Source organism: Streptomyces aureus (assembly GCF_000725495.1).
Classification (GTDB): domain Bacteria; phylum Actinomycetota; class Actinomycetes; order Streptomycetales; family Streptomycetaceae; genus Streptomyces; species Streptomyces aureus_B.
The window spans coordinates 230,686-346,028 of record NZ_JNZD01000007.1; the positions used below are offsets into that span (position 1 = coordinate 230,686).

The window sequence follows — 115,343 nt, forward strand, 5'->3', positions numbered from 1 at the left end:
GAATCGGTCGACGAGGCGCGAACCCGTCTCTGATGTGTTCGAGATTTCGTTGCCGGTCATGCAACCGCTACCTCCCGTCGGGTGGGCCGCGCTCCCGGCCGGAAGGCAGCCCACCAAATCCCCCACATTGACGACTAGTTGAACGACGTCCTGCATCTCACCCTTGTTCCGGGGGAGGGATAATCTAAGGGAAATTTTAAGGTTTCTATTACCTGGCGGTATCCAGGCAGAGCTTCCCGGTGTGGGCGCGGGCGGCCAGCGCGGCGTGGGCGGCGGACGCCTCGCTCAGCGGATAGACCTGCCCGAGGACAGGCCGCAGCGAGCCGGCGCGCACGGCCTCGAACAGTGCGTTCATGCTGGTGGGCAGGGCGTTTCGGTCGCTGTACAGCGACGGCAGCCAGAACCCGGACACGGTGATCGACCGCTCCATCAGCACCTTGGTCGATACTTCGGTCAGCTCACCTGATGCGTATCCGTACACGGCAAGTCGGCCGCGGTCGGCGAGAGCGGCCACGGTGGAGTGGAAGGTGGACCCCCCGGTCATCTCCAGGGCCACCTGGACCGGGCCGCCCGCTGCTTCCTTGATCTCCTCGGCGAGGTTCTCGCTCGTGGAGTCGACAACGGCGAACGCGCCGAGGTCTTCCGCGAGTTGGCGCTTGTCCTTCGTGCTCGCCAGGGCGATCACCTTCGCACCGATAGCCTTGGCCAGCTGGACGGCTATGGAGCCCAAGCCGCCGGCGGCAGCCGGAATCACCACGCTCTGGCCTTCTTGGACACCGGCGACGGTGTGCAGCAGGTGGTAGGCCGAGTTGCCCTGGAGGCACAGCGCCACGGCCTGTTCATCGCTCACCCCCTCGGGCACTTCCCACGAGGTGCGGCGGTGGACGTGGGCCTGCTCGGCGTATCCGCCGCCCCGGGTGAGCCCGACGAAGCGCTTGCCCTCCGCGGTGTGGCCGACGACCTCGTTGCCGGGGATGTAGGGCAGCGTTACCGGGGCGAGATAGTCGTCGCCCCGCACGTGCATGTCCGCGAAGTTCACCCCGGAGCGATGAACCTGCAAGAGATGATGGGCACCTCGCGGCTCAAGGTCGGGGACCTCGACCAGCTGCAGTACCTCCGGGCCGCCGAACTGCTCCATCCTGATGGCGCGCACACTTCTCCCTGTGTTTGTGGATCTGCGTAAGTCCTTGCCGCCAGGTTATGGCACGAAGGTGACGCTTTCGCGGAGTGCCTGCAAACACCTTCCGTTTCTCATGTGGTGAGAAATGAAACCACATTCTCACCGCATGAGATGTGTTCAGCGGGTCAGTTTCTCATCACGTGAGAAACGCAATCGCGTATACGACTCTCTGTGTTTCCTCGTTGACGTAGGCATATTTCCGAGGGTAGGAATCAGGACGCAGGGAGGGCGATCGTCCGCATCGACCAGGACGTCGCGCGCCGGGTAGCTGGACGCTGTCGTGCCTGGGGTCATGCGCCGAGACGGGCAGTTGGGCCTCGGAGCCTAGCGCGTACCGCCCTCGTTGGCAGGGAGAAGAGACGCGTGTACTTATCGGGGAACGAGCCGCAGTCACGCAATGCACGGAAAGCGAAGGACAGACCGCGGGGGCGATAGTGATGACAGTGCCGGGCGGGAGCCGGCGGGAAAACTGGAACGGAGTCCTGGACGAGGATCCGCAAAACACGGAACCCTCGGACTCCCACGAATTCGCGGACCCATCCGTAAACGGTGAGGTCAGTCGCGAGGGGCAAAAAGGAGACGGCCTCGTTCACCGCGGCGAGGAGAGCGAACCCGATGCCCCTAGCGGGGTGTGGCTCTTTGCCGGGGACGGAACCATGCTCTTCCATCCCGTCTCCACGGGTACGGAGGGGGCACACCGATGGCAGGCGCCGGAGGCCGCCTCCGTGGGAGAAGCGGACGAGATGACGCTCGATGCGGCCAGCCGGCTGATGCCCCTCCTTCCGCGTGAACTGATCGCGGAATACCTCCAGTTGGGCCCGTACCGCAGTGGCGGCGACGCCGCCTAGTTCGTCGAGGGAGTACAGGGCCGTCCGCTTCAGTGGACGGCCCGACTCTTACGCCTTGCCGCTTTCCAGGCGTTCGAGCTGTCCGATCATTGACAGGACTGCCTGCCTGCTGGAGGGCAGCAATTGACTGCACTGGCGGGCCACCTCGACGGCCCCCTCGTCCTGGAGCAACTGGAGGATGTCGACCTGGCCGAGGGCGCGGGTGGTTGAAGCGATCTGCTCATCCGTGACCCCGGCGGCGGCTTCAAGGAGGCCAAGCGCACGCGGGAGGACGTCGAGCAGTGACGGCTCGCCGGCCAGGCTGCTGAGCGCTTCCCGCTGGGCGGGCGTCAGGCTGGTGATCTGCAGGGCGATGGCGCGGACATCTGGGTCGCGCAGAATGTCGATCGTCTGCAGCCGCCCGAGGAGGTCGGTGACCGCGTCGGGGCCGACGTCCCCTTCCATGTTCTGGAGCCTGATCTGGCGAACGTCTAGACGGCGCAGCTGCTCTAGGAGGGCCATCTGCGCTTGTGCGTCGTCCTCGAACGCCGCTTCGTCCTCGGCGAAATAGGAGACGCGCCGTTTGAAGAACGCGGCGAGGGCCTTGAGGTGACGCCGTGTCACAGTGTCGTCTCGCCTGCCGGTTCCCAGCTCCCAGAGGTATGCCCCTGAGATCGGGGTACCGGTCGTCTCGCTGATCTCCCTCGCCAGCGCCTCCCAGGACGGCGGCTTCCCGCCTTCAGGCGCACGTGCTTCGCGGAGCATCGACAGTTTCTGCGCGAGCGTGCGCGGCGGGTCAATGGCGCCGTCACCGCCGGTTCCCGGCATCGTCGGCCCTTCCCCCTCTCCTGTGTGGCTTGATCATTCTGCGGAGATGTGCGACCCCTGTCGCCATCTACGCACGTGAATATCACTTCGCGGCCAGGTCGCGTCAAGTGGTCTCGCCATGCAGCTCCGACGCTGCATACAGGACTAGTCCACTGGAGTCGATCCGCTTCCTGTGAGCCTCCCACACGGTGAGAAGCCGCAGGCGAACCTTGGCGTTATCTCTACAGGTGTTTAGGTGAATCTAGCACATACCGGGCTAATGGACGGGCCGCCACCCACTCAGGGTCGGGCGCCGTGCAGGCCTGGCGCTGCGGCGCCTCGGCTCCGGATTCGCGATGGGCGAGACTTCGCCCTCCCCAAGGTCATCTACGCGTGTTTACGGAAAGGGCTCGACCTACCGTCGTTCGAGGGTTATGGTCAACGCCTGTCATCTACAGGTGTTTATGAATGTGGGTGCTGGGGCGTGCCCGCGTGCCCGCTGAGCAGTGCCAGTGGGGCGGGGCGTGCACCCGGGGGTTCCGCATTCACGGATGCCGTCCGAGCAGCAGTGAGGGGTCCGCCATGATCGTCCTGAAGCGCCGCAGGATCGCGGCAGGAGCACTCGGCCTCATGCTGGCCGGCGGGGCGCTGGCCGCCGCTCCGGCAGCGCAGGCCTATGACACCGCGACCATGAAGGTGTCGTGCAGCGCCGTGAAGTTCCACAAGAGCCCGAGCCAGAGCAGCAAGGTCGTCGGCATCGGCTACAAGGGCGACAAGGTCCGGGTGAACCAGTTCGCCTACAAGGTCAAGGAGAAGCGCTGGTATTCGCGCGGAACCGTGACGCGCCGCTCGGACGGCAAGCGCGTGACCGGTTACGCGATCTACTACTGCGTCAACCCGTACGAGGTGTCTCCGCCACCGGCCTACCCCAAGCGCCCGTAGGCGCACCCGCCGCGCCCGAGTAGCGCCGAGCCGCCGGCCCGCACAGACCAGCCGAGGACCTACCCCCCGTCCGGTCCTCGGCTCCCCGAGGGGCGCCACCGCAGGCCTGCGGTGGCGCCCCTCCGCCGTCCGGCTCGAACCGGCACGGCAGGCCTCGGCCCTGCGGTGCACAGCGCACACCGTCCGCCCCTCACCGCTGGCCGGCGCTCCACGCCGGGTGACCTGCTGCCGAGACGCTTCGCTTCCTCTTCGTACGGAGACCTTCGTGGACACCCTTCGACACCGGCGCACCGCTCGCTTGAAGGCCATCGCGCGGCTTCGGCGGCAGCAGCCCCAGCTCTTCCGTGCACCCCTGGATGCCTACCTACAGAGACCCGACAGCCGAGAACAAGGGGGGACAGCGACCGGGACGGCGGGATATGCGGCGCTCGGCTCTGCGGCGTCCACCCGCTGCGCTCGCCCGGAGACGGCTGGCGGGACGCGTGCCCGTCAGAGGACCGCGCGCGACAAGACCGAAGCCGAGCACCGCGTTGAGCCATCACTCTCCAGCTCAACCCCAACGGCCGTCGCAGGGCGAGGAGTTCAGCCAGGCGCGAGCTCCGCTGGCGACCACGAGCGATGACTGCCCCGGTGCCGAGCAGCGCCCCAGCCCTCCGGTCACCTGGAGTTCCTGTGCCCGCAACAGCCTCACCGTCTGAGACACAGACCGCATCACCCCCATCTTCGCCTTCGGTGTCGAAGCGGTGGCCGCCGCTCATCTGGGTCCTGCTCATCGGGACGTTCGCCGTGCGCGCAGCGGGGTTTGTCTACCCGTACCTGCCCTACCGCCTGGACGAACTCCACCTGGACACCGCAACGTCCAGTGGCGTCCTGGCGCTGTGGGGTGCCGGGTGGTTCACGGGCCAGTTGCTGTGCGGCTGGCTGGCCGACCGGATCGGCCGCAGGGCCACCCTGGTGAGCGCGATGGTGGTGGCAGCAGCCAGCTTCCCGCTCCTCGCCGCGGCGCGAACCCCGATCACCCTTGGCGTCGCTGCTGCGGTCGCCGGTCTCGTCTACGACGCACCACGGCCGATCGTGACCGCCGCTGTCGCCGACACGATCCCGGACGAACCAGGTCGTGCCCGCGTCACCGGCTGGCGGCACTTCGCCGTCAATCTCGGCGCGGCCACCACCGGACTCGTCGGCGGAGCCCTCGCCGGGCCGATCGGCATCCCCGTGCTGTTCTGGTGCAACGCTCTGGTGTGCGCTGGTTTCGCCGTCGTCGCACTGCGGGTCATCCCGCCCTCCGCCCCAGCACAGACGCCCGAGCACAGCGGAAGCCGGGAGGCCTTCACCGACCCCCTGCTGTGGCTTCTGTGGCTGGCGAGCCTGCTGACCCTGATCCCGGTCGCCGCTCTGTTCTCCGTGCTCCCGATGATGATGGCCCAGGACGGTCTGCCGCCCGCGGCCTACGGGTGGACACAGGTCGCCAGCGCCGCCGCCGTGATCGGGCTGTCGCCCCTACTCAATCCCTGGCTCGCACGCCGAGCACAGCGTCCCACCCCGATGGTGGGACTGCTCGGCCTGAGCGGAATCATCCTCGGCGCCGGGATGGGCTCAGCAGGCCTCGCCTCTTCGACGGCCGGATACAGCGCCGCCGCAGCCCTCGCCGTACCGGGCGAGATCGTTGCGTTCGTCGCTGCCACGAACATCCTCAACCGGATCGCCCCGGCATCGAGCCGCGGCATGTACGCGGGCATCTGGGGCACGACCCTCGCGGCCGCGGTTCTGTGCGCCCCTGCCCTGGGCGGATGGGCGCTCGCGCATGGCGGCCACCACGTCGTCGCCCTGACGACCCTCCTGTCCGGACTCCTCGGCGCTTCGCTCTGCCTGCCATTGGCCGCGCTCCTGCACCGCCCCTCACGCACACCCGGGACGTCCGCATGACGAGCCCCGCCGCAGCAAGCCGCAGCGCCCGTGGACCGAATCTCGTCAACTCCCGAGGTCCTCCAGTGGATTCGCCGCCCGCTCATCAGGCGGCCGGGAAGCCGGGCCAGAGACCCGCGGACCGTCACATTCCACCACTGGAGAAGGAGTACACGGCACGATGCCCCACACGCCCCGATCCCGGAGCCTGCACCACCTGACCCTGTTCGCCGCCGGTGCGACCATGGCCGTCGCCCTCACCGCATGCGGTACGAACCCCGACAAGCCAGGTCCCCCCACAGCGACCGCGAGCCCGACACCCACCGGGGTGGTGACGAGTACCCAGGCCTCCAAGATCGTCGACCGCTACGAGGCGATCAACTCAAGGGCCAACAAGATCCAGGACCGCGACCTGCTCGGCACTGTGGAAGGTGGACAGCTCTACGAGCAGTCCACGGCCGACTACCGCCTCTTCACGACGTGGTCGAAGAAGGACCAGGCGTACTACGAGAAGCCCTTCACCTACCGCGACCGCTCCTACTACATCCCCGAAGGCCAGAGCTGGTTCGCGGTCCAGGCCACGGCCAGCGGGTCGAAGTCCGAAGCACTCCTCGTCTTCGACAAGACCGACGGCCAGCACTTCAAGATGGTCGCCGCGGTCTACGCCGACCAGAAGAACTCGATCCCCGCCGTCGACACCAGCAATCACGGTCTGGCCACCGCCGTCGCGCCCTCCACCCGCGTGGGCACCCTCGCCCCCGATCAGACATCGACCGCTTTCGAGGACCTGTACGAGACCGGCGGGAAGCACGCCGGCACCAAACTCGCCAGCACCGCAGCCACCCGCACCGCCGTCTCCACCTACCGCGAACGCACCACCTACAAGAACGCCAAGTACGCCACGCTGCACTGGGAAGCCACCCAGGCCACCAACTCGAAGATCTACGCCCTCCGCCTCCGAAACGGCGGCGCGATCGCGGTGTTCCCCACCGCGCACAACCGGATGGAGCAGCTCAAGGACGGCTTCATCTACAGCGGCAACGTCAAGCTCTCCCCAGGTTCGCAGCAGGGCGTCTTCAACAAGACCCCGCGCGTGGCGATCCTCGACGAGTTCCAGGGACAGGCCCTCGCCCAGTTCACACCCGCCGGTGAACCGAAGGTGCTCGGCGTCGAGTACCAGCTGGTGGACTCGCGATGAGCGCGCCGCACCAGACGAGCCCGGCCAGCGAGAGCCCCCAGACGAGCCTGCGGCTCACCGCCACACTCCACGACGAGGGGTGGGCGCGCGAGCGCGACGAGCGTTTCGCACACTTCCTTGCCCAGCGACTCGCCGTCGTGGAGGCGACCGGCTGCCTGGCCGAGAGAAAGCTCGCGGCGGGAGTGCTCGATCTCTCCACGCAGTGGCATCACAAGTGCCAACTCGCTGCGGCCAGTCCTCAGGGGCCCTCCACGGGGGAGGCTGATGCCATGGGCTGGGCTCTGCGGTGCCTGGCCCACAGTGCTTGGCGGAACGCTCCCGGATGGGAGCCGGACTTCCACCCCGCGGCCACCGCACGCGTCGCGCCCACCGTCGGGACCGCGGGATACCTCCCGGCACGTCGGCCATGACCCTGCTCGACGACAAGCGGGCGTCCGCCAGCAGGCCGCTCCCCGGAGTTCGGTACCGCGATGTGCTGCGTGTGCCTCACGCGGCACAGCTGCTGTCCGGGGCGCTCATCGGGCGACTGCCCACCGGGATGGCCCCGCTGGCGATCCTCCTCGGCACCGATCACGGTGCCGAGGAGGGATCGTCGGCCGGCCTGCTCGCCGCGGTGTACCTGGTGGCCAACGCCATCGGCGGCCCACTCAGCGCCCGCCTGGTTGACCGCCACGGGCCAAGGCATGTGTTCCCCGTCGGTGCCGCCATGAGCAGTACGGCCTTCCTCGCCCTGGCCGCCGGGCCAGGCGAGGTGGGGTGGGCGGTTGCCGCTGTGACGGTCGCGGGAGCAACACGGCCCCCGCTGGATTCAGCGCTCAGAACGCTGTGGGGCGCGAAGGGGGTGATGCCGTCGCCCGCCCATCAGCGGGTGGCGCTGGCCCTGGACTCCGGGACTCAGGAGCTGATCTACATCGTCGGCCCGCTGCTGGTGGCCACGATCGTCACGGCCATGTCCGCGTCCTGGGCGCTCGTGGCGACCGCGGCCGTCGGTGCGCTCGGCACCGCCCTGTTCGTGAGCACCCCGGTCTCCTGTGCTCACCACGCCAACTCCCAGCCCGCGCGGCCCGATTGGCTCGGCCCGATCCGCTCGGTGCGCCTTCGGGTGCTGTACGCGGGGATGGCGTGTGCCGGAGTCACCATCGGGGCTCTCACCCCCGTGGCCGTGGAGGCGGCCGAGCGGTTTGATGCCCCCGGACTGTCCGGAGGTCTGCCTGCGGCTCTGTCGTGCGGCGCCGTCCTGGGCGGCCTCGCCTACGGGGCCCGATCCTGGCCGGGCAGCACCGCCGACCACTTGATCGTCCTGTCCGCCGTGTTCGCCGCCGGCTGGATCCCCCTGACCATCGCAGGAAACCCCGCGACCGTGCTGTCCTCGGCAGCGCTCCCCGGGCTGGCCATGGCCCCCCTCCTCGGCGCGGCCTTCGTCATGACCAGCGCCCTCGCACCATCCGGGCACACCACGGAGGCCCACGCCCTGCTGGTCGCCTTCCTGGACATCGGGTGCGCGATCGGCACCGCAGCCGCGGGCCTCACCCACAGCCAGCTCCTCCTCCCGGCCGGAGCAGCTGCCGCAGCCCTCACCCTCGCCACGGCCCGACGGCGCCTCACCACGACGTACTCACACGCCCTACCTCCCACTCCTGAACTCGAAGCGGAAAAGGAGCCCCATCAGTGAGCCCGTTCCTGATCACCCGCACCCTGCCCGAGGAGACCACCGATGCCGCCCTGCGCGCCGATGTCCTTCGCGGCCTCACGCGCACCCCGAAAATGCTCCCGCCCAAGTGGTTCTACGACGCCCACGGCAGCGACCTGTTCGAGAAGATCACCGAACTGCCCGAGTACTACCCCGCGCGCGCCGAGCGCGAACTGCTGATCGCCAGCTCCGCCGACATCGCCGCCATGACCGGCGCGCGCACCCTGATCGAACTGGGCTCCGGCTCCTCCGAGAAGACCCGGCACCTGCTGGACGCCATGCCGGACCTGGACACATACGTGCCGGTAGACGTCAGCGAAAGCGCCCTCACCCAGGCGGGAAACGCCCTGGTCGAGCACCGGCCAGGCCTGAACGTCCATGCCCTGATCGCCGACTTCACCACCGGCCTAGCCCTGCCGGGCACGCCCGGACCCCGGCTCCTCGCGTTCCTGGGAAGCACGATCGGCAACCTTCTGCCCCGCGAGCGCGCCACGTTGCTGTCCTCCATACGCTCCTTGCTCTCGCCCGGCGACGCCCTCCTGCTCGGCACCGACCTGGTCAAGGACGAGCGTTCCCTCATCGCCGCCTACAACGACGCGGCCGGCGTGACAGCGGCGTTCAACAAGAACGTGCTCAGCGTGGTCAACCGGGAACTGGGCGCCGACTTCGATCTCGGCTCCTTCGAACACGTGGTCCGGTGGGACGCCGAAAACGAGTGGATCGAGATGCGGCTGAGGTCGCGTACGAACCAGACCGTCAAGATCCCCGCGCTCGCCCTGGCGGTCGACTTCGCGGCGGGTGAGGAGCTGCGCACCGAGGTGTCGGCCAAGTTCCGCGAACCGGTACTACGTCGTGAACTCGCTTTGTGTGGGCTGGAGTTGACGCGCTGGTGGACTGCCGGACCGCTCTACGGCCTCGCGCTCGCCCAACCGATTGTCGCACCACGGCCGGCCTCAGAGCGCTGACGGTCCGCCATGAACCACTCGACACCTACCCACCAGGCTTCTCGCGGAGCGGCAGCGTGACCGGCTACAGCGGCCGACATCTCGCCGCCGCCGTCCTTGCGACGTCGGGATATCTGGCGACCATCCCGACCGCGGACTGGCTGACCACCCGCTACCCGGCTGCACCCGTAGCACCCGGAGTCCTGGCCACGGCCGGGGTGTATGTCGTGGGCCTGACGCTGGTCATGCGCGACGTCAGGAGGGAACTGGCCGGGCGCACCCCCCGCAGCGATGGCCATGGCAGGCGGAGCGGTCCTGTCGTCCTGGACAGCCAACGAGACCGTCGCGACCTCGTCCGCAGCGGCCTACGCCCTCTCAGAATCCCTCGACTTCGCCGTGTACGAACGGCTCCGCAAACACGGTTTCACGATCGCCTTGGCCATCTCGAACACAGCCGGCCTGAACCTTCTCAGGACACTGGAGACGCAGTATGAGCAGCCACACTTCCCCTGGATCCAGCCCGATTTTGCTGTTGGGTGCCGGGGCGCCCGAATATCGCGAATACGTCCTGCGCCAGATCGCCCGCGTCCGGCCTGTCGTGCTCGTCGATAAAGCCCCACCGAAGTGGGCCCGCCCCTACCTGGCCGCCGAGATGGCTGTTGACCTGCGTGACCCCGAGACCGCAGCGGACTTCGTACGGAGTACTGCCAACCGGCTCGACGTGGGCGGCGTGACCACGTACATGGAGCACTACGTCGAACTCGCGGCCAGGCTGACCTACCAGCTCGGCTTGCCGGGCAACTCCCCGACAGCGGCTGCTGCTTGCCGGGACAAGGCCACCACGAGGCGCCTCCTGGCCGAGCACCGCGTTCCCTCGGCGCGCTCCCACCTCGCGCAGGATGCCGATCGGGCGGTGGAGATCGCCCGTGGATTGGGCTATCCGGTCGTCGTCAAGCCCCGAGGCCGGGCAGGAAGCGCGGGCGTCCTGCGGGCCGACGGCGACGAGGACGTCCGCGAGGCCTTCCACCGAGCTCTGGTGGACAGCGTCCTGGGGCTGGAGGACTGGTCCGTGCCCGGCGTCCTGGTCGAGGAGTACCTCCAAGGCCCAGAGATCAGTGCAGAGACCGTGATCCTCGGCCCGCAGCACGTCCAGATCGTGGCCGTCACCCGCAAGACGCTCGGCCCCGAACCGCAATTCCAGGAGATCGAACACAGCGTCGACGCGCAGGACCCGCTGCTGACCGACCCTCTCCTCGCCGATGTCGTGACCGCGGCAGTAAAAGCTCTCGGAGTCACCCGGGGCGTCGTGCACGTCGAGCTGCGGCTGACCAGCAACGGCCCCCGGGTGATCGAGATCAACGGCCGACCCGCGGGAGACCTCATCCCCCTCCTCGTCGATCGCGCAACCGGCGTGAACCTGTCCCAGGCGCTGGCCTCTCTCGCAGCCGGCGAGAAGGCCGACCTGGCCCCGACCCGCTCGGAAGCCGCCGCGATCCGCTTCCTCTATCCCGAACACACCGGCCACATCCAACGGCTCGATTCCCACGGGCCCGTACACGACCAACTGTGGCTGGAACGACTCGTCTGGACACGCGACCTCGGCACCCAAGTGGCCGCGCCACCGCGAACCAGCATCGACGACCGCATCGCCCACTGGGTCGTCACCGGCCCCACCGCCGCCGACTGCGCGAAACGCCTCGACCTGGTCGCCGATCACCTCACGGTGCGAATCTCCCGCCCCGCCCACACCACGAGCTGCACACGGTGAGCCCCACCTTCACCCACGCACGGAACGTCCCTGGAAGCTGCCCGATGACCACCGCCCATGCCACTGCTCTGGCCACAGCCCCGCATACGGCGGGGACAACGGCTGTCGCTGTCATCGCCCCGCAACCCGGTTCCGGCCACGCCGACGCGCTGGCCCGCCGAGGACGAGACGCCGTTGCGGTCACTCTCGGTCTCGGAACAAGGCCTCCGGCTTACAAGGACACAACACCGGATGAGACATACACCGCCGTCATTGAGTACGCCGGAGATCTGCGTCGCACCATCAAGAAGCTGCGCACGCTCGGAGTCGAAGCCGTGGTGGCCGCAAGCCCGGCAGGCGTGGAGCTGGCCGAACGGATCGCCTGGCAACTGCGCCTGCCCGGCAGCGGCATGCCGGGGTCGGTGCACCTCCGAACGGATCGAGGTGTTCAGACGGAAGCGCTGTCACGGGCAGGGATCGCCGTGCCCCGCACTCTGCGTACGACCAGCTTCGTCGAGGCACTTGCATGGGCCGACTGCCATCCGGCGTCCGCCTACCGGCTGGCCTCCGCCGCGATCGGCGTGACCGCGGGACCCACCGAGTGCCCTACGAAGCAGTCGATAGCAGCTGTCTGGCCGCAGATCCAGGGGGCTGCCTTCCACCAAAGCGGGAACGCGGCCCTCGTCCTGCGGGAACGGGTGGCGGGGCGACAGTACGTGGTCGACAGCGTCACGCGGCTCGGACCCGACGGCCCTCAGCACGCTGTTACCGGCATCTGGGCACACGCGCACGCTCCGACGGGGCTGCTCGACCGAATCGACCTACTGCACCGCCACGATCTCCTCGCCCGCCGACTGTCCCTGTATGTGTGCCGTGCTCTGGACACCCTGGGCGTGACATCGGGGGCGCTGTCATGCCATGTGGCGTTCGAGCCCGAGCACGGTCCGATCATGCTGTCCGCCGGAGTGGTCACCAACCGATCGCGTGCCGACGAGGCGATATGGGAGATCGCCGGTCACGACCCGATCGACGCAGCGTTGGACGGGGCTTGCTGTGCCTCCCGACACAGCAGCGACATCCCCCGCTGCCGTGTGGCCCGGATATATGTGAACGCACCGCGCGGAGGCGCACCTGAATCAGCCGTGCTGCAGGCCCTTGCCGTGCTGCCCACCGCAGTGTGCATTGACACGAACCCGAGCTCGTTCATCGCCAGGACTGCGCCGCTCCTGCCCGGCGGGAAAGCCTGCGAGATCGTCCTTGCCGATGAGATGCCCGGGGCGATCGAGAGGGACTACCAGCGTATCCGGGTCCTGATGGCGGATCTTCACAAGATCCGGCACATGTGATTATCCGTTCTCCAGAAACGGAGTCGTACTCTTCACCTGATCAAGAGAGGAAGCCACGTCCGTGCCACGGATCTTGAACCGGCCACACATGGTGTGGGGATGGAGAGGCACGCTCGCTGACGACGTCGAGCGCCAGGTCGGAGCGGTGAATGCAGCCCTGGCTTCCTTGGGTGCGCAGCCAGTCGATTCCGACGCTGTCCGACATCACTTCGCCACATCGGCCCCTGCCATGTGCGCCGGAATACTCGGTCGAGCGCTCACCGATCGAGAGCGGACACGAGCGAGCGTGGCGTTCGAGACGTACCACTCCCGGCGACCGCCGGCCGACCTCCTCCCCGGAACCGAGGACCTCCTCACCCGGCTGGTCCGAAGCGGGTGCAGCCACTCCGTGCTGTCGCTGACCGCCCACAACGGGCTGACTCGTCACATCTCGGATCTTGGCATCGGTTCCCTGTTTCTACGGGTCGACGGACGCACGGGCCCTTCCGTCAGGAGCAAGAAGCAGCCCCTGGCTAGGCACCTTTCAACGCTGCGCCAGACCACTGGAGCCCGGCCGATCGTGCTCATTGGCGATACCGTTGATGACGTCCGCGCTGCGCTCGCGAATCAGATTCACCCCGTGCCGTACGCCGGTGGCCTGACGCACCCCGACATTCTCCGCAGCAGTGGTGTACCCGTCGCTGAAACCCTTGCAGAGGCGGCGGCGCTGGCCGTGGAGTATGCCCACACAGCTTGACCCTCTGGTGAAGGAGATCAGGGTGTCCTCCACGGCGTAACCGTGGAGGACACCCTGATCTCCTTCACCAGAGGGTGAGCGGGAGGCCTTCTTCCTCAGCCGCCAGGATCAGTTGCTCGACCCTTTCGGGCGGCTCTCCCGCTTCGAGTCCGGCACGAATCGCCTGAGCGATGGCTCGTGTGCGTCCAGCAGCTCCACGCGTATCCGCGAGAGGGCCGTGGGGATTTCCCCGTCGCAGTGACCACTCCGCGCGGTTCTCTGCTGCTGTCCCGAGCCGAAGATGAGCCGGATTGGTACAGCCATGGAAATCGCAGGTGTGACACACGACAGGGTCCTGGGCAGCGGTCCACCCAGGTCTGTCTATGGCTCCATTGGCCAGCTGGTAGGCGAAAAGATGAGCTGGCACGGTCCCGCGCCGAGACGGTCCAGGAAGGCTCGCCGCACGGAAAGAACCGTGCCCAGTCGAGCTGACCGCATTCAGCCATGGCCAACACTGCTCCGCTGACCTGACGTAACGCTTGGCTTCGAACCGCGCGACGACAACCTCGTCGTTGAGCCAGACACGCCAGAGCTCCGCGGGGAGCCGAATCAGTGTCGGCTCCCCAAGGAGCGAGAGTTGCTCGGCGCCCAATCCCGCGGAGTGGCCTTGAGAAACGATGCCATCCAGCAGGAGTTGGTCGTCAACTCGGCTCACGAGCCATCCGCCTTGGGCGGCTTGAGGTGGGGCGGGTAGCCCCTGGCACGCAGGTAGGCGTCGAGGGCTAGCGCGACGATGTCGCCGTGCTGGGTGCCGTGATCCGCGTGGAAGCGGCGGATACGCCGTTGAAGTTGGAGGTCGTCTGGGACGGCGTAGTTGATTTGCCCGCGACTGGTATGACGGCCGTTGATGATCTCCAGGGTGTCGGGATGCGGGACCAAGAGGTCGTCGGTCTGGTCGGATTGCGTTTCGAGCGCGTCAGCTACGGCGCGCAGTTGGCGGGCGTGGTGCGAGAGATCGGGCATGGGGCGCTCCGGGCAGGTCCACTAGGCGACTAGCTAGCCGCCTAGTGGACTAGTGGAATAGTCGGGAGGACGGGTGGCCGCGAACGAGTTGAGTGCTCGCGGCCACCCAGGGGACGTGCGCGTTAGAAGCCGCGGGTGGTGAGCCATTCGTCCAGCGCGACCGCGACGATGTCGCCGATCGGCAGGTGATCGAGTTCGTTGTCCAGCGCGAAGCGCTTGAGCCGCTTCTTCAGCTTCAGCGCGGCGGGGACCGATGAGTCGAGGCTCTCGCGCGTGATGATGCGCTGGTTGAGAATGACGGCCGTCTCGGGAATGTCCTTGGGCCGGCCGGGTCCCTGAGCCCACGGGGTTCCCTCGCTGGGTGCTGTCTCCGATCGTGTGTTCTGCTCCTGGTGAGATCCCGGAGCATCGCTCCTCACCGGGAAGGCCGTACTGCCTGGGACCGGAGAAACGGCTGGGCGCACGGCAACCTCGGCGGTCGGGGACACCCCAGAGGCCGTGAAGGTGTCCTGGTACAGAGCGGCCTGTGGAACTTGCTCAGTCAGTTGCGTGGACTCAACCGTGGGTGCCGCGGGCTCGGCAGCGCGGGCCACGAACTGCTCCGGCCCCTGCGCCGAATGCCCAGAAGGAACCGGCTGTACCTCGGGCGCTACTGCGGCCGGACGATCCGGCTGGGCAGCCGGGGCCTGGACAGGGCCACTCGATGCGACGTCGCCGGTCGGCAGGACATCAGGCTGCGGCACCTCGCGGACCGTCCCAGTCGGGTCGTCCTGCGCCGACGTCTCCACAGGAGCCGTGGAACGGTGCTGGGCTGCGGACTCATCGGCAGCAGGACGGCCTTCGCCCCGGGCAGCGGCCCGTTCGGCGACGAACTGCTCAGGCGTGAGCTCGGCTGCCGGCGGAGGGGGCGCCTGGGTCGTCTTCTTGGCCCCGCCCAGGGCACGACCGCTGGTGCGGCGGGCCGGAGGCCTCGGCCTCTCGTTCTTCTCGCTCATGCCTCGGTCAGCTCCTTCATCAGGTTGGCGTACTCGCTCAGTTCGGTCGGGATCTCGCCGAAGGCCTCCATGTAGTGCACCCAGGAGTGGATGGTGGTCTCGGCGAGCGGGAACGGTTCGTCGCGATCCGGGCCGATGCCCTCGCCCCTGGCGGGCTCCAGCAGCTTGTCCTTCGCGGTGCGGGGCAGGCTGGTGCGGTCGTCCGCCTTGACCATCACGACGTGGGCGGTGACACCCTGCTCGTTGCGGGCGGCGGCACGCTCGGCCTCGTCAAAGGTGGCCACGAGCTTCCGGCGCTCGATCTTGGTAGGGGCGACCGGCACGAGCAGCAGGTTCGCCTCGGTAACAGCCTCGTGGAAGATGCGGGCGCTGCCGCCGCCGGCGTCGACCACGATCGCACCGAACTCGGCACGCTTGGCCCGGATGTACTCGGCGATGTCGTCGAACGGGTACCGCTCGACGACCAGGTTGGCGGGGATCTCGAAGCCTTCGGCCTGGGCGACCTTGAACCAGTCGTAGGCGGACTGGCTGGTCGCGTCTGCGTCCAGCAGCAGTGTCGGCAGGTTGAGGACGACGGCGTAGTAGAGGGCGATGAACCAGGCGGAGGTGGTCTTGCCGGTGCCGCCCTTGAGCATGCCGACGACGATGACGAAGGCGTCCCAGGCGCTCTCTGTGGCCGCGGCCAGGGTCTTGGTACGGGTGTTCTCACTCACGTGTGCTTGATCTCCTGAATCGGGAAAGGTGCGTTGGAATGCGTGCGTCGGCGAGAAGGCCGACGTCGGAGGCGGCTGAGCGCGGACGAAGGAGGGGCCCGTGCTGCAGTGCTGGATCCCGGATGGCACGCCATCGGCCCCTTGATCTGCCGGGCGCAGACGGGGACACCTGCACGGGCACTCATGACCGCTTCCTCGGGGTACGGGCCGGGCCATGGTTGTGCTTGGGCCGCATCCGGGTGCCTGCTTGGTGCAGAAGCCGATAGACGGTGCCAACGGAGTAGCTGCACTCCTCGGCGAGGTCCGGCACGGTGGCACCGGCCTCGTACCGTGCGCGCAGGGACAACGCGAGCTTCTGACGCTCGGTGGCCCGCGCTTCCGAGCGGATCCGTTGCGTTTGCTGTGACGTGCGTGGTGCACCGCCGGCCTCGACCAGCAGGCGCCGGGCACCGCGCCTAGTCGCTCCGGCGACCGCCGCGAGTTCGCCGAGCGTCGCGCCGCGCTCCTCGTACAGAACACGGAGATGAGCTGCGAGCCTCCTGCGCGCTTGCGGGTCGCTGCGCATGCGGCGGGTCTGCCACGACGTGCGCATCTCGGTTCCGGCCTCGTGCAGTCGGTTGAGAACCGTGCCGTACGACAGGCCGCTGGCAGCCACGAGTTCATCGACTGTTGCACCGGACTCGTACTGCGTGCGCAGGACTTCCGGGGTTGGCGAATCGCTCTCGGTAAGCGTGCTCGCGGGACGTGGGTTCATGCTGCGGACTCCCATTCGCTGAGGGCTTCGGCATGGGCGGCGGCCAGCTCGTCGTAACTGCGCTGGTCGGCAGGGGTGATGAGGATCAGCCGCCCGTCGGTGGCGATCCGCCAGTCGGGAGCGACACGGCCAGTGGCCGGATCGAGGACGCAACCTTCTGGGGCGCGCCACGCTGGCGGGACCTCGGCGGCATGAAGCGCCGGGACTACGACCTGGCGACCGTCACGTGCGATGACGACAGCACTGGTGCGGTGCTCCGCCCGTCGGTCCAGCGCTTGCCGATACACGGCTCGTTCGGCGGCGTGAAGCGCCCTTCGACGTGCAGCAATGCCTGCGGCTCCGTATTGATGGGCGACCGCGTCCCAACCTTGGGAGGGCACGTCCTCTCGGTCGGTAACAGCCTGCAGAAGCCTGTTGCCGAAGCCTTCCAAGGCGTCAGGAGCCAGGGTCCAGGTCTCGCCGATGTGTCGAACCAGGGCGTGCTTCGCGAGGCGGCGCAAAGTGCGGTAGACGGTGGCGCGAGACACGGACGAGGTAATGACGAGATCACCGACCGTCTGTGCTGGGCGTGAATACAGGGCCCCGATGATCATGAGGGCGGAGCTCCCCAGCGCGCGGGGAGCGAAGGCATCGTGGGCCATCAGATGGCTGATGACAGTCGAATCAATATCGGCCGAGGGGGCGGTCTCGGAGGTGGACCACTCCTCAAGTGCCGGGTCGGGGGGGAACTGAGTGGTCTGTGAACGAGAAAACCGGCTCCCCGCCATGCCCCCAGGGCCGTTTCCGAGGTACCAGGAGGAACCCTCCTTGCCGCGCCCGATCCTCAGCCGGCGCAGCCACCCACCGGGCTTCAGGACGGTGTCGTACGCGTGGCGCAGGGTCTGTCGAGAGATCCCTGCTTCCTCTGCGGCTTGACGCTCGCTGGCGGCGTGCAGACGGCCGCCAGCTACCTCTGCGAAGTTGAGATGAGCGCGCAGCACCCGCAGAGCTGTGCGTCCGCGCTCTCCACGCCATGGGGTGAGCTCGATACGGTCGCGAAGGGCAGCGAGGTCTTCGTAGACGTCCTGTCGAGACTCAACTTCCTTCGTGCTGCTGACTGTTGCGTTGGCGCTCTCCCACACACGATGGATGTAGGCGAGGGCGCGCGCTTGTCCGGAACGCAACGCGATGCTTTGTGTGTGCCTGCCGCCCTCGTGATCGGGGTGCATGAGCAGGTCTGTCAACTGGTTCACTGTGCCCCGCGCACGGGCAACGTGGCATGCGATAGCCGCGGTAACGCGATGTCCGTGCTCGGCCAAGCCCTGCCGGTCTTCGCGTCGGACGACCCGTCCTTGACGATCGAGCTTGCTGTAGCTGCCCGCCGCATACCGGCCAGTGAGGTCTCCGAGAAGGACCAGATCGGCCGCGATCCGTGGGAGCTGAGCGAGCCCCTGCCGCGAGGTTTGGGCGCCTGTGACTGCCTCTGGTTGGGGTGAAGCCTGCTGCGAGTAGTGCGGAGAGGGTATGGCGTATGGCATTCTGGAGTCGTCTCGCAAAGACATGGACGCCACCAAGGCCCGCTAAAACCACGGGTGGTGTCCGGAACCGACCTCCAATCGGTGCCAGCGAAGCCTCCAGGATTGCAGTCCTGGGGGCTTTCGTATGCCTGGCTCCCACAGAGGCAGGCGTCCCCATCGCAACTCGACCAAGGCTCGACAAGAGATCCGTCGAGAGGTCACCACTCCTGACCCAGTCGGACAACTCAGGCCGCTTTAAGGCCAGTTCAGAGGGATCGCCTCTGACTGCCTCTGGGCGACCCGGGTCGAACCGGGGTCGAATCAGAGCGTTTTCCTCTGACTGCCTCCGATCGCCTCTGCAACCCGTCCTAGCAGGTCACAGCCGCTTCCACCCTCATAAGCCCAGGTCAGAAAGGGTGCGGCAGATTTACTGGCGGTAGTGGTAGAAGCCCTCCAGCCCCCTGACGTCCCCCAGTTCGGTCTCGGTGACGACGACGCCCGCGAGCCCCCTCGGCACGTCGGCGGACGCACCGGCAGGACGGTCGACGGAGATGGACGCGGCTTGGTTGATCGGCATGTTTCCTCCCTGGACTTGATTCGACTGTCCATGCTTGACTGAGTTGCTGTCAATATTGATTGAATCAATACGTCGATCCATGGATACGGTGGCGCTCATGAGGGATCGAGAAACGGAGACGCCGGCACACGGGGGTCGACGGCTCAGCACCAAGGAGACCGCCGAACTGCTCGGCGTGAAGCCGGAGACCGTGTACGCGTACGTGAGCCGCGGCCAGCTCGGCAGCAGACGGGAGCCGGGCGGGCGTGGGAGCACCTTCGACCCGAAGGAGGTGGAGGCACTCGCCCGACGCAACAGGCGCGAAGGCGGCGGCGGTTCGACCGGGAGCGGCGAACTCTCCGTGCGCACCCGCATCACGCTGATCGACAAGGACCGGTACTACTTCCGCGGCGTCGACGCGACGGAACTGGCCGCGCGGTACTCCTTCGAGGAGATCGCCGAATGGCTGTGGACCGGGGAACTGCGCCCCGGTGTCACGTTCACCGCCCCGGAGGCGTCCGTGGCCGCCGCCCGGCGCAGTGTCGACGCGCTGCCCGAGCACAGCGGCCCGACCGACCGGCTGCGGGTCGCGACGATCGCCGCTGCGGCCGCCGACCCTCTGCGCTTCGACCTCTCCGAGAGCGCCGTGCTCGGCACGGGGCGCACCCTCATCCCCACCCTCGTCGCCGCGCTCCCGACCGTGCGCCTCGACCACCGCGACGAGGGTCCGCTGGCGCACCGGCTGTGGGCCCGGCTCAGCGGACGCACACCCGACGACGCGTCACTGCGCGTCCTGGACACGGCGCTCGGGCTGCTCGTCGACCACGACCTGGCGGCCTCGACTCTGGCGGTCCGGGTCGCGGCGTCGGCCCGCGCACACGCCTACGCGGCCGTCTCTGCGGGCCTCGGTGTCCTCGAAGGGCCCCTGCACGGGGCCGCCAGCGGACTCGCGCACCGCCTGCTGCTGGACGTACTCGACCAGGGCACCGCCGCCCCGGTCGTCGCAGACGAACTGCGCGCCGGCCGCCGTGTTCCCGGGCTCGGCCACCGGCTCTACCCGGGCGAGGATCCCCGCGCGCGTGCCCTGTTCGCCCTCCTGGAGGACGTGCCCGGCGCGGCACCCGCGCTGGCGGCCGCCCGTGACGTGGTCACCACCACGGCCCGGCACGCGCCGCTGCACGCCAACGTCGATCTGGCCCTGGCCGTCCTCACGGCCTCCTCCGGCATGCCGGCCTCGGCGGGAGAGACGATCTTCGCCGTCGCCCGGACGGCCGGCTGGATCGCCCACACCCTGGAGGAGTACGCGGAGCGCCCCCTGCGGATGCGGCCGAGCGGCCACTACGTGGGGGAGCGACCGCCCCGGCCACTCCCCCACTAGACGGCGCACGCCGGGCGCGGGAAATAGACCTGTGCGCTCCCAAGCAGTGCTTCCTCCCCACCCGCGCCCCGGCGCGCCCGCCTACGCTCCTGGACCACCCCTGACGCGCCCCCACGGGACGGCGGGAAGTCGCCCGGAGCCGAGTCAGGTTAGGCTCACCTCTGTGAGTACGTGCACGACCGCGTCACGGCAGCTCGACGAGCCCCTTTCCGGGACCGCGGCCACTGCGAGGACATGGCTGCTCATCGAGCAGCCCGGACCCTGGGGTGCCAAGGCGCTCACTTCGAGCCACCTGGACCCCGCGCTCGGCCGTGCCCTCGAAGCGGCCGCGGAGGGGACAGGAGTGCGCGTCGCGCTCATCCGGCGTCCCGGCCGCCACGCCGACTGCGGTCCTCTCGCCGAACGCCATGTGTACGTGGGCCACACCACCCCGGGAGGCGTGTGGCTGCACAGTGCCATGACCCGTGATCCCGAGCGGCTCCTCGACCTCGACTTCGCCGCGCTCGGCGCGGGTGATCCGCGGTCCTTCGACGACGTCCTCCAAGGACGGCCCCATACCGGCGACCCCTTGGCCCTCGTCTGCACCAACGGCAAACGCGACCGCTGCTGCGCCCTGCTCGGCCGCCCCCTGGCCGCCGAACTGGCCGCCTCCGGCGTCAGGGGTACCTGGGAGGTCACCCATCTGGGTGGTCATCGCTTCTCGCCCACCGTCCTGGTCCTGCCCTACGGCTACGCGTACGGCCGCACCGAGACCCACGCCGTCATGGAGATCCTCCAGGGCGTCCGGGAAGGCCGGGTCGTCACCGAGGGGTGCCGCGGGAACTCCGCCTGGGAACGCCCCGGGCAGGCCGCCGAGCTGGCCGTGCGCACGGCTTCGGGAGAACATGCCGCCGGTGTCCTGACGGTGGTCCGCACGGACGGCACCGCGCCTCGCTGGGAGGTGACCGTCGCGCACGTCGACGGACGCGTGTGGCGGGTCGTCGTCGCCCGGGGAGCCTCTCTGCCGCCCCGCCCGGAGAGCTGCGGTTCGGCCCTCGGTTCACCCGCGCGGATGGACGTGGTGGCGGTCCGGCAGCTGGAACATACAGGCATCCCGGTGGCCTGCTGACGGCACTGGGACCGAGCCCGCTCCGGTTCGAGCCGGCGCCCGGGTCCGACCTCACCCGACCAGGACCAGGTCCGGGTCCACTTCCAGGTCCGGGTCCAGGTCCAGGTCCAGGTCCAGGTCCAGGTCCAGGTCCAGGTCTACCGGATCATTGATCAAGAGATCCACACCACACCCCTTCGGAACGACGCGCGCACCCCCGTACCGTCGGGGCATGAGCCCCACTCCCCCCGCACGACGACTGCGCCTCGGTCTGCCGCGGCGCGTGTTCGCCCAGGTGCTGCTGATGCAGATCGCGATCGCGGCGGGAGTCGCCGTCCTCGCCACGGGACTGTTCCTGGCGCCGCTCAGCGCGCAGCTGGACGACGAGGCCATGCGGCGCGCCCTGGCGATCGCGCAGACCACCGCCGCCCAGCCGCAGATCGCCGTGGACCTCCGGCGGACGGTTCCCTCGCGGACCGGCCCCGTGCAGGCCGAGGCCGAGCGGATACGCAAGGCCAGTCATGCCGAGTACGTCGTCGTGATGAACATGCAGAAAATCCGCTGGTCGCACCGGTCCCCCGCCGAGATCGGCAAGCCGGTCTCGACGAGCCCGGATCGCGCGCTGGCGGGCCAGGAGGTCATGGAGATCGACACCGGGACCCTGGGGCGCTCCGCACGGGGCAAGGTTCCGCTGCGGGACGCCGACGGCCGGATCATCGGCGCTGTGTCGGTGGGGATCAAGTACGACAGTGTGCGGGCCCGGCTGATCGACGCGATCCCGGGGCTCCTCGCGTACGCGGGCGGGGCCATGGCCGTGGGCGCGCTGGCCGCCTATCTGATCTCCCGGAGGGTTCAGCGGCAGACCCGTGACCTGGCCTTCTCCGACATCGCGGCACTGCTCGCGGAACGGGAGGCGATGCTGCACGGCATCCGGGAGGGCGTGGTCGCCCTCGACCGCGGCGGTCGCGTACGTCTCCTGAACGACGAGGCACAGCGGCTGCTCGGGGTCGGCGCCGAGGCCGTCGGGCGGCCGCTGGACGAGGCACTGGGTCCGGGCCGTACGACGGACGTGCTGGCGGGACGCGTCACCGGCAAGGACCTGCTGACCGTCCGCGGCCAGCGCGTCCTGGTCGCCAACCGGATGCCCACCGAGGACGGCGGCGCGGTGGCCACCCTGCGCGACCGCACCGAACTGGAGCAGCTCGGCCGCGAGCTCGACTCCACGCATGGTCTGATCGACGCGCTGCGCGCACAGGACCATGAGCACGCCAACCGGATGCACACGCTGCTCGGGCTGCTCGAACTGGAGATGTACGACGACGCCGTGGAGTTCGTCGGGGAGGTGGTCGGCGACCACCGGGTCACCGCGGAACAGGTCACGGAGAAGGTCCACGATCCGCTGCTCGCCGCGCTCCTGGTCGGCAAGGCGACCGTGGCGACCGAGCGCGGAGTGGCGCTGTGGATCTCGGACCGGACGCTGTTGCCGGACCGGCTGGTGGACCCGCGGGGGCTCGTCACGGTCGTCGGCAACCTCGTCGACAACGCGCTCGACGCCGTCGCGGGCACGCCCCACGCGCGCGTGGAGGTCGAACTGCGCACCGAGGGGCGGACCGCCGTGCTGCGGGTCCGGGACACCGGGCCCGGCATCCCGGAGGATCGGCGGGAGCTTGTCTTCACGGACGGCTGGAGCACCAAGCAGCCGCCCGCGCACGGCAAGCGGGGAATCGGCCTCTCGCTGGTGCGGCGTCTCGCCGAGCGGCAGGGGGGCAGCGCGGAGGTGACCGACGCGGACGGCGGCGGCGCGCAGTTCACCGTCGTGCTGCCGGAGGCGCTGACGGACCCGTCGCTCGCTCCGGCGGATCCCGCCGGGGACACCGGGAACACAGGGGGTACCCGGAACGCCGGGAACACCTACGGGAAGTCGTGATGATCGAGGTCCTGGTCGTGGACGACGACACCCGGGTCGCTCGCGTCAACGCCGCCTACGTGGACAGAGTGCCGGGCTTCCGGGTCGCCGGTCTGGCGCACAGCGCCGAGGGTGCGCTGCGCCGGATGGAGGCGCCGCCGCGTCCGGACCTGGTTCTCCTGGACCACCATCTCCCGGACGACACCGGCCTCGCGGTCGTCCAGGAGATGCACCGGCGGGGACTCCAGATCGACGTGATCATGGTGACCGCGGCCCGAGACCTGACGACCGTCCGGGCGGCATTGCGGCAAGGAGTGCTGCAGTACCTGGTCAAGCCGTTCTCGTTCGCCGGACTGCGGGACAAGCTGGAGGGGTACGCGGACCTGCGGCGCGCCCTCGACCGCGGCGGCACGGCCGAACAGTCCGAGGTCGACCTGATCTTCGGGAGCCCCACGGCCGGCGCGGTGCCCGGACCACCCCCGGGGCACTCCCCTCCGACCGCCGAGCTGGTGCGACGCGCGCTGCTGAACGCCGAGGACTCGCTGTCGGCCCAAGAGGTCGCGGCGGAGACGGGGCTGAGCCGACAGACCGCCCAGCGCTATCTGAAGATCCTGGAGCGCTCGGGGAAGGCCGTGCTGACCCTCCGCTACGGCGACGCGGGGCGCCCGGAGCACCGCTACGCCTGGGCGGCCCGCGGCTGAGGACCTGGCCACCGACTTGCCGTTGCCCCCACGGCTGTCGCTCGTCCGGCCGGCGCGCGCACGACCGGCATGCCTACGCCCGTCGCGCGTACGGCCGGCGGGAGAGGCCGGTCGTACGCGCGACGGGGCGGATCGGGTGCGGTCTCGGCCGCCCGCCGTCAGCCCTTCGCCTTCTTCACGAACTCCGTGGTGTAGGTCTTGCTGAGGTCGACCTGGGCGTTCTTGATGTTCGGGTTGAACGCCTTGAGGACCTTCTCGACGGTCTGGGGCCCGTTCTCGGGCATCACGCCGTCCTCGGTGAACATCGGCAGCGTGCTCTTGATGGCAGCGGCGTACAGCGTCTGGTTGCCCTGGGAGTAGTCGGCGGGCATCTTGGCGGCGATCTCGGAGGCGCTGTGCTCCGACATCCAGCGCAGCGTCTTCACGAAGGCGTTGGCCAGCTTCTGGACCGTCTCCTTGTGACCGTTGACCCAGTCCGTCTGCATGTACAGGCTCGACGAGGGGTACGGCCCGCCCAGCGCCTGCTGCGAGCCCTCCGGCGTGCGCATGTCGACGAGAACCTTGCCGAGGTTCTTCTCCATCACCGTGGCGACGGTCGGGTCCGTCGTCATGCCACCGTCGATGGCGCCCTTCTCCAGGGCGGAGACGAACGTCGGTCCCGCTCCGACGGCGACCGGCGTGAACTCGCTCACCTGGACACCGTTCTTGACGGCGAGGTACTTCGTGAGGAAGTCGGTCGAGGAGCCGAGCCCGGTGACGCCGAGCTTCCTGCCCTTGAAGTCCTTCGGCGACGTGATGTCGCCCGCCCGCTTGTTGGAGACGATCTCGACCTCGCCCGGCGCGTGCGAGAACTGCACGACGGACTCGACGGACTTGCCCTTGGTCTGCAGGTCGAGCGTGTGGTCGTAGAAGCCGACCGCTCCCTGCACCTGCCCCGAGACGAGGGCGGTCTCCGCCTGGACACCGGCCGGCTCGCTGAGGAGCTCGACGTTCAGTCCCGCGTCCGTGAAGTAGCCGAGCCGCTGGGTGAGCATCGCCGGCAGGTAGATGACCTTGTCGAGCCCGCCGACCATGATCTTGACGTGCTCCCCCTTGCCGCCGCCGTTGCCGGAGTCGGCCGTCGTGCTCGCCGCGTCGTTGGCGCAGGCGGTCAGCGAGGTGAGGGCGAGCAGACCGGCGGCTGCCAGGGCGGAGTATCTGGCGGTCTTGCGCATGGTGGTTCACGTCCTTGTGAGTGGAGGGGCGGCCGTGCGTGCGCGCGGCGGGACCGTGCGTACGGGCAGGCTCATAGGTGGGTGCGGGAGGTCTGAGCAGGGGGGTGAAAGGGGCCGGTCAGCGGTCGGATTCCGACGGCTTCCAGCGGAAGATGCGGCGTTCGCCGAAGGTCAGCAGTCCTTCGGCGAGCAGGGCGACGACGGCGAGGATGACCATCGCCGCGTACACACCGGCGGCGTTGAATGTGCCCTGCGACTGCGCGACGAGCAGGCCGATGCCCTTGGTGGCGCCGATGTACTCGCCGACGATCGCGCCGATGAGCGCGAAGCCGAAACTGACGTGGAGGCTGGTGAAGATCCACGAGGTGGCGGACGGGATGACGACCTGGAGCGTCACCCTGCGGTCGCTGGCGCCGAGGATCCGGGCGTTGGCCACCAGGTTCCGGTCGACCTCCCGGGCGCCCTGGAAGGCGTTGAAGAACACCGGGAAGAACACGAGCACCACGGCCGAGGCGATCTTGGAGGCGGGCCCGAGCCCGAACCAGATCACGAAGATGGGCGCGAGGACGATCCTCGGTATCGAGTTGAGCACCTTGATGTACGGACCAAGGATGTCGGCGAGCAAGGTGATCCGCCCCAGCGCGATGCCGAACAGCACGCCGGCGACGACGCCGATGATCCAGCCGAGCAGCGCTTCGTGGAGCGTGTACCAGATCTGCTCACCGAGCGGTCCGAGTGCGGTCCCGTGCATCACCCATGTCTGGATCTGTTCCCAGATCTTGGAGGGCATGGAGAAGTTGAACGGGTCGATGACCTCGGTCCGCGAGAGCACCTCCCACAGGCCGAGCACGGCGACCAGGAGCAGCACCCGGGCGGCGCCCACCACGATCTTGCGTCTACGGGCGGCACGGGCACGGGAGTGCGCGCGGCCCGGGGTCTTGGCCGTGTCCACGACCGGAGCGCTGATGACCTCAGGCGACATGAGCGGCGCCCCTTTCACGGGTGATGCGGACCTCTTCGCCGAGGGACTCCCAGATCTCGCGGTAGATCTCGATGAACCGCGGTTCCAGACGCACCGACTCGACCTTGCGCGGCCGGGGCAGATCGATGTCGAAGACCTGCTTCACGGTGGCGGGACCGGCGGTCATCACGACGACCTTGTCGGCGAGCGCGATGGACTCCTCCAGGTCGTGCGTGACGAAGACGACGGAGGCGCCCGTTCCTTCCCACAGCTCGAGCAGTTCGTCGGACATCAGCGCCCTGGTCTGCACGTCGAGCGCGGAGAACGGCTCGTCCATCAGCAGGATCTCGGGGTCGTTGACGAAGGTGGCGGCGAGGGCGACGCGCTTGCGCTGGCCGCCGGAGAGCTGGTGCGGGTAGCGGTCCTCGAAGGCCGCGAGCCCGACCCGGGCGAGCCATTCCCGGGCCCGTTCCTTCGCCTCCGCCTTGGGCACACCGCGGAACCGGGGCCCGGCCATCACGTTGGACAGCACCGTCCGCCAGGGGAAGGTGGCGTCCTGCTGGAAGACGAAGCCGACCTTGTCCCCGACGCCTGCGACCGGCTTCCCGGCGACCAGGACCTCGCCCTCGGTGGGCTCCTCGAGCCCGCTGACCAGGGTCAGCGTGGTGGACTTCCCGCAGCCGGTCGGTCCGACGACGGCCACGAACTCGCCCCGCCCCACCGTCAGGTCCAGCTCCCTGACGGCGGTGTGCAAACCTCCCGACGGGGTCTTGAAGATCTTGCTCGCGCCCCGCAGCTCGATGGCGGGGCTGGTGTCTGTGCTCATGGCCGGGACCGTAGATGTGGTGCGGGCCACAGCATCAGTCTTCTGGGCGCAAGGCGTTCTTCTGCTCGCAAGGGTCTGTTGTGCTCATTTTGCTCGCGCTACAACAGCGGAGCCGAAACACGGGCGCAACACTCGCCCAGGCCTTGAGAGGAAGAGGCCCGATGATTGACGTCCTGGTCGTGGACGACGATTTCCGCGTCGCCGAGATCAACGCGAAGTACGTGAGCAAGGTTCCCGGCTTCCGGGTGGCCGCTCGCGCGCACAGTGCCGCCCAGGCACTGGACGCGATCGAGCGCGCTCCCGTCGACCTGGTGCTGCTCGACCACTACCTGCCGGACCGGACGGGCCTCGAACTCGTCCACCGGATGCGGGAGAACGGCCACGGCACCGACGTCATCATGATCACCGCGGCGAGCGACGTGGCCACCGTACGGGCGGCGATGCGCCTGGGTGCCCTGCACTACCTGATCAAGCCCTTCACGTTCATCGCCCTGCGCACCCGCCTCGACTCCTACGCGGCCCTGCGCCGCACCGTCGACCGGGTCGGCGGCCACGGGGTGACGGGCCAGGAGCAGGTCGACCGGATCTTCGGGGCCCTGCGCACCGCACCCGCGCCCTCCTCCCCCGGGCTGCCCAGCGGTCATTCGGAGCCGACCACCGACCTGATCTGCGACGTTCTGCACCAGGCGAGCCAGCCGCTGTCGGCCCACGAGGTCGCCCACGAGACGGGCCTGAGCAGGTCCACCGCGCAGCGCTATCTGCGCCACCTGGAACAGGCGGGGCGGCTGCGCCTCTCGCTCAAGTACGGGGACACGGGCCGCCCGGAACACCGCTACGCCTGGGTGGCGCCCTGAGCCGGCACTCCCCCGGCCCCGGGCCGCGGTGGGGCGCGCCGTCCCAGAACGGTGGCGTGCCGTCCCAGGACGGTCTCGTACGACGTCGGCGGCCCTCAGACGGCCCCGGCACCCGTGAGCGCGCGGACCTCGATCTCGGCGTGCTTGGCCTCGTCCGGCGGTTCCGCCGAGATGACGGTGCCGAGCCAGCCGGCGACGAAGCCCAGCGGGATGGAGACGAGGCCCGGGTTCTGCAGCGGGAAGTACTGGAAGTCCACCCCCGGGAACAGTGACTCCGGACTGCCCGACACCACCGGCGAGAGCAGCACGAGCACCAGCGCGGGCACCAGGCCGCCGTATACGGCCCATACCGCGCCGCGGGTCGTGAAGGACCGCCAGAACAGCGAGTACAGCAGCACCGGCAGGTTCGCGGACGCGGCGACGGCAAAGGCGAGTCCCACGAGGAAGGCCACGTTCTGATCGCGGGCCAGGAGGCTCAGGCCGATGGCGATCACGCCGATGCCGACCGAGGCGACGCGCGCCACCGCGACCTCGCCGTACGACTTCGCGCGGCGGCGGCGCAACGACGTGTACAGGTCGTGTGCCACGGCGGCCGAGGACGCGAGGGTGACTCCGGCGACGACCGCGAGGATGGTGGCGAAGGCGATGGCGGCGACGATCGCGAACAGGACCGTTCCCCCGGTGGAGTTGGCACCGCCCCCGAGGTCCAGGGCGAGCAGGGGAACGGCGGTGTTGCCCGCGGCGTTCGATCCGCGCACCGCCTCGGGACCGACGACGGCGGCCGCGCCGAAGCCCAGCACGATCGTCATCAGATAGAAGCCGCCGATGAGCCCGATCGACCAGAGCACCGAGCGCCGGGCGGCCCGCGCGGTCGGCACGGTGTAGAAGCGCGACAGGATGTGGGGCAGCCCGGCCGTGCCGAGCACCAGCGCGAGTCCGAGGCTGATGAAGTCGAAGCGTGCGGTCCAGTCCGCGCCGTACTTCAGCCCGGGTGCGAGGAAGGCCCTGCCGTGGCCGCTGCGCCCCGCGGCGGAACGCAGCAGTGCGTTGACGTCCCCGTGGAACCGCATCAGGACCAGCACGGTGAGGGTGATGGCCCCGCCGATCAGCAGGACCGCCTTGACGATCTGGATCCAGGTGGTCGCCCGCATCCCGCCCATCGACACGTAGATCACCATGAGCGCGCCGACACCAATGACCGTCCAGTTGCGGGCCGTGTCGCTGGTGCCACCCAGCAACAGCGAGACCAGACTGCCCGCGCCGACCATCTGCGCCACCAGATACATGACGGACACCACGACCGAGGACGAACCGGCCGCGATCCGCACCGGCCGCTCGTCCATCCGGGCCGCCACGACGTCGGCGAGCGTGAACCGGCCGCAGTTGCGCACGAGTTCGGCGACGAGGAAGAGAACGACCAGCCAGGCCACCAGGAATCCGACGGCGTAGAGCAGGCCGTCGTAGCCGTACAGGGCGATGAGTCCCGTGATGCCGAGGAAGGAAGCGGCGGACATGTAGTCCCCGGAGAGCGCGAAGCCGTTCTCCATCGGCGAGAACAGCCGGCCACCCGCGTAGAACTCCTCGGCCGAGCCGTGGCGGTTGCGGCTCACGAAGGTCGTGATCGCGAGCGTCACCGCGACGAACACGCTGAACAGGACGAGTGCCAGCGTCTGGTGGTGACCGGTCACCGCTCACCGCCCCGGGCGTTCCGTGTCATCTCCTGGGTGTCCCAGCGCAGTTCGAGGGCCGCGCGGTCCCGGCGCAGCCTGGCGTGCCGGGCGTAGGCCCAGGCGAGCAGGAACGTCGTGAGGAACTGCCCGAGTCCCGCGAGCAGTGCCACGTTCACCATGCCGACGACGGGGCGCGCCATGAATCCCGGCGCGGTGGTCGCGGTCACCACGTAGCCCACGTACCAGGGGAAGAACACGGCGACGGCCGGAATCACGAACCTGCGGTACCGGCCGCGCACTTCCTGGAAGGCGGCACTGCGCTGCACCTCCAGGTAGACGTGGGCGGCTCCGCCCGTGTGTTCCTGGTGCCCCGAGCGGGCGGCCGGTACGGCGGGAGCGAGCGCGCCCGTGCCGTCCACCTCACCCCAGCCGGAAGCGAGCGCGTCGTACCAGGGGTCGTCGAATCGGACCTCCCCTGTGCCGGCGCCGTCGTGCTTTTCCACCGAACTCTCCTTGTCCGCGACCCGTTTCTGCCGCGTGGCCAAGGATGTGCAGATCGGAGGGCTCCCCGACTCCTGTCTTCGTGCTCTTCACCCCATCAGGTGACCTCATCCCGCGGGCGGCCGTACGAGACCTTTCCCATAGGCGTAACGGACCGCTTGGGCACGGTCCTTGAGACCCGCCTTGGCGAAGAGATTGTTGATGTGGGTCTTCACCGTGGCCGTGGAGACGTGCAGTTCGCGGGCGATCTCGTGGTTGCTGAGGCCGTCGGCGATCAGCCGGAGCACCTCGGTCTCGCGCGCGGTGAGCCCGTCCGGGGACTCGGCCGGCGGGGCGGGGGCCGGTTCCGGTGCCGACAGCCGCTCCAGCAACCGCCGCTGGATGCCGGGCGAGAGCCCCGCGTCCCCGGAGAGCACGCTCTCCACGGCCCGTACGATCTCGTCGCCTCCCGCGTCCTTGGTCAGATAGCCGCGGGCCCCGGCCCGGAGCGCGGGGAACAGCGACTCGTCGTCCCCGAACGTAGTGAGCACGACGACCTGGGTCCCGGGATGCTCGGCACGGATGCGCCGGGTCGCCTCGACCCCGTCACACCGGGGCATGCGCAGATCCATCAGCACGACGTCCGGCGCCAGTTCGGCCACCAGCTCCACCGCTTCGGCCCCGTCACCGGCCGCCCCGACCACCTCGATCCCGGGGAGCAGTCCGAGCAGCATCACGATGCCCTCGCGCACGACCGTCTGATCGTCCGCGACGACGACCCGCGCAGGCCGCCGCCCGCCTTCCGCCCTCTCGGTCATACCGGCACCCTCAGCGTCACCACGAAGCCCTCCTCGACCGGTCCGGCATCCAGCGAGCCGCCCAGCAGCTCGGCGCGCTCGCGCATGCCCAGCAGACCGTACCCGGCTCCCGAACCGCTGAGTTCGCCCGGTTTTCCACCCGAATCCCGTACGTCCAGAGTGACTTCGTGCTTGCCGTAGTCCAGTCGGATGTCGACCCTGGCGCCCGGGGCGTGTTTGCGCACGTTCGTCAGTGCCTCCTGGGCGACTCTGCGCACCGCCTGGGAGGCCTCGGCGGGGAGCGGCTGGCGCTCGCCGGTCACCGTGACACCGGCGCAGTCGGCGGTGGTGACGAGTTCGCCGAGGAAGTCCTCCAGCGGAATCATCTCGCCCCGGAGCGCAGAGAGTGCCTGCCGGGTCTCCGCGAGCCCCTCGCGGGCCATTCCGCGTGCCGCCACGACCCGTTCGAGGATCACCTCCCGCTCCGCGCCCCTCTCGATGAGCAGCCGGGCCGCCTCCAGGTGCACGAGCTGCGCGGAGAGGCTGTGGGCCAGGACGTCGTGGATCTCCCTGGCTATCCGTGCCCGCTCCGCGAGGGCCGACGACTCCGCCTCCGCCGCACGGGCCGCACGTTCCTGGGTCAGCAGCCGCTGTGCGCTCGCCCGCGACTCCGCGTCGAGACGCAGCACGTATCCCGCGAGCGCCAGACCGGCGGTGGTGGCCACAGTGGTGAGCCAGACGTCGTTGTTGAACACCGCGTAGCCGCTCAGCGCCACCGCCGTGGCCGGCAGGGCCGCGGCGAGGGGCAGCCGTTCGATGGCGGCGACGGCACAGCCGCACAGCAGGACGAGCGAGGGGACCCGGAAGCCCGCGCCGTACCCCGCGACGGCGACCACCAGCAGCAGGGCGAGCAGTGCCAGGGACGCCGGCAGGCGATGCTCCAGGGTGGTCTGCCAGAACCCCCAGGCGAGGAGCCCGGACACCGCGACTCCCACGACGCCTCCGGCGACCGCCCAGCCGCCGAGATCGGAGTTCGTGAGCGTCGTGGCGACGAGCATGACCAGGACGACGGCGCGTGTGATCTGGGCGAGGACACGGCGGGCCTTGTGCACCCCGACACGGGAGAGCGCCTCGCGAGAGGGCCAGCGAAGCCAGACGTTGTCCGTCACAGGCGCTCCTTCCGCAGGACCCGGCGCACATCGTCACCGTACGCCGGGACCGGTCCGGTCGGCGCCGGGTGCAGGGACTGCGCACGCCAGGTCAGCAGCCCGGAACGGACCAGCAGGGTGGCGGCCAGGCCGAGCATCAGGGCCGAGGAGTTCTGGTGCACGCCGAGGAGGGCGCCGATGCCGAACAGACCCAGGCGCAGGCAGATGCCCGCGATCCAGACGGCCCCGCTGGCCTTGGTGCTCCTGGTCCACACGGAGCCGTCCGGCTCGGTCCAGATCCGTGTGGTCCACGCCCACCCGGCTCCGATGGCCAGCGCCGTCACCAGCTCCGCGCCCAGCAGGAGGGACGCCTGGACCTGGTGGTGCGGGTCGATCACGCCGGGCTCGCGCAGCGCCACGACGGCGAGGACGGCGGGCACGATCCACCAGCGCCGGTCCGTGCCGATGCGGCGTGCGCTGAACTGGCGCGTGATCACCACCGCGGCGACGGCGAAGATCAGCGCGGCATTCATGAGCCCGGACATGCGCGGCCTCCGTGAGCGGGATGCGGTGTCCGGCAGCGAGCGCTGCCGACCTCATCGACGCTACGGATGCGGCGGCTCGGGCAGATCGGAGCCCGGGTGGACCGTGGGTGGATTCCTCCGGGCGCCGGCTCTCCACCCATGGGTGGACCCCTGCCTCCGGACCGTGGCCGACCGGCCGGCCAGCCGTGCAGTCCGAGCCCCGGACGGTCGCCGCCGAGTTTCTCTCGCCCCCTCCGCCTCTACCCGTCCCGTACCCGGGGGCTCCGCCCCCCGGACCCCGCCCCTCACATGCCGGTGGGGCCGGATTTCCCCGCGGCCTCGGAGCGCGAGCGCCGCGCAGCAGACAATGAACGCGGAAGGGGCCGTCCCCCGGGAGGGACGGCCCCCGACTGCTGTCGGTCCGCGGGACTACGCGTCGATCCTCGAGCGGTCCAGGGTCGCGGCCGAGCTGGAGATGAACTCCTTGCGCGGCGCCACATCGTTGCCCATCAAGAGGTCGAACACCTGCTCGGACGCCTCCAGGTCGGAGATGTTGATCCGGCGCAGGGTCCGGAACCGCGGATCCATCGTCGTCTCGGCCAGCTGGTCGGCGTCCATCTCACCGAGTCCCTTGTACCGCTGGATCGAGTCCTTGTAGCGGACCCCCTTGCGCTGCAGCTCCAGCACCGTCTCCCGCAGCTCACGGTCCGAGTACGTGTAGACGTACTTGTCCTGGCCCTTCTTGGGCTGGCTGAGTTCGATGCGGTGCAGCGGCGGGACGGCCGCGAACACGCGCCCGGCCTCGACCATGGGCCGCATGTAGCGCTGGAACAGGGTCAGCAGCAGAATCCGGATGTGCGCGCCGTCGACATCGGCGTCGACGAGGAGAATGATCTTCCCGTAGCGCGCCGCGTCGATGTCGAAGGTCCGTCCGGAGCCGGCTCCTATGACCTGGATGATCGCACCGCACTCGGCGTTCTTCAGCATGTCCGTCACGGACGCCTTCTGAACGTTGAGAATCTTGCCCCGGATCGGCAGCAGCGCCTGGAACTCGGAGTTGCGGGCCAGCTTGGCCGTGCCCAGCGCCGAGTCTCCCTCGACGATGAACAGCTCGCTGCGCTCGACGTCGTCGCTGCGGCAGTCGGCGAGCTTGGCGGGCAGCGAGGAGGACTCGAGGGCCGTCTTGCGACGCTGCGCGTCCTTGTGCTGACGGGCCGCGATCCTGGTGCGGGCGGCCGCGACGGCCTTCTCCATGACGACCCGGGCCTGCGCGGCCTCGTCGCGCTTGGTGGAGGTCAGGAACGCCTTGAGTTCCCTGGTCACCACGTTCGTCACGATGCGGCGGGCGGCCGAGGTGCCGAGGACCTCCTTCGTCTGCCCCTCGAACTGCGGCTCGGCGAGACGGACGGTGACGACGGCCGTGAGGCCCTCCAGCGCGTCGTCCTTGACGATGTCGTCCTCGGCGACGCGCAGCAGCTTCTTGGTCCGCAGGACCTCGTTCATCGTCTTGGCGACGGCCTGCTCGTAGCCGGCGACATGGGTGCCGCCCTTGGGCGTGGCGATGATGTTCACGAACGACTTCAGGTTCGTGTCGTAGCCGGTGCCCCAGCGCATGGCGACGTCGACGCCCAGTTCGCGGGTGACCTCGGTCGGCGTCATCTGGCCGTGCTCGTCGAGGACCGGGACGGTCTCCTTGAAGGTCCCCTGCCCGGTGAAGCGGAGGACGTCGCAGACCGGCTTGTCGGTGGCCAGGAACTCGCAGAACTCGCTGATTCCGCCGTCGAAGCGGAAGGATTCCTCACCCTTGCTGCCGCCGTCGCCCAGCCCGAACTCGTCACGGACGACGATGGTCAGGCCCGGCACCAGGAAGGCGGTCTGGCGGGCGCGCTGGTGCAGGTGCTCCAGGGAGAGCTTGGCGTCCTTGAGGAAGATCTGGCGGTCGGCCCAGTAGCGCACGCGCGTGCCGGTGCGGGTCTTCGGGATCCGCTTGAGCTTGCGCAGCCCGCCCGAGGCGTCGAAGGCGGCGTCGGGCCCGTCGGCCTTGAAGGTGCCCGGGGTGCCGCGACGGAAGCTCACCGCGTGGGTCTGGCCGTTGCGGTCCACCTCGACGTCCAGTCGGGCGGAGAGCGCGTTCACCACGGAGGCGCCCACGCCGTGCAGACCGCCGGAGGCCGCGTAGGAGCCGCCGCCGAACTTTCCGCCGGCGTGCAGCTTGGTCATGACCACCTCGACGCCGGAGAGGCCGGTCTTCGGCTCCACGTCGACGGGGATGCCGCGGCCGTTGTCGCGGACCTCGACGGAGGCGTCGTCGTGCAGGATGACCTCGATGTGGTCGCAGAAGCCGCCGAGGGCCTCGTCCACCGAGTTGTCGATGATCTCCCACAGGCAGTGCATCAGGCCGCGGCTGTCGGTGGACCCGATGTACATGCCCGGGCGCTTCCGCACTGCCTCGAGCCCCTCAAGGACGAGCAGGTGCCGCGCGGTGTAGTTGGAACCGTCACGGTCTGCTCCGGTCAGCAGCGCTGTGGACGGCACGGACGTCTCGGCGGTCACGCGGTTCGCTCCTCGCTGAATTTCATAGGGGACCCTTTTGGGTAAGGGCCCGGCTTCGGTCGCCGCTCAGAGGGTACCGAGGCCTGGTAGAGCCGTTGTAGCACCACCCTCGCACGAACTCACCCTAGTCCAGGATCGTATGAGTGTTCGATGCCTCGATGGAGTGAAGTACATATCACGTTCCCTTCGAGGCATGAACCATTTAGGCTCCGGGCACGTCCTCATGAACAACCGGCAATCCAGCCGGGAGGACCGACACTGACAGACAGCGCGAACCCGTACAGACACAAAGACACGCAATACGGCTCATTCGCCGCCACCCGGCAGCAGACAACCACCCCGAAAGAAAATTTCGAGGAAAAGCCGCGAGCGGGAACGTTTTCGGCCTGGTTGGATGTTGACCCTGGTACGACAGCTCGTCGAGCTAGAGAAGAGGCGACGTGACTACTGTTCTGACCCCCGCGAGCCCGCTGACGGCCGCTGACCGCTGCGACCGTTGCGGCGCCCAGGCATATCTGCGCGTCGTCCTCCTGAGCGGCGGAGAACTGCTCTTCTGCGCCCACCACGGTCGCAAGTTCGAGCCGGAACTCAAGAAGATCGCCGCTGAGATACAGGACGAGACGGAGCGGCTCACGTCCGTTCCCGAGAGCGTCAGCGACGAAGATCGCTGATCCTTCGCATCAACGACGAGCGGGTATCGGCGACAGGCCGGTGAGTGGGCGGTCACACCCTGGACACAGGGAGTGACCGCCCACACTCGTATCGCAGCGCGTGAAGGGCCTCAGCGGCCCGCGTTCAGCGCCTGGACCGCCTCGGAGACCCGCGTGTAGACGCCGGGGCTCCCCGCGCGCCCGCAGCCGCTCCCCCAGGACACCAGACCGATGAGGCGGCCCTGGGCCACCAGCGGCCCGCCGCTGTCCCCCTGACAGGCGTCGTGGCCGCCCGCCTGCTCGCCGGCGCAGACCATGGAGGCGGCGTCGTAGGTCCCGGAGTCGTTGCCGGGGTAGGCCCGCTCGCACGAGGCGTCGGGCAGCACGTGCACATCCGCGGCCCGCAGGCTGCCGGAGTAGTCCCCGCCGCCCGTCAGATCGCCCCAGCCGTAGACCACGGCGGCCGTGCCCGACGCGTACGCCGGATCGCCCGACGCGGCCATACGGATCACGGAGGAGGCCGGCAGCGGCTCGGCCAGCGTCAGCACGCCGAAGTCCCCGGCGTTCGTATCACTGTCGTAGTGCGGGTTGACCCAGATGTCGCTCACGGGGATCTCCTTGCCGTCGTCGGCCATGAGATCCTCGCGCCCCGCGATGACCTTCAGATCGTCCGTCTGGTGCGGTGGTCTCCCCAGCACGTCGTCGCCGAGGCAGTGGGCCGCGGTCAGGACCGTGGTCCGGCCGATGACCACGCCTCCGCAGAACTGCCCCGAGCGCGTACCCCCGAACCGGTCACGGCTGGACAGCGCCACCGTCCACGGACTGTCGGAGATCCGGGCCGGACGGCTCCCGATGACAACGCTGTCGGAGGCCGCCAGGGCGGGGGTCGTCAGCGATATGACCGCCGTGGCGGCCGCCAGGGCCAGGGTCGGGACGTAGGGACGGCGCATGCGCGCTCCTCACACTGGGAGGGTCGTGGAACACCCAGAGTGATCCAGCGGGCGAGGGCCCGCACTCCGCGCAAAGCCGAGGGCCCGACCCCCCGAAAGGGGGTCGGGCCCTCGCCGATGTGCGCTTGAGGCCTAGTCGAGGTAGTCGCGCAGCACCTGGGAGCGCGACGGGTGACGCAGCTTCGACATGGTCTTGGACTCGATCTGGCGGATCCGCTCGCGGGTCACGCCGTACACCTTGCCGATCTCGTCGAGGGTCTTCGGCTGACCGTCGGTGAGACCGAAGCGCATCGAGACGACGCCCGCCTCGCGCTCGGACAGGGTGTCGAGGACGGAGTGCAGCTGCTCCTGCAGAAGCGTGAAGCTGACCGCGTCGGCCGGGACGACGGCCTCGGAGTCCTCGATGAGGTCACCGAACTCGCTGTCGCCGTCCTCGCCGAGCGGGGTGTGCAGCGAGATGGGCTCACGGCCGTACTTCTGGACCTCGATGACCTTCTCGGGGGTCATGTCGAGTTCCTTGGCCAGCTCCTCCGGGGTGGGCTCGCGGCCCAGGTCCTGGAGCATCTGGCGCTGCACACGGGCGAGCTTGTTGATGACCTCGACCATGTGCACCGGGATACGGATGGTGCGGGCCTGGTCGGCCATGGCGCGGGTGATCGCCTGACGGATCCACCAGGTGGCGTACGTGGAGAACTTGTAGCCCTTGGTGTAGTCGAACTTCTCGACCGCGCGGATCAGACCGAGGTTGCCCTCCTGGATGAGGTCCAGGAAGAGCATGCCGCGGCCGGTGTAGCGCTTGGCCAGGGAGACCACCAGACGGAGGTTGGCCTCCAGGAGGTGGTTCTTGGCGCGGCGGCCGTCCTCGGCGATGATCTCGAGCTCGCGCTTGAGCTTCGGGGCGAGCTTGTCGGCGTTGGCCAGCTTGTCCTCGGCGAACAGACCGGCCTCGATGCGCTTGGCGAGCTCGACCTCCTGCTCGGCGTTGAGCAGCGGGACCTTGCCGATCTGCTTGAGGTAGTCCTTGACCGGGTCGGCGGTGGCACCGGCAGCGGCGACCTGCTGAGCGGGCGCGTCGTCCTCGTCCTCGTCCGACAGGACGAAGCCCTGGGCGCCGTCCTCGGTGGGCTCGTCCGCGCCCGGCTTGCCGGGGGTCTCCTCGACGGCCTCGTCGTCGACGAGCTCGGCGTCGTCCTTCTTCGCGGTCGTCTTCTTGGCCGCCGTCTTCTTGGCGACCGTCTTCTTGGCGGCGGTCTTCTTCGCCGTCGTCTTCTTGGCTGCGGTGGGCTTGCCTGCGGGGGAGTCCTCGGCCGAATCGTCGGCGAGGGCAGCCGGAGCCGCGGTGGCGGTGGCCTTCTTGGCGGTCACCGTCTTGGCCGCCACGGTCTTCGTGGCGGTGCGCTTGGCCGGACTCTTCGCTGCGACGCTCTTTCGGGTGCGCTTGGGCTCCGCGGCACTGACCATCAGCGTCACACCCTCTTCCTCGAGGATCTGGTTGAGGCTGCGCAGTACGTTCTTCCACTGAGTGGCCGGAATCTGGTCAGCTTCGAAGGCCCGACGCACGTCATCGCCGGCGATCTGCCCCTCAGCCTTTCCCCGCTCGATGAGCGCCATGACAGAGACGGACTCGGCGATCTCCGGCGGGAGCGTACGGGATGTGCTGGCCGACACGAACAACCTCTCGGAACGTTGGAAAACGGCTTCCGGCCCCGTCCACTGCGGACAGGAACCGACGACCGCCGACTGGGGATGGGCCGACGGCGCGGGCGGGGGCCGGGAAGATGCACAGCGCCACGAACGGCGTCTGTATTCCTTCCTCGGCTGTCACCTCTTAGGTCATCGCGCTGCCCCGAAGAGCGTTACGCCCAATCTGCGTGGCCCGAGTCACACCCCGTAAGCGCCTAAAAACTGGCAGATCCTATCAAACTAGGTTAGTTCATGATCCGCCGCCCGGGCGCACCGTCGGGACCTCGCCGAATCCGGAGGGATCCGGCGAGGTCCCGACGAGCGACGGTTCGCGGGTCCGGCGCCAACGCGGACGTGCACGCGCGCGGACCGCCTCACCCGCGCCGCGCGCTCAGTGCTCGCGCGGCGCGGGCACGACACGCTCGCCCCCGGGATGGACGATGAGGAGCTGCCGCATGGCCGTCTCGGCCGCCGCGCCGTCGCCCGCCGCGAGGGCGTCGACGATGCGGGCGTGGTGACCCAGCGAGGTCTCGTTCGGCCGGTCACAGCCGGTGACCGGACCGCCGGAGACCTGGAGCGCCGCCGACACGATCCCCGAGAGGTGCTCCAGCATCCGGTTGCCGGCGAGCTGGATGAGCAGGGAGTGGAACTCGGTGTCGGCCCGCGAGAACGTGAGGGCGTCACCCTGCGACATGGCGTGGCCCATGATCTCGACCATGTCGGCGAGGCGCTGCTGGACCTCCTCGCGGCCGTGTCCGGCCGCGAGGCGCGCTGCGAGCGGCTCGATGGTCCAGCGGAGCTCGCTCAGCTCGCGCCGCTGGTCGTCCCGCTGCGGCCCGAAGGCCCGCCACTCGATGATGTCCGGGTCGAGCAGGTTCCAGTCGCTGACGGGGCGCACGCGCGTGCCCACGTTCGGGCGGGCACTGACCAGCCCCTTGGCCTCCAGCACGCGGAGCGACTCACGGACGACGGTCCGCGAGACCTCGAACCGCTGGCCGATCTCCTCGGGCACGAGCGGACGGTCGGCGCCGAGGTCCCCGGAGACGATCATCTGGCCGAGCTGCTGGACGAGTTGGCCGTGCAGCCCGCGTCCGCGGCTGCCGGCGGCGCGGCGGCCGACGCGCCCGAGCTCGGGCTCGGCGCTCTCCCAAGCAGGGGGACCGACGCGGTCGGCACCGGACGCGTCGGCATAGGGGTAACGGTCGAGTTCGCCCGGGCCGGCCAGGCCGGAGTCTGAGGAACGGGCGGCGGTCATCATGGTCTGCGCAAGGGTACTCACGGGTCTTTTGTCGGCGCCGCTCCCAACTGCCTTGAGGTCTTTGGTGAAAAGCACACGAAAGGGTGATCGCTCACACCGTCGCAATTGACGCCTTATCGGAAAGAAATGGGCGTTCTTCGGGGAGTTGTGCGCACAGGGGAGAACGGAACGGTGCGGACGGTCGTCATCGGACCCTGCTCCGCAGAGTCGTGAGCAGATATGTGCAGAGCAGAGCGGTCAGCGACAACAGCAGCGCGCCGCCCACGGGTTGGGCGAGCACGCGCACCGCGGCCGCGAGGTAGCGCTCGCCCCCGAAGGGCCACTGCATGAGGACCAGTTCACGGAGCCGCTCCGGGAATCCGGCCGCCGACCGCACAGACGGCCCCTTCAAGGCTTTTTGTACGAGCGGTACGACGACGACCGGAACGGCGAGCACCGCCGCGAGCCCGGCGGCGGTGGACCGGAAGACGCCCGCCGCCAGGACCCCCGCCCACGCGCAGCCCACCACGAGGCCGGACCAACTCGCGCTCAGCGACAGCCAGTCCGAGGGAACTCCGGTGAGTTCCCTTCCGTAGACGAGGTAGAGCATCTCGAGGTCGCAGCCCACGGTCAGGAACGCCAGCATCAAGGCGGTGACCGAGGCGACGAGGAGCTTGGCGGCCAGCAGCCCGAGCCGGCGCGGGACGGTGCCGCGGTCGGCGGCCAGGGCGGGGTGGCGGAATTCCTCGCCGAAGGAGACGGCGCCCAGCAGTCCGGCGCCGAGCGCGGCGGGCGGCAGGGGCAGTTCCCGCGGCCACGCGGCCAGCAGGCGCGGCTGGGGCGTGTGCCCGATCCTCGCCAGGAAGACGGACAGCAGGACCGAGGAGACAAGCACGGCGGCCGCGGTGAAGTAGCCGGTGCCGACACCGCCGGCCCTGCGCAGCTCGTAGCGCAGGGGCCGCAGCGGACTCCGGGTCTGGCGCACGGCGATGGGCGGCGGAAGGGCGGCAGAGGGATCGTCCACGGCGGCCGCGTCCGCAGGGCTCGCCCCGTCCGCCGGGCCCTCGGCACCCGTCGACAGGCCCTCGGCATCCGTCGGCTGCGGCTCGGAATCTGTCGGCCGGGGCCCGGCCTCCGCCGACGGAGGCTCGATCGGCACTGGGCCCATGTCCCCGGTCTCGTCGGCGAGTTGATGGACGAGGATGCCGTGGCGGAAGGCCGTCTCACCGACATCGGCACAGGTGCTCCCGTACACCGAGAGCCGGTTGCCCTCCTCGCGCACGACTTCGACGGAGCGCTGTGCCGTGCGGGCCTCCTTGGTCAGGAGCGAGCCGAGCCGGGCGGCGTGCGGGCTGCGGACGGCGACCCGGGGCCGGAGTCGGGTGCGGGCGAACTCTGAGGCCTCCTGATCGGCGACGAGGCGGCCCTGGTCCAGCGTGACGACCCGGTCGGCGGTTCGCGCGGCTTCCTTGGCATCGTCCGTGGCGAACAGCACCGTGCCGCCCCGCGTCGCGTGCGCGCGGAGGATTCCGTGCAGCCACCGGCCCTCTCGGACGGACAGTCCGTCCGTGGGGTCGTCGAGCACCAGGGTGTGAGGGTCGGACAGGAGAGCGCAGGCCAGTCCGAGCCGGCGGTCCATGCCGCGGGACAGTGTGCCGAGGCCCTCGTCACGGAAACTGACGAGCCCGACCACTTCGAGGACTTCGTCCGCGCGGCGCACAGGTACGCCGGTGGCGGCGCACAGCATGCTGAGCTGACCGCGGACCGTGCGTGCCGGATGGCCCGGCACCTCGCCCAGGAGAACGCCGACCTCGCGCGAGGGGTGGGCGATCCGATGCAGCGGCCTGCCCCGGAAGTAGGTGATTCCGCGGCCCTGTTGGAGTTCGAGCATGAGCCTCAGCGCGGTCGTCTTGCCCGCTCCCGGGGCTCCGACGAGTGCTGTGACGCGGCCCGCGTGCGCCTCGAAGGACACGTCGTCGACGGCGGGCGGACGCGCCTTGCGGGTGGTGCTGGTCAGTCCGATGGCCTGGATCACCCACAGCAAGATAGCGCGACATTTCGGAAATTCCGGACGCCATGCGGCTCGTCACCGACAGGCCTCGCGGGTCCGGTGAGCCCGCCAAGCCCCCGGGGACCTCAACCGCGTTCGCCGTCTCCGTCAGACCTCGGGGCGCAGCATCGGCGGGTTGAGCAACGTGGCGCCGCCCGCACGGAACAGCTGGGCGGGACGGCCGCCCTGGCGCGTGGTCGTGCCCCCCGTGGGCACGAGGAAGCCCGGTGTACCGGTCACCTTGCGGTGGAAGTTGCGCGGGTCGAGCACCACGCCCCACACGGCCTCGTAGACCCGGCGCAGCTCGCCGACGGTGAATTCGGTCGGGCAGAAAGCGGTCGCGAGCGACGAGTACTCGATCTTGGACCGGGCCCGCTCCACTCCGTCCGCGAGGATCTGGGCGTGATCGAAGGCGAGGGGGGCCGCCTGCTCCCCGTCACGTCCGTACCCACCCTGTTGCAGCAGTTCCTCGACGGGTGCCCAGCGGGCGCTGTTCGCATCGCCGCCGGCCCGGGGAGCGGGCAGGTCCGGTGCGAGGGCGAGGTGCGCGACGCTCACCACGCGCATCCGGGGATCACGCTTGGGGTCGCCGTAGGTCGCCAGCTGTTCCAGGTGCGCGCCGTTGTCCTGTGCCGGCACGGAGGGGTCGTGGGCGCACAGGCCCGTCTCCTCCTCCAGCTCGCGTGCCGCGGCCTGGGAAAGGTCCTCGTCGATCCGTACGAAGCCGCCGGGCAGGGCCCAACGCCCCTGGAACGGCTGCTCGCCCCGTCGTACCGCCAACGCGCACAGGGCATGGCGGCGCACGGTCAGCACGACCAGGTCCACGGTCACGGCGAAGGGCGGAAAGGCTGACGGGTCGTAGGGCATGCCGCGATCATAGTCGTCTGCCTGACGATAAACACCTCCTTCGGAAGCCCGGTCCCTGACTGATCGACTTCTGCCCCGCGCGGCCGCCCGCCGTCGAGTGCGTTCCGTCGGCCGCCCGTCTCACGACGTCACACCCCCAGCTGCAGCCCCTCGGCCGCTTCCTCGACCATGGCGAGCCCGAGTCTGCTGACGCGTACGGAGAAGGGAGCTCCGGCGATCCGCAGGCCCGTGAGCGCGATCTCGCCCAGGGGCGCGGCCCGGAACGGGCGCAGAGTCACGGTGCCGGCGGGCGCGTCCGGGCGGATCCCGGCCAGGGAGCAGAGCAGCAGCACCCCTGACGCCGCGGAGGTGGCCGCAGGTCGGGAGGCGGCCGGATGAGGAACCGGGGCACTTCCCGGCGTGCGCTGCTCCCCCGCGTACATCTCGGGCAGTCTGCCGCCGAAGGCCTCGGCCGCCGCCAGCACTCCGCGCAGCAGCGAGCCCGCCTCCTGCTCATGGCCTGCGGCGGCGAGCCCCGTGACGGCGACGGCCGTCTCCTGGACCCGCACGGCCCCGCTGCGATGACCGAACGGGTTGTACGCCGCCTCCTTCGCCCCGAGGCTGCGCAGCCCCCAGCCCGAGTCCATGGCGGGGCCGCCGAGCAGCCGCGCGAGTTGTTCGGTCCGCGCCTTGTCGAGCAGCCCCGGGGCCATCTCGCCCCCTGCCGACAGACCGGTGTCCAGGAGATGCACGGCGCCGGAGACCGGCTGGGGCACGGTGTGCCCGTCGCGGGTGCGGGCGGCGGCCGGTCTGCCACCGCTCCCGTCCTCGACCCAGAAGTCGTCGCGGAATGCGTCCCGCATCGCCTTGGCCCACTGCCGCAGTGCTGTGCCGCCGGTCCGTCCGTACGTGTCGAGGAGATCGGCGCCGAGCAGGGCCGCGCGATGAGCGTGTGCCTGCGTCTCGCAGCGGAACGGTCCGCCCGGCTGAGGGTCGGCCAGATACACACCGTCTCCGACGGTGGTGCGCAGCCACTCAAGGCACCGCTCGGCCGCGGGCAGCAGTTCCTCCACTTCCCGCTCGGCCAGCCCCCACCGCCGGGCCTCCGCGAGAAGCACGGGGAAGAGCAGGGTCGCCTCGGTCGCGGTGCAGCCCGGTGGCAGGTGGGGTCCGCTGTCCCGAAGCGGGCCCGGAATCAGACCGGATTGTGGTCCCGGACCGCCGAGCTGGGAGCGGGCGAGGGTTCGCAGCGTGCCCACGGCGAGACGGGTGCCGAGCGGCAGAGTCATCCGGGCCGCGGCCAGGGCCTCGGCCGGCGCCAGTCCGCAGCGCCAGGGCGCGCCTGCCGCGAGGTGGGTGTCGGCCGGGTGCCGGGGGTCGCGCAGCAGCAGGGCTCGAAGGTCGTCGACACAAGTGCGCAGGAGCACCTCGGCCCCGGATTCGTCGCTGAACACCTGCGCCTCGGCGAACGGGCTCGCCGCACCACGGCCCGCGGCGCCGGTCGTCCCCTGTCCCTCCGGTCTGACACGCAGTTCCACGGTGAGCGTGCCGCCAGGCGGCAGTTCGAGCGCCCAGCGGAGCAGTCCCGCGGACGCCAGCGCGTCCGTGGGAGGCGGGTCCGCGGCGACGGTCACGTGTCCTGTGGGGCCGGACCAGCGCAGGCCCCCACCGTGGACGCTGGCCTGCAGCTCGGGCCCGGACCGGCCGGAGGCGACGTCGGCCAGCTCCGCGAGGTCCGTGCCGAGGGCGACCTCGAGGGGCAGGCGCAGCGCCCGGTGGGCCGAGCTGCGCAGGGTGATCCGTTCAAGGCCCTCCGCGTGACGGGTTCTCTCGACGACCAGGTCGGGATCGGGGCCCGCGTCCGGGGAGGCGCGCAGCGTACCCACGAAGCGGGCCCGGTCGGCCGCGAGCATCCGGGCCTGCATCGCGAGCGGCTCCCGGCCCCCGACCCTGACCAGGCAGCGGGACAGGGTCCGTCGCCCCGCCATGTAGAAGCCCTCGAGCCCGCGCCCGGTCAGCTGTCCTTCCTGGGGCGAGATGACGAGCCCGGGAAGGGCGGCACAGATCAGGGCGGTGTGTGCGGGCGGCAGGTCCGCCGGCCGGCCTGGCACGGGAAGGGGGGTCCGGGGAGAGCCGGGACCCCGCCCGGCGGGGATGAGGGGAGCACCGGTGTCACGGTCCGAGCGCGGGGCGACCGGAGCGCCTCCGCGCCCGACGGACTGTCCGGACCGGGGGGCGGGTGGACGGGGGGCGTCGGGTCCGTCGGGTGCCGAGGACGGATGGGGCATGGACATGAGGTGGCTTCCTCCGCGCTCGGTGCGCATGGAGCGCGCTCGGCTCCTGGTGGGGGCTCCGCGGGGTCGCGGGCGCTGCGGCGACGCAATCCGGCCACGGATTCCGCCACTCAGGTGAACGGGACAGCCCCGCCCGGGGTCACGCATTCCCGGGCGAAGCCGACCGAATGGCGGTGGGGCGGTCCGGCGGCCCTCGCCAACTCCGGTCGACCGCTGCCCGGCGCGACGGGTGATGAGGTAGCCGCCTTCCCGGTCGCTCACCTGCCCTCCCCCGCGCCGAGCCCGCTGTCGCCCCGCCCGCGCGGCCGGCCGTCCCCACGGTCGGTACGGTCCGCCTGTCGCCGTGGCCGGATTCCGCCTGACGAGCCATCGCCGGGCGGGCGGCGCCCCGGGAGGTTCGGGCTCACGGGGCCGCGCCGGCCCGGTCGGCTGCCGGGGGCCGCGGTCATGCGGGGCCTGCGACGGCGGCCAGCAGCGATGGCCGCAGGCGTGGACGCAGGGTCCGGCACTCCGGCACCAGGCGCCGACGTGGCGTCCGCTGGGGCGTCTGTCGGGGTGGCCGTCGCGCCAGAGGCTGGTGCGCTCGCCAGATCCCCCGCCGGAGGCGCCGTACCCGGCTTGGTTTGCTGCTCCGCCTCGCTCGGACTGGGACCCGTGGCGGACTCCACCGCCCCCGGACCGGAGTACGTACGCTCCGCCTTCCTCGGACCCGGAATTGTGCACGCTGCGTCACTCGGAACAGAGCCCGTGCACTCCGCCTCAATCGCAGCGGACCCCATACGCTCGGCCTCACTCGCGCCAGAGCCTGTCCGTTCCGCCTCACTCGAACCTGAGCCTGTACGTCCCCCCTCGCTCGAACCGGGACCCGTACGCTCAGTCTCCTTCGGCCCGGCGCCCGTACGCTGCGCCCTCAGGCAGCGTCGGACGGACTCCGGATCCAGACCCTCGTTGCACGCCTGGTGCAGCAGGCGGGCGAACAGGTAGTCGGGATCGGCGCCGAGTGCCATGGCGAGTGCTTCGCGTGCCTCCAGCTCGTCGCCCATGGACCAGGCGACCCACCCGGCGAGGGTGAGAGGCGCCGCGGCGTGCTCGCGGTACGGGCCGACACAACGACGGGCGAGTGCCCGCCACAGGCGCAGCGCGGGCGCGGCTTCGTCCCCCTCCATCCACTGCGCGGCACGGTCACGGGTCGTGCGGTCCTGGAGGCCGAGGATCAGCGTGGCGGCCTCGTCGTCCTCCAGGAGTCCGTCGTCCCGCAGGTCGGACGGGCGCGTGCCGGAGACGGGAGGGGCCGCCGCCAGCCGGTCCCTGAGCCGCCGGCCCAGCGCTAGTGCCTCCTCCGCGACCTCGGCCCGGCTGGCGTCCCCCAGAATCCTCGGCACGAGGGCCATGCTGGCCGTGTCCAGGGCCACTTCCTGGCCCAGCGCGGCGGTCGATTCCCAGGCAAGAAACCGGGCCGTCAGGTCCTTCAGGGTGCCGCGCACCTGGAGTCCCGCGTACGTCGCGGCGGCCGCGAGGACGGAGGTGCCCGGCAGGCCCATGGCGGTGCCTTCCGCCGGGCAGCAGCCCTGGCCCGGGCAGGTGTACGTCCAGAAACGGCCGTCGGAGATGCATAGGGCTTCGATCACGGGGACGTCGAGGCGTCCGCAGGCCGTGCGCAGCAGCTGGGCGAGCGGGCGCAGCCGCTCCATGACGTCCCGCCCCGATTCGCCGCTCGCGGGCTCCTGGCACAGGTAGGCCACCATGCTCTCGGGGCGTGCACCTCGGCGCTCGCTTCCTTTCACCAGCCCCTGTGCGAGCTGTTCGGAGGCGGACGGCCAGTCCTCCGCCTGGGCCGGAATGCCGAGGCGGGCCCGTCCGCCGAACCGGCCCCGCCGATCCCGGTCGTGCAGGGCGACCAGCACGATGCTGTCGTCGGGCCGGTAGCCGAGGAGATAGGGCAACGCGTCGGCCAGCTCCGCCGGGGTACGGAGTGTCACCTGATGCTCGCCGCCCGGGAGGCCCAGGCCCATGTGGTCGGCGGCGGGGGCACGCCCCGCGCCCGCGCCGTGACGCAGCATGCCGGGGACGGCGGGAACCCCGGAGAACTCCGGGCCGACGTGTCGGACCGGCTGCTCCCGGCCTTCCGGTCGCGAACCCTTCTCGCGTCGCGAAGAGCCCTCGTGCCGGGAACGGACCTCGCGTCCCTTACCGCCCTGGCCGTCCTGGCCGCTTTGACCACTCTGCCCGCCCGGGCCGCCTCGACCGCTCTCCCCATCGGCGCGGTCGAGCCCGGGAATCCAGCCGCGCCCACCGGCCGCGCTGATGTTCTTGTCGCCGGACGCGCCGGTCGCTTCGTCGTGATTCGTCATGCGGTGACCATCTCGCGGATCACGAAATTCCGTTTGAGCCTGTGGATAACCATCGCCATGACCACGCCAGAAGTCATCCACAGCTCGACGGCTCGTTCGCGCTTTGTCGGACCCATCCGGTTGCATGGAGCCATGACCAACGAAGACCCGCGACCCACAGTCCCCGACAACGCACCCGACGCCGCCCGCAAAGAACTCCGGGCCACGGCCGACTCCGTCCTGGCCCGCCTGGTCGGCGCTCAGCCGGGCGAGGCACGGCTGCGCGAGGACCAGTGGCGCGCCATCGAGGCGCTGGTGGCCGACAAGCGCAGAGCGCTTGTCGTACAGCGCACCGGCTGGGGCAAGTCCGCGGTGTACTTCGTCGCGACCGCGCTCCTGCGCGGGATGGGCGCCGGACCCACGGTGATCGTCTCGCCGCTCCTGGCGCTGATGCGCAACCAGGTGGACGCCGCGGCCCGCGCCGGCATCCGCGCACGGACGATCAACTCGTCCAACACGGAGGAATGGGAGACCATCCAGGCCGAGGTGGCGGCGAGCGAGGTCGACGTCCTGCTGGTGAGCCCCGAAAGACTGAACAATCCCGACTTCCGCGATCAGGTGCTGCCCAAGCTGGCCGCGGCGACCGGCCTGCTGGTGGTCGACGAGGCGCACTGCATCTCCGACTGGGGCCACGACTTCCGGCCGGACTACCGCCGCCTGCGCACCATGCTCGCCGACCTCCCGCCGGACACCCCGGTGCTGGCCACCACCGCGACGGCCAACGCGCGCGTGACGGCCGATGTCGCCGAGCAGCTGGGCACCGGCGTGAGCACCGACGCGCTCGTTCTGCGCGGCCCTCTGGACCGGGAGAGCCTCAGCCTCGGTGTGCTGCGGCTGCCGGACGCCGCGCACCGGATGGCCTGGCTCGCCGAGCACCTGAACGACCTGCCGGGCTCCGGGATCATCTACACGCTGACGGTGGCCGCCGCCGAGGAGGTCTCCGCGTTCCTGCGCCAGAGCGGATACACGGTGGCGTCGTACACCGGTAAGACCGAGAACGCCGACCGCCAGCAGGCCGAGGAGGATCTTCTCGCCAACCGCGTCAAGGCGCTGGTGGCCACGTCGGCGCTCGGCATGGGCTTCGACAAGCCCGACCTGGGCTTCGTGGTGCACTTGGGCTCCCCCTCCTCCCCCATCGCCTACTACCAGCAGGTGGGTCGCGCCGGCCGCGGTGTGGAGCACGCGGAAGTGCTGCTGCTGCCGGGCAAGGAGGACCAGGCCATCTGGGAGTACTTCGCCTCGGTCGCCTTCCCCCCGGAGGAGCAGGTGCGGCGCACGCTGGACGTGCTGGCCCGGGCCGAGCGCCCGCTCTCCCTGCCCGCTCTGGAGCCGCTGGTCGAGCTGCGCAGATCCCGGCTGGAGACCATGCTCAAGGTGCTCGACGTGGACGGAGCCGTCCACCGGGTCAAGGGCGGCTGGATCTCCACCGGCATGCCCTGGACGTATGACACCGAGCGCTACGCCTGGGTCGCCAAGCAGCGGGCGGCCGAGCAGCAGGCGATGCGGGACTACGTGTCGACGACCGGCTGCCGCATGGAGTTCCTGCGGCGGCAGCTGGACGACGAGGGCGCCATGCCGTGCGGGCGCTGCGACAACTGCGCCGGCGGGCGGTTCCAGGCGTCCGTGTCCGCCGCCGCCCTGGACGCGGCGAACGGCGAGCTGGACCGCGCGGGCGTCGAGGTCGAACCGCGGAAGATGTGGCCGACCGGGCTGGCCGCGATCGGCGTCGAACTCAAGGGCCGCATCCCGGCCGGCGAACAGGCCGAGCCGGGGCGCGCCCTTGGGCGGCTCTCGGACATCGGATGGGGCAACCGGCTGCGGCCGATGCTCGCCCCGGGCGCCCCGGACGGGCCTGTTCCGGACGATGTGGCCCAGGCCGTGGTCGGCGTCCTGGCCGACTGGGCCAAGGGCCCCGGCGGCTGGGCCTCCGGTCAGCCCGACGCGCCGCGGCGCCCGGTGGGGGTGGTGACCATCGCGTCGCGGTCTCGGCCGCAGCTGATCCACTCGCTCGGTGCGCGGATCGCGGAGATCGGCAGAATGCCGCTGCTGGGGTCCCTGGAGTACGTCGGGGAGGCCTCCCCGGTCTCCCGGAGCAACAGCGCCCAGCGGCTGAAGGCGTTGGACGGGGCGCTGACCGTGCCACCAGGGCTGACCCAGGTCCTGAGTGAAACGGAGGGTCCGGTTCTGCTGGTGGACGACGCCACGGACACGGGCTGGACGCTGGCGGTGGCGGCCCGGATGCTGCGCAGAGCGGGCGCTCAGGGGGTGTTGCCGCTGGTCCTCGCCGTACAGGCGTGACCCGTGTGTCGCGATTCGAAACACCGGGCAGGTATATAGGGAGTTAATCGCCTGAAAACGGTCGGTGACATCAATTGCTCGTTGCCGCATCCCAGTTCGACAGGAAGAATTGAGCTCCGCTCCCCGCACGGTTTGCCCGTGGTCCGGTAGGGCTCTGCTGCGGCGTGCCATTCCCCCAAGTCCGACCCCGCCCGTTGTGTGGGCACGTAGCCGAAGGGAGGACCGTGACCTTCGGATTCGCTCCGTCCTCGGCGGCAACCTTGTCGACGTCTCCCGACCTGTCCGCCGCTTCCACCAACCCACTCACTCGCATGCTGGAACCCGCCGAATGGGCCTCGGCCGGGATTCCGCTTCTGCGTGATCCCCGTGAGGTCGTCAGCGGCCTTCACGCTCGGCACCGGCCCAGACCGTCGACCGCGGTCGTCGCGGTGCTCGACCATGACGAGCGGCTGATGGCGAGCGCCTCCTTCACCCGGCGCCCGGCACCCGCCGACGGCTGGATGTTCCGCAACGCGCTGCTCGCGCAGCTGCGCCGGGTCATCCCGCACGACCTGCGGCGCCGCACTCCGGCGCGCACGGCCGTGCTGCTGTACTGCCGGGACGGCGACGCGCGCTGGACGGAGGAGGACGGGGCGTGGATGTGGGGGCTGCGGGACGCCTGCACGCTCCATGGGCTGCGGTGCGGCGCGTACATCACGCTGACACGTGACGGCTGGCAGGTTCTCGGCGAGGGCCGCGGCGGTCGCCGCCCCAACTCCGAGTCGGCGCCGGAGTTCTACGTGGGCGAGGTGCTGCCGCCGCTGCCCCGCACCGGAGGCGTCGCGTCCGAGGTCATGCGCCGGGCGGCTGCCCGCTGAGACCGGTGGTTCGTGTGTGTCGGCCCGCCCCGGGGAAGGCGGGCGGCACACGTCGGGCCGAGCGGGCACCAGGGTCGTGGCATCCGTGCGCGGGTGTGCCCCGGTCCTGCTCACGGGGACTCGATCCCGGGCCGCCCACGCTCCGCGACGCGGAGACCGCGCAGACGCGGAAGCCGCACACGGACAGGAAGCAGGACCCTCAGCCGACCGCGCGCACGCCGGCGCGGCAACGGGACAGGCACGGGCGAACGCGAAGCGGCCGGTCGGCCGGAGAGCGGACGGGCTAGCGGTCGGGCTCTCACCTCGCGACACCCACGAGGAGCGGGCAGTCCTCGACCGGCGGCCGGCGGCAGGGCGGCGAGCCCGCACGTGGACGAGGGGCAGGCGTGCACCCAAGGGCGTCCATGGGCGCGCACGCGTGCGGGTACGCCGAAGGGACCGCCGTACAGGTGCCGCCGTGGCGGCACCCTCAGCGTCCCGCCGGGCGCGTTCCGGACCGGGTCCGGAACGCGCTCAGACGCCTGCGGCCAGGACCGAGTTGATCTGCTGCGGGTTGCCGCAGACGATCAGCAGGGCACCGGCCCGGCCGAGGGCCACGGGCAGGGCGGTCGCGGCGGCGTCGCCGGAACCTCCGTTGACCGCGACCACGACCACGGGGCGGGAAGCGGCCCGGGGGGCGAGAGCGGCGTCGGCGTAGAAGACGTCGTCGCCGGCGTCGTGCTGCGCCCAGTAGGCGGCCTCGCCGAAGGAGAGCTCGTGCGCGGCCCACGGGTGGGGGTCGCCGGTGGTGATCACCAGCACCTCACCCGGGGCGCGGCCCGACTCCAGCAGCAGGTCGACGGCTTCTTCCGCGGCGTCCAGCGCACCCTGGGCCGGAGCCGGGACGAGCTGGATCTGTGGGGTGACGGCCGCGGGTGCGGCCGGCTTGGCGGACGGCCCCGGCGTGGCCACGACCGGCTCGCGCGGGGTGCGTTGGGCCGGCATCGGCCGGACAGGACCCGGACGGCCGGGACGCGGCGGGGCCGCGGGACGGGGACCGGGTACGGGGCGAGGGGTCGGCGCGGTGCGGCCACTGGCCGGAGTGACGCGGGGACCCTGGGCACTCTCGTGAATCTGAGGCTCCTCGGGAATGAGAGGCATGAGCTGATATCTATCAAACGCCGGTGCGACTCGCCCCGGCGGGTGGCACATGAGTGCGAACGGAAACGTCAGAAATCGAAGCCGAGCTGGCCTTCGATCTCCGGAACGGTTCCGTCCGTCAAGCTGCGGACCTTCTTGAGGTGCCGCCACTGGGGCAGCGCATCAAGATACGCCCACGACAACCGGTGGTACGGGGTGGGTCCCCGCTCCTCCAGCGCGGCTTTGTGGACCGGCGACGGATAACCGGCGTTGGCCGCAAAGCCGAAGTCTGCATGTTCGATGCCCAGTTCGGCCATCATTTTGTCGCGCCGCACCTTGGCGATCACCGAGGCCGCCGCGACGGCGATGCAGGACTGGTCGCCCTTGATCACCGTGCGGACCTTCCAGGGGGCGCCGAGATAGTCGTGCTTCCCGTCGAGGATGACCGCGTCGGGGCGGACCGGCAGGGATTCCAGGGCGCGTACGGCCGCGAGGCGCAGCGCCGCTGTCATTCCCAGTCGGTCTATCTCCTCCGGGGAGGCGTGCCCGAGGGCGTACGCCGTCACCCACTTCTCCAGCTCCACGGCGAGCGCGGTGCGGCGCTTGACGGTCAGGAGCTTGGAGTCGGTGAGGCCTTCGGGAGCACGGCGCAGTCCGGTGACGGCGGCGCAGACGGTGACGGGGCCCGCCCAGGCACCGCGCCCCACCTCGTCGACACCGGCAATGACCTTCGCTCCGGTCGTGGCGCGGAGGGAGCGCTCGACGGTATGAGTGGGGGGTTCGTACGGCATGGCGCCCTCAGACTACGCCGCCCGGAGCGCCTCGCGACACCCAGGTCCCCGCACCGCCGGATCGCCCTCCTCGGAGCCGACAGAGCCCTGGGCTCGCACGCCTGCCGACCGGTGCGCGCCAACCCGTCGGCCGGCCCACTCAACGTCCGCCGACCAGCCCGCGCACAACCCTCGGCGCCCCCACGCCAGCCCCGCACGGGCCGGTCAGCCGACGCGCACACCCAGCAGCGGGACCATCATCTGGTCGATCATCTCCTGGAGATCCAGGTCGCTCCATTCGCTGGCGCACACCTTCGTGCGGTACATCATCATGGCCGGGACGGCGTCGAAGACGTACGAGTTCGCGGCGTCGGGGCGCACCTCGCCCCGGTCGATCCCGCGCTGGACCACCTCGCGGAGCAGGTGCAGGGTGGGCTCCACGACTCCGCCGACGATGACCTGGTTGAAGCGTTCGGCGTGCCTGACATCGCACTCGTGAAGCACCGAGCGAAGCGCGATCCCCGACCGGGAGAACATCGCCTCGCGGACCCGCCGGCACACCTCCAGCAGGTCCTCGCGGACGCTGCCGAGGTCGGGGGCACGGGTCAGGTCGGGCAGCCCGGCCTGGAGCGCGTCCGCGACGAGGTCCGCCTTGGAGGGCCAGCGGCGGTAGACCGCCGCCTTGCCGGTCTGGGCGCCGGCGGCCACACCTTCCATGGTGAGACCGCTCCAGCCGACCGCGCCGAGCTGTTCCAGGGCGGCTTCCAGGATCGCGCGCTCGAGCACGGCGCCGCGCCGGCGCGAGGAGGTCGCCCGAGCGGGAGCGGCCGTCCAACGCGAAGTAACCATCAGAGTGTCTCCGTCGTACAGGGAGCGGAATTCGGGGAGTTCAGGCCGGGCTTCCGGGCCGGGGGGCAGGCCAGAAGGTCGAGCCAGAGTTCGGGGCGGGCCATGCGGACCAGGGAGTCGGATCGGGAGGGACGGGCGAGGAGAGACGGGTCGGGGAGTCGGGCCGGGGTCTGGTTCGGAGCGTTCAGTTCGGAGAGTTCGGTTCGGGGAGTCCCGGTTCCGGGAGTTTCTGGTTCCGGGAGTTCCGTCTCCGGGAGTTCCCGTTCGGGTGTGTGCGTGGGGCGAGTTGAGCGGGCCGCGCCGCTGAAACAGCCACTCAGTGAACGCTTGCGTTCACTGACGGGGACTCACTACCGTTGACGCGGCAGTGAACGCGAGCGTTCACTAAGGCACTTGTGGGGGAAGCACAGTGACAACCTCTCAACTCGTCAAGGACAGTAAGCCGGGTGCGGCCCGCCGGGAGGGGCATCCCGGCATCGCGCTCACGGTCATCGCGGCCTGCCAACTCATGGTGGTACTCGACGCGACGATTGTGAACATCGCCCTCCCGCACATTCAAGACGCTCTCGACTTCAGTACGACCGACCTGACCTGGGTGGTCAGTTCGTACACCCTCACCTTCGGCGGTCTGCTGCTTCTCGGCGCTCGGGCCGGTGACATCCTCGGCCGGCGCCGCGTCTTCATGACCGGCATCCTGCTGTTCACCTTCGCCTCGCTGCTCGGTGGACTCGCCCAGGAACCGTGGCAGTTGCTGGCTGCGCGGGCCTTGCAGGGCATGGGTGGCGCGATCGCGTCGCCGACCTCGCTGGCCCTGATCACGACGACCTTCCCCGAGGGTCCGGAGCGGAACCGGGCCTTCGCCGTGTTCGCGACGGTCTCGGCCGGCGGCGGCGCCATCGGTCTGCTGGCCGGAGGCATGCTCACGGAGTGGCTGGACTGGCGGTGGGTCCTCTTCGTCAACGTGCCCATCGGCATCCTGATCGCCGTTCTGGCACCGATGTACATCAACGAGTCCCCGCGTCACCCGGGGCGCTTCGACGTCGTGGGCGCGCTCACCTCGACCCTCGGTATGGCTTCCCTGGTCTACGGCTTCATCCGGGCGGCGGAGAACGGCTGGCGGGACGGTCTCACGATCGGCTCGTTCGCGGCGGCCGCGGCCCTGCTGCTGGCTTTCGGAATCATCGAGACGCGGGCGCGCGAGCCCATCACGCCCTTGCGGATGTTCGCCGACCGCAATCGTTCGGGCACCTACGTGATCATGCTGAGCCTCGCCGCCGCGATGTTCGGGATGTTCTTCTACATCGTGCTCTTCGTGCAGAACGTCCTGGGCTACACACCGATCTCGGCCGGTGTGGCCTTCCTCCCGGTGACGGTCGCGATCGCGGTGGGCGCGGGTCTGTCGCAGCGCTTCCTGCCGGTGCTCGGCCCCAAGCCGTTCATGGTCACCGGTTCGTCGCTCGTCGCCCTCGGGCTCGGCTGGCTGACCTTCATCAGTCCCGACGACACGTACGTGGGCGGGGTCCTCGGGCCGATGCTGATGTTCGGCTTCGGAATGGGCCTGAACTTCGTGACGCTGACGGTGACCGCGGTCTCCGGTGTCGCCCAGCACGAGGCGGGCGCGGCCTCCGGTCTGCTCAATGTCACACAGCAGGTGGGCGGTTCGCTCGGCCTCTCCATCCTCACCACGGTCTTCGGCACGGCCAGCCGCGACGAGGCGCAAAAGCAGCTGCCGAAGTTCATGGCGGACGGCTCGGCCGAGCAGAAGGCGGAGTTCGCCAAGACCCACCAACTGCCCGCCCCCTGGGGTCATGACGTGCTCGCCCACGGCATCTCGACCGCCTTCGTGCCCGCCGCAGGCATGGCCCTGCTCGCCCTGACCACCGCGGCGCTGGTGATCAGGGTCCGCAGGAGCGACCTGGAGGCCCTCGCCGGTACGGCGGGGCCGGCCGCGGGCTGAGGACGCGACCGCGGAAGGCCCGAGCACGATCCGGGTCGGGAGCCCTCCGGCTCCCGACCCGGAGATCAGCTCAGCAGCTCAGGAAGACCTCAGCGGCGCTCGGTCGTCTCCGACAGCGAGGCGCACACGCTCCCGTCGACGGACGCGGTCGGCGGGTGGTCGCGGAGGATGTCCCGAGCCCGGGCCTCGCCCCAACTGGTGGCGTACCAGGGCGCGTCGTCCTCGCTCAGGTCGTCGGCGATCGCGTTCAGCACACAGGAACGCATCGGCTCCTTGAGCTTGTCGAGGGCGGGTACGGCGTCGGCCGACAGGTCACGCGCGTACTGGAGGTCGAAATCGCCCGTGTGCTCGTACCGCTGGACGTTCTGTTCGGCGATCAGGGCGTCGGGCGACATCAGCCCGAACGCGAGGACGCCGGCCGCCGCACTGGCCGCGACGGCGCGGGGCAGCCAGCGCGCGCCCCAGACGCCGGCGGCCATGATGAGGACGATCACCAGGCCCAGCCACAACTCCCCCGCCAGTACCGAGATCCTCAGTCGCGTCAGACCATAGGCCTCCACGTACATGTCCATCCGGCGTACGGCGGACGCCACGACCACGAGCGCCAGTGCGCAGAGGGTTCCCAGCACACCGCGCACGAGCGTCCGGTCCCCCGCGCCGTCCCGCGGTGCCCAGCGCAGTGCGAACACCACGACGAGCAGGGTCAGCAGCGTGACGATCAGCAGCTGCCAGAAGCCCTGACGCGCGTACTCGGCGTACGTCTGGTGGGTCTTCTTCAGTACGGCGTCATATCCGCCGAAGAGGACGACGAGTTGTACCGCGTTGAAGGCGGCGAAGAGCACGGTGAGCACGATCAGCGGAAGGGCCCACTCGACCCGGTTGCGCGGGCGCCCGGGTCGTACCACGACCCGGTCCAGGCGCACCGGCGCGGCCGCCGTGTGCGCCACGGCCAGCGCCATGACCAGGCCCGTCACCAGCAGCACCAGGCGCCAGGGTCCGCCCGTGACCGAGGCGTCCGGCACCAGGTCGCCGAGCAGATCGGCGAAGGCGGCGTCGGCCCCGGCGAACAGGGCGCCGAAGACCAGCAGCAGCAGCGCGCTCACCACGAACGCGCGCAGTCCCACACCCACGCCGCGACGGGCTCCGCCGAATCGTTCCCGCAGTCCGCGCCAGCCCCAGGCGACACCGGTGACGACGGAGTTCACCACCCCGATGGGGCCGAGCAGCACCGCGGGCCAGGTGCGGCCGCCGTTCAGCGCGAGCGAGCCGAGCCCGATGGCCGCGGCGACGGCCAGGAACGACGGCCAGCCGGCGTCCCGCAGTGCGGGCACCGCCAGCAGGCCGATGCCGCCGATGCCCCAGACCAGGCTCCACGCGCGCGTGCGGCGTCCCGCGGCCCGGCCCGCGAAGTAGGCGGCGAGGGCGGCGGGGACGGCGACCAGCAAGAGGTTGACCGCCAGACCGCCGTCGAGGAGCAGCATGCTCAGCACGCCGGTCGCGAGCACGGCCCACAGCGTGGGCGTACCCACCGGCGCGGGCGAGGTGGCCCACAGATCGGGCGACCAGAGATCGCGGCCGGGCTTCGGTGGCGGCGTCTTGTCGGTGCGTGCGTGCGACGAGCGGTCCGTACCCCCCGGTTCGGCCGTCTCGTGCGCGTCCGCGGCGTCTGCGTCCGGGCGGCGCCCGGTGGATTCCGGTGCGTCCGGATCCGCGTCTCTGGATGCCGGCGCGTGCGGATCCGTGTCTGTGGCTGCCGGTGCGGTCGATTCCGTGGAGCCCGTGGAGTCCGCTGCCGCCGGATCCGTGGAGTCCGCCGATTTCGGCGTCTCCGGGGTCGGGGCTCCGGCGCTGAGGGTCCCCTCGCCCTCCTCAGGTTTCTTCCGCGGTGCCGGTTTCCCGTCGGGCTCGGGCGTGGACGGTATGTCTGACAAGGGATCCCCTCCCAGCCGGTCACCGGGCAGCCCGGGGCGCACTCGGCGGCGGAGAGGCTGGCGGCCGGCATCTCGTCGGCACACGCCCGTCATGATCAACGGACGGCGTGGCGCACAGGGTATCCACGGGGCAAGGGGCCCACCACGGCGCTGCGGGGCTGTAGCAAGCCTGTGACACGGGCATGTGCCGCAGTGGGACCGCCCCGCCGCCGAAGGGCCGCACAGACGCGCTGACGCCCGCCGACGGCCGCCTTCAGAGCACCGTCTACGGGCCCGGCCACTCAGCGCAGGCCCGCCCCCTCGACTCAGGCCCGACCCTCGACTTGGGCCCGACCCTCGACTTGGGCCCGGCCCTCGGCACAGGCCGGCCCGCCCCCTCGACTCAGACCTCTCAGCTCAGGCCGCCCCCTCGACGCAAGCGCGACCCTTCAACGGCACAGACCCGACCGTCGACTCGAGCCCGACCCTCAGCTCGGCCCCCGGCGTCTCAACGCCCCGTCGCGAGCCCCGGCAGCCAGTCCGGCAGTGCCTCCGTGGCGTCCAGCCAGTCCCCGGGGGGCGCGCCCGCCTTCCCGGAGGCGACCACGCCGCCGACGATGGAGCAGTTCGTGTCCACGTCACCGCCGACCTGGGCGGTGGCCCAGAAGCCCTTCTCGTAGTCACCGAGGGAGCGGGCGGCGGACCAGAGGGCGAAGGGGACGGTGTCGTGGGCCGACGTGCGCCGGCCGCAGCCCAGTACGGCGGCGACGGTCGCGGCGTCCCCGTAGTCGAGCATGTCCCGGGCGCGGCGCAGACCGGCTCCGACCGCGCTGCGCGGCACGAGCGCGATGACCCCGTCGAGCAGGGTCTCGGCGCTCGGCGGGCCCGCGGGGTCGGCGGCCAGCGCGGCGGCCGCGGCGACGGCCATGGCGCCGACGACGGCCTCACGGTGCTGATGCGTCGGATAGGCGGAGATCTCCGCCTGGTGGGTCGCCTGCTCCGGATCGTCGGCGTACCAGGCGCCCAGGGGGGCGATCCGCATCGCGGCGCCGTTGCCCCAGGAACCCTGTCCCTTGAAGAGGGCCGACGCGAGCTCGCGCCAGTCGCCGCCCTCGCGGACCAGGCGCAGCAGGCGGTTGACGGCGGGGCCGTACCCGCGGTCGAAGTCGTGGTGGTGCGCGAAGGAGTGGGCCAGGGCGTCCTGGTCGATCCGGTGGTGGGTGGCCAGGACGGCGACCACGGAGCAGGCCATCTCGGTGTCGTCGGTCCACTGCCAGGGGTCCGGTGGCAGCTCTCGGCGCTTGAGCAGCGGGTAATGCGCGGGCACGAAGAACTGCGAGCCCAGCGCGTCTCCCACCGCGAGTCCGCGCAGGCTGGCGAGGGCGCGCTCGAAGCGCCCTTCGGGAGAGGAGTCAGCGATCATCGCCCTGCCACTCTATCCGGTGGCTCCGTACGACTTCCGGATCGCGCCACTGCTCGAAGGGACGGTCGAGGGTGTACCGGCCGTCCTCTCCGAGAACGAGCATCCGTACCTCCGCGTTCCCCGGGTTGGAGAGCGATTCGAACTCGGCGACCGTCCAGTGGAACCAGCGCATGCAGAAGAGCCGCATGGCGAGGCCATGGGTCACCAGGAGCACGTTCGGCGGGTGGTCGGGGGCCTCGAAGCTGCGGTACAGGCTCTCCAGGAAGTTGCCGACCCGGTCGTACACGTCGGCGCCGGACTCCCCCTGGGCGAACCGGTAGAAGAAGTGGCCGTAGGCGTCCCGATATGCCTTCTGGAGCCGTACGTCGTCCCGGTCCTGCCAGTTGCCCCAGTCCTGCTCGCGCAGTCGCGGCTCCTCGCGCACCCGGACGAGCCCGGGGTCGAGATGGAAGGCCCGGAAGGTCTCGTGGGTCCGGCGGTACGGAGAGACGTAAACGCTTACGTGCTCATTTCCGAAGAGTTCACGCAGCCGTTTGCCGGTGTCCTCCGCCTGCTGCCACCCCGTCTCCGTGAGCGCCAGAGCATGGTCGGGCTCGCGTTCATACACGGTGTCATCGGCATTGCCCACCGACTCGCCGTGCCGGACAAGGACGATGCGCCGTGGTCGTGCCATGCCAAAACCCTAGATCGTGCCGGCCCTGTTCGAGCAGTCGTACCGGTCTCATAAGGCGCAGGTCACACCATCCCTCGCACACCCGTTCGCCCGAATGGGTTCAAAGCGGTCCACGAAGGGTGTCGAGCGTGCCGAGAGGGCGGAGGGGACCGTCAGACGATCCAGCCGGGTTCCAGCTGTACGACGTCTCCCGCGAGAGCGGCTATGTCGGCTTCCAGCTGCGCGCGCAGCGCCAGCCGCTCCAACCGCTCGGCGCGGTACTTGCCGTGCTCGGCGGCCGACTGCCACATGGACAGGACCAGGAACTCGCTGCCCGGCGCCTCGCCGAACATGCCCCGGATCATGCCGGGCGAGCCGGCCATCGCGGGATTCCAGACCTTCTCCTGCATGAGCGCGAAGTGCTCGGCACGGTCCTCGTGGACACGGCAGTGCGCGACCCGGACCGTGTCGGAGTCCGTGAAGCGCGGCTCGAAGCCGGTCTTCACGTCGAAGCGGTAGTCGAACAGCTTGACCTGGGAGTCCTTGAACGTGCCCGACTGCGAGGCCGCCAGCCGGTCATGGGACCGGGCCATGAAGGAGTCGTAGAAGGCGCGGCTCTCCCAGAACGAGAAGATGTGCGCGACACCGGACCGTCCCACGCTCCATCCTCCCCCCTGTCCCCGGAATCCCGGCTCCCCCAGAAGCCCCGCCCACTTTCGCTGCCCCCGTTCGAAACCGCGGCGGTCGACCACGGTGCAGCGAATCCACTTGACCAGCACCGCGCCATCGTAAGGCCCAGGAACGTGGCGCCGGTCACGCTCCGGCGAGGTGGATCGGGGCGCCCGCCGCCGCGGGCGTGGCACGATGGACAATCGGCCCTACTCTCAAGGGAGTTGGTCCGGTCACTGCTGAAGAACGGGGAGGGACGTCGGGTGAACGGTCTCAACAAGGGGATCCGCAAGGCCGAGTTGGCGATCAAGTGGGATCCCAGTCCCGTGGGCGAGCCCGCGACGGATCTCGACATCGTCGCGGCGACGTATCTGGCGTCCGCCGCGCACGGAGACCCGGACTACGTGGTGTATTTCGGCAGCCGGTCGCCCGACGGCACCATCTATCTGAACCGCGACAGCAAGGACGGCAAGGGGTTCGGCTGGGACGAGGTCATGACCCTCGAACTCGACCGCCTGGACGGCCGATACGCGCGCGTGGTCGTCGGTGTCACCATCCAGCAGCGGACCGAGGCGCGGACCTTCGCCGGTGTCCTCCATCCCGGATTCCGGCTGCGTGAGGGCTACACGGTCCTGACCGAGGGGGACTTCGGCGACGTCCTCGGCTCGACGGCCGCGACCATCGGGGAGTTCGTGCGCGACCACTCCGGGGAATGGACGTTCCACGCGGGCATCCACGGCTTCGACACCGACCCGGCGACCTTCGCCCGGGTCATGGGCAGCCCTCAGGAGGCCTGAGACACGGCCCGGGGCCGGGCACCGGCGCCGAACCCGGGCCCGGCCCCCTCCCCCTGCTCCCCGGGACGGCGAACCGTGGACGGTCAGCCGGTCAGCCGTTCTTCCAGCCCGGGACCGTCGGCAGCACCCGCTCGGCGACGCGGAACAGCGCGGCGTCGTCGGGCGCCACGTCGTCCTGGCGCCAGAGCGTGATCTCGAAGGAACCGCCGCCCTCCTTCTCGTCCCGGGCGACCAGCAGGCTGCGGGCCACCCCGCCGGGACCACTCCCGGCCTTGCCGGAGTCGAGGGTGAGGGCGATCGTCCGGTCCGAGTAGAGGACCGCGGGGTGCCCCAGGATCTCCCGCGGCTGGGCCTTGGGGAGCAGGTCGAGGCCCTGGGAGACGGAGAACCGGTCCTCGGAGGCCGACAGTTTCACGGAGTAGCTCTCCAGGGTCACGGTCGCCTCGGGGCTGGCCATCCTCGTGCCGCCGTCCAGGGTCATCCAGCCGTCGTCGCCGTCGGCCGTCCGCGCCTGCTCGTCAGGCGTCCCGAGGAGGGCCGGCAGGTCCGCCCTGTTCAGCGCCCGGCACAGCTCGGCGCCGGAGACCCGCTTCGCCGGCAGGGTGCTGTGTCCGTCCGCGCAGGTGGCCGGTTCGTCGGCGCCGCCGTGCGGCAGGATCCGCGTCACCCCCCATATGCCCCCGGTGACCCCCGCGACGAGCACCACCGCCGCGACCGCCTGAACCCCCACGTTCAGGCCGCTTCTCGATCCGTCCGCCGTTCCGCCCATGTCCCCGCCCTCCCCCTGCGCCCCGTGCGCGGAGGGAGACTAGCCGTTGATCGTTTCGCGGGAAAGGCGAATTCCGTCCGTGACCGGGGCCCTCGCGCCACGACACACGGAATGTCCGCACACCGGGCCCGCGCCGGACCGCGCGACGGCCCCCGCGACAGGCCGCGCGACAGGCCGGTCCGGCACGCCAGAACAGCCCCTGTCCCCCGGACCGAACCGAGCCGGACCGGGGGCGGGGGCGGGGACGGGGCAGTGCCGGACAGGACCGGGAGAGACCGGACCGGGCCCGGCGGGACACCGCGGTACCCGCCCGCCAACGCCGAGGGCGGTGGAGCCGACTGCTCGCTCCACCGCCCTGATCAGCTGTTCACGCCCTGGGGGCGCCCGGTGTCAGCCGCGACCGTTTACCGGACCTGCGTCCGGCGTCAGCTGCAACCGCTCGTCGAGCCGCAGCCCTCGCAGATGTAGCAGGACCCGGCCCGCTGCATCTTCGTGCCACAGGAGAAGCAGAGCGGGGCGTCGGCCTGGATGCCCAGCTGCATCTCGACCAGCTCGGCGCTGGTGTGGACCTGCTTCGGCGCGGCCTCGGCCACGACGGCCTGGGGCTTCGGGGCGGCGACGGCCTTCAGCTCCTGCGCGAGGGGCGCCGACTGGGCCAGGCCCTCGACGTCGACCTCGTCCTCGGCGGGCTCGTAGGAACCCGTCTCCAGGTGGCGCTGACGCTCCTCGGCGGAGTGGATGCCGAGCGCGGAACGCGTCTCGAAGGGCAGGAAGTCCAGCGCCAGGCGGCGGAAGATGTAGTCGACGATCGACTGCGCCATCCGCACGTCCGGGTCGTCCGTCATGCCGGCCGGCTCGAAGCGCATGTTCGTGAACTTCGAGACGTACGTCTCCAGCGGGACGCCGTACTGCAGGCCCACCGAGACGGCGATCGAGAAGGCGTCCATCATGCCCGCGAGGGTCGAGCCCTGCTTCGACATCTTCAGGAAGACCTCGCCGAGACCGTCGTCGGGGTAGGAGTTGGCGGTCATGTAGCCCTCGGCGCCGCCGACCGTGAAGGAGGTCGTGATGCCGGGACGGCCCTTGGGCAGACGCTTGCGGACCGGGCGGTACTCGACGACCTTCTCGACCGCGGTACGGATGGTGTCCTCGGCCTTCGCCGTGACCTCGGCCTTCTCCTTCTCCTTGGTCTTGGCGGAGAGGGGCTGGCCGACCTTGCAGTTGTCGCGGTAGATCGCGAGCGCCTTGACGCCCATCTTCCACGCCTCGAAGTAGACCTCTTCGACGTCCTCGACGGTCGCCGTCTCCGGCAGGTTGACCGTCTTGGAGAGCGCGCCGGAGATCCACGGCTGGATCGCGGCCATCATGCGGACGTGGCCCATCGCGGAGATGGAGCGCTCGCCCATGGCGCAGTCGAACACCTCGTAGTGCTCGGTCCGCAGACCCGGGGCGTCGATCACATTGCCGTGCTCGGAGATGTGGGCGACGATCGCCTCGATCTGCTCCTCCTGGTATCCCAGGCGGCGCAGGGCCTGCGGCACGGTGCCGTTGACGATCTGCATCGAGCCGCCGCCGACCAGCTTCTTGAACTTGACCAGGGCGAGGTCGGGCTCGAGACCGGTGGTGTCGCAGGACATCGCGAGACCGATGGTGCCGGTGGGGGCGATGACGGAGGCCTGCGCGTTGCGGAAGCCGTTCTTCTCGCCGAGGCGGATCACGTCCTGCCAGGCCTCCGTGGCGGCGGCCCAGATCGGGGTGTCCAGGTCGTCCATGCGGACGGCCGCGGTGTTGGCGTCGGCGTGCTGCTTCATGACGCGCTGGTGGGGCTGCGCGTTGCGGGCGTAGCCGTCGTACGGTCCGACGACCGCGGCGAGCTCGGCGGAGCGCTTGTACGACGTACCCGTCATCAGGGAGGTGATGGCGCCGGCGAGCGCGCGGCCGCCGTCGGAGTCGTACGCGTGGCCGGTCGCCATCAGGAGGGCGCCGAGGTTGGCGTAGCCGATGCCCAGCTGACGGAAGGCGCGGGTGTTCTCGCCGATCTTCTCGGTCGGGAAGTCGGCGAAGCAGATGGAGATGTCCATCGCGGTGATGACCAGCTCGACGACCTGGGCGAAGCGCTCGACGTCGAAGGACTGGTGGCCCTTGCCGTCGTCCTTGAGGAACTTCATCAGGTTCAGCGAGGCGAGGTTGCAGGACGTGTTGTCCAGGTGCATGTACTCGCTGCACGGGTTCGAGCCGTTGATACGACCGGACTCCGGGCACGTGTGCCAGTGGTTGATCGTGTCGTCGTACTGGATGCCCGGGTCGGCGCAGGCCCAGGCGGCCTCGGCCATCTTGCGGAAGAGCGACTTGGCGTCGACCTTCTCGATGACCTCGCCGGTCATGCGCGAGGTGAGGCCGAAGGTGCCGCCCTCCTCGACCGCCTTCATGAACGTGTCGTTCACGCGGACCGAGTTGTTGGCGTTCTGGTACTGGACGGACGTGATGTCGTCGCCGCCCAGGTCCATGTCGAAGCCCGCGTCACGCAGGGCGCGGATCTTCTCCTCCTCCTTGACCTTGGTCTCGATGAAGTCCTCGATGTCGGGGTGGTCGACGTCCAGGATGACCATCTTGGCCGCGCGGCGGGTGGCGCCGCCCGACTTGATCGTTCCTGCGGAGGCGTCGGCACCGCGCATGAAGGAGACGGGACCCGAGGCGTTGCCGCCGGAGGAGAGGAGCTCCTTGGAGGAGCGGATGCGGGAGAGGTTCAGGCCGGCGCCGGAGCCGCCCTTGAAGATCATGCCCTCTTCCTTGTACCAGTCGAGGATCGACTCCATGGAGTCGTCGACGGCCAGGATGAAGCAGGCGGAGACCTGCTGGGGCTGGGGGGTTCCGACGTTGAACCAGACCGGGCTGTTGAAGCTGAAGATCTGGTGCAGGAGGGCGTAGGCCAGCTCGTGCTCGAAGATCTCGGCGTCGGCGGGGGAGGCGAAGTACTTGAAGTCCTCGCCGGCCTTCCGGTACGTCTTCACGATGCGGTCGATGAGCTGCTTGAGGCTCACCTCGCGCTGCGGGGTGCCGACGGCACCGCGGAAGTACTTGCTGGTGACGATGTTGACCGCGTTCACCGACCAGAAGCCGGGGAACTCGACGCCACGCTGCTCGAAGTTGACCGAGCCGTCGCGCCAGTTGGTCATGACGACGTCACGGCGCTCCCACTCCACCTCGTCGTACGGGTGCACGCCGGGGGTGGTGTGGATGCGCTCGATGCGCAGTCCCTTGCTGCCCTTGGCTCCGCCCTTCGCGCGGGAACCTCGTGCCGGACCGCTCGCCGTCTCTGTCATGCCGCCTCCCTGTAACAGGCTAAAACGCGCTCAAGTGCCGCGAACTTCCCGTGGCACGGTCTGTGTCTGATGCCGCGCGCGCCGCTGAGAACGGTCGTGCGCTGCAAGTCTGTGGTCGCCGCCCGCGGGCGGGCCCGGACGCCTCTAGGGGTCCGGTCCGCGGTCAGTCGGCGGCGGTTGCGGGCACGGGAACCTCCGCGGTTCCACCGGGCCCGTGGTCGTTCTCCCGGCACACCGCGTCCGGGACGTCGTCGTCCGCGGCGGGGCGCTGATTCACCTGCCTGAGTTCCGCGATGGCGGCTTCGAAGTCGTCGAGCGAGTCGAAGGCCCGGTACACGGACGCGAACCTCATGTAGGCCACGAGGTCGAGTTCCTGCAAGGGTCCGAGTATGGCCAGCCCCACGTCGTGGGTGGTCAGCTCGGCGCTTCCGGTGGCTCGCACGGCCTCCTCGACCCGCTGCCCGAGCTGCGCGAGCGCATCCTCGGTGACGGGGCGTCCCTGGCACGCCTTGCGCACGCCGTTGATCACCTTGGTGCGGCTGAAGGGCTCGGTCACGCCTGAGCGCTTCACCACCATCAGCGAGCACGTCTCCACGGTCGTGAAACGACGGGAGCAGTCGGGGCACTGGCGGCGCCTGCGGATCGCCGTGCCGTCGTCGGTCGTACGACTGTCGACGACGCGGCTGTCGGGGTGCCTGCAGAAGGGGCAGTGCATGGCTCCAACCCTCCTTCACAGCACGACTCAGGAACCTCGCGGGACCTCAGGGGCCCCACGAAGCAGCCTCAAGCATAGGCGATGCCCGGAGGTCCGGAGACCCGGGGGACCACAACTTCTGGGATGCCTGCGCAATCCAACCACTAGATGTGGGGATCGGCTCGTGAATTCGCCCACGACGCGCGTGTCGTACACGTAAGGGCACGTGCCGCACAGGCATACCCATCCCGGACACACGGGGATAGCGTGGCCGACGCACGGAAGGCGCCGGTCCCCGGTCGGCCGGGCACCGGATGGCAGACTGGGCGACGGCCCAGGTCAGCCGGTACGGCCGCCGCCTCCGGCGGTGAAGGGTACAGCAAACGGCCCTTTTGTCCGCCAGAGGTACGTGGCCGGTCATACACCCGGACACATGCGCACGTCAGGCAATTCGCGGTTTTTCACTCGAACGTGTGTTTGGCGCAACCTTTCGAAAGCTACTACCGTTGTGCAGCAGGGAGACCATCGAGAGGGGCCGACGTGACCACCACCGCAGACAGCGCCACCATCACCGCCCAGGACCGCTCCCAGGGCCGACTCGAGCCGGTGCATGTGATGAACGAATCCGCGAACCATGAGGGGCCAAAGCGCTCCCTGCCCGGCCGACCTCCAGGCATCCGGGCGGACAGTTCGGGACTCACGGACCGGCAGCGCCGGGTGATCGAGGTGATCCGGGACTCCGTGCAGCGGCGCGGCTACCCACCGTCGATGCGGGAGATCGGGCAGGCCGTCGGCCTCTCCAGCACCTCCTCCGTCGCCCATCAGCTGATGGCGCTGGAGCGCAAGGGCTTCCTGCGGCGCGACCCGCACCGGCCGCGCGCGTACGAGGTGCGCGGCTCGGACCAGTCGTCGGTACAGCCGACGGACACGGCGGGCAAGCCGGCCGCTTCGTACGTCCCGCTCGTCGGGCGGATCGCCGCCGGTGGCCCGATCCTGGCCGAGGAGTCGGTCGAGGACGTGTTCCCGCTCCCCCGCCAGCTCGTCGGTGACGGAGAGCTGTTCGTCCTGAAGGTCGTCGGCGACTCGATGATCGAGGCCGCGATCTGCGACGGGGACTGGGTGACGGTCCGCCGCCAGCCCGTCGCCGAGAACGGCGACATCGTCGCCGCGATGCTGGACGGCGAAGCCACGGTGAAGCGCTTCAAGCGCGAGGACGGGCACGTGTGGCTGCTGCCGCACAACTCGGCGTACCAGCCGATCCCCGGTGACGAGGCGACCATCCTCGGAAAGGTCGTCGCCGTCCTGCGCCGGGTGTGACACCGCGACGGGCGGTCCGCCGCCCCCGCCCCTGACCGGGCCCCGGAACCAACTGCGCCGGTTCCGGGGTCCTGTGCGTTTTCGGGCCGGGAGCCTCGACCGGGGATGCCCGGTCCGGGACCGCCGGGTCCCGGAGCCTTGCGACCACCGAACAGGACCGGGGCCCAGCAGGCACCAGAACCCTGGACCGGCGAACAGACGTCGGCGATCCCGGATGGCCGAACAAGAGCTGAGGCCCGGAGCGCCGGACGGACACCGGGACCCGGACGTCCCGGCAGGCGCCGGGGCCGGGCGGTGTCGCCGTCGGTGTCAGCTCCGGGGCGGGGTTACGCGTCCTCCGGTTCCGCCGATTCGTCGGCGGGCTCCGGCGCGGGCTCCTCGGTCATGCGGGCCTTCTCGTCGATCGCCGCGAGGGATCTACGGGCCTGGCCCGGGTCCGTGGTGTACCAGAAGTCCGGGAGCGAGGCCTTCAGATAGCTGCCGTAGCGGGCGGTGGCCAGACGCTGGTCCAGCACGGCGACCACACCCCGGTCCCCGGAAGCGCGGACGAGTCGGCCGGCGCCCTGGGCCATGAGGAGGGCGGCATGGGTGGCGGCGACGGACATGAAGCCGTTGCCCCCCTTCTCCTCGACCGCCTTCTGGCGCGCGCTCATCAGCGGGTCGTCGGGGCGGGGGAAGGGGATCTTGTCCATGACGACCAGCTGGCAGCTGGGGCCCGGCACGTCCACGCCCTGCCAGAGCGAGAGCGTGCCGAACAGACAGGTCTTCGGATCGGCCGCGAAGTTCTTGATCAGCTCGCCGAGCGTCTCCTCGCCCTGGAGCAGGATCGGGTACTCGGGGATGCGGGTCCGCAGTTCCTCGGCCGCGAGCTGGGCCGCGCGCATCGAGGAGAAGAGGCCGAGGGTGCGCCCGCCGGCGGCCTGGATCAGCTCGGTGAGCTCGTCCAGCATGTCCCCGCGATCGGCGTCACGCGCCGGGCGGGACAGATGCCGGGCGACATAGAGGATGCCCTGCCGGGGGTAGTCGAAGGGCGAGCCGACGTCGACGCCCTTCCACTGCGGGAGGTCGTCGCCCTCGGTGCCCTCCGGGGGGAGGCCCATGGAGGCTCCCACACCGTTGAAGTCGCCGCCGAGCTTGAGGGTCGCCGAGGTCAGGACGACCGACCGGTCGGCGAAGAGCTTCTCCCTGAGGAGCCCGGACACGTTCATCGGGGCGACGCGGAGCGAGGCGCCGAAGCGGTCGTGCCGTTCGTACCAGACGACGTCGTACTCGGAGCCGTTCGCGATGCGCTCCGCCACGGAGTGCACGGACTCGACGGACGCCAGGGCCTGCTTGCGCACCGCGTCCTCGTCCTGGACGGACTTGTCGCGGGTGGAGCCCAGGGCGGTGATCACCGTGCGGGCGGCGTCACGCAGGGCCATCAGCGCGTACCCGAGGTCCTCGGGGATCTCCTCGATACGACCCGGCAGGGCCAGCTCCATCAGACGCTCGAAGCCCTCGGCGGCGGTCTGGAGCTGGTCGGCGGCCTTCTCGTTGACGAGCTTGGCGGCACGGCGCACGGCACGGTTGACCTGTCCGGACGTGAGCTCGCCGGTGGCCACGCCGGTGACCCGGGACACCAGCTCGTGGGCCTCGTCCACGATCAGCACCTCGTGCTGCGGCAGGACCGGCGCGCCCTCGATGGCGTCGATCGCGAGCAGCGCGTGATTGGTGACGACGACCTCGGCGAGCTTGGCCCGCTCGCGGGCCATCTCGGCGAAGCACTCCGCCCCGTAGGCGCACTTGGTGGCGCCGAGGCACTCCCGGGAGGACACCGACACCTGGCCCCAGGCCCGGTCGGAGACACCGGGGGTGAGGTCGTCCCGGTCGCCGGTCTCGGTCTCGTCCGCCCAGTCCCGCAGCCGCAGCAGGTCCTGTCCCAGCTTGCTGGTGGGCGCGGCCGCCTCGAACGGGTCGAAGAGGCCCTCCTCCTCGTCCTGCGGCACGCCCTCGTGCAGGCGGTGCAGGCACAGGTAGTTCGACCGGCCCTTCAGCATCGCGAACTCGGGCCGCCGGCGCAGCAGCGGGTGCAGCGCGTCGACGGTGCGCGGGAGGTCCCGCTCCACGAGCTGGCGCTGGAGCGCGAGGGTGGCCGTCGCCACGACGACCCGCTCTCCGTGCGCGAGCGCGGGCACCAGATAGCCGAGGGACTTTCCGGTGCCGGTGCCCGCCTGGATCAGCAGGTGGGAGTTGTCGTCGATGGCCGCGGCGACGGATTCGGCCATGGTCACCTGGCCGGGGCGCTCCGTGCCGCCGACGGCGGTGACGGCGGCATGCAGGAGTTCGGGGAGTGAGGGCTTTGTCATAGCGCTGCCAGCCTACGGGGCGCCACTGACAACCGGGCGATCAAGTCCGCAACCGACGGCGTGATCAGGGCGGGCTCGGCGCGAGGGGTCAGGCCGGGCGCGGGGAGGGGAATCACGGCCGGTGAAGGGGCCCGGGCGGCGGTCCGTGGAGCGGCGGGACCGGCGGGCGTCTCCCGGGCGGCCGGGACGACGGACGGCCTGGCAGCCGGGACGGCGGGCGGCCGATCGTCAGGGACGGCGGTTGGCCGGTCGTCCGGGACGGCGGGCGGTCGGGGCACAGGGACTCCTCAGCGAGGATCCGGATCCCCTCGGCGGGGAACCGGGTCCTCCTCGGCAGGGACCGGTGTCCTCCTCGGCGGGAAACCGGATCGGACGACCGGCGGTCGGACCGGGGACGGCGGCTCTACAGCAGATCGCGCAGGGCCCGGTCCCGGATCATGAGGGCCGCCCGTTTGCCGGGCAGGTCGACCTCGGCCGAGAACCGGAAGCCCCCGCTCAGGAACGCGGACACGGACGGGGTGTTGCGGAGATCGGGTTCGGCGACGACCCGGGCGCACGCGGGACGCCGGTCGAGCACCTGGTCGGCGACGGCCCTGAGCAGGGTGGAGCCGAGGCCACGCCCGCGGTCGGCGACACCGCCGATGAGGAGATGGACGCCGGTGTCGTGGGGGCGGGCGGGGTAGTGGCGCGCCAGCGGATCGAGATCGGCGCGGTAGATCTCCCAGTAGCTCATCGGGGTGCCGTCGAGCACGCCGAGGCAGGGGACGCTGCGTCCGTCGCCGTCGAGCTGCCGCCGCAGATGGTCCTCGACCACGGTCTCGGGTCCGGCCAGCTCCCAGAACTCCGCGACGGCCGGATCGTTCATCCAGCGGTGGACGAGGGGCACGTCACGGCCGGACCGCACCGGGACGAGCTGGAAGACACCCGCGGGTGTCTTGGCCGGTCCCCAGCCGCCGACCTGGTCGAGAAGGTCGTCCTCGACCGGGAAGGGGTCCGGGGAGCCGTACGGGTCCCGTCCCGAGGAGCCGTACGAGGAGCTGTACAGGTCCCCTCCCGGGGAACCGCCCGTGGAGCCGTCCGGAATCCCGTACGCGGCCGTCCCCTCCCCCGTCCGGTCGCGGGCTCCGGTGTCCGCGGCGAACAGCGCGATCAGTTCGTCGGTCAGGCGCAGGTCGAGGGTGTCCTCGCAGTCTGTGCTCGGGCGCGGGGCGGATCCGGTGGCCGCTTGGTCGGCGGACCCGGATCCCGGGTCGGCTCGGGGGGCGCGGGCGGTACCGGCGTCGGTGCTCTCGTCGGTGGGAGGCACGGCGACGCTCCTCTCGGGAGACGGGACGGGTCATGTCCCTCAGGAATGGAGGGGGTTGGAGATGGTGACGTAGACGGACTGGGTGTCGACCGGGCCGACGAGCTCGTCGAGGCCGTGCAGCCGGGTCAGCAGGTTGGCCTTGCAGCGCAGGGCGGGCGAGTCGAGCAGCAGGGCGGGCAGCGGGCTCCGCATCCGGTTCGGGCCCGTGGCCGCGCCGTCGAGGAAGCGCCGGAACGCGGCGAGCAACAGGGCTTCGTCGGCGAGTCGTTGGGAGCCGAACGCCCCGATGAGGCCGAACACGTTGTTGATGCCGAGGTAGTAGGCGAACCGTTCGTCGGTGACCTCGTCGGAGACGAAGGTGTCGCTGTGCGCCCCGATGCCGGGCAGCCGGGCGTCGAGTTCGGCTCGCCGGGACTCGCGGAAGTAGTAGCCCTGATTGTCGCGGTAGCGGCCGCCGGTGGGCCAGCCGTCCGGGTCCAGCTGGAGCAGGGTGTTCTGCTGGTGCGCCTCCAGGGCGATGCCGGCCTCGCCGTCCAGCCAGAGCACGGGGCGCACGACGTGTTCGAGGTAGCGCAGGAACCATTCGGTGGCGACGGCGCCGCGCGGCCGGCCGGTCCGTCCGGCGAGCCCGGTGACGATCTCGGCGAGCCGGGAGCTCATGAAGGGGCCGCGCTCGGCCGGGTTGTGCGTGCCCAGGCGGGCGTACGGCCGGGGTGAGACCAGCCCGGCGACGCAGCCGATGTCGTCCGACGGTCCGAAGGGGTTGTGCCGGATCATCACGTCCAGCCCGGGGACCGGGGTGCCGTCGAGGCCGTCTACGGCGAGCCAGGACGGGTCGCGGACGATGTCGAATCCGGGGTGGACGGACTGCCACTGCTCGAACAGGCCGCCGCGCAGCAGGCGGTGGACCTCCGCACCGCGGTGGAGCTCCTTGCGGAGGTTCTCCCGGCGGGAGTTGGTGATGCGCAGCCCCAGCGACAGCTTCAGCATCGCGGGCGCGCCGGGCCGGTAGACGGTGCGGACGGAAGAGGTCGGGTGCCACGGGTCGCCCTGCGGGCCGAGGTCCTGGAGCAGTCCCGCGTCGAGCAGGGCCGCGGTCTCGGGGCGCCGCCGGACCTCGCGCATCTGCCAGGGGTGCAGGGGCAGTGCGGCGGCGTAGCCGTACGGAAGGGACAGGCCGGGGCCGGCCAGGCGCAGGGTCAGCTGTCCGGCCGACACGGGCCGGCCGCGCTCCGTCCACGCCGAGTCGGACGCGAGCACCGAGGGGGCGACGGCCATCCAGTGCAGCGGGAAGGAACCGCGCAACTCGGGTGAGTAGAGCGCCCCTTCCGTGTCGGAGAGGCCGTCGCGCCCCTTCGGCGTGGGGTGCAGGGGATGCCCGAGGAGGAGCGCCTGTTCGGCGGCGAGGAAGCGGTCGGGGGTGTCGGCGGGGCGCTCCCTGCGGTCCCGGATGAACACGGCGGTGCGCCGCACCGAGTCGGCGACGCGGCCGACGAGGTCGGTGCCCTCCCCGGCGGGGCTGTCCGTGGGGGCGGCGGCAGCTTCGCCCGGTGCTGCGGCCGGGGCGGTTCCCGGTGCGGCAGCCTGGTCGGCTCCCGGTGCCGGGTGGCTCGCGCCGGGGGCCGGTGCCGTGGCGGCGGGTCCCGCGGCTGCGGTTCCTGTAGGGGCCGTCTGCCGTGCGAGCAGGGCCGCCACCATCACCGCGTCGACGGCCGGCGCGGATTCGGGGGCGCCGGCGAGGCGGGGCGCCCCGAAGCGGTGCCAGCCGGAGGGCGACCAGTGACGGACGGGGACGAGCAGGGCCGTTCCGCTGGCCGGGAGCGCGATGCGCAGGGTGCCGTCGTGCGGGGCGGCCAGGTCGTTCTCCCGCACCCAGCAGCGCAGCAGGTTCTCGACCGCCGCCGCCTGCGCCGCCGTACGGATGTCGGGATGATCCAGCAGGTCCGGCAGGGCAGGCAGGTCGACGCCGGGGCCGCCCGGCCGCCCGGGCACACCGGCCGCCTCCTTCTGCCGGGGCAGGGACTCGGGACCGAGTGGGTGCGGGACCGGCACGGCCACGGCCGTCCGCTCGTACGGGGAGGGCGGGCCGTCGGGTGCGGGGCTGGCGTTCACGAGAGGTTCCTTGCGGGTGGTTCGGGCTCGGGCGGTGACGAGCCGGGGCGGAGCCAGATGATCGGCTCGGGTGGTGACGAGCCGGGTTGGGGCCGGATGGTCGGCACGGACAGTGACGAGCCGCGTTGGGGCCGGGTGGTCTGATCGGGTGGTGACGAGCCGGGTTGAGGCCGGATGGGCGGCGGTGACAGTGACGAGCTGGGGTGGAGCCAGGTGGTCGGCTCAGCCGATGACGAGCCGGGTCGGGGCCGAGAGGTCCGGCTCGCGCGGTGACGAACCGGGGAGGAGCCGAGTGGTCGGCCCGGGCGGCGACGAACCGGGCTGGGGCCGGGGACCCCCGATCCGGCGGTGACGAGCCGGGACGGACCGGGACGTCCGGCTCGGGCGATGACGAGGCCGGGCGACACCAGGAGGTCCGGCCCGGACGATGCCGAGCCAGGGCCTGCCCGGCGTGTGTCGGGCCGACCCCCTCGCATGCCCGGCGGGCCTCCGCACCCGGTCCTCACAGAGGCGCGCCCCCACGTCTGGTCCCGTCCCCGCCGACGCGCAGTTCCTCCCGTGCCGTCGAGCTCACCGCGCTCACCGCGTCCGCGAGCCGGTCGAGCACCGCGGAGGTCTGTTCGTCGCTGATCGTCAGGGGAGGCAGGAGCCGCACGACGCTCGACCGGCGGCCTCCCAGTTCCACGATCAGACCGCGGCGCAGGCACTCCCGCTGGACGGCCGCGGCGAGTTCGGGTGCGGCGGGGCGGGGACCGCCAATGCCAGGGCCGCCGGAGGCAAGGCCCCCCGAGCCGGAACCCACAGAGGCAGAGTCCTCGGAAGCAGCGCCCCCGGACGCGGGCCTCTCGGGGTCGAGCCCGTCACAGTTGGATGGCAAGGGCCCTTCAGGATCGACGAGTTCGAGGCCGATCATCAGACCGCGGCCGCGCACGTCACCGACGATGGGGAACTCCGCCGCGAGCGAGCGCAGCCGCTCCAGGATGCGGGCGCCGACGGTGGCCGCACGCTCGGCGAGTCCATGTTCGCGGACGTACGCGAGGGTCGCCGCGCCGGCGGCCATGGCCAGTTGGTTGCCGCGGAACGTGCCTGCGTGGGCGCCCGGCTCCCAGACGTCGAGGTCGTCGCGGTAGACGACGACCGCCAGCGGCAGGCTGCCGCCGATGGCCTTGGACAGCACCATCACGTCCGGGGTGATCCCGCTGTGTTCGACGGCCCAGAACGCGCCGGTCCGGCCCACCCCCGTCTGCACCTCGTCCACGATCAGGGGGATGGACCGGGCCTCGGTGATCGCGCGCATCCGCCGCGTCCAGCCGTCCGGGGCGGGAATGACCCCGCCCTCGCCCTGGACGGGTTCGAGGATCATCCCGGCGGGGAGCGGAACGCCCGACTTGGTGTCGTCGAGGAGGGACTCCGTCCAGCGCGCGCCCAGTTCGGCACCGCGATCGCCGCCGACGCCGAACGGGCAGCGGTAGTCCTGCGGATAGGGCAGGCGCGCGACCCGTACGTCGGTCGCGCCGCCGGATGCCTCGAGCGCCCCCGCGGTCATGCCGTGATAGGCGCCGGCGAAGGCGAGCATGCCGGTGCGGCCGGTGGCCGCGCGCACCAGTTTGAACGCGGCCTCGACGGCGTCCGTCCCGGCCGGCCCGCAGAACTGGACCCGCGCGCGCTCGGCGAACCGCGGCGGGAGCGTGCGGAACAGTTCGGTGGTGAAGGCGTCCTTGACCGGGGTGGCGAGGTCCAGGACGTGCAGGGGCGCCCCCGAGTCGAGGACCTTCCTGACCGCCTCCAGGACGACGGGGTGGTTGTGCCCGAGGGCGAGGGTCCCGGCTCCGGAGAGGCAGTCGAGATAGCGGCGCCCGTCGGCGCCCTCGATCGTCAGCCCGCGGGCCCGCACGGGAACGATGGGAAGGGCACGCGCGTAGGTGCGTGCCGCCGATTCACGCGCCGACTGGCGCCGCAGAATGCCCTCGTGCGCGGCGCGCGCCCGCTCGGCCGCTCCGGCGCCGGTGTCCCGCGCCCCCTCGGATTCCCCTGGCGCCCCCACCGGCACCACCGCTGACTCGGTCACGGCCACGACTGCAGGTCCTCCCGCTGTTCAGAGGCGAGTTGGCAGGAGGGTCCGGACGCAGGCGGCAGGCCCCCCGTACGTACCAACGACGCCGGTCGCGATGGGAAGCGGGTGAAACGGGGGTTCCTTGCCGGTTCTTTGCCGGGGACCGCCGGACGGCGTCCCGGTGACCGCCCGTCAAAGCGCGTCATGTGCCTTGGGCGCGCTCCCCCGTAGCTGAACCGTTGCCGTTCCGTCGGATGGCCCGCATGGCGAACGCATAGTCTGTGATGCCGTTCGGCCGTGCCGGACGAACAGCTCAGGCGCCCGCAGACGCACCGCACCAGTTCCCAGACACGCAGGGGGAGTCACACCATGCGATCCATACGCCCGCCCTTCGCCGCCCGTCCAGGCGGGAGCGCGCGCCGCAGAACGTCCCCCGTCCTGGCGGCCGTCGGCCTCGCCGCCGCCCTGGCGCTGACGGCCACGGGCTGCGGCTCGGGCAGCGACACGGCGAGTGGGGAGCCGACCGCGAGCGCGTCCCAGGCGGGCGACGGAAAGATCCAGATCCCGGACGACATCAAGAACAAGCTCAAAGAGCACGGCATCGATGTCGACAACTGGAAGAAGGGCGCCTGGAAGAACTGGGACAAGGACGAATGGCTGCGCCAGGCCGACGACTTCATCAACCCGATCATCAAGGGCCTGTGGAATCCCGACCGTATGCGCGGGGCCGACGACCCCGACAAGGACAAGGGCGTCGACGAGAACGACCTCAGCGGTGACCAAGGCGTCACCGACCCCGAGCCGGCCCCGGTGACGGCGCAGGCCGTGAAGACGTCGTACCACTCCAGCGTTCCGGTGGCGGGCAAGGTGTTCTTCGACGCCCCCGAGGGCACGATGGTCTGCTCGGCGACGGTGGTCGAGGACCCGGCGCACCCGGGCAAGTCCAACCTCGTGTGGACCGCGGGCCACTGCGTGCACGCCGGCAAGAAGGGCGGCTGGTACCGCAACATCGCCTTCGTGCCGTCCTACAACGACCAGGGCAGGACCGAGGCCCAGCTGCAGAACGCCCCGCGCGAGGAGGTCGCTCCGTACGGTGTCTGGTGGAGCGACTGGGCGCAGACCTCGGACCAGTGGATCGAGCAGGGCGGGTCGACGGGCGGTCAGGGAGCCTCGTACGACTACGCGGTGCTGCACGTGACGCCGGAGAAGGGCAGCGGCGGCAAGTCCCTGGAGGAGACGGTGGGTTCGGCGCTGCCGGTGAACTTCAACGCGCCGGCCGTGCCCAAGGTCTCGAGCATCACGGCCACCGGGTACCCGGCCGCTGCCCCGTTCGACGGGCAGAAGATGTACCAGTGCACCGACAAGCCGGGACGGCTGTCCGTCGCGCAGGCCGACCCGACGATGTACCGCATCGGCTGCACGATGACCGGCGGTTCCTCGGGCGGCGGCTGGGTGGCCACGGGTTCGGACGGCAAGCCGGCCCTGGTGTCCAACACCTCGATCGGCCCGGTGAAGTTCGGCTGGCTGGCGGGTCCGCGGCTCGGCGACGTGGCCAAGGGTGTGTACGACTCGGTGAGCAAGAAGTTCGCCGGGCGGTGACACGCGGGACGTGACGGTCCGGACACCCGGTCACGGCACCCCGTCACGGCGAAGGCCCGCCCCCTCGGAAGGGGGCGGGCCTTCGTGCGTCCGGTCGCCCGCGGGGCGGGCCGGTCCGGCTGTCTAGCGGAGCGCGGGCTCCGCCACGTACGGGGCGAGGTCCGCGGCCAGTTCCTCGTGGACCCGCACCTTGAGCAGGGTGCCCTCCGCGGTGTGCTCCTCGGAGATCACCTCGCCCTCGGTGTGGGCGCGGGCGACCAGCTTTCCGTGCGTGTACGGAACGAGTGCCTCGACCTCGACCGAGGGGCGGGGCAGTTCGTTGTCGATCAGCGCGAGCAGTTCGTCCATGCCCTGGCCCGTGCGTGCCGAGACCGCGATGGAACGCTTCTCGATCCGCAGGAGCCGCTGGAGCACGAGCGGGTCCGCCGCGTCCGCCTTGTTGATCACCACGATCTCGGGGACCTTGGTGGCCCCGACGTCGGTGATGACCTCGCGCACCGCGGCCAGCTGCTCCTCCGGTGCCGGGTGCGAACCGTCCACGACGTGCAGGATCAGGTCGGCGTCGCCGACCTCCTCCATGGTGGAGCGGAACGCCTCGACCAGGTGGTGCGGCAGGTGGCGGACGAATCCGACCGTGTCGGCCAGGGTGTACAGCCGCCCGCTCGGGGTCTCGGCCCGGCGCACGGTCGGGTCGAGGGTGGCGAACAGGGCGTTCTCGACGAGTACGCCCGCACCTGTGAGGCGGTTGAGCAGGGAGGACTTGCCGGCGTTGGTGTACCCGGCGATGGCGACCGAGGGCACCTTGTTGCGGCGGCGCTCCTGGCGCTTGATCTCGCGGCCGGTCTTCATCTCCGCGATCTCCCGGCGCATCTTCGCCATCTTCTCGCGGATCCGGCGCCGGTCCGTCTCGATCTTGGTCTCACCGGGACCACGGGTGGCGAGACCGCCGCCCTTGCCGCCGCCCATCTGGCGGGACAGCGACTGACCCCAGCCGCGGAGCCTCGGCAGCATGTACTGCATCTGCGCGAGCGCGACCTGCGCCTTGCCCTCGCGGGACTTGGCGTGCTGGGCGAAGATGTCGAGGATCAGGGCCGTACGGTCGATGACCTTGACCTTGACGACGTCCTCGAGGTGGATCAGCTGGCCCGGGCTCAGCTCACCATCACAGATGACGGTGTCGGCGCCGGTCTCGATCACGATGTCCCGGAGCTCGTTGGCCTTGCCGGAACCGATGTACGTGGCCGCGTCGGGCTTGTCTCGGCGCTGGACGACGCCGTCGAGCACGAGTGCTCCCGCGGTCTCCGCGAGCGCGGCCAGCTCGGCGAGCGAGTTGTCCGCGTCCTGGATGGTTCCCGAGGTCCAGACACCGACGAGGACGACGCGCTCCAGGCGGAGCTGTCGGTACTCGACCTCGGTGACGTCCTCGAGCTCGGTGGAGAGGCCCGCCACACGGCGCAGGGCCGCGCGCTCGGAGCGTTCGAACTGCTCGCCGTCCCGGTCTCCGTCGATCTCGTGGCTCCAGGCGACGTCCTCTTCCATCAGGGCATCGGCCCGAAGACCTTCGGGGTAGTTCTGCGCGGAAGTCTGCGCGTCCTGGGAAGGGGAAGAAGAGGAGGTCATTGGATCCTTACGTAGATGGGATGAGCCGCCGGCCGGCGAATGCCGTCCGTCACAGGGAACAACGTCCGCGGCCACCGGGAGATTCCCGGTTCCGGCCCGGCCTACCCCTCGCGGGGGCCGCGCCACCGGCTCGAAGATGGTCGCACGGCACGGCCGGGCGCGTCACGCGACTTATCGTGACCCGCCGGACACCGGCCGGGCACCCGCGGGCGTCGCCGCGCGCGGGGTGCCGTCGAGCGCCCGACCGCGGTGCGCCGGGACGGCTCCCGACGCCCCGGGTACCCGCCCGAGCCGCGTCCTCACCTGCTCTTCCGTGCCTTCGGGGCGTCGCTCTTCCAGTCCGGGTGCCCCGGCATCGGCGGGGTCTTCTCGGCGTACAGCCACGCGTGGAAGAACCCGCGCAGATCGCGGGCGGCGACGGCGGAGGCGAGGTCCACGAAGTCGGACGTCGAGGCGACGCCGTCGCGGTTGACGGTCACCCACGTGCGCTCCAGGCGGTCGAAGGCCCGCTGCCCGATCTCCTGGCGCAGCGCGTAGAGGGCCAGGGCGGCGCCGTCGTAGACGTTCGGACGGAAGATGCTGATCTTCTGGCCGGGCTGGGGGCCCTTCGGCCGGGCCGGCGGTCCGCCGCCGGCGCGCCAGGAGTCGGACAGCCGGTAGGCGGCCTTCATCCGCTTCTCCATCGGCTTGTGCGCCTTCTCCTCGGCGTACAGCGCTTCGTACCAGGTGGCGTGCCCTTCGTTGAGCCACACGTCGGACCAGGTGCGGGGGGTGACGCTGTCGCCGAACCACTGGTGGGACAGCTCGTGCACCATGACGGAGTCGACGTACCACTTGGGGTAGGCGGGCTGGGTGAACAGTTCCTTCTCGAAGAGCGAGAGCGTCTGTGTCTCCAGCTCGAAGCCGGTCTGCGCCTGGGCCATCAGGACGCCGTAGGTCTCGAAGGGGTACCGGCCGACCTTGCTCTCCATCCAGGCGATCTGGCCGGGGGTCTCCTTCAGCCACGGTTCGAGCGCGGCCCGGTCGGCGGTCGGCACCACGTCCCGTACCGGCAGTCCGTGCGGGCCCTGGCGGTGCAGCACGGTGGAGCGGCCGATGGACACCTGGGTGAGCTCGGTGGCCATGGGGTGTTCGGTCCGGTAGGCCCAGGTGGTGGTGCCCCGGGACCGGCGGGTGCCCTCGGGCAGACCGTTGGCGACGGCCGTGTAGCCGTCGGGGGCCGTCACACGGATGGTGAACAGGGCCTTGTCGGAGGGGTGGTCGTTGCAGGGGTAGACCAGGTGCGCGGCGTCGGCCTGGCCGGCCATCGCGAGCCCGTCCTTGGTCCGCACCCAGCCGCCGTCCTGGCCCTTGGCGCTCACCGGGTCGCTGGTGTGCCGCACGGTGATGCGCAGCGGGGTCCCGGCGAGCAGCCGCTCGGCGGGGGTCACCACCAGGTCCTCGCCGGCCTCGGTGAAGCGGGCCGGGGCTCCGTCGACCTCGACCGAGCGGACGCTGCCGTGCGCGAAGTCGAGGTTGATCCGGTCGAGCGTCCCGGTGGTCATGGCGTCGATGGTGGTGACGGCCGTGAGCGGCTTGTCGTTGCTGCCCGAGTAGGTGAAGTGGAGGTCGTACGACTCGACGTCGTACCCGGGGTTGCCGAGGGTGGGGAAGAGACGGTCGCCCACTCCCAGGGGCACGGCGGGGTCCGGGGCGCTCGCGGCGATCAGGCAGACGGAGACGGCCGAGGCGAGCAGGGCGGCCGTGACGCGACGGCTCCTCGGGCGTACGGGCGTGGGGGTGGCGTTGAGCGGCATGGACCACGGCTACCAGCGGGCACCGGCTCCGCGCCGACGACTCGCGCCCGGCCCACCCGAACGGGTAGGCGCCGGGGCTCATTGGGGCCAGCGCGCGATGTCCGTGCCCGGGCGCCCGCGCACGGTCCGGACGGATCACCTGCGCGGCCCGGACGGATCACCGGCACGGGTCGGACATCGCCGGCACGGGTCGGCCGGGAATCCCGGCCGCGGGGACGGAAAGTCCGCGGGGCTCCGCGCCGGCGTCCGACGAACCCACCGGGCGCCGGCCCGCCGCCCACCGTCGTGCTGCCGGCCCACCGTCGTGCTGCCGGCCCACCGTCGTGCTGCCGGCCCGCCGTCGTGCTGCCGGCCGGCCCTCGGCGCCGCCCGGTCTACTGCGGGGCGGTCGCCGGATGCTGCGGGCGGCTCACGTCGTACACGCCGGGTACGTTGCGCATGGCGCGCATCAGCCCCGGGAGGCAGGCGGCGTCCGGGAGTTGGAGCGTGTAGGTGTGGCGTACGCGCTGCTGGCTCGGGGGTTCGACGGTCGCGGAGACGATGGCGACGCCCTCGGCCGCGATGGCCTCGGTGAGGTCGGCCAGCAGGTGCGGGCGTCCGAAGGACTCGGCGAGCAGGGTGACGCGGCACTCGGCGGTGTCCCCCCAGCGCACTCCCACCTCCGGGCGCCCCGCGCTCTTCATGCGCGCCGCTCCGGCGCATTCGACGCGGTGCACGGTGACCACTCCCCCGCGGACGGCGAAGCCGGTCACCTCGTCGGGCGGTACGGGCGTGCAGCAGCCGGCCATGCGCACGGTCGCGCCGGGCGGTTCGGTGACGGCGCTCGCGGGGCGGGCGGGCCCTGACGCGGCGGGGCGGGCGGCCTGGGTCCCGGCGGGGCGGGCCGGGGCGGCCGCGGGCGGGCGGGGGCCGGTGGCGGAGGACGCGGACGCCTCCTCGCCGCCGGGCGCGGGGTGCGCGGCCATCCAGCGCTGGATCGCGATCCGGGCGGCGGGCGTGTGCGCGTGCTCCAGCCACTCCCTGGACGGCTCGGAGGCGGGGTCCTGGCCCATCAGGAGCTGTACGGTGTCGCCGTCCTTGAGGACCGTGCTCAGCGTCGCCAGGCGGCCGTTCACGCGGGCACCGATGCAGGCGTGCGCGTCCTCGCCGTACTGCGCGTAGGCCGCGTCGACGCAACTGGCGCCCTCGGGAAGGCCCAGCGAGCCTCCGTCGGCGCGGAAGACGGTGATCTCCCGGTCCTGGGCGAGGTCTTCGCGCAGGGTCGACCAGAAGGTGTCCGGGTCCGGGGCGCCCTGCTGCCAGTCGAGCAGCCGGGAGAGCCAGCCGGGCCGGGTGGGGTCGGCGCGTTCGCCCTCGAAGGGACGGTCGCCGCCGCCGTCGGGCTGGTCCTCGGCCGGGGCGGTGTAGGGATTGCCGAGCGCGACGACTCCGGCCTCGGCGACCTTGTGCATCTGGTGGGTGCGGATGAGGACTTCGGCGACCTGGCCGTCGCCGCGGGTGACCGCCGTGTGCAGCGACTGGTACAGGTTGAACTTGGGGACGGCGATGAAGTCCTTGAACTCCGAGACCACCGGGGTGAGACAGGTGTGCAGTTCACCGAGGACGCCGTAACAGTCGGCGTCCTCGTTCACGAGTACCAGGAGGCGTCCGAAGTCGGCGCCGCGCATCGGGCCCCGTTTGCGGGACACCCGGTGCACGGAGACGAAGTGCCGTGGCCTTATGAGGACTTCGGCCTGGATCCCGGCGTCGCGCAGGACCGTGCGTACCTCCTCGGCGATCTCCGCGAGGGGGTCGTCGTCGCGGTTCGCGTTCGCGGAGATGAGCTCCCGGGTGTGCTCGTACTCCTCGGGGTGCAGGATCGCGAAGACCAGGTCTTCCAGTTCGGTCTTGAGCGCCTGGACGCCGAGGCGCTCGGCGAGCGGGATCAGCACGTCCCGGGTCACCTTGGCGATCCGCGCCTGTTTCTCGGGGCGCATCACCCCGAGGGTGCGCATGTTGTGCAGCCGGTCCGCGAGTTTGATCGACATGACCCGGACGTCGTTGCCCGTGGCGACGAGCATCTTGCGGAAGGTCTCGGGTTCGGCGGCGGCGCCGTAGTCGACCTTCTCCAGCTTGGTGACGCCGTCGACCAGATAGCAGACCTCGTCGCCGAACTCCTCCCGCACCTGATCGAGCGTCACTTCCGTGTCCTCGACGGTGTCGTGGAGCAGCGACGCGGTCAACGTCGTTGTCTCGGCGCCGAGTTCGGCGAGGATCAGGGTCACCGCGAGCGGGTGGGTGATGTACGGCTCGCCGCTCTTGCGCATCTGGCCGCGGTGCGAGGACTCCGCGAGCACCCACGCCCGGCGCAGGGGCTCCAGTTTGGCGTCGGGGTGGTGGGCCCTGTGGGCCTCGGCCACGTGCCCGATCGCGTCCGGCAGCCGGTCGCGGGTCGTGGACCCGAGCAGCGCGGCGCGCCCGAGACGGCGCAGGTCGATCCGGGGCCGGGCCTTCTTGCGGTGCGCCGGGGGCACCTCCGGCTCCATCGACGCCTGGCGCCGGGTGGCGGGCGTGGCGGGGCCGGGCGTCGCTGGATTCGTCGCCTCCGCACTCATGGGCACCTCCGGCTGCGTCGGACCGGCGGACGGGTGCCCCAGGGCGGACTCGGCTCAAGGGATGGTGTCGCTCCCCCGTCCGGGCCGGTGCTTGATGCTACCGACCCCACCACGCCCGGCTGACCGCCTCTCGCCGAGCGTGAAACGGATCACCCAATCGAGCGAAGGTTTTGGGGTTTACGGTTTCGATTTTCTGGAAGGGACGGCAAGGACGTACGACGTCCTTCCTGCACGACATCCGGGCACACCACACCGTGGCGGGCCTGTACGGCATACGGAACGCCGGACCGCGGCGGCGCAGGTACGCCTCCGGAAGGCCGGCCCGCGGCCGCGCCGCTCAGCGCAGCGCGCCGTCCAGCCAGTCGGCGTCGATCTCGCCCTCGGCGACGATGACGGCCGGGCCCGTCATCTCGATCTCGCCGTCGGGGTGCTCGGTGATGACCAGGCGTCCGCCGGGCACGTCCACGGTGTACGTCGCCGGGGTGCCGGTCACGGCGGGGTCGGCCGCGTCACGGCGGGCGGTGGCGACGGCCACGGCGCAGGCGCCCGTGCCGCAGGAGCGGGTCTCGCCGGAGCCGCGCTCGTGGACGCGCAGGGCGACATGGCGCGGGCCGCGGTCGACGACGAACTCGACGTTGACCCCGTCCGGGTAGACCGAGGCCGGGGCGAACGGCGGCGGGGTGAACAGGTCGCCGGCGTGCTCGAGGTCGTCGACGAAGGCGACGGCGTGCGGGTTGCCCATGTTCACGTTGCGGGCGGGCCAGCTGCGCTCGCCGACGCTCACGGTGACCTCTCCCTCGGGGAGGCGGGCCTTGCCCATGCCGACGGTGACGTCCCCGTCCTTCGCGATGTGCACGGGCTTCACACCGCCGCGTGTGGCGACCGCGATGTCCCCTTCGGCGACGTGTCCGGCGCGGTGGAGGTAGTGGGCGAACACGCGCACTCCGTTGCCGCACATCTCGGCGACCGAGCCGTCACCGTTGCGGTAGTCCATGAACCACTCCGCCTCGGCCGCCATGTCCTTGGCCTCGGGGTGCGCGGCGGACCGCACGACGTGCAGCAGCCCGTCACCGCCGATGCCCGCGCGGCGGTCGCACAGGGCGGCGACGGCGGCGGGAGACAGGTCGATGGCGTTCTCCGGGTCCGGGATGATCACGAAGTCGTTCTCGGTCCCGTGGCCCTTGAGGAAGGCGATCCGCGTGCTCATTCCTCGATCGTACGGGGTCGGTCCGCGGGGCCCGTCCGCGCGGGGGCCCGCCCACGCGGTCCCGGTGCGGCCGGGTCGGGTCAGGGTCGGGTCCGGTCAGGGTCGGGCCGGGTCCGGTCGGGCCGGAGCGATCCAGTGGTCCGGCGTCAGCGCAGCCGGGCCACGCGTCCGACGGCGAGCACGGCCACCGCGGCGACGATCACGACGTAGGCGAGGACCACCCGCCAGTCGGCGCGCCGGCCGGAGCCGCGCGGCGGCAGGCCGGGCAGCGCGTAGCCGACCCGGCGGGCGGCCATCATGCCCCAGCCGGCGGCGCACAGACAGATCAGCAGCCCGAGCATGGCGACCACGGCGCCGCCGTCACCGAACTCGAACGCGAGCGGGAAGGCGAACATCAGGGAGCCGGTCGCGGCCAGCGCCACGATCGGCGCGAGCTGCCAGATGCGCAGCAGCCGCTGCGGGCGCAGCTCGACCTCGACCTCGGGCTCCGGGGACATCTCGCCGGGTCCGGGACCGTCGGCGATCACCCCGCCGGGGGTGTCCTCCTCGGGGCCGTCGGAGCTCAGGCGCTCTCCGCCCAGCTCCGGCTCGACGCCGTGGTCGGCGTCCGGATCGATGCTCAGACGAACTCCGTCCCGATCAGCACCGTATTCGGTGCCTCGTGCAGTGTCGCGAGGGCCGGCCTCCATCGCCACGCGCCCTCCCAACTCGGATTTCACTGGTCGATCGAAGCTCGATGATGGCACGGCGCCGGAGGCCCGGATGACGGCCGGAGCGTCCCGATGCCATGACGTGATCAGGCTGTGACCGGTCGTTCGAGCAACGCCAGTGCGAGTTCCGGGAGTTCTGTGAGATCCGCCGCAGCCCCACTGAGCCAATGCACCCGGGGGTCGCGCCGGAACCATGAATCCTGACGGCGCGCGAAGCGCTTGGTGGCGCGAACGGTCTCGGCCCGGGCGTCGTCCTCCGTGCACTCCCCGGCGAGCGCCGCGAGGACCTGCTGGTATCCGAGCGCGCGGGAGGCGGTGCGCCCGGCGCGCAGTCCCTGCGCCTCCAGCGCCCGCACTTCGTCCACGAGCCCGTCCTCCCACATCCGGTCCACCCGGCGGGCGATGCGCTCGTCCAGCTCGGGGCGGGCCACGTCGACGCCGATCTGAACGGTGTCGTAGACGGAGTCGTGTCCGGGCAGGTTGGCGGTGAAGGGCTTGCCGGTGATCTCGATGACCTCGAGGGCGCGGACGATACGGCGGCCGTTGCTCGGCAGGATCGCCTGCGCGGCCCCGGGGTCGGCCATGGCGAGCCGGGCGTGCAGGGCTCCGGAGCCGCGCAGGGTGAGCTCCTCCTCCAGGCGGGCGCGCACGGCCGGGTCGGTGCCGGGGAACTCCATCTTGTCGACGGCCCCGCGGACGTAGAGTCCGGAGCCGCCCACCAGGATCGGCCAGCGCCCCTCGGCGAGCAGCGCGTCGATCCGGGCGCGGGCGAGCCGCTGGTACTCGGCGACGCTGGCGGTGACCGTCACGTCCCAGATGTCCAGGAGGTGGTGCGGGACGCCGGCGCGCTCGGCGGGCGTCAGCTTGGCGGTGCCGATGTCCATCCCGCGGTAGAGCTGCATCGAGTCGGCGTTGACGACCTCGCCGCCGAGGCTTTCGGCGAGGAAAACGCCCAGATCGGACTTTCCTGCCGCGGTCGGTCCGACGACGGCGATGACCCGGGGTGCGGGGGGTGCGCTGCTCACGGTCCCAGTCTCGCAAACCCCGGGACCTCTCCCGCAACGAGCCGCGTGACGCGACGGTTCCGGGTTCGTTCCCCCCTTGCGGGGTTCCGGCCGCCGGTTCGGTGAACCGGCGGCCCGGGTGACGCGACGAGCCGCCCCGGGCGACGCGGAACCCCACCCTCACGAGTAACGTATGGAGCTGATATGGGCGTTTTTGAACGGCTTCTCCGGAGGTCGAAGGCCGTCGAGGAGGCACCGGTCGCCGCGCAGCCGGTCGTCACGGACGAGCAGGTGACGGTCGATGCCGAGGACTCGTCCGGGAGCGGGGACGAGGTGACGGAGGACACCGCCGGAGCCGTCACCGCCGCCACGGAGGACGTCGAGATCCCCCGGCAGCAGACCGCCGACCAGGCCCCCGACAACGAGGCCGGCAAGGGCTCCCGCACATAACGGTCCTGCGAGGGAAGGCGAACCATGGGTCTGATGGACAATCTGAAAGCCAAGCTGGAGCCCGCGAAGGACAAGGTCTCCGGGCTCGCGCAGCAGCACGGGCACAAGGTCGCCGACGGTCTCGACAAGGCCGCGAAGGTGGTCGACGAGAAGACGAAGCACAAGTACAGCGACAAGATCCACACGGGCACCGACAAGGCGAAGGACGCCATGGACCGCCTCGCGCACAAGGACGGCGGCGAGGACACGAGCCCGCCCGACGGGCGGACGCCGCCGCAGGCCTCCTGAACGAACCGGGCGCCGACGGTGCCCGCCCCGCACACCGGATCCCGGACCGCTGCGCGACGGTTCCGGCGGCGGCACGCATCGGCGGACGGCCGCGAAGAAGCGAGCGTTCTTCCGGCCGTCCCCCGCGTCCCGGCGCCGGTTGCTACGACCAGGCCGCCACGAGGTATCCCACTCCGTAGGGCGCGTCGTCGTGGAGCAGTGCGCCGCCGAGCCCCGCGCCCTCGGCCGCGCCCGCGAGGACCTGCCAGGGCGCGCGCCCGGCGGCCTTCAGTTCGTACGCCAGCGAGACGTCCAGCACCTTGAGGGCCTCGACGTCGGCCGCCCCGAGCGCCCGTGCGACCTCGGCGTCGAAGCCCTCGGCACGCTCGTCGAGATAGCCCGGGGCCTTGAGGGTCCTGCACGCGCTGGCGTCCCCCATCACCAGCAGGGCAACGCGCGGGGCCCGGGCGCCGATCTGCTCCCCGACCCGGACGCACCGCTCGGCCTCCAGGGGTTCCCCGACCCCGAGTCCCTCCACCGGGGCGTCGGACCAGCCGGTGCGCTCCAGCAGCCAGGCCGCGACGGCCAGGGAGGTCGGCAGTTCCCGTACGGTGTCCGCGCCGCCCGCGCCGGTGTCCGTTGCCGCCGCGTCAGGGCTCGCTCCGGCCGCGCCCGGGCGGCCGAGGCACACGTCGAGGTCGACCCCGAATCCGCCGAAGGACCCGCGGCTGCCCTCCGGATGGGTTCCGCGGCCGCTCTTCTCGGCCGGGCCGACGACGACCAGGAGGTCGGGGCGGGACGCGGCGAGCACGCCGAGGGCGTCCGTGCACGCGGCGCGCAGGGCGTCCAGCTCGGGGGCCGCGCCGGCGGCGACCTCGGGGACGAGCAGCGGAGGGCAGGGGCAGACTGCGGCGGCTACAAGCATGAGCCGCAGCGTAACCGCCGTACGGCCGCACCAGAGGGGTCACCACCGCCCCAGGAGGCCGGTCACCCCGCCCGTACGAGTCGATCACCGACGCTGGAGGCGTACGTCACCACGCGCGCACGAGTCGATCCCCGACGCTGAAAGCGCGCATCACCACGCGCGCACACGGCCGATCCCCGCGGCAGGACGAGTCGATCGCCGACGCCGGAAACGTGCCACCACGCTCGCACGAGGCCGATCACCACGGCCGGACACGCGGACCCCGCGGCAGGACGAGTCGATCGCCGGCGCTGGAAGCGGCCCCCGGCCCCGCGGGCGCTGGAAGCGGCCCCGGCCCCGCCGGCCTGCGCGCGGGTCCGGGTCTGGTCGGTGCGTGCGGTCAGTCGCAGCCGCAGCCGCTGCCCGTGGCGACCGGGACGGGCGCCGGGGCACCGATCTTCGGCAGGCCCAGCATGACGCCGGCCGGCTTGGCGGCCTCGGCGGCGTTGCGCTTCTCCCAGGCGTCTCCCGCACGGGTGCGGCGCACGTCCAGGACGGCGCCCTCGGCGAGCAGATGGTGCGGGGCGGCGTAGGTGATCTCCACGGTCACCACGTCACCGGGGCGGACCTCGGCGTCGGGCTTGGTGAAGTGGACCAGCCGGTTGTCGGGGGCGCGGCCGGACAGTCGGTGGGTGGCACCGTCCTTGCGGCCCTCGCCCTCGGCGACCATCAGCTCCAGGACGCGGCCGACCTGCTTCTTGTTCTCGTCCCAGGAGATCTCCTCCTGGAGGGCGACGAGACGCTCGTAGCGCGCCTGGACGACCTCCTTGGGGATCTGCCCCTCCATGGTGGCCGCCGGGGTGCCGGGGCGCTTGGAGTACTGGAACGTGAAGGCCGCGGAGAAGCGGGCCTCGCGGACGGCGTGGAGCGTCTGCTCGAAGTCCTCCTCCGTCTCGCCGGGGAAGCCCACGATGATGTCGGTGGTGATCGCCGCGTGCGGGATGGCGGCCCGGACCTTCTCGATGATCCCGAGGAAGCGCTCCTGGCGGTACGAGCGGCGCATGGCCTTCAGGACGGTGTCCGATCCGGACTGCATCGGCATGTGCAGCTGCGGCATCACGTTCGGGGTCTCGGCCATGGCGGCGATCACGTCGTCGGTGAAGTCGCGCGGGTGCGGCGAGGTGAAGCGCACGCGCTCCAGGCCCTCGATCTTCCCGCAGGCGCGCAGCAGCTTGCTGAAGGCCTCGCGGTCGCCGATGTCGCTGCCGTAGGCGTTGACGTTCTGGCCGAGCAGGGTGATCTCGGAGACGCCCTCGCCGACCAGCGCCTCGATCTCGGCCAGGATGTCGCCGGTCCTGCGGTCCTTCTCCTTGCCGCGCAGCGCCGGGACGATGCAGAAGGTGCAGGTGTTGTTGCAGCCGACGGAGATCGACACCCAGGCCGCGTACGCGCTCTCGCGGCGGGTCGGCAGTGTGGAGGGGAATGCCTCCAGGGACTCGGCGATCTCGATCTGGGCCTCTTCCTGGACGCGGGCGCGCTCCAGGAGGACCGGCAGCTTGCCGATGTTGTGGGTGCCGAAGACGACGTCCACCCAGGGAGCCCGCTTCACGATGGTGTCGCGGTCCTTCTGGGCGAGGCAGCCGCCCACCGCGATCTGCATGCCGGGGCGCTTGGTCTTCATCGGCGCGAGACGGCCCAGGTTGCCGTAGAGCTTGTTGTCGGCGTTCTCGCGGACGGCGCAGGTGTTGAAGACGACGACGTCCGCGTCGCCGTCCGCGCCCTCGGGAGCCCGTACGTAACCGGCGTCCTCCAGGAGCCCGGAGAGCCGCTCGGAGTCGTGGACGTTCATCTGGCACCCGTAGGTGCGTACTTCGTACGTCTTGGATTCCTGAACGTCCACTGCCTGACTCCGGTCGCCGCTGCTCATGGGACAAGGGTAGGCGGTGCCGGGAGTACGTCCCGACGCCGGAGGCCGCGCACCTCCCCGGGCGGTGACAGGACGTACGGATTCCGGTACCCGGTGTGCGGTCCGTGCCGGGTCAGGTGCCCAGTGCGACGAACCGCTCGGCGACGGTCGCCGCCGCCGTCCCGAGCAGGATCGTGTAGTGGTTGGTGCCCTTGATCAGTTCGGCGGCCGGTCCTCCCGGGCCGCCGGTCCATCGTTCGACGAGGGACTCCGGCAGCATCGGCGGCTCCTGGCCCAGCAGTCCGAGCGGCGCGTGCAGCAGCAGGGCCGGGACGGCCGGTGCGGCGAGCGCGTCCGCGAACAGACCGGTGGAGGTCAGCAGCTCACGCCCGTCCTGGCGTACGGCCTCCTCCCGCACCTTCGAACGCCGGGCACCCGTGGGTCCTGTTATGTCGTAGCGGACGTACGCCTCCATGTCGGCGTTCCAGTGCGGGCCGAGCGCCGGGTGTGCGCGGAAGAAGTCGACGTAGGCGTCGTCCGTCCCGAACGTCCGGTCGAGCCGGGCCAGCGCCGGTCCGAGCGTGGTGTCGAGGACGGCGTCGAGGTCCGCGCCGGGCGGGACGGTCAGCGGCAGGCCGCCGTCCACGAGCAGCAGCCGGTCGAACAGCCCGGGGCGGCGCGCGGCGGCGGTCAGCGCGGTGTACGCGCCCATCGAGTGGCCGGTCAGTGCGACGGGCCGGCCGTCGCCCAGGTCCGTGGCCAGTCGGCACAGGTCATCGGCGTGCCGGACGAGCCCGTACGGTCCCGGGGTGTCCGCGCTGCCGCCGCGTCCACGCAAGTCGGGCGCGAACAGACTCCACTCGTCCGGGAGTTGGCGGGCCACGCCACGGAAGGACATTCCGGATCCGGTGATTCCGTGGGCCGCGAGGGCGGTCCGCGGGCCCTGACCGAACCTCAGGACGCGCAGGGTTCCGCCGTCGACGGGCAGATCGAGTTCGGCGGGCTCGTTCATGCGGCCTCCTGGTCGTGGCGGGAATCCGTGGGGTGACGGCCGACGTACGGCCTCCCTCGTGGGGGCATACCCCGGATCTACGCGTCCGGCGCGCTCCACCCCTGCCGTCGCAGCACCTCCGACACGTCCGGGGCCCGGTAGTGCTCGCCCTTGAGCACCTTGCCGTCGGACCTGCGGGCGACGTGGCCGTCGGGGCCGATCTTCGTCATATTGGCGCGGTGGATCTCGGCGATCACCGCGTCGAGGTCGATCCCGTGGACGAGGGCGGTGCCGTACGCCACGTAGACGACGTCGGCGAGCTCGTGCGCGAGCCGGTCGAGCGGGCCGTCGACCGCGACCTCGGCGACCTCGGCCGCCTCCTCCGCCAGCAGTTCCCCGCGGTGCGCGGCGAGCTCCGGGGAGACCTCGGTCGGGGTGCCGCGGACGTCGAGCCCGAAGGCCTGGTGGAACGCGCGGACCAGGGACGCCGGGGAGGCGGGCGCACCGGGCGCCAAGGAAGCGGCCGCGGAAGACGGCGCGGGAGAGGCGGGCGGGGGGACCTGCGGCGGCGAGGACGACTGCATCCGGCGAGCCTACCCATCCGCCGGAACCCGTTCCCCTGGCCAGGACCGGGCCCGGGCTGGCAGGATCGCGCGCATGTTCCAGGCACTCCCCCGCATCGGCCGGCGACGCGCACTGTTCGGCTCCGCGGCCGTCTTCGCGGTCGTGGGGCTGCTGCTGTGGTGGCTGCTGCCGCTGGGCGAGGAGTCCCCCCGCGGGACGATCACCTTCAGCACGGGCACCCCGACCGGGGTCTACCAGATGTACGGCAAGCTCCTGCAGGGCGCGATCGCCAAGGACATGCCGCAGCTCGACGTGCGGCTGCTCAACAGCGACGGATCGCAGGAGAACATCAGCCGGGTGGCCACCGGCAAGGCCGACTTCACCATCGCCGCGGCCGACGCCGTGGAGACCTACCTCCTCCAGCACAAGCCGGGAGCGAAGCGGCTGCGCGGCTGTTCCCGGCTCTACGACGACTATGTGCACCTGGTGGTGCCGCGCAGGTCGCCGGTGCAGTCCGTGGCGGATCTGAAGGGCATGCGGGTCGCCGTGGGACCGAGCGGTTCCGGGGTGCGGCTGATCGCGAACCATGTGCTGGAGGCGGCGGGGCTGGATCCCGGCAAGGACATCGAGCCGCTCGCCGACGGCATCGCGACCATGCCCGAACTGCTCGAGGACCACAAGATCGACGCGTTCTTCTGGTCGGGCGGTCTGCCGACGAACGCCGTTCAGAAGCTCTCGAAGGCCGACGACATCCGGCTGGTGCCGATCGGCAACGACCTGGTCGAGAAGCTGCACGAGCAGGGCGGCGGCTCGCGCTACTACCGGTCCGCGGTGATGCCCGCCGACGCCTACCCCGAGGCGCAGCGCGGCTCGGCCGTGCCGACGCTGGCCGTGGCCAACTTCCTGATCACCCGGGAGGACGCGGACGCGGACCTCACCGAGGAGCTCACCCGCACGGTGATCGCGAGCCGCGACCGCATCGGCGCGGTGGTGCACGCGGCCCAGCTGGTGGACCTGCGGACGGCGATCTACACCGACCCGCTGCCGCTGCACGAGGGCGCGCGCCGCTACTACCGGTCGATCAAGCCGTAGCGCCGCCCCAGCACGGGGCCGGGCGGGACCGGTCAGGTCGCCGGCCCGGACCTGGGCACCTTCACCGTCACCCGCAGACCGTGCGGCTCGTGGCGGTCGTAGGCGATGGAGCCGCCGCCCGCCGCGAGCAGGGCCCGGGAGATGGAGAGGCCGAGGCCCGAGCCCTTGATGTTCTGGTGGGCGGTGCTGCGCCAGAAGCGGTCGCCGATGCGGGCCAGGTCCTCGTCGCCGAGACCGGGGCCGCCGTCGGTGACCACGACGGTCGAGGCCTCGCCGTTCGAGGCGACGGTGACCTCGACGCACTCTCCCTCGGGCGTGAACTTGACCGCGTTGTCGATCACCGCGTCCAGGGCGCTGGACAGGGTGATGGGATCGGCCCAGGCGGTGGTGGGCGGGCAGTCCCCCGTGAGCCGTACGCCCTTGCGGTCGGCGACCGGCTGCCAGGACGCCACGCGCTCGGCGGCCAGCGCGCCGATGTCGGTCAGGCGGACATCGGCCTCGGCGTGCTCGGCGAGCGCCAGGTCGAGCAGGTCGTCGAGCACCTGGGTGAGCCGCTTGCCCTCGGTGCGGACCGAGGCGATCTCCTCGTTGTCCTCGGGCAGTTCGAGGGCGAGCAGCTCGATCCGCAGCAGCAACGCCGAGAGCGGGTTGCGCAGTTGGTGGGAGGCGTCGGCGACGAAGGCCCGCTGCTGCTCCAGCACGCTCTCCACGTTGTCGGCCATCTCGTTGAACGACCGTGCCAGACGCTGGAGTTCGGGCGGCCCGCCGGCGGGCGCGACCCGGGACTTCAACCGTCCGGTCGCGATGTCGTGGGTGGTGGCGTCGAGGACGCGTACGGGTCTTAGCACCCAGCCGGTCAGCCGCAGCGCGGCGCCGAGCGCGAGCAGCATCGCGGCGATCTCGCCCGCCCCGATGATCAGCCAGCCGTGCAGGGTCCCGGAACGCATCTGCCCCGTGGGCGAGTCGGTGACGACGACGGCGATGACGTCGCCGTCCCGGATGACCGGGGAGGCGACGACGAGACGGTGCTGCTGCCAGGGCCAGACCTGCTCGGGGTCGTGGCTGCGGCGGCTGACGAGCGCCTCGTTGAAGGCTTCGCGGGCCGCACCGGACGACGGCAGGAGCCAGTTCTCCGGGGCGTTCGCCATCGGCTCGTCGTCGCGGTAGAAGACGCCGACCCGGATGCCGTACACCTCGTAGTAGCGGGCGAGTTCGGTGCGCAGGGTCTCGCCGCGCTCGTCCGGGAACCCCGCCCGGGACCGGCTCGGGGAGTCGGTCACGTACTGGGCGAGGGCGGCGAAGCGCGCGGTGTCGTCGATGCGGTCGACGACCACGCGCTGCTGCTGCGCCGCCGCCACGCTCACCGCGAGCGGGACGCCGAGCGCGAGCAGCACGGCCGCCATCAGGACGATGAGCAGCGGCAGGAGGCGGGTGCGCACCTGTGCCCGCTACGCGGCCGGGGCGACGAGCCGGTACCCGACGCCGCGTACGGTCTCGATCAGCGCGGGCATGCGCAGCTTGGAGCGCAGCGACGCCACGTGCACCTCCAGGGTGCGGCCGGTCCCCTCCCAGCTGGTCCGCCAGACCTCGCTGATGATCTGCTCCCGGCGGAACACGACCCCGGGGCGCTGGGCCAGCAGGGCGAGCAGGTCGAACTCCTTGCGGGTCAGCTGGACCGCCGAACCGTCCACGGTGACCTGGCGGTTGAGGAGTTCGATGCGCACGGACCCGAGGAGGACCAGGTCCTCGCCGGCCGCCGCCGTGTCGTCGTGGGCGCTGCGCCTGCTGACGGCGTGGATCCGGGCGAGCAGTTCACCGGTGTCGTACGGCTTCACGACGTAGTCGTCGGCGCCGAGGTTGAGGCCGTGGATGCGGGAACGGACGTCCGCGCGCGCGGTGACCATGATCACGGGTGTGGCTGTCCGCTTGCGGATCTTGCCGCAGACCTCGTAGCCGTCCTGGTCGGGCAGCCCGAGGTCGAGCAGGACGACGCCGAAGCCGTCGCTCTCGGGGACGAGGGCGCGCAGGGCCTCCTCGCCGCTGCGGGCATGGGTCACCTCGAAGCCGTGCCGTGCCAGCACCGCGGACAGGGCGGCGGCGACGTGGTTGTCGTCCTCGACGAGGAGCAGTCTCATTCCGGCCCCCTCCGGCTCATCGGCCGTACCGTGTCGTCGGTACGGTCCCGGGTCTCTTGCGTCGTACGGTCTCGGGTCTCATCGGTCGAACGGTCCCCGTTTCAACAAAGTGGTGCACGCGCGCGTGCACCAAGGAAGTCACGCCGATGGACAAGGACGGCGTCAAGGGGCTTCGGGTTGCCCGGGGCTTCCGTTACCCAGCCGGTACGCGCGTCCGTGCGGTCGCTACGACACGTGTCCGATTGCTATCGGATCGTGATGCTCAGATTCCCCTCAGATGTAATGACGCTGGTCGTAAGGGGTCACTACTGTCCTCGGAAACCGAGGAGGACGGAGCCCCAAAGCGATGACCGATGCATCGGTGGCCAAGGACGCCATGGCCGGGACCGACGAACTGGTCGTCCTGAAGAGCGTCGACAAGCATTTTGGCGCGTTGCACGTGCTCCAGGACATCGACCTGACGATCACCCGTGGCGAGGTCGTCGTGGTCATCGGGCCCTCCGGGTCCGGGAAGTCCACCCTGTGCCGCACGATCAACCGTCTGGAGACGATCGATTCGGGTGACATCTCGATCGACGGAAAGCCGCTGCCCCAGGAGGGCAAGGCGCTCGCACGGCTCCGGTCCGACGTGGGCATGGTCTTCCAGTCCTTCAACCTCTTCGCGCACAAGACCGTGCTCGAGAACGTGATGCTGGGACAGATCAAGGTCCGCAAGACCGGCCGGCAGGCGGCGGAGGAGAAGGCGCGCGCCCTGCTCGACCGCGTCGGCGTCGGCACACAGGCCGACAAGTACCCGGCGCAGCTCTCGGGCGGCCAGCAGCAACGCGTGGCCATCGCACGGGCGTTGGCGATGGACCCGAAGGTCATGCTCTTCGACGAGCCGACCTCGGCGCTGGACCCCGAGATGATCAACGAGGTCCTCGAGGTCATGCAGCAGCTCGCCCGGGACGGCATGACGATGATCGTCGTCACCCACGAGATGGGCTTCGCCCGCTCGGCCGCCAACCGCGTCGTCTTCATGGCTGACGGCCGCATCGTCGAAGAGGCCGCGCCGGACCAGTTCTTCAGCAACCCGCGCAGCGACCGCGCCAAGGATTTCCTGTCGAAGATCCTGCACCACTGACGTTCCTGCACCACTGACGTCTCCGCACCACTGACGGTTCGGCACCCGCGGGACCGGGTCCCCGGAGGGACCTGCGCGCCCTCCGGAGGGATGGACCGCGTCCCCGTCCGGGGCGCCCCGCACGTCGACGGCCCGTACTTCACTCAGACCCGAAGGATGTTCACCATGAAGCTCCGCAACGCAGCCACCGCTTCGGCCGCCGTACTCGCGCTCGCCGTGACCGCCACCGCGTGCGGTTCGAGCGACAAGAACGACAGCGGGTCGTCGGGCGGCGGAAACATCAAGATCGGCATCAAGTACGACCAGCCCGGTCTCGGCCTGAAGCAGCCGGACGGCTCCTTCGCCGGTTTCGACGTGGACGTCGCGACCTACGTGGCCAAGGAACTCGGCTACAAGCCCAGCCAGATCCAGTTCGTCGAGACCAAGAGCGCCGACCGCGAGAACGCGATCGCCCGCGGTGACGTGAAGTTCATCGCGGCCACCTACTCGATCACCGACGAGCGCAAGCAGAAGGTCGACTTCGCCGGCCCGTACCTGCTGGCCCACCAGGACCTGCTCGTCAAGGCCAACTCGACCATCGCCAAGGGCACGGACCTCAACGGCAAGAAGCTCTGCTCCGTGACCGGTTCGACCTCGGCGCAGAACGTCCACGACACCATCGCCCCGAAGGCCAACCTGAAGCAGTACAGCGGCTACTCGGAGTGCATCGCCGCCCTGCAGAGCGGCGCCGTCGACGCAGTGACCACCGACGACTCGATCCTCGCGGGCTTCGCCTCGCAGGACAAGTACAAGGGCCAGTTCAAGCTCGCCGGCCTCAAGCTGAGCAACGAGAACTACGGCATCGGCCTGAAGAAGGGCGACACCGCGCTGGAGAAGAAGATCAACGCCGCGCTGCAGAAGATGGTCAGCGACGGTTCCTGGAACAAGGCGGTCACGAAGAACTTCGGCCCGGCGGAGTACAAGAACGAGCCGGCTCCGAAGATCGGCGTGATCGTCAAGTAGTCCTCGCCCACGAGGCGACGCAGGGCCCTCGGCCAACGCGGGAATCCGCGGTTCACGGGGGGCTGAGCAGGGGTGCCGCCGCCGCGATCACGGCGGCGGCACACCACCGCCCGCCCCGTCCGCCACGTTCACCACCACCCGGAAGCGCGGGAGATCGTGTTCGACTTTCTTCAAGGTTATGACGTCCTGGGGGCGTTCTGGATGACGGTGAAACTCACCGTCCTCTCCGCCCTCGGCTCCCTGGTCCTGGGCACCCTGCTGGCCGCGATGCGCGTCAGCCCGATCCCGCTCATGCGCGGATTCGGCACCGCCTACGTGAACATCGTCCGGAACATCCCCCTGACGATCATCATCCTGTTCAGCTCGCTCGGGCTCGCCGACATCTTCGGCGTGTCGATGGGCGCGTCCGACTTCGCCGTCCAGGGCTTCCGGCTCGCGGTGCTCAGTCTCGTCGTCTACCACGCGGCCTTCGTCTGCGAGGCGCTGCGTTCGGGCATCAACACCGTTCCGGTCGGACAGGCCGAGGCGGCCCGGGCGATCGGGCTCGGCTTCGGCCAGACCCTGCGGCTGATCGTGCTGCCGCAGGCGTTCCGGGCCGTCGTCGTCCCGCTGGCGAACGTGCTGATCGCCCTGACCAAGAACACGACCGTGGCCGCCGCGATCGGCGTGGCCGAGGCCGCCACCCTGATGAAGACGATGATGGAGAACGAGGCCCAGACGGTCCTCATCGCCGCCGTCTTCGCCTTCGGGTTCGTGGTCCTGACCCTCCCCACCGGCCTCTTCCTCGGCTGGCTGGGCAAGCGACTGGCGGTGAAGCGATGACCTCCGTCCTCTACGACGCCCCCGGCCCCCGGGCCAGGCGCCGCAATGTGCTCCTCTCCGTCCTCTTCTCCGTCCTCCTGGCGGCGCTGCTGTGGTGGGTATGGCAGGCCCTGGACGACAAGGGCCAGCTCAAATGGGCCCTGTGGCAGCCCTTCACCACGGCGGACGCCTGGAACACGTATCTGCTGCCGGGCCTGTGGGGCACGCTGAAGGCCGCCGCGCTCAGCATGGTCATCGCCCTCCCGCTGGGCGCCGTCCTCGGCATCGCCCGTCTCTCCGACCACCGCTGGGTGCGTGTTCCCGTCGGGGCCGTGGTCGAGTTCTTCCGGTCCATCCCCGTTCTGCTGCTCATGCTGTTCGCGAACGAGCTCTACGCCCAGTCCTCGAACATCGCCAGCGAGTACCGTCCGCTCTACGCGGTGGTCACCGGCCTCGTGCTCTACAACGCCTCGGTCCTCGCCGAGGTCGTCCGGGCGGGCGTCCTCGCGCTCCCCAAGGGACAGACGGAGGCCGCGTACGCGATCGGGCTGCGCAAGGGCCAGACGATGACCAGCATCCTGCTGCCGCAGTCGGTCACCGTGATGCTCCCGGCGATCGTCAGCCAGCTCGTCGTCATCGTGAAGGACACCGCACTGGGCGGTGTGATGATCAGCTACGCGGAACTCCTCAGCGCGCGCAGCACCCTCGCCGCCAACTACGCGAACGTCATCCAGAGCTTCGTCGTCGTCGCCGTCATCTTCATCATCCTGAACTTCACGCTCACCAGCTTCGCCTCCTGGCTGGAGGGGCGGCTGCGCCGGGGCAAGAAGACGACCGGCGCGGTGCTCTCGCCGAACGACGCGACCATCGCCGGCACGGCCGCGACGGGTGCCGGCGGCGGAGTCGCCTGAGCCCGGCTCGGACGGGCCCCGAGTCGACGATGTCCGAGCGGTTCTGACGAATCGTCCGAACATCAGTCGATCGGTGTGACCGAAGGGGTCAGTGACGTGACCGCCACTGACCCCGTCACTTGACGCAAGCAGCGGCAATGGGTTGCATACGTTCTGTGATCGTGCACCCTGCTCCACCTGCCTGTTCCCGTACGTCCCTCAGGACACAGCTCCGTGCAGGGGGCACCGCGCCGTGGACCCGGTGATCATCGTCGGTGCGGGGCCCGTGGGGCTGACTCTGGCCCTTGCGCTGGCCCGCCAGGAGGTTCCCTCCATCGTCCTCGACGAGGGGCCGGGCAAGGACGAACTGCGGCTCGCGCGGACCGTGGTGCTGCGCGAGGACACGGCCGCGCTCGTCGAGCGGCTGACCGGGCTGCCCCTGGACGACGCCGGTTTCCGCTGGGCCGGATGGCGGTCGATGCGGCGCAGGCAGGTGATGCGCGAGATCGCGTTCGGGGAGGCCGCCGGGGGTGCCGCGGGAGCGGGCGATCCCCTCGGCGCCGAGGTCCCGCGGGGCGACGGTCCTCGGGGGGCCGTCGCCGCGCGCGGTACCGGCTCCGCCTGGAGCGCGGAAGGTCCGGGCGAGGGCGAGGAGTTCAACGCTCCGCTGCACATCACGCAGCACGCGCTGACCGGCGCCCTGCGCGAGGCCATCATCCACGAGCGGCTGGTCAAGGTCGCCGTGCACAGCCGCCTCGACTCCGTCGAGCAGGACGCCTCCGGGGTCACGGCGCACACCCGGGGCCCCGACGGCACCTGGTGGCGCGGCAGCTATCTGATCGGCTGCGACGGCCCGCGGTCGACGGTGCGCAAGCTCCAGGACATCCGCTTCCCCGGGCGCACGGCCGTCGAACGGCACGCCGTGGCGGCCCTGCGGACGGAACTGCCCTGGCCCGGAGAAGCGTTGCTGCACCGGATGACCCCCTGGCGCACCTCGGGCCCCTCCACCGGTGAGGTGAGCGCCCGTCCGCTCGCCGAGGACGTCTGGCGCCTGGACTGGCTGCTGCCCCCGGGCAAGGACCTCGTCACGCCGGACCTGCTGGTCGCCCGCATCCGGGAGACCCTCGCGGGCTGGAGCGGCGGCGCCACACCCGCGTACGAACTCCTCGACACCGGGGTCCACACCGTCCACCACCGGCTGGCCCGGCGCTGGCGCGTCGGGCGGGTCTTCCTCGCCGGGGACGCGGCCCATCTGCTCGGCGCCCTCGGCACGCAAGGACTCGACGAGGGACTGCGGGACGCCGACAACCTCGCCTGGAAACTGGCGCTCGGCTGGCACCACGGCCCGCACCCGGCGCTCCTCGACAGCTACCAGACCGAGCGGCGCGCGGTCGTCGCCGCCCGGCTGCGCGCCGCCGACCAGGCGCTGCCCCTGCTGCGGACCGGCGGCGGTCTGCGCGCCTACGTCCCCGGGGCAGCCCGCGGTCACGACGCGCTGCTCACGGACGGCCACCTGGGGAGCGGTCCTCTGGGTGCTCCGGGGGCGTACACCGGCTCCCCGCTCATGCCGCCGCCCGCCGAGTCGCACACCCCGGTCGCCACCGAGCCCGGCGCTCCGGTCGTCGACGTGCGGGTGACCGCGGAGGACGGCTCGTTCGTACCGCTGCGCGAGCGGCTCGGACGCGGGGTCCTGCTCGTGGTGCTGATCGCTCCGGGTACAGGGGTATGGGCGCGCAAGCACTGGGTGACGGCCGGTGTCATGCCACGGCTCGCCGCCGCCGTGACCGCCCTGCCGCACCCCGCCGAACTCCTCGTCGCGGAGAGCTACCCCGGCGCGGCGGCGCACACCGTGCTGCTGATCCGGCCCGACGGCCACCTGGTCACCGCGCTCGCCGGGGTCCGGCCGGCCGATCTGTACGAGGCGGCCGAGGCGGCCCTCGGCGGACCGGCGAACGCGGACGCGGAGAGCGCCACGGAGGCCGCCACCGGGGTCCGCAGTTGAACGCCCGGTGACCGTCCGGCCCGGGAACTCCCTGCTCCCCGGGCCGTCACGGTCCACATGGTGACGGTGAGTTGACCGGCCTCCGGCTCCATGGTCTACTCCGGATCGTGACCGACACCTGTGTGCGCCTGTGGCGGAGGGTCCATATGGACCTCGTCCGCTACGCGGGCTGCGTGTGTCGTCCGTCCTTCTGACTTCGCATCCTTCCTCCGCGCGCCGCCCTCTGCCGCCGCGCGCTCCTTCCGCGAACTCTCAGGACGGTCCCCGTGTCTGTGCCACCTCCTGTCTCCACACCTGTACCCGTCGCCGCGTCCTCCGCCGACTCCCTGCCGTCCGCCGTGTCCGGCGACGCGCGCCCTCCGACCCAGGCCGACCTGCTGGCCTTCGTGCGCCGCACGGCGGCCGACGCCGAACTGATCGCCTCGCTCCCCCTCGACCCCGAGGGCCGCACCTGGGTACGGCTCGAAGGCCCCGGCGGCAGCGAGGCCTGGCTCATCGGCTGGCCTCCCGGCACCGGGACCGGCTGGCACGACCACGCCGAGTCGGTCGGCGCCTTCCTCACCGCGGCGGGCGAACTGAAGGAGAACTCGCTCGCCGCCCGGCTCCCCGCCGACGGCTGGAAGACCCTGGAACTCGCCGAGGAGATCGACCGGCAGCGAAGGCTCCCCGCAGGGACCGGCCGCGGCTTCGGCCGCCATCACGTGCACGAGGTGCTCAACGAGTCCACCGAGGAGCACGCGATCTCGGTCCACGCCTACTACCCGCCGCTCCCGCAGATCCGCCGCTACAGCCGGACGGGTCAGATCCTGCGCCTGGAGCACGTCGAGCGACCGGAGGACTGGCAGTGAGCGACATCGGACAGCCCGCGCAGCCCGTGGGCATCGACGCCTTGCTGGAACAGGTCCGCGCGGGTCTCGACCGCGTCGAGGCCGAGGAGGCCTTCAAGGCCGTGGAACGAGGGGAGGCGCTGCTCGTCGACACCCGTTACGCCGCCCTGCGCGAGCGGGACGGTCTGGTCCCGGGCGCCCTTGTGATCGAGCGCAACGAACTGGAGTGGCGGCTGGACCCCACGGGCAGTCACCGCGTCCCCGAGGCCACCGGTCATGACCTGCGGATCGTGCTGTTCTGCAACGAGGGGTACGCCTCGAGTCTCGCCGCCGAGTCCCTGCGGCGGCTGGGCCTGCGCAGGGCGACCGATCTTGTCGGCGGCTTCCAGGCGTGGAAGAGCGCCGGCCTTCCGGTGACGACCGCGTCGGCCGACCCGGAGAACTGACCGCCCACGGCCCTCGGGGGCTGCGCATCTCCGGCCCCCGGGGACTGCTGCCCTCTGGCGCCCGGAACTGCGACTCTCCGGGCCCCCGGGACTTCGGCCCTCCAGACTCCCGGAACTGCGACTCTCCGGGCCCCCGGGACTTCGGCCCTGGGACTTCGGCCCTCCGGGCTCCCGGGTTACGGCTCTCTCGGACTCCGAGGCTCTCTGACTCTGAGGCTCTGGGAATCTGAGGCTCTGGGACTCCGGGGGCCTGGGCTGCTCAGAACCCCTCGTCCCCGAGGCCCTCCGTGTCCTCGCCCTCTTCCTCGAGGGCTTGGCGGACCACTCGCAGGGCCATGCCCTGGGAGTAGCCCTTGCGGGCGAGCATGCCGGCGAGGCGTCTCAGCCGCTTGTCGCGGTCGAGTCCACGGGTGGAGCGCAGCTTGCGCGCGACGAGTTCACGCGCGGTCGCCTCCTCCTGGTCGGAGTCGAGCTGTCCTACGGCCTCGTCGATCAGCGTCGCTTCCACGCCCTTGGTCCGCAGTTCCTGGACGAGCGCCCGCCGGGCCAGCCCTCGTCCGTGGTGCCGCGACTCGACCCAGGCGTCGGCGAAGGCGCCGTCGTTGATCAGCCCGACCTCCTCGAACCGTGACAGCACGGCGTCCGCCACGTCGTCGGGGATCTCGCGTTTGCGCAAGGCGTCCGCCAGCTGCTTGCGCGTGCGCGGGGTCCCGGTGAGCAGGCGCAGACAGATCGCCCGTGCCCGCTCAGCCGGGTCCGCAGGGGACTCCCTCTTCTCGGCCCTCGACGAGGAGGAGGTGTCTTCGTCCCTCGGGTCGCCGGACGGCTCGCCGAAACCGCCGCTCCGTCGACGACCCCTTCCACCACGCGGTCCGCCCCGGGCGCGTCCACCGCGCCGGGAGACCGCGTCCGGCGAACCGTGACCGCCCGGCGGGCCGTCACCACGCCGTGCGTCACCGCCGCCCGTCGAACCGCCGCCGCCCGGATCACCCTCGTCCGGACCGGCGCCGTGAAAACCGTCGGATTCGTAGAACCCGTCGTCGGATCCGTGGAACCCGAGGTCGGATCCGTGGAACTCGGCGTCGGTGCCGTACGGCTGACCGCCGTACCCCCCGGCACCGCCGTACGGTCCCTCGTCGTCTCCGTCCGGGCCGCCGTCTCCCCCGCCGTACCCCTGCCCCGGCTCCAGCGGGGTGGGGGAATTGGCGTACTCGGCCCAGTCGGTTCGTCGTGTCATGGACTAGCTCTTGGCCGCCGCGGCCCTGGACTTGGTGGCCTTGGCAGCCGGAGCGGGCACCGTCTTCGCGGCGTCCTCCGGGGTGGCCGCGACCGCAGCGTCCGTGCCCGGCTCGGCCGCGGGCTGCTCGGGCCGCACGCCGACGCCCAGCTTCTCCTTGATCTTCTTCTCGATCTCGTTGGCGAGGTCGGGGTTGTCCTTCAGGAAGTTGCGGGCGTTCTCCTTACCCTGGCCGAGCTGGTCGCCCTCGTACGTGTACCAGGCGCCGGCCTTGCGGACGAAGCCGTGCTCGACGCCCATGTCGATCAGACCGCCCTCGCGGCTGATGCCCTGGCCGTAGAGGATGTCGAACTCGGCCTGCTTGAAGGGCGGCGAGACCTTGTTCTTGACGACCTTGACGCGGGTGCGGTTGCCGACCGCCTCCGTGCCGTCCTTCAGCGTCTCGATGCGGCGGATGTCGAGGCGCACCGAGGCGTAGAACTTCAGCGCCCGGCCACCCGTCGTGGTCTCCGGCGAGCCGAACATCACGCCGATCTTCTCGCGGAGCTGGTTGATGAAGATCGCCGTGGTCTTCGACTGGTTGAGCGCGCTGGTGATCTTGCGCAGGGCCTGGCTCATCAGACGGGCCTGGAGACCCACGTGAGAGTCACCCATCTCGCCCTCGATCTCGGCCCGCGGCACCAGGGCGGCGACGGAGTCGATGACGATGAGGTCGAGCGCGCCGGAGCGGACGAGCATGTCCACGATCTCCAGAGCCTGCTCGCCGTTGTCGGGCTGCGACAGGATCAGGCTGTCGATGTCGACGCCGAGCTTCTTCGCGTACTCGGGGTCGAGGGCGTGCTCGGCGTCGATGAACGCCACCTGGCCGCCGGCCTTCTGCGCGTTCGCCACCGCGTGCAGGGTGAGGGTCGTCTTACCGGAGGACTCCGGGCCGTACACCTCCACCACACGGCCGCGCGGCAGGCCGCCGACGCCGAGGGCCACGTCGAGCGCGGTCGACCCGGTCGGGATGACCTCGATGGGCTCATTCGGCCGCTCGCCCAGGCGCATCACTGCACCCTTGCCGAACTGCCGTTCAATCTGTGCGAGCGCGGCGTCGAGCGCCTTCTCGCGGTCGGTTCCTGCCATGGGTTCCACCCGGTTTGCTTGAGTCGATCGCTTCACGTCAAAGACGCTAACGCCTGCCACTGACAATGCGCCCCGACGCCCGTCCAGCCTGTGGATAACTCGGTCACATCTCTGTCGAAACCATGCCGAATCACCCGTCGAAAGCCCCGCCGGAACCTCCATGAGAATGGATGTTCGATTTTCGTGTCAAGCGCACCACGCGGCACTCCCGAGACTACGTTCGCGCTCCCACGACGCCCCGGGATTCCCGGAAACCCGCCCCGGCGCCCCGGCCCGGCGCACCTCCCGGTCCCCGGTACCCACCCCGTGCCGGGCCTACTCTCCCGGGCGTACGGCCACCACCTCCGGCCGTACGACGACGCCGACCGGCCCACCCGGCAGGCTGTGGGCCATGCCGACGACGACCCGACCCCTTTCACCACCGAGGCCCTCGCTCCGGCCGGCCGAGCGGCTCTGCCACGCGACGGGCGCCCTGCTCGTCCTGTCGGGCCTCCTGCATCTGGTGGTCTTCGCCGTCGACGGCGGCCCCTGGGACGGTCCCGTGTCCTGGCGCAAGCCCGTGACCTTCGGGCTCTCCTTCGGACTGACCCTGATGGCGATCACCTGGGTCACGTCGTACGTGCGGATGGAGGCGAGGGTGCGCGGCGTACTGCTCCTGGTGTTCGCCGCGGACTGCGTGGTGGAAGTCGGCGGGATCACCCTCCAGGCGTGGCGCCGGGTCCCCTCGCATCTCGACATGGAGACCGGCTTCGACACGGCGGTGTCCATGACGCTCGCGGTCGGCGGCGCGGTTCTGGTCGTGGTGCTGACCGCGTTCGCGGTCGCCTCGTTCCGGAGCCGTCCCGACGGCCCCGCCGGCATGCCGCTCGCCGTGCGCTCGGGGTTCGCGGTCCTGCTGCTCGCGCTGGCCTCCGGCGCCGTGATGATCGCGCGCGGGGTCGTTCTGACCAGGACCGGCCATCAGGAGGCCGCGTACCACTCGACGGCTCCGCTCAAGCCGCTGCACGGGGTGAGCCTGCACGCCGTGCTGGTGCTGCCGGCGCTGGCCTGGCTGCTCGCCCGGACCGGCTGGAGCCAGGAGCGCAGGGAGCGGATCGTGCGGGCGGCGGTCTGGTGCTACGCGGCCGCCGTCCTCGTGACAGGGGTCCAGGCGGTCCTCACCTGGTGAGCGTCACGGTCGCCGCGCCCCGTCGTCGCCTGCGCCTCCGGCGCGCCCGGCCCCGGCGGCCGTCACCGACACGAAGCTCGGCCGCCGTCGCCTCCCCGGCGCCGGGACCTCGTGACCGTCAGCGGCCGAGCTGGCGTCGCACGCGGGTGAGGAGCCCTTCCGAGCTGCGCGTGCGGTGGCCGTGCACCCGCGGGTCGTCCGTGACGTCGTAGCGCTTCACGTACGCCCCGAGGAACGCCTGCAGGGTCGCGACCGCGGGGATGGCGATCAGCGCGCCGACGGCGCCGAGGAGCGCGGTGCCCGCGATCACCGATCCGAAGGCGACCGCGGGGTGGATGTCGACCGTCCTGGAGGTCAGCTTGGGCTGGAGCATGTAGTTCTCGAACTGCTGGTAGACCACCACGAAGACGAGCACCCACAGCGCGTACCAGGGGTCGATCGTGAACGCGATCAGCATCGGCAGGGCGCCCGCGAGATAGGTGCCGATGGTCGGGATGAACTGCGAGACCAGACCGACCCACACACCGAGCACCGGCGCGTAGGGCACGCCCAGCGCCTCCAGCAGGATGTAGTGGGCGATGCCCGAGATGAGGGCCATCAGGCCGCGCGAGTACAGGTAGCCGCCGGTCTTGTCGACGGCGATCTCCCAGGCGCGCAGCACCTCGGCCTGCCGGGCCGGCGGCAGCACCGAGCACAGCGCGCGCCGCAGCCGGGGTCCGTCGGCGGCGAAGTAGAACGAGAACAGCGCGACGGTCAGCAGCTGGAAGAGCCCGCCGAGCACCTGCCCGGACACGTCCAGGACGCCGGTGGCGCTGTTCTGTACGTACTTGCGCAGCCAGTCGGAGTGGAGCAGTCCCTCCTGGATGTCGACCCGTCTGAGGTCGGTGTGGAAGTGCGCGTTGGTCCAGTTGATGAGCGAGTCGAGGTAGTCCGGGAAGCCCTCGATCATCTTGATGATCTGGCCCGCGAGCATCGAGCCGAGCAGCGTGACGAACCCGGCGATCATGATGAGCGAGCCGAGGAAGACCAGGAAGGTGGCCAGTCCCCTGCGCATGCCCCGAGAGGCCATCCAGGAGACGGCCGGTTCTATCGCGAGGGCGAGGAAGAACGAGATCAGGATGTTGATCAGCAGGCCGGTGAGCTGGTGGAAGGCCCAGCTGCCGAGCTGGAACACGGCGACGAGCGTGAGCGCGAGCACCATGGCGCGCGGCAGCCAGCGCGGCATGCGCACACCGGACCCGGCGGCGTCGGCCGCGGGCGGGCCGGGCGGCGTCGTGCCGAACGGTGATGACTGCTGATCGACCTGCGTGTTCTCGTCTGTCGGGGCCACCCGCCAAGTCTGGCCCACGCCACCGACACCGGATCCACGTCCCCCCGGTCTTTCCCGGTCCCCGCGTCCGCTTCAGTGGTTTTCGTACGGAACGTTCATCGTCGCGCACACCACGCGCCACACGTCCTTGGCCTCCCAGCCCGCGTCCAGCGCCTCGTGGACGGTGAGCCCGCCCAGTTCCGTCATCACGTGATCGCGCGCGAACGTCTCGGCGTACCCCGCGCCGAAGTGATCAGCCATTCGCTGCCAGAAGACCGTCAACCGCATGACACCAGTATCCCGCCCCTGAGAGTGGGCCCGGCCGGGGACCGCGTGCCGAGACCGCTTTCCGCCCTACGGTCTGACGCATGGCCGAAACCGGAGCATCTCCACTCCCCCAGACGCCCACCGCGCGATCGTCCCTCGCCCGTGCCGAGCAGTTCGTCTGGCTCACCGCGCGCGTGCTGGAACAGCGCCGCTTCGCCTTCCACTTCCTCGGCGGCGACGCCGAGGCGGTGGAGACGGCGCTGGCCGCCTACCGCAACGAGGACGAGGGGTACGGTCACGCGCTCGAACCCGATCTGCGCGGCCCGGTCAGCCAGCCGCTGCACACCGGGCACGCCCTGAGGGTGCTCGATTCGATCGGGCGCTGCGGCGGACAGCGCGTGGAGCGGGTGTGCCGCTATCTGACGTCCGTGTCGACCGCGGACGGCGCGCTCCCCGCCGTCCGTCCCAGCCAGCGCGGCTATCCGGCGGCCCCGTTCGTGCCGGTCGTCGACGACCCGCCGAGCGAGCTCCTGGCCACCGGCCCGGTCGTGGGCCTGCTGCACCGCAACGAGGTGTGGAACGCCTGGCTGTTCCGGGCCACCGACTTCTGCTGGCAGGCGGTGGAGTCCCTGGAGAAGTCGCATCCCTACGAGATCGAGGCGGCCGTCGCCTTCCTGGACTCCGCGGCCGACCGCTCGCGCGCGCAGGCGAGCGCCGACCGGCTGGGCCGGCTCGTGCGCGAGCAGCGACTCGCCGCGCTGGACCCCGGGCGCCTGGATGCCTACCCCGTCGCTCCGGGGTACGCGCCCGGTGAGCACCACTTCCCGCACGACTACGCGCGCACGCCGGACTCGCTCGCGCGCGCGTGGTTCACCGACGAGGAGATGGCCCGTTCGCTGGACCACCTCGCGGAGGAGCAGCAGGAGGACGGCGGGTGGCCGGTCCGCTGGCGCCAGTGGGCACCGGGCCCGGCACTGGAGAGCCGTCCCATCGTGACCATCGAGGCCCTGCGCACCCTCCAGGCGTACGCCCGGCCCGTCCACTGAGTCCGCCGGGGCCGCCGTCGGACGCGGTCACCGGTGGCGGCCCCGGCGCCCGGACGTCAGCCCGTCAGCGCGCGGACCCCGGCCGTCACCACGACAGCCGCGGCGACGACCACCAGGAACGGGGCGCGCAGGATCAGCGCGACGGCCGCCGCGGCGAGTCCGGCGGCCTTCGCGTCGACGACGAGGACCCGCCCGTCGGCGAAGGTCTGCTGGGCCGTGAGGGCGGCCAGCAGCGCCACGGGCAGCAGGGCGGCGAGGCGCTGCACCAGCGGCCGCTCCAGCACGCCCGCGGGGATCAGGAGGCCGACGAGCTTGACGGCGTAGCAGCCGACGGCGGTGACTGCGATGGCGATCCAGATGTTCACCGGTCTCCTCCTGACATGTCCGCCGGTCCGTCGTTCTCGTGCGCCGGCGCTCCGGGGCCGTCGTCGCGCGCGGCGGCCGACGGCTCCTCCGTCGCGGCCTCCGTCGCGGCCTCCGGCGTCGCGTCGGGCCCGGCGGCGACCGCGCCCGGCGTGGCGTCGGCGCGGCGGCGGCCCGTCACGTAGAGGACGGCGGGGGCGGCCAGGGCGGCCACCAGCACCGGCACTCCGGCGGGGAGCACGGGCAGCAGGCCGAGCCCCAGGAGGACGGCGATTCCCGCGACGGCGCGTTCCGTGGTGGTCTTCAGCATCGGCGCGAGCAGCGCGAGGAAGACCGCGGGCCCGGCCGCGTCCAGGCCCCAGGCGTCGGTGTCGCCGATGGCCTCGGCCCCGGCCGCGCCCAGCAGGGTGGTGAGGTTCCACAGCAGGTAGAGCGACAGGCCGGTGACGGTGAAGCCGATCCGCACACTGCGGCGGGTGGGCTGGGCGAGCGCCACGGCCGTGGTCTCGTCGATCACCCACTGGGCGGCGAACGGGCGCACCGCGCGCGGGAGGGCCAGAAGCTGGGACAGCCGCAGCCCGTAGAAGGCGTTGCGGACCCCGAGGAAGAAGGCGCCGGCGGCCGCGGTGAGGGGGTTGCCCCCGGCGGCGAGCGCGCCCACGAGCGCGAACTGCGACGCCCCGGTGAAGACCAGGAGGCTCAGGGCGCAGGTCTGGAGCAGGCTGAGCCCGCTGCCGGCCGAGGTCACTCCGAAGGCGAAACCGGACAGTCCGACGGCGACCCCGACGCCGAGGGCGTCTCGGACGACGGCGGCGTCGGGTTTTCCGCCTTCTTCACTGCGTATGTCTGGGAGAGCTGTCTGTTGTGCCACGCGTCGGACGCTACGGTGAGCGGCCGCCCCGCGTCTTGTACGTTCTTGCGCTCCCGCTGGTAGGCGCCCGGAGGCACGCCCACGATCCGGCTGAAGTGACGGTTGAGGTGGGGCTGGTCGGTGAAGCCGACGGTGACGGCCGCCTCGGCGGGCGTGGACCCGGCGTCCAGGAGCCGGCGTGCCCGGCGCACCCGCGCGTCCGTCAGCCAGGTGTGGGGCGGCATCCCGTAGGTGTCCCGGAACGCGCGCAGCAGCGCGAACGGGCTGGTGCCGAGGTCGGCCGCGAGGCGCTCCAGGGTCGGCGGCTCGGCCATCCGCTCGTCGAGCACGCCCCGCGCGCGTGCCGCGAGCCGGCCGCCGGCGGTGCGTACGGCCCGCTGTGGCATGGTCCCCCCGTTCAGGCGCAGCAGCCGGGTCACGGCGACCCGCAGCAGGGTGTCGGCGGCCAGCGCGTTGCCCTCCTCGGTCGCCCTGAGCACCTGGTGGACCAGCTTTGCGGCGTACGGGTCCTCGAGCACCGGGCGGCTGAATCCGGGGGTGCCGCGCAGCGTGGTGGTCTCGGCGGCGATCTCGGCCACCATGGCGGGCGAGGGGTAGACGGCGCCGTACCGCCAGCCCTCGGGAACACCCGCGCGCCCGGTGTGCGGGGTGTCGGGATTGACCAGGGCCAGCGAACCGGGGCCCACGTACTGGTCGGCGCCGCCGTGGTGGAAGACCTCGACGCCCTCGGCGACGGCGGCGATGACGAAGTTCTCGTGGGTGTGGCGCACGAAGATCTTCTCGACGTAGCGGGCCCGCAGCAGATCGACACCGGGCAGCTCCGCGTACTGCCAGTGCCGTGCCCGCTCCTGCCCCGAACCTGCCACCTCCTCATTGTCCGCCACCTCGTCCCGCCGCCTCGCCACCCCGTCGGCACTGGCCGCGGTCACCCTCACCACCTCGCCCCCTCCGCCACCTCGTCCCGCCGCCTCGCCACCTCGTCGGCACCGGCCGCGGTCACCCTCACCGCCTCGCCCCCTCCGCCACCGGCCGCCATCGGCCGCCATCGGCCGCCACCACGGTGTTCTCGCAGGTCGGCACGGTTGTCAGTGGGCGGGTGCAGGATGGACGCATGGTCAGCTCCGCACACCGAGCGCTCGACGGCTTCTCCCCCGCGACCCGCGGCTGGTTCACGGGGGCCTTTTCCGCGCCCACCGCGGCCCAGGCCGGGGCGTGGGCGGCCATCGGGGCGGGCTCGGACGTGCTGGTCGTGGCCCCGACCGGTTCCGGCAAGACGCTGGCCGCGTTCCTCGCCGCGCTCGACCAGCTGGCCTCGACGCCGCCTCCCGCGGAGCCGCGCAAGCGCTGCCGGGTTCTGTACGTGTCCCCGCTCAAGGCGCTCGCGGTCGACGTGGAGCGCAATCTGCGCAGCCCGCTGACCGGCATCCGGCAGGAGTCCGTGCGGCTCGGGCTGCCGGAGCCGGAGGTGAAGGTGGGCATCCGTTCCGGCGACACCCCGCCCGCCGAGCGCCGGGCTCTGGCCACCCGCCCGCCGGACATCCTGATCACGACCCCCGAGTCGCTGTTCCTGATGCTGACCTCGGCCACACGCGACGCGCTGACCGGCATCGAGACGGTGATCCTGGACGAGGTGCACGCGGTCGCGGGCACCAAGCGCGGCGCCCATCTCGCGCTCACCTTGGAGCGCCTCGACGAACTGCTGCCCAAGCCCGCCCGGCGCATCGGGCTCTCGGCGACCGTGCGTCCGGTGGACGAGGTGGCGCGCTATCTCTCGCCGCAGCGCAAGGTGGAGATCGTCCAGCCGCCGTCCGGCAAGGAGTTCGACCTCTCCGTGGTCGTGCCGGTCGAGGACCTGGGCGAGCTGGGCGGGTCGCCGGCCGCCGACGGCAAGGAGGGCGCCGAGAAGCCGTCGATCTGGCCGCACGTCGAGGAGCGGATCGCCGACCTCGTCCAGTCCCACCGCTCGACGATCGTGTTCGCCAACTCGCGGCGTCTCGCCGAGCGCCTGTGCAACCGGCTCAACGAGATCGCGTACGAGAGGGCGACCGGCGAGCCCCTGGAGGAGGCGCACGCTCCCGCGGAGCTGATGGGCGGCTCCGGCGCGGCCCAGGGGGCGCCCCCCGTCATCGCCCGGGCGCACCACGGATCGGTCTCCAAGGAACAACGGGCGCAGGTCGAGGAGGACCTGAAGGCCGGCCGTCTCCCGGCCGTGGTCGCCACCTCCAGTCTCGAACTGGGCATCGACATGGGCGCGGTCGACCTCGTCGTCCAGGTCGAGTCCCCGCCGTCCGTGGCCTCGGGGCTCCAGCGTGTGGGCCGCGCGGGTCACCAGGTCGGCGCGGTCTCCACCGGGGTCGTCTTCCCCAAGTACCGGGGTGACCTGGTGCAGGCGGCCGTGGTCACGGAGCGGATGCGCACCGGCTCCATCGAGTCCCTCCGGGTCCCCGCCAATCCGCTGGACGTGCTGGCCCAGCAGCTCGTCGCCATGACCGCGCTCGACACCTGGCAGGTCGACGACCTGCTGTCCATGGTCCGCCGGGCGGCCCCGTTCGCCTCGCTGCCGGAGTCGGCGTTCACCGCCGTGCTCGACATGCTCGCGGGCCGCTATCCGTCGGACGCCTTCGCCGAGCTGCGGCCCCGCGTGGTGTGGGACCGGGTCGCGGGCACGGTGACCGGCCGGCCCGGCGCCCAGCGTCTCGCCGTCACCTCCGGGGGCACCATCCCCGACCGCGGTCTGTTCGGGGTGTTCCTCGCGGGCGCCGACCCCAAGAAGGGCGGCGGCCGGGTCGGCGAGCTCGACGAGGAGATGGTCTACGAGTCCCGCGTCGGCGACGTCTTCACCCTCGGCACCAGTTCCTGGCGCATCGAGGACATCACCAGGGACCGGGTCCTGGTCTCCCCGGCGCCCGGCGTCCCCGGCCGGCTGCCCTTCTGGAAGGGCGACCAGCTCGGGCGTCCGCTGGAACTGGGCCGCGCGGTCGGCGCGTTCCTGCGCGAGGTCGGTTCGCTCCCCGAGGAGGACGCCCGGCTGCGTCTGCTCGCGGCGGGCCTGGACACCTGGGCCGCGGACAACGTCATCGCGTACCTCGCCGAACAGCGCGAGGCGTGCGGACACATCCCGGACGACCGAACCATCGTGGTCGAGCGCTTCCGCGACGAGCTGGGCGACTGGCGCGTGGTCGTGCACTCTCCCTTCGGCGCCCAGGTCCACGCGCCCTGGGCCCTCGCCCTGGGTGCCAAGCTGTCCGAGCGGTACGGCATGGACGCCCAGGTCATGCATGCGGACGACGGGATCGTGCTGCGGCTTCCGGACGCCGATCTGATGAACCTGGACCTGCTCGACCAGGCGCCGTCGAAGGCGGGCGCGGAGTGGGACGCGGAGCAGGCCCCGGTCGGCGCGGCGGACGTCGCCTTCGACAAGGGCGAGGTCGACCAGATCGTCACCGACCAGGTCGGCGGTTCGGCCCTCTTCGCCGCCCGTTTCCGCGAATGCGCGGCCCGCGCCCTGCTCCTGCCGCGCCGCAACCCCGGCAAGCGCACCCCCCTGTGGCAGCAGCGGCAGCGCGCCGCCCAGCTGCTCCAGGTGGCCAGTGAGTTCGGTTCGTTCCCGATCGTCCTGGAGGCGGTGCGCGAATGCCTCCAGGACGTCTTCGACGTGCCGGGGCTCAGGGAACTGATGGGGGACATCGAGTCCCGCAAGGTGCGGCTCGTCGAGGTCACCACCCCCGAGCCCTCCCCCTTCGCCCGCTCCCTCCTCTTCGGGTACGTCGCCCAGTTCCTGTACGAGGGGGACTCCCCGCTCGCCGAGCGGCGGGCCGCCGCGCTGTCGCTGGACTCGCGGCTGCTGGCCGAGCTGCTGGGCCAGGCCGAGCTGCGGGAGCTGCTGGACGCCGAGGTCCTGGCCGAGCTGGAGCGCGAGCTCCAGTGGCTCACCGAGGACCGGCGCATCAAGGACGTGGAGGGTGTCGCCGACCTGCTGCGGCTGCTCGGGCCGCTCACGGAGGCCGAGCTGGCCGAGCGCGGCGCCGAGCCGCGGTGGGCGGGCGAACTGGCCGCCGCCCGGCGCGCCATCCGGGTCCGGATCGCCGGGGCCGACCACTGGGCCGCCATCGAGGACGCGGGCCGGCTGCGGGACGCGCTCGGCACGGCGCTGCCCGTCGGTGTCCCCGAGGCCTTCACCGAGCCGGTGAAGGACCCGCTGGGCGATCTCCTCGCCCGGTACGCGCGCACCCACGGGCCGTTCACCTCGGCCACGGCCGCCGCCCGCTTCGGCCTGGGCACGGCCGTCACCGACGGCGCCCTGCATCGCCTCGCGGCGGCCGGCCGGGTCGTGCAGGGCGAGTTCCATCCCGCGGGCATCGGCCAGGAGTGGTGCGACGCGGCGGTGCTGCGCCGGCTGCGCCGCCGCTCGCTCGCGGCCCTGCGCCACGAACTCGAACCGGTCCCGCCGGCCGCGCTCGCCCAGTTCCTGCCGCAGTGGCAGCACGTGGGCAGCGGTCACGGGCTGCGGGGCATCGACGGACTGGTGCGGGCCGTCGAGCAATTGCAGGGGGCGTCCGTGCCCGCCTCGGCGCTGGAGAAGCTCGTGCTGCCGTCCCGGGTTGCCGGTTACACACCCGCGCTGCTCGACGAGCTCACGTCCGCCGGTGAGGTGGTCTGGGCCGGGGCGGGTTCCCTGCCGGGCAAGGACGGCTGGGTGTCGCTGTATCTCGCGGACGCCGCCCCGCTGCTCCTTCCGGCCGCGCACCCGCTGGAGCCGACGGCGCTGCACGAGTCGGTCCTGGAGACCCTCTCCGGGGGCTACGGCCTGTTCTTCCGCCAGATCGCCGACCAGGTCCGGGCCACCACCCACCCCGACGCGACCGATCCCCAGCTCGCCGACGCGATCTGGGAGCTGGCCTGGTCCGGGCGGCTGACGAACGACACGCTCGCGCCGATGCGTTCCCTGCTGGGCTCGGGCCGCACCGCCGGGTCCACGGCCCACCGCGCCAAGCGTTCGGTCCCCCGCGGGCGCTACGGCTCCCTGACGGGCGGGGCGCGCCCCCAGTCGCGTACGGGGCCTCCCACCGTGGCGGGCCGCTGGTCGCTGCTGCCCGGGCGGGAACCCGACGCCACGGTCCGCGCCCACGCCCTGGCCCGGACGCTGCTCGACCGGCACGGGGTGGTGACCCGGGGTGCCGTCGCGGCGGAGGGCGTCGAGGGCGGCTTCTCGGCGGTGTACCGCGTCCTGTCGGCCTTCGAGGACAGCGGCCAGGCCCGCCGGGGCTATGTGGTCGAGGGGCTCGGCGCGGCCCAGTTCGCGATGGACGGCGCGGTGGACCGGCTCCGGGCCGCGGCGAACGCCCGCGACCGGGGCACGGCGCTGCTCGAACCGGCCGTCCCGGACAACTCCCCCGCCGCCAACGGCTTCCCGGACAGCGCGGCCTTCCCCCGCTCCCCCTCGGGTTTCGACGGCGCGGGCCGCGGCGGCGACTCCTTCCCGGACGGGAGCGGTCTCCCCGGCGGGCCGGACTCCTGGAACGCCCTCCCGCCCGGGTTCGGCCAGGACGCACCCCTCGGGGGTCCAGGCTCCGCGCTCGACTTCGACTTCGGCGACGACCACACCTTCTCCGCCGACTCCGCCTTCCCGGCCGGGGCGCCCCACCCGGACGCGGCCCAGCACCGCGGCACCCCGTCCCGTCGTGGCGGCCCGCCGTATCCGGGGAACGGCTCCGCCCACCCGGGCGCCCGTTCCCGTACGGCCTCCCCCGCCGTCGTCCTGGCCGCCGCCGACCCCGCCAACGCCTACGGCGCGGCCCTTCCGTGGCCCGAGTCGCCGACGGAGGCGGGCCACAAGCCGGGCCGCAAGGCGGGTTCCCTGGTCGTCCTGGTCGACGGTGAGCTGACGCTCTACATGGAGCGCGGCGGCAAGACGCTGCTGGCCTGGCCGGCCGATCCGGACGGTCCCCTCGCCCAGGACGCCCGCCTGGCTCCGGCGGCGGAGGCCCTCGCCGCGGCCGCCCGCGCGGGCTCGCTCGGCACGGTCACCGTCGAACGCGTCAACGGCGTCTCGGCCCTCACCTCACCTCTGGGCACCCTTCTGGAAGGAGCGGGCTTCATCGCCACCCCGCGCGGTCTCCGCCTCCGGGCCTGACCGGCCGCGCCGACCCGTGCCACCCTGGAGCCATGCCCGAAGGAGACACCGTCTGGCAGGCCGCGAAGCGCCTGCACGTCGCCCTCGCGGGCAAGGTCCTGATCCGCTCCGACCTGCGGGTGCCCCGGTTCGCCACGGCGGACCTCACCGGCCGCGGCGTCCTGGACGTCACCGCGCGCGGCAAGCACCTCCTCACCCGGATCGAGGGTGGTCTGACGCTGCACTCGCATCTGCGGATGGACGGCTCCTGGAAGGTGTACGAGCCGGGCCGGCGCTGGAGCGGAGGCCCCGCCCACCAGATCCGGGCCATCCTCGGCACGCAGGACCGCACGGCCGTCGGCTACCGCCTGCCCGTGCTGGAGCTGCTCCGCACCGCCGACGAGGCCCGCGCGGTCGGCCATCTCGGCCCCGACCTCCTGGGCCCGGACTGGGACCCGGCCAGGGCCTTGGAGAACCTCCTCGGCGACCCCGACCGCGCCCTGGGCGAGGCCCTCCTGGACCAGCGCAACCTCGCCGGGATCGGGAACGTGTACAAGAGCGAGCTGTGCTTCCTGCTCGGGGTCACTCCCTGGCTCCCCGTCGGGGCGCTGCCCGCCGACCGCGCTGCCTCGTTGCCGGTTCTCGCGAAGAGGCTGCTGGAGTACAACCGCGACCGTCCGGTCCGCGTCACCACCGGCCTCAGGGAACAGCACCTGTTCGTCTACGGGCGGACCCCGCGGCCCTGTCTGCGCTGCGGGACGCCGGTGCGCGTCGCGAACCAGGGCGACGGATCCCGCGAGCGCCCCACGTACTGGTGCCCCCGCTGCCAGGCCGGTCCCACCCCGCCGCCCGCCCGTCCGACCGTCCGGTCCCGCACGACCGATTGACGACCCGTCAGATCTCTTCGTACCGTCCCCTCATGGGACTCCCTGCGTACGACCTCACCGGACGCACTGCCTTCGTCACCGGCGCGGGCAGCGGCATCGGCCGCGCGGCGGCGGTCCTGCTGGCGGAGGCGGGCGCGACCGTGCACTGCGCGGACGTCGACGAACAGGGCCTGCACGAGACCGCGTCGCTGGTCAAGGACAAGGGCGGCACCGCCCTCGGCCACCGGCTCGACGTCACCGACCGCGCCCGGCTCCGGGAGGCCGTCGCCGCGTGCGGCCGGCTCGACGTGATGGCCGCGATCGCCGGGATCATGCACAGCAGCCCGGTCCTGGACACCTCGGACGAGGATCTGGACCGGGTGCTGGACGTCAACTTCAAGGGGGTCCTGCACGCCTGCCAGGAGGCCGCGCTCTCGATGATCGCGAACGGGGTCCGCGGCAGCATCGTCACCATGGCGTCGGGCGCCATCGACTCGGGCGGTCCGGGCCTGCTCTGCTACAGCGCGGCCAAGGCGGCCGTCGTCCAGCTGACGAAGACGCTGGCGACCGAGGCCGGCCCGCACGGCATCCGCGTCAACGCCGTGGCGCCGGGCTGGATCCGCACGCCCATGACCGACCGCCACGGTGAACGGCAGGCGCACACCGAGGCGTTCATGGCCCGTCTGTCCCCGCTGGGCCGCGTCGGGGAGCCCGAGGACATCGCCCACGCCGTGCTGTACCTGGCGTCGGACGCCTCGGCGTTCACCACCGGTCAGATCCTCCGCCCCA

Annotated in this window: 94 protein-coding genes and 2 pseudogenes (2 of these 96 only partly in view); 38 read left to right on the forward strand and 58 right to left on the reverse strand. The window is 71.2% G+C overall.

The window, feature by feature from the left end:
* Both IO36_RS15195 and IO36_RS15200 read right to left on the reverse strand, forming a co-directional pair.
* A protein-coding gene (locus IO36_RS15195; protein WP_051900513.1) for an IclR family transcriptional regulator crosses the window boundary here: on the reverse strand, positions 1-60 show its beginning. 780 nt of this gene lie to the left of the window's left edge; only the first 60 of its 840 coding nucleotides appear in the window; the start codon lies at positions 58-60; the stop codon falls past the left edge of the window.
* Between the two features lie 148 nt (positions 61-208).
* Positions 209-1,153 carry a quinone oxidoreductase family protein gene (locus IO36_RS15200; RefSeq protein WP_037620209.1) on the reverse strand — a complete coding sequence of 315 codons (945 nt, stop codon included), beginning with the start codon at positions 1,151-1,153 and terminating at the stop codon, positions 209-211.
* Positions 1,154-1,836: 683 nt separating this feature from the next.
* Between IO36_RS15200 and IO36_RS15205 the strand changes: the two genes are divergently transcribed.
* Positions 1,837-2,028 (forward strand): hypothetical protein, encoded by a 192-nt coding sequence (locus IO36_RS15205; protein ID WP_158997379.1) that lies wholly within the window; start codon positions 1,837-1,839, stop codon positions 2,026-2,028.
* A gap of 48 nt (positions 2,029-2,076) precedes the next feature.
* Here the strand turns inward: IO36_RS15205 and IO36_RS43115 are convergent, their stop codons facing one another.
* The gene (locus IO36_RS43115) at positions 2,077-2,835 is read right to left on the reverse strand and encodes a hypothetical protein (protein ID WP_051900517.1); all 759 of its coding nucleotides are present in this window, start codon (positions 2,833-2,835) and stop codon (positions 2,077-2,079) included.
* Positions 2,836-3,396: 561 nt separating this feature from the next.
* Here IO36_RS43115 and IO36_RS15215 point away from each other — a divergent pair.
* The 9 genes from IO36_RS15215 (at position 3,397) to IO36_RS49340 (ending at position 13,322) form a co-directional block, all read left to right on the forward strand.
* Entirely contained in the window at positions 3,397-3,756 is a 360-nt protein-coding gene (locus IO36_RS15215) for a hypothetical protein (RefSeq protein WP_037620213.1), read from the forward strand.
* Positions 3,757-4,488: 732 nt separating this feature from the next.
* Entirely contained in the window at positions 4,489-5,682 is a 1,194-nt protein-coding gene (locus tag IO36_RS15220; protein ID WP_051900520.1) for an MFS transporter, read from the forward strand.
* A 160-nt stretch (positions 5,683-5,842) separates the two neighbouring features.
* Positions 5,843-6,859: a DUF8094 domain-containing protein gene (locus IO36_RS15225; RefSeq protein ID WP_037620214.1), complete on the forward strand. Its 1,017-nt coding sequence runs from the start codon at positions 5,843-5,845 to the stop codon at positions 6,857-6,859.
* Complete coding sequence (locus IO36_RS15230) at positions 6,856-7,269, forward strand: hypothetical protein (protein WP_037620216.1); 414 nt, start codon at positions 6,856-6,858, stop codon at positions 7,267-7,269. Before IO36_RS15225 ends, IO36_RS15230 begins: the two co-directional genes overlap by 4 nt.
* Positions 7,266-8,531 carry an MFS transporter gene (locus tag IO36_RS15235; protein ID WP_051900522.1) on the forward strand — a complete coding sequence of 422 codons (1,266 nt, stop codon included), beginning with the start codon at positions 7,266-7,268 and terminating at the stop codon, positions 8,529-8,531. Before IO36_RS15230 ends, IO36_RS15235 begins: the two co-directional genes overlap by 4 nt.
* Entirely contained in the window at positions 8,528-9,514 is a 987-nt protein-coding gene (gene egtD, locus IO36_RS15240; RefSeq protein WP_037620218.1) for an L-histidine N(alpha)-methyltransferase, read from the forward strand. Before IO36_RS15235 ends, egtD begins: the two co-directional genes overlap by 4 nt.
* A 469-nt stretch (positions 9,515-9,983) precedes the next feature.
* Entirely contained in the window at positions 9,984-11,261 is a 1,278-nt protein-coding gene (locus IO36_RS15245; protein ID WP_063764864.1) for an ATP-grasp domain-containing protein, read from the forward strand.
* Between the two features lie 44 nt (positions 11,262-11,305).
* A complete protein-coding gene (locus tag IO36_RS15250) occupies positions 11,306-12,586 on the forward strand; it encodes a hypothetical protein (protein ID WP_063764865.1) in 1,281 nt (426 codons plus the stop codon).
* Positions 12,587-12,674: 88 nt separating this feature from the next.
* Complete coding sequence (locus IO36_RS49340) at positions 12,675-13,322, forward strand: HAD family hydrolase (RefSeq protein WP_037620219.1); 648 nt, start codon at positions 12,675-12,677, stop codon at positions 13,320-13,322.
* 690 nt (positions 13,323-14,012) lie between these two features.
* Here the strand turns inward: IO36_RS49340 and IO36_RS15260 are convergent.
* The 6 genes and pseudogenes from IO36_RS15260 to IO36_RS45945 all read right to left on the reverse strand — a co-directional run.
* Positions 14,013-14,324, reverse strand: coding sequence for a hypothetical protein (locus tag IO36_RS15260; RefSeq protein WP_037620221.1), 312 nt, complete (start codon positions 14,322-14,324; stop codon positions 14,013-14,015).
* Between the two features lie 122 nt (positions 14,325-14,446).
* Positions 14,447-15,319 carry a hypothetical protein gene (locus IO36_RS46860; protein WP_158997385.1) on the reverse strand — a complete coding sequence of 291 codons (873 nt, stop codon included), beginning with the start codon at positions 15,317-15,319 and terminating at the stop codon, positions 14,447-14,449.
* The gene (locus tag IO36_RS15270; RefSeq protein ID WP_037620222.1) at positions 15,316-16,032 is read right to left on the reverse strand and encodes a ParA family protein; all 717 of its coding nucleotides are present in this window, start codon (positions 16,030-16,032) and stop codon (positions 15,316-15,318) included. Before IO36_RS15270 ends, IO36_RS46860 begins: the two co-directional genes overlap by 4 nt.
* A 181-nt stretch (positions 16,033-16,213) precedes the next feature.
* On the reverse strand, positions 16,214-16,786 hold the full coding sequence (locus IO36_RS15275) for a helix-turn-helix domain-containing protein (protein ID WP_107065715.1): 573 nt from the start codon (positions 16,784-16,786) through the stop codon (positions 16,214-16,216).
* A complete protein-coding gene (locus tag IO36_RS43780; RefSeq protein ID WP_245173297.1) occupies positions 16,783-18,018 on the reverse strand; it encodes a hypothetical protein in 1,236 nt (411 codons plus the stop codon). The genes IO36_RS15275 and IO36_RS43780 overlap by 4 nt, the downstream gene beginning before the upstream one ends.
* 694 nt (positions 18,019-18,712) lie before the next feature.
* Positions 18,713-18,859: pseudogene (locus IO36_RS45945) on the reverse strand (citrate synthase/methylcitrate synthase); the annotation flags it as partial.
* 97 nt (positions 18,860-18,956) lie between these two features.
* On the opposite strand from IO36_RS45945, the gene IO36_RS15285 reads away from it, so the two are divergent.
* From IO36_RS15285 to IO36_RS15300, 4 genes are all read left to right on the forward strand, one after another.
* Positions 18,957-20,216 (forward strand): citrate synthase, encoded by a 1,260-nt coding sequence (locus tag IO36_RS15285; protein WP_037620226.1) that lies wholly within the window; start codon positions 18,957-18,959, stop codon positions 20,214-20,216.
* A gap of 163 nt (positions 20,217-20,379) precedes the next feature.
* Positions 20,380-21,324: a sucrase ferredoxin gene (locus IO36_RS15290; RefSeq protein ID WP_037620227.1), complete on the forward strand. Its 945-nt coding sequence runs from the start codon at positions 20,380-20,382 to the stop codon at positions 21,322-21,324.
* 211 nt (positions 21,325-21,535) lie between these two features.
* Complete coding sequence (locus tag IO36_RS15295) at positions 21,536-23,230, forward strand: ATP-binding protein (protein ID WP_078943214.1); 1,695 nt, start codon at positions 21,536-21,538, stop codon at positions 23,228-23,230.
* Entirely contained in the window at positions 23,230-23,910 is a 681-nt protein-coding gene (locus tag IO36_RS15300; protein ID WP_037620229.1) for a response regulator, read from the forward strand. Before IO36_RS15295 ends, IO36_RS15300 begins: the two co-directional genes overlap by 1 nt.
* A 158-nt stretch (positions 23,911-24,068) precedes the next feature.
* Here IO36_RS15300 and IO36_RS15305 read toward each other — a convergent pair whose 3' ends face one another.
* The 3 genes from IO36_RS15305 to IO36_RS15315 form a co-directional block, all read right to left on the reverse strand.
* Positions 24,069-25,124 carry an ABC transporter substrate-binding protein gene (locus tag IO36_RS15305; RefSeq protein WP_037620231.1) on the reverse strand — a complete coding sequence of 352 codons (1,056 nt, stop codon included), beginning with the start codon at positions 25,122-25,124 and terminating at the stop codon, positions 24,069-24,071.
* A 118-nt stretch (positions 25,125-25,242) separates the two neighbouring features.
* Positions 25,243-26,106: an ABC transporter permease gene (locus tag IO36_RS15310; RefSeq protein ID WP_037620232.1), complete on the reverse strand. Its 864-nt coding sequence runs from the start codon at positions 26,104-26,106 to the stop codon at positions 25,243-25,245.
* A complete protein-coding gene (locus IO36_RS15315) occupies positions 26,096-26,911 on the reverse strand; it encodes an ABC transporter ATP-binding protein (protein WP_037620234.1) in 816 nt (271 codons plus the stop codon). The genes IO36_RS15310 and IO36_RS15315 overlap by 11 nt, the downstream gene beginning before the upstream one ends.
* A gap of 161 nt (positions 26,912-27,072) precedes the next feature.
* Here IO36_RS15315 and IO36_RS15320 point away from each other — a divergent pair, with 161 nt between their 5' ends.
* Positions 27,073-27,765 (forward strand): response regulator, encoded by a 693-nt coding sequence (locus IO36_RS15320; RefSeq protein ID WP_037620236.1) that lies wholly within the window; start codon positions 27,073-27,075, stop codon positions 27,763-27,765.
* A gap of 95 nt (positions 27,766-27,860) precedes the next feature.
* Here the strand turns inward: IO36_RS15320 and IO36_RS15325 are convergent, their stop codons facing one another.
* From IO36_RS15325 to IO36_RS15350, 6 genes are all read right to left on the reverse strand, one after another.
* Positions 27,861-29,453: a solute symporter family protein gene (locus tag IO36_RS15325; RefSeq protein WP_037620238.1), complete on the reverse strand. Its 1,593-nt coding sequence runs from the start codon at positions 29,451-29,453 to the stop codon at positions 27,861-27,863.
* Positions 29,450-29,938 carry a DUF485 domain-containing protein gene (locus tag IO36_RS15330; protein ID WP_037620466.1) on the reverse strand — a complete coding sequence of 163 codons (489 nt, stop codon included), beginning with the start codon at positions 29,936-29,938 and terminating at the stop codon, positions 29,450-29,452. Before IO36_RS15330 ends, IO36_RS15325 begins: the two co-directional genes overlap by 4 nt.
* A 105-nt stretch (positions 29,939-30,043) precedes the next feature.
* Positions 30,044-30,733, reverse strand: coding sequence for a response regulator transcription factor (locus IO36_RS15335; RefSeq protein WP_037620240.1), 690 nt, complete (start codon positions 30,731-30,733; stop codon positions 30,044-30,046).
* Positions 30,730-31,881 (reverse strand): sensor histidine kinase, encoded by a 1,152-nt coding sequence (locus tag IO36_RS15340; RefSeq protein ID WP_037620242.1) that lies wholly within the window; start codon positions 31,879-31,881, stop codon positions 30,730-30,732. The genes IO36_RS15335 and IO36_RS15340 overlap by 4 nt, the downstream gene beginning before the upstream one ends.
* The gene (locus IO36_RS15345) at positions 31,878-32,405 is read right to left on the reverse strand and encodes a DUF1453 family protein (RefSeq protein ID WP_037620244.1); all 528 of its coding nucleotides are present in this window, start codon (positions 32,403-32,405) and stop codon (positions 31,878-31,880) included. The genes IO36_RS15340 and IO36_RS15345 overlap by 4 nt, the downstream gene beginning before the upstream one ends.
* A 408-nt stretch (positions 32,406-32,813) precedes the next feature.
* Positions 32,814-34,937, reverse strand: a complete 2,124-nt coding sequence (locus IO36_RS15350) for a DNA gyrase/topoisomerase IV subunit B (protein WP_037620246.1) — start codon at positions 34,935-34,937, stop codon at positions 32,814-32,816.
* Between the two features lie 440 nt (positions 34,938-35,377).
* Here IO36_RS15350 and IO36_RS15355 point away from each other — a divergent pair, with 440 nt between their 5' ends.
* On the forward strand, positions 35,378-35,608 hold the full coding sequence (locus IO36_RS15355; RefSeq protein WP_037620248.1) for a DUF7455 domain-containing protein: 231 nt from the start codon (positions 35,378-35,380) through the stop codon (positions 35,606-35,608).
* A gap of 110 nt (positions 35,609-35,718) precedes the next feature.
* Here IO36_RS15355 and IO36_RS15360 read toward each other — a convergent pair whose 3' ends face one another.
* From IO36_RS15360 to IO36_RS44500, 7 genes are all read right to left on the reverse strand, one after another.
* Complete coding sequence (locus tag IO36_RS15360) at positions 35,719-36,537, reverse strand: S1 family peptidase (RefSeq protein WP_037620250.1); 819 nt, start codon at positions 36,535-36,537, stop codon at positions 35,719-35,721.
* Between the two features lie 132 nt (positions 36,538-36,669).
* Complete coding sequence (locus IO36_RS15365) at positions 36,670-38,205, reverse strand: RNA polymerase sigma factor (protein WP_037620467.1); 1,536 nt, start codon at positions 38,203-38,205, stop codon at positions 36,670-36,672.
* A gap of 406 nt (positions 38,206-38,611) precedes the next feature.
* Entirely contained in the window at positions 38,612-39,499 is an 888-nt protein-coding gene (locus IO36_RS15370) for a FadR/GntR family transcriptional regulator (RefSeq protein WP_107065717.1), read from the reverse strand.
* A gap of 163 nt (positions 39,500-39,662) precedes the next feature.
* Positions 39,663-41,492, reverse strand: coding sequence for an ABC transporter ATP-binding protein (locus IO36_RS15375; protein WP_037620469.1), 1,830 nt, complete (start codon positions 41,490-41,492; stop codon positions 39,663-39,665).
* A gap of 123 nt (positions 41,493-41,615) precedes the next feature.
* Positions 41,616-42,374 (reverse strand): NUDIX hydrolase, encoded by a 759-nt coding sequence (locus IO36_RS15380; protein WP_037620255.1) that lies wholly within the window; start codon positions 42,372-42,374, stop codon positions 41,616-41,618.
* 128 nt (positions 42,375-42,502) lie between these two features.
* Positions 42,503-44,647: a glycogen debranching N-terminal domain-containing protein gene (locus IO36_RS15385; RefSeq protein WP_425535531.1), complete on the reverse strand. Its 2,145-nt coding sequence runs from the start codon at positions 44,645-44,647 to the stop codon at positions 42,503-42,505.
* A gap of 257 nt (positions 44,648-44,904) precedes the next feature.
* Positions 44,905-46,659 (reverse strand): DUF4192 domain-containing protein, encoded by a 1,755-nt coding sequence (locus tag IO36_RS44500; RefSeq protein ID WP_245173306.1) that lies wholly within the window; start codon positions 46,657-46,659, stop codon positions 44,905-44,907.
* Between the two features lie 471 nt (positions 46,660-47,130).
* Here IO36_RS44500 and IO36_RS15395 point away from each other — a divergent pair, with 471 nt between their 5' ends.
* Together IO36_RS15395 and IO36_RS15400 are read left to right on the forward strand one after the other, a co-directional pair.
* Positions 47,131-49,335, forward strand: coding sequence for a RecQ family ATP-dependent DNA helicase (locus tag IO36_RS15395; protein WP_037620257.1), 2,205 nt, complete (start codon positions 47,131-47,133; stop codon positions 49,333-49,335).
* 224 nt (positions 49,336-49,559) lie between these two features.
* Complete coding sequence (locus IO36_RS15400; protein WP_037620259.1) at positions 49,560-50,192, forward strand: hypothetical protein; 633 nt, start codon at positions 49,560-49,562, stop codon at positions 50,190-50,192.
* A 513-nt stretch (positions 50,193-50,705) separates the two neighbouring features.
* Here IO36_RS15400 and IO36_RS15405 read toward each other — a convergent pair.
* The 3 genes from IO36_RS15405 to IO36_RS15415 all read right to left on the reverse strand — a co-directional run bounded on the left by IO36_RS15405 (position 50,706) and on the right by IO36_RS15415 (position 52,930).
* Complete coding sequence (locus IO36_RS15405) at positions 50,706-51,332, reverse strand: hypothetical protein (RefSeq protein ID WP_078943217.1); 627 nt, start codon at positions 51,330-51,332, stop codon at positions 50,706-50,708.
* A gap of 68 nt (positions 51,333-51,400) precedes the next feature.
* Entirely contained in the window at positions 51,401-52,102 is a 702-nt protein-coding gene (locus IO36_RS15410; protein ID WP_037620262.1) for a ribonuclease HII, read from the reverse strand.
* A 204-nt stretch (positions 52,103-52,306) separates the two neighbouring features.
* Positions 52,307-52,930, reverse strand: a complete 624-nt coding sequence (locus IO36_RS15415; RefSeq protein ID WP_037620264.1) for a TetR/AcrR family transcriptional regulator — start codon at positions 52,928-52,930, stop codon at positions 52,307-52,309.
* A gap of 409 nt (positions 52,931-53,339) precedes the next feature.
* Between IO36_RS15415 and IO36_RS15420 the strand changes: the two genes are divergently transcribed.
* Positions 53,340-54,887: an MFS transporter gene (locus IO36_RS15420; RefSeq protein WP_037620266.1), complete on the forward strand. Its 1,548-nt coding sequence runs from the start codon at positions 53,340-53,342 to the stop codon at positions 54,885-54,887.
* An 89-nt stretch (positions 54,888-54,976) separates the two neighbouring features.
* Here IO36_RS15420 and IO36_RS15425 read toward each other — a convergent pair whose 3' ends face one another.
* The 4 genes and pseudogenes from IO36_RS15425 to IO36_RS15440 all read right to left on the reverse strand — a co-directional run bounded on the left by IO36_RS15425 (position 54,977) and on the right by IO36_RS15440 (position 59,651).
* The gene (locus IO36_RS15425) at positions 54,977-56,818 is read right to left on the reverse strand and encodes a DUF4153 domain-containing protein (RefSeq protein WP_425535532.1); all 1,842 of its coding nucleotides are present in this window, start codon (positions 56,816-56,818) and stop codon (positions 54,977-54,979) included.
* A 487-nt stretch (positions 56,819-57,305) separates the two neighbouring features.
* Positions 57,306-58,220, reverse strand: coding sequence for an ADP-ribosylglycohydrolase family protein (locus IO36_RS15430; RefSeq protein ID WP_037620267.1), 915 nt, complete (start codon positions 58,218-58,220; stop codon positions 57,306-57,308).
* 12 nt (positions 58,221-58,232) lie between these two features.
* Positions 58,233-58,893 (reverse strand): annotated as a pseudogene (locus IO36_RS15435) (histidine phosphatase family protein).
* Between the two features lie 152 nt (positions 58,894-59,045).
* Positions 59,046-59,651, reverse strand: a complete 606-nt coding sequence (locus tag IO36_RS15440; protein WP_037620269.1) for a YdbC family protein — start codon at positions 59,649-59,651, stop codon at positions 59,046-59,048.
* A 24-nt stretch (positions 59,652-59,675) separates the two neighbouring features.
* Between IO36_RS15440 and IO36_RS15445 the strand changes: the two genes are divergently transcribed.
* Complete coding sequence (locus tag IO36_RS15445) at positions 59,676-60,338, forward strand: TerD family protein (RefSeq protein ID WP_425535533.1); 663 nt, start codon at positions 59,676-59,678, stop codon at positions 60,336-60,338.
* Positions 60,339-60,429: 91 nt separating this feature from the next.
* Here IO36_RS15445 and IO36_RS15450 read toward each other — a convergent pair whose 3' ends face one another.
* The 3 genes from IO36_RS15450 to nrdR all read right to left on the reverse strand — a co-directional run bounded on the left by IO36_RS15450 (position 60,430) and on the right by nrdR (position 65,145).
* Positions 60,430-61,068 carry a DUF6215 domain-containing protein gene (locus tag IO36_RS15450; protein ID WP_342455120.1) on the reverse strand — a complete coding sequence of 213 codons (639 nt, stop codon included), beginning with the start codon at positions 61,066-61,068 and terminating at the stop codon, positions 60,430-60,432.
* A gap of 464 nt (positions 61,069-61,532) precedes the next feature.
* On the reverse strand, positions 61,533-64,430 hold the full coding sequence (locus IO36_RS15455; protein ID WP_037620273.1) for a vitamin B12-dependent ribonucleotide reductase: 2,898 nt from the start codon (positions 64,428-64,430) through the stop codon (positions 61,533-61,535).
* Positions 64,431-64,593: 163 nt separating this feature from the next.
* A complete protein-coding gene (nrdR, locus tag IO36_RS15460; RefSeq protein WP_037620275.1) occupies positions 64,594-65,145 on the reverse strand; it encodes a transcriptional regulator NrdR in 552 nt (183 codons plus the stop codon).
* Between the two features lie 519 nt (positions 65,146-65,664).
* On the opposite strand from nrdR, the gene lexA reads away from it, so the two are divergent.
* Entirely contained in the window at positions 65,665-66,441 is a 777-nt protein-coding gene (gene lexA / locus IO36_RS15465; RefSeq protein ID WP_037620277.1) for a transcriptional repressor LexA, read from the forward strand.
* 326 nt (positions 66,442-66,767) lie between these two features.
* Here the strand turns inward: lexA and IO36_RS15470 are convergent, their stop codons facing one another.
* From IO36_RS15470 to IO36_RS15485, 4 genes are all read right to left on the reverse strand, one after another.
* On the reverse strand, positions 66,768-68,786 hold the full coding sequence (locus IO36_RS15470; protein WP_037620279.1) for an ATP-dependent DNA helicase: 2,019 nt from the start codon (positions 68,784-68,786) through the stop codon (positions 66,768-66,770).
* Positions 68,787-69,189: 403 nt separating this feature from the next.
* Positions 69,190-70,092 (reverse strand): GNAT family N-acetyltransferase, encoded by a 903-nt coding sequence (locus IO36_RS15475; protein WP_037620281.1) that lies wholly within the window; start codon positions 70,090-70,092, stop codon positions 69,190-69,192.
* 39 nt (positions 70,093-70,131) lie between these two features.
* Positions 70,132-72,204 (reverse strand): IucA/IucC family protein, encoded by a 2,073-nt coding sequence (locus tag IO36_RS15480; RefSeq protein ID WP_037620284.1) that lies wholly within the window; start codon positions 72,202-72,204, stop codon positions 70,132-70,134.
* Positions 72,205-72,706: 502 nt separating this feature from the next.
* Positions 72,707-74,278: a diaminobutyrate--2-oxoglutarate transaminase family protein gene (locus tag IO36_RS15485; protein WP_063764868.1), complete on the reverse strand. Its 1,572-nt coding sequence runs from the start codon at positions 74,276-74,278 to the stop codon at positions 72,707-72,709.
* 348 nt (positions 74,279-74,626) lie between these two features.
* Here IO36_RS15485 and IO36_RS15490 point away from each other — a divergent pair, with 348 nt between their 5' ends.
* Positions 74,627-75,856: a trypsin-like serine peptidase gene (locus IO36_RS15490; RefSeq protein ID WP_037620287.1), complete on the forward strand. Its 1,230-nt coding sequence runs from the start codon at positions 74,627-74,629 to the stop codon at positions 75,854-75,856.
* Between the two features lie 123 nt (positions 75,857-75,979).
* Here the strand turns inward: IO36_RS15490 and hflX are convergent, their stop codons facing one another.
* The 6 genes from hflX to miaA form a co-directional block, all read right to left on the reverse strand.
* Positions 75,980-77,476 (reverse strand): GTPase HflX, encoded by a 1,497-nt coding sequence (hflX, locus tag IO36_RS15495; protein ID WP_037620289.1) that lies wholly within the window; start codon positions 77,474-77,476, stop codon positions 75,980-75,982.
* A 299-nt stretch (positions 77,477-77,775) separates the two neighbouring features.
* Positions 77,776-79,272, reverse strand: coding sequence for a M1 family metallopeptidase (locus IO36_RS15500; RefSeq protein WP_037620290.1), 1,497 nt, complete (start codon positions 79,270-79,272; stop codon positions 77,776-77,778).
* Between the two features lie 374 nt (positions 79,273-79,646).
* Positions 79,647-81,866 (reverse strand): RelA/SpoT family protein, encoded by a 2,220-nt coding sequence (locus IO36_RS15505; protein ID WP_037620292.1) that lies wholly within the window; start codon positions 81,864-81,866, stop codon positions 79,647-79,649.
* Positions 81,867-82,203: 337 nt separating this feature from the next.
* Positions 82,204-83,073: a diaminopimelate epimerase gene (gene dapF, locus IO36_RS15510; protein ID WP_037620293.1), complete on the reverse strand. Its 870-nt coding sequence runs from the start codon at positions 83,071-83,073 to the stop codon at positions 82,204-82,206.
* Between the two features lie 146 nt (positions 83,074-83,219).
* Entirely contained in the window at positions 83,220-83,762 is a 543-nt protein-coding gene (locus IO36_RS15515) for a hypothetical protein (RefSeq protein ID WP_037620294.1), read from the reverse strand.
* A 107-nt stretch (positions 83,763-83,869) separates the two neighbouring features.
* Complete coding sequence (miaA, locus tag IO36_RS15520; RefSeq protein WP_037620296.1) at positions 83,870-84,808, reverse strand: tRNA (adenosine(37)-N6)-dimethylallyltransferase MiaA; 939 nt, start codon at positions 84,806-84,808, stop codon at positions 83,870-83,872.
* Positions 84,809-84,991: 183 nt separating this feature from the next.
* On the opposite strand from miaA, the gene IO36_RS15525 reads away from it, so the two are divergent.
* The gene (locus IO36_RS15525) at positions 84,992-85,237 is read left to right on the forward strand and encodes a hypothetical protein (protein ID WP_037620298.1); all 246 of its coding nucleotides are present in this window, start codon (positions 84,992-84,994) and stop codon (positions 85,235-85,237) included.
* A gap of 24 nt (positions 85,238-85,261) precedes the next feature.
* Positions 85,262-85,525, forward strand: coding sequence for an antitoxin (locus tag IO36_RS15530; protein ID WP_037620301.1), 264 nt, complete (start codon positions 85,262-85,264; stop codon positions 85,523-85,525).
* Positions 85,526-85,667: 142 nt separating this feature from the next.
* Here the strand turns inward: IO36_RS15530 and IO36_RS15535 are convergent, their stop codons facing one another.
* From IO36_RS15535 to IO36_RS15550, 4 genes are all read right to left on the reverse strand, one after another.
* Positions 85,668-86,429, reverse strand: a complete 762-nt coding sequence (locus IO36_RS15535) for a class III extradiol dioxygenase subunit B-like domain-containing protein (RefSeq protein WP_037620304.1) — start codon at positions 86,427-86,429, stop codon at positions 85,668-85,670.
* Positions 86,430-86,808: 379 nt separating this feature from the next.
* A complete protein-coding gene (gene miaB / locus IO36_RS15540; RefSeq protein WP_107065718.1) occupies positions 86,809-88,335 on the reverse strand; it encodes a tRNA (N6-isopentenyl adenosine(37)-C2)-methylthiotransferase MiaB in 1,527 nt (508 codons plus the stop codon).
* A gap of 112 nt (positions 88,336-88,447) precedes the next feature.
* Positions 88,448-89,326, reverse strand: coding sequence for an alpha/beta fold hydrolase (locus IO36_RS15545; RefSeq protein WP_037620306.1), 879 nt, complete (start codon positions 89,324-89,326; stop codon positions 88,448-88,450).
* Positions 89,327-89,403: 77 nt separating this feature from the next.
* Entirely contained in the window at positions 89,404-89,889 is a 486-nt protein-coding gene (locus tag IO36_RS15550) for a pyrophosphohydrolase domain-containing protein (protein WP_078943220.1), read from the reverse strand.
* 73 nt (positions 89,890-89,962) lie between these two features.
* On the opposite strand from IO36_RS15550, the gene IO36_RS15555 reads away from it, so the two are divergent.
* Complete coding sequence (locus tag IO36_RS15555) at positions 89,963-90,961, forward strand: TAXI family TRAP transporter solute-binding subunit (protein WP_037620308.1); 999 nt, start codon at positions 89,963-89,965, stop codon at positions 90,959-90,961.
* A 32-nt stretch (positions 90,962-90,993) separates the two neighbouring features.
* Here the strand turns inward: IO36_RS15555 and IO36_RS15560 are convergent, their stop codons facing one another.
* Both IO36_RS15560 and IO36_RS15565 read right to left on the reverse strand, forming a co-directional pair.
* Positions 90,994-92,400 carry a sensor histidine kinase gene (locus IO36_RS15560; protein WP_037620310.1) on the reverse strand — a complete coding sequence of 469 codons (1,407 nt, stop codon included), beginning with the start codon at positions 92,398-92,400 and terminating at the stop codon, positions 90,994-90,996.
* Between the two features lie 9 nt (positions 92,401-92,409).
* Complete coding sequence (locus tag IO36_RS15565; RefSeq protein ID WP_037620312.1) at positions 92,410-93,096, reverse strand: response regulator transcription factor; 687 nt, start codon at positions 93,094-93,096, stop codon at positions 92,410-92,412.
* Between the two features lie 346 nt (positions 93,097-93,442).
* Between IO36_RS15565 and IO36_RS15570 the strand changes: the two genes are divergently transcribed.
* From IO36_RS15570 to IO36_RS15600, 8 genes are all read left to right on the forward strand, one after another.
* Positions 93,443-94,219 carry an amino acid ABC transporter ATP-binding protein gene (locus tag IO36_RS15570; protein WP_037620313.1) on the forward strand — a complete coding sequence of 259 codons (777 nt, stop codon included), beginning with the start codon at positions 93,443-93,445 and terminating at the stop codon, positions 94,217-94,219.
* A gap of 165 nt (positions 94,220-94,384) precedes the next feature.
* Positions 94,385-95,221, forward strand: coding sequence for a glutamate ABC transporter substrate-binding protein (locus IO36_RS15575; protein ID WP_037620480.1), 837 nt, complete (start codon positions 94,385-94,387; stop codon positions 95,219-95,221).
* Between the two features lie 156 nt (positions 95,222-95,377).
* Positions 95,378-96,043, forward strand: coding sequence for an amino acid ABC transporter permease (locus IO36_RS15580; RefSeq protein WP_037620314.1), 666 nt, complete (start codon positions 95,378-95,380; stop codon positions 96,041-96,043).
* Positions 96,040-96,933 carry an amino acid ABC transporter permease gene (locus tag IO36_RS15585; RefSeq protein WP_037620318.1) on the forward strand — a complete coding sequence of 298 codons (894 nt, stop codon included), beginning with the start codon at positions 96,040-96,042 and terminating at the stop codon, positions 96,931-96,933. Before IO36_RS15580 ends, IO36_RS15585 begins: the two co-directional genes overlap by 4 nt.
* Positions 96,934-97,165: 232 nt before the next feature.
* Positions 97,166-98,914 (forward strand): FAD-dependent monooxygenase, encoded by a 1,749-nt coding sequence (locus tag IO36_RS15590; RefSeq protein ID WP_037620319.1) that lies wholly within the window; start codon positions 97,166-97,168, stop codon positions 98,912-98,914.
* Positions 98,915-99,036: 122 nt separating this feature from the next.
* Positions 99,037-99,108, forward strand: coding sequence for a putative leader peptide (locus IO36_RS49180; protein WP_318658241.1), 72 nt, complete (start codon positions 99,037-99,039; stop codon positions 99,106-99,108).
* Positions 99,109-99,240: 132 nt separating this feature from the next.
* The gene (locus tag IO36_RS15595; protein WP_037620481.1) at positions 99,241-99,762 is read left to right on the forward strand and encodes a cupin domain-containing protein; all 522 of its coding nucleotides are present in this window, start codon (positions 99,241-99,243) and stop codon (positions 99,760-99,762) included.
* Entirely contained in the window at positions 99,759-100,187 is a 429-nt protein-coding gene (locus IO36_RS15600; RefSeq protein WP_037620321.1) for a rhodanese-like domain-containing protein, read from the forward strand. The genes IO36_RS15595 and IO36_RS15600 overlap by 4 nt, the downstream gene beginning before the upstream one ends.
* A 259-nt stretch (positions 100,188-100,446) precedes the next feature.
* Here IO36_RS15600 and recX read toward each other — a convergent pair whose 3' ends face one another.
* Both recX and recA read right to left on the reverse strand, forming a co-directional pair.
* Positions 100,447-101,424, reverse strand: a complete 978-nt coding sequence (gene recX / locus IO36_RS15605; RefSeq protein ID WP_037620322.1) for a recombination regulator RecX — start codon at positions 101,422-101,424, stop codon at positions 100,447-100,449.
* A 3-nt stretch (positions 101,425-101,427) separates the two neighbouring features.
* Positions 101,428-102,552, reverse strand: a complete 1,125-nt coding sequence (recA, locus tag IO36_RS15610) for a recombinase RecA (RefSeq protein WP_037620325.1) — start codon at positions 102,550-102,552, stop codon at positions 101,428-101,430.
* A 391-nt stretch (positions 102,553-102,943) separates the two neighbouring features.
* Between recA and IO36_RS15615 the strand changes: the two genes are divergently transcribed.
* Entirely contained in the window at positions 102,944-103,720 is a 777-nt protein-coding gene (locus tag IO36_RS15615; RefSeq protein WP_037620327.1) for a hypothetical protein, read from the forward strand.
* Between the two features lie 118 nt (positions 103,721-103,838).
* Here the strand turns inward: IO36_RS15615 and IO36_RS15620 are convergent, their stop codons facing one another.
* Together IO36_RS15620 and IO36_RS15625 are read right to left on the reverse strand one after the other, a co-directional pair.
* Complete coding sequence (locus tag IO36_RS15620) at positions 103,839-105,050, reverse strand: AI-2E family transporter (RefSeq protein ID WP_078943222.1); 1,212 nt, start codon at positions 105,048-105,050, stop codon at positions 103,839-103,841.
* 72 nt (positions 105,051-105,122) lie between these two features.
* Positions 105,123-105,317: a DUF3046 domain-containing protein gene (locus IO36_RS15625; protein WP_037620330.1), complete on the reverse strand. Its 195-nt coding sequence runs from the start codon at positions 105,315-105,317 to the stop codon at positions 105,123-105,125.
* An 80-nt stretch (positions 105,318-105,397) separates the two neighbouring features.
* Here IO36_RS15625 and IO36_RS15630 point away from each other — a divergent pair, with 80 nt between their 5' ends.
* Complete coding sequence (locus IO36_RS15630) at positions 105,398-106,342, forward strand: hypothetical protein (RefSeq protein ID WP_037620333.1); 945 nt, start codon at positions 105,398-105,400, stop codon at positions 106,340-106,342.
* A gap of 56 nt (positions 106,343-106,398) precedes the next feature.
* Here the strand turns inward: IO36_RS15630 and IO36_RS15635 are convergent, their stop codons facing one another.
* From IO36_RS15635 to IO36_RS15640, 3 genes are read right to left on the reverse strand one after another with little or no spacing between them, the layout of a single operon-like run.
* The gene (locus tag IO36_RS15635; protein ID WP_037620336.1) at positions 106,399-106,707 is read right to left on the reverse strand and encodes an AzlD domain-containing protein; all 309 of its coding nucleotides are present in this window, start codon (positions 106,705-106,707) and stop codon (positions 106,399-106,401) included.
* Positions 106,704-107,549, reverse strand: a complete 846-nt coding sequence (locus IO36_RS44505) for an AzlC family ABC transporter permease (protein WP_245173309.1) — start codon at positions 107,547-107,549, stop codon at positions 106,704-106,706. The genes IO36_RS15635 and IO36_RS44505 overlap by 4 nt, the downstream gene beginning before the upstream one ends.
* Positions 107,450-108,442: an AraC family transcriptional regulator gene (locus tag IO36_RS15640; protein ID WP_037620487.1), complete on the reverse strand. Its 993-nt coding sequence runs from the start codon at positions 108,440-108,442 to the stop codon at positions 107,450-107,452. The genes IO36_RS44505 and IO36_RS15640 overlap by 100 nt, the downstream gene beginning before the upstream one ends.
* A gap of 245 nt (positions 108,443-108,687) precedes the next feature.
* Here IO36_RS15640 and IO36_RS15645 point away from each other — a divergent pair, with 245 nt between their 5' ends.
* The 3 genes in view from IO36_RS15645 to IO36_RS15655 are tightly spaced (at most 32 nt apart) and all read left to right on the forward strand, a layout consistent with a single transcriptional unit that may run on beyond the window.
* Positions 108,688-113,709, forward strand: coding sequence for an ATP-dependent helicase (locus tag IO36_RS15645; protein WP_037620339.1), 5,022 nt, complete (start codon positions 108,688-108,690; stop codon positions 113,707-113,709).
* 32 nt (positions 113,710-113,741) lie between these two features.
* Positions 113,742-114,575, forward strand: a complete 834-nt coding sequence (locus IO36_RS15650; RefSeq protein WP_037620341.1) for an Fpg/Nei family DNA glycosylase — start codon at positions 113,742-113,744, stop codon at positions 114,573-114,575.
* Between the two features lie 32 nt (positions 114,576-114,607).
* Positions 114,608-115,343, forward strand: the 5' portion of a protein-coding gene (locus IO36_RS15655) for an SDR family NAD(P)-dependent oxidoreductase (protein WP_037620343.1). It continues 26 nt past the right edge of the window; the window shows 736 of its 762 coding nt (coding positions 1-736); it begins with the start codon at positions 114,608-114,610; the stop codon falls past the right edge of the window.

What these genes read in the sequence shown, in the direction of transcription:
- IO36_RS15555 (WP_037620308.1), top strand. Translation starts at nt 89,963, where the DNA reads ATGTTCCAGGCACTCCCCCGCATCGGCCGGCGACGCGCACTGTTCGGC.
- IO36_RS15245 (WP_063764864.1), top strand. Translation starts at nt 9,984, where the DNA reads ATGAGCAGCCACACTTCCCCTGGATCCAGCCCGATTTTGCTGTTGGGT.
- IO36_RS15500 (WP_037620290.1), bottom strand. Translation starts at nt 79,272, where the DNA reads ATGCCGCTCAACGCCACCCCCACGCCCGTACGCCCGAGGAGCCGTCGC.
- IO36_RS44500 (WP_245173306.1), bottom strand. Translation starts at nt 46,659, where the DNA reads ATGGGCCTGGGCCTCCCGGGCGGCGAGCATCAGGTGACACTCCGTACC.
- IO36_RS46860 (WP_158997385.1), bottom strand. Translation starts at nt 15,319, where the DNA reads ATGAGCGAGAAGAACGAGAGGCCGAGGCCTCCGGCCCGCCGCACCAGC.
- IO36_RS15410 (WP_037620262.1), bottom strand. Translation starts at nt 52,102, where the DNA reads ATGCCGTACGAACCCCCCACTCATACCGTCGAGCGCTCCCTCCGCGCC.
- IO36_RS15235 (WP_051900522.1), top strand. Translation starts at nt 7,266, where the DNA reads ATGACCCTGCTCGACGACAAGCGGGCGTCCGCCAGCAGGCCGCTCCCC.
- IO36_RS15535 (WP_037620304.1), bottom strand. Translation starts at nt 86,429, where the DNA reads ATGCTTGTAGCCGCCGCAGTCTGCCCCTGCCCTCCGCTGCTCGTCCCC.
- IO36_RS15205 (WP_158997379.1), top strand. Translation starts at nt 1,837, where the DNA reads ATGCTCTTCCATCCCGTCTCCACGGGTACGGAGGGGGCACACCGATGG.
- IO36_RS15215 (WP_037620213.1), top strand. Translation starts at nt 3,397, where the DNA reads ATGATCGTCCTGAAGCGCCGCAGGATCGCGGCAGGAGCACTCGGCCTC.
- IO36_RS15250 (WP_063764865.1), top strand. Translation starts at nt 11,306, where the DNA reads ATGACCACCGCCCATGCCACTGCTCTGGCCACAGCCCCGCATACGGCG.
- IO36_RS15550 (WP_078943220.1), bottom strand. Translation starts at nt 89,889, where the DNA reads ATGCAGTCGTCCTCGCCGCCGCAGGTCCCCCCGCCCGCCTCTCCCGCG.
- IO36_RS15575 (WP_037620480.1), top strand. Translation starts at nt 94,385, where the DNA reads ATGAAGCTCCGCAACGCAGCCACCGCTTCGGCCGCCGTACTCGCGCTC.
- IO36_RS15300 (WP_037620229.1), top strand. Translation starts at nt 23,230, where the DNA reads ATGATCGAGGTCCTGGTCGTGGACGACGACACCCGGGTCGCTCGCGTC.
- miaB (WP_107065718.1), bottom strand. Translation starts at nt 88,335, where the DNA reads ATGAGCAGCGGCGACCGGAGTCAGGCAGTGGACGTTCAGGAATCCAAG.
- IO36_RS15315 (WP_037620234.1), bottom strand. Translation starts at nt 26,911, where the DNA reads ATGAGCACAGACACCAGCCCCGCCATCGAGCTGCGGGGCGCGAGCAAG.
- IO36_RS15630 (WP_037620333.1), top strand. Translation starts at nt 105,398, where the DNA reads ATGGCCGAAACCGGAGCATCTCCACTCCCCCAGACGCCCACCGCGCGA.
- IO36_RS15455 (WP_037620273.1), bottom strand. Translation starts at nt 64,430, where the DNA reads ATGACAGAGACGGCGAGCGGTCCGGCACGAGGTTCCCGCGCGAAGGGC.
- IO36_RS15275 (WP_107065715.1), bottom strand. Translation starts at nt 16,786, where the DNA reads ATGAACCCACGTCCCGCGAGCACGCTTACCGAGAGCGATTCGCCAACC.
- IO36_RS15515 (WP_037620294.1), bottom strand. Translation starts at nt 83,762, where the DNA reads ATGGAGGCCGGCCCTCGCGACACTGCACGAGGCACCGAATACGGTGCT.
- IO36_RS15415 (WP_037620264.1), bottom strand. Translation starts at nt 52,930, where the DNA reads ATGGTTACTTCGCGTTGGACGGCCGCTCCCGCTCGGGCGACCTCCTCG.
- IO36_RS15615 (WP_037620327.1), top strand. Translation starts at nt 102,944, where the DNA reads ATGCCGACGACGACCCGACCCCTTTCACCACCGAGGCCCTCGCTCCGG.
- IO36_RS15385 (WP_425535531.1), bottom strand. Translation starts at nt 44,647, where the DNA reads ATGTCCATGCCCCATCCGTCCTCGGCACCCGACGGACCCGACGCCCCC.
- IO36_RS15470 (WP_037620279.1), bottom strand. Translation starts at nt 68,786, where the DNA reads ATGACAAAGCCCTCACTCCCCGAACTCCTGCATGCCGCCGTCACCGCC.
- IO36_RS15320 (WP_037620236.1), top strand. Translation starts at nt 27,073, where the DNA reads ATGATTGACGTCCTGGTCGTGGACGACGATTTCCGCGTCGCCGAGATC.
- IO36_RS15380 (WP_037620255.1), bottom strand. Translation starts at nt 42,374, where the DNA reads ATGCCCTACGACCCGTCAGCCTTTCCGCCCTTCGCCGTGACCGTGGAC.
- dapF (WP_037620293.1), bottom strand. Translation starts at nt 83,073, where the DNA reads ATGAGCACGCGGATCGCCTTCCTCAAGGGCCACGGGACCGAGAACGAC.
- IO36_RS15570 (WP_037620313.1), top strand. Translation starts at nt 93,443, where the DNA reads ATGACCGATGCATCGGTGGCCAAGGACGCCATGGCCGGGACCGACGAA.
- IO36_RS15650 (WP_037620341.1), top strand. Translation starts at nt 113,742, where the DNA reads ATGCCCGAAGGAGACACCGTCTGGCAGGCCGCGAAGCGCCTGCACGTC.
- IO36_RS15585 (WP_037620318.1), top strand. Translation starts at nt 96,040, where the DNA reads ATGACCTCCGTCCTCTACGACGCCCCCGGCCCCCGGGCCAGGCGCCGC.
- IO36_RS15430 (WP_037620267.1), bottom strand. Translation starts at nt 58,220, where the DNA reads ATGATCGCTGACTCCTCTCCCGAAGGGCGCTTCGAGCGCGCCCTCGCC.
- IO36_RS15530 (WP_037620301.1), top strand. Translation starts at nt 85,262, where the DNA reads ATGGGTCTGATGGACAATCTGAAAGCCAAGCTGGAGCCCGCGAAGGAC.
- IO36_RS15505 (WP_037620292.1), bottom strand. Translation starts at nt 81,866, where the DNA reads ATGAGTGCGGAGGCGACGAATCCAGCGACGCCCGGCCCCGCCACGCCC.
- IO36_RS15360 (WP_037620250.1), bottom strand. Translation starts at nt 36,537, where the DNA reads ATGCGCCGTCCCTACGTCCCGACCCTGGCCCTGGCGGCCGCCACGGCG.
- IO36_RS15490 (WP_037620287.1), top strand. Translation starts at nt 74,627, where the DNA reads ATGCGATCCATACGCCCGCCCTTCGCCGCCCGTCCAGGCGGGAGCGCG.
- IO36_RS15625 (WP_037620330.1), bottom strand. Translation starts at nt 105,317, where the DNA reads ATGCGGTTGACGGTCTTCTGGCAGCGAATGGCTGATCACTTCGGCGCG.
- IO36_RS15295 (WP_078943214.1), top strand. Translation starts at nt 21,536, where the DNA reads ATGAGCCCCACTCCCCCCGCACGACGACTGCGCCTCGGTCTGCCGCGG.
- IO36_RS15305 (WP_037620231.1), bottom strand. Translation starts at nt 25,124, where the DNA reads ATGCGCAAGACCGCCAGATACTCCGCCCTGGCAGCCGCCGGTCTGCTC.
- recX (WP_037620322.1), bottom strand. Translation starts at nt 101,424, where the DNA reads ATGACACGACGAACCGACTGGGCCGAGTACGCCAATTCCCCCACCCCG.
- IO36_RS15225 (WP_037620214.1), top strand. Translation starts at nt 5,843, where the DNA reads ATGCCCCACACGCCCCGATCCCGGAGCCTGCACCACCTGACCCTGTTC.
- IO36_RS15285 (WP_037620226.1), top strand. Translation starts at nt 18,957, where the DNA reads ATGAGGGATCGAGAAACGGAGACGCCGGCACACGGGGGTCGACGGCTC.
- IO36_RS15335 (WP_037620240.1), bottom strand. Translation starts at nt 30,733, where the DNA reads ATGACCGAGAGGGCGGAAGGCGGGCGGCGGCCTGCGCGGGTCGTCGTC.
- IO36_RS15645 (WP_037620339.1), top strand. Translation starts at nt 108,688, where the DNA reads ATGGTCAGCTCCGCACACCGAGCGCTCGACGGCTTCTCCCCCGCGACC.
- IO36_RS15405 (WP_078943217.1), bottom strand. Translation starts at nt 51,332, where the DNA reads ATGCCTCTCATTCCCGAGGAGCCTCAGATTCACGAGAGTGCCCAGGGT.
- nrdR (WP_037620275.1), bottom strand. Translation starts at nt 65,145, where the DNA reads ATGCACTGCCCCTTCTGCAGGCACCCCGACAGCCGCGTCGTCGACAGT.
- IO36_RS15395 (WP_037620257.1), top strand. Translation starts at nt 47,131, where the DNA reads ATGACCAACGAAGACCCGCGACCCACAGTCCCCGACAACGCACCCGAC.
- IO36_RS43115 (WP_051900517.1), bottom strand. Translation starts at nt 2,835, where the DNA reads ATGCCGGGAACCGGCGGTGACGGCGCCATTGACCCGCCGCGCACGCTC.
- recA (WP_037620325.1), bottom strand. Translation starts at nt 102,552, where the DNA reads ATGGCAGGAACCGACCGCGAGAAGGCGCTCGACGCCGCGCTCGCACAG.
- IO36_RS15525 (WP_037620298.1), top strand. Translation starts at nt 84,992, where the DNA reads ATGGGCGTTTTTGAACGGCTTCTCCGGAGGTCGAAGGCCGTCGAGGAG.
- IO36_RS15230 (WP_037620216.1), top strand. Translation starts at nt 6,856, where the DNA reads ATGAGCGCGCCGCACCAGACGAGCCCGGCCAGCGAGAGCCCCCAGACG.
- hflX (WP_037620289.1), bottom strand. Translation starts at nt 77,476, where the DNA reads ATGACCTCCTCTTCTTCCCCTTCCCAGGACGCGCAGACTTCCGCGCAG.
- IO36_RS15310 (WP_037620232.1), bottom strand. Translation starts at nt 26,106, where the DNA reads ATGTCGCCTGAGGTCATCAGCGCTCCGGTCGTGGACACGGCCAAGACC.
- IO36_RS15345 (WP_037620244.1), bottom strand. Translation starts at nt 32,405, where the DNA reads ATGTCCGGGCTCATGAATGCCGCGCTGATCTTCGCCGTCGCCGCGGTG.
- IO36_RS49340 (WP_037620219.1), top strand. Translation starts at nt 12,675, where the DNA reads ATGGTGTGGGGATGGAGAGGCACGCTCGCTGACGACGTCGAGCGCCAG.
- IO36_RS15260 (WP_037620221.1), bottom strand. Translation starts at nt 14,324, where the DNA reads ATGCCCGATCTCTCGCACCACGCCCGCCAACTGCGCGCCGTAGCTGAC.
- IO36_RS15565 (WP_037620312.1), bottom strand. Translation starts at nt 93,096, where the DNA reads ATGAGACTGCTCCTCGTCGAGGACGACAACCACGTCGCCGCCGCCCTG.
- IO36_RS15545 (WP_037620306.1), bottom strand. Translation starts at nt 89,326, where the DNA reads ATGAACGAGCCCGCCGAACTCGATCTGCCCGTCGACGGCGGAACCCTG.